The organism is Variovorax sp. YR216, from assembly GCF_900107745.1.
In the GTDB taxonomy this organism is placed as follows: Bacteria; Pseudomonadota; Gammaproteobacteria; order Burkholderiales; family Burkholderiaceae_C; genus Variovorax.
This window is the reverse complement of sequence record NZ_FNRO01000019.1, coordinates 1-112,772: the sequence shown is the minus strand read 5'-3', so window position 1 is coordinate 112,772 and position 112,772 is coordinate 1. Positions and strand designations below refer to the sequence as shown.

The following is a 112,772-nucleotide window of genomic DNA, read 5'->3' as shown; positions in this document are numbered from 1 at the left end:
TAGAGCTCCGGTCCGGTCGCCGCGTCCGCATGCTCCTCGTTGAAGCGCTTTTCCGCGGCGGTCAGATGGGTGGTCAGGACGTGGGAGATCATGTTGATGCCGAGCCCCGCGAACAGCGCGGGCAACAGGTAGAGCGCCACCCGCACTTCCGAGACGAAGAACACGTCGTCCGCGAGTGACGGCGTCGCGTTCGCGAGCGTGGCCAGCCGCTGGAGGAAGAAAACATCGATTCCGGCGATGGCCACCAGCGTGAACCCGAGCACCAGCACCGTGAAGCGCGAGATCGCGCGCTTGGCGATCAGCACGCCGTAGATCGAGAACGGCAGCACGACCGACACGGCCACCATGATCCAGAAGCGCACTTCCGTGAAGACCGAATAGCTGACGTGCATGGCGTGACACCTCGGATGACTGGAGCGGAAAGAGAAGGAAAACGCGGAGCTTGTCATGCGCACCGCCCCGGCATTGTCTAGCGCAGGTAAAGAAATCCGGCCGTGAAACGGCAGCGGTAACCGCCGCTCAGCGCTTCGGCGAGGCCTTGCCGGGCGCGGGCGTTTTGGGGGACCGCTGGGCCTCGTCGGGCCCCAGCAGCTTGTCCATCGCCTGCCCCACGCGCGCCCCGATCGCGGTGCCCACGCCGGGCAGCACCGCCGTCCCGACGGCAGCGCCCGCCAGCGCCGCACCCGTCAGCGACAGCACCGGGGCATCGAGCGTGCCGCCAAGCTTGAGGGGCACGCCCACGACGCCATCCACGATGTCGACCGCCGCCTCGCCGTCCAGCTTGCGGTCCAGCACGACGGCGGCGCCGCTCGCGGTGAGCACGCCGGACCTCGCCTTGAGCTGGCTGTAGCGCAACATCACGCCGTTGTCGGTGGATTGGGTGTCGAGCGTGCCCGTCAGCGCGTCGAGCCGGGTCTGGCCGCCGCGCGCCGAACCGGGCGCGGTCACAGCCTTGGCGAGATCGAAGCCGGCGAGCGCCGCGGGTGCGATCGTGAAGCGGGTGCGGGTATGCAGGCGGCGAATCAGGTCGCCGACGCTCGCGCCCTCGCTATTCACTTCCGTCGGCCCGTTGATCTTGCCTTCGACCGCGCTGTGGCGGCCGAAGCCGCGCAGGAACTGCGTCAGGTCCACGTTCTTCGCCTCCAGCGTCGCCGTGAGCCGCATCGGGCCATCGTTGCCGGCTTCGAGCCGCGTGGTGCCGTTCCACGTGCCGCCGCCGAGGTCGATCAAGGTTCGCCAGCGGTCGTCTTCGCCTGCGCGCTCAACGCGCAGCCGGGCCGGCGGCGAGACGCCCACGCGACGGATCTCGCCTTCGCGCGGACGCCAATGGGCGTCGAAGCGCAGATCGACGTCGTAGGCCAGCGCGATGTCCCGGCGGTCGATCCACGAGATGTCGCGCAGGCGCAGCGTTTCGACGGGGACCTCGGTGAGCGCCCAGCCGCCGGCGAGCGCAATGGCGGTATCGCCGCCATCCCAGCGCCCGCGGAACGCGCGCACGGAGGCACTCGGCAGCACCGCCCCGCTCGCCTCGACCTCGCCAATGGCCACCTTGCGCCCCCAGAGCGACGCCAGCCGGGGCCGCACCACGATGCGCCGCAAGGTGATCGGCCTCGGCTGTACCGTCGCGACATCCTCGAGCTCGATGACCGGCGAAGGCCGCAGCGCCCAGTGCGCCGCGCCGATGCGCAAGCCGACGCCCGACGCCTTCTCGAAGCGCGCAGCGATTTCCGAGGCCAGCTGCTCGTCGCTGGGCAACTGGCCGCGAACCCAGAGGCCCAGCCCGGCCAGCAGCACCACCAGCAGGGCGGCGGAAACGGCAATCCAAAGTCGCGTCCGGCTCATGGCCTTAGCTTGCGCGCGTCGGGGCAGCTCTGCTGTCAGCGACGGGCGCATCGTTCCCGGCGCCAATCGCTATAGTCTGCGCAGCCCGAACCTGGAGAAATTCCCCCATGCGCATCTGGAAGAAAGATATCTCGGTCGAAGAATTAACCCGGAGCCACATCGACACGACGGTCGCCAACCTCGGGATCGAATTTCTGGAGATCGGGGACGACTTCATTCGCGCACGCGTTCCGGTCGACAAGCGCACGGTGCAGCCCTACGGCATCCTGCACGGCGGCGTCTCGGTCGTTCTGGCGGAGACGCTGGGCTCGTGCGGCGCGCACTATTCGGCCCCCGAGGGCCACCGTGCGGTCGGGCTGGACATCAACGCGAACCACCTCAAGTCCGCGAGCTCGGGCTGGGTCACCGGGACTGCGCGGCCGGTGCACAGGGGCCGCACCACGCAGGTCTGGCAGATCGATCTCACCAACGACGCGGGCGAGCTGACCTGCGTCTCGCGCATCACGATGGCCGTGCTGGCGCCGCGCGGCGACTGAGCGTCGCGGCGGGTCCACCGCGCCCCATACCCCCGCTTCCTGGCAAAAGAAGAAACAACCAACGAGGAGAAAACCATGAGCGAGTCCTACCTTCCGCGCTGGCAAAAGGTATCGGCCAGTGCCGGCGCCGTCGTCACGCCCGAACAGCGCCTGCCCTGGCCGCAGACCGCCGCGATGGGCGTTCAGCACGTGATCGCGATGTTCGGCGCCACGGTGCTGGCGCCGATCCTGATGGGGTTCAACCCCAATGTGGCGATCCTCATGAGCGGGATCGGCACGCTGCTCTTCTTCTTCATCACCGGCGGGCGGGTGCCGAGCTACCTGGGGTCGAGCTTCGCCTTCATCGGCGTGGTGATCGCGGCCACCGGCTACTCGGGCTCGGGGCCGAACACGAACCTCGGCGTGGCGCTCGGCGGCATCATCGTGTGCGGGCTGGTCTACGTGGGGATCGGCATCGTGGTGGCGCTCACCAACGAGCGGCGCACCAAGCGCGCGCCGGTGAAGGGCCTCGAAGGCATGGAGGTCGAGGAAGTCGAGAGCGACGTGGCGGTGCACTGGATCGAGCGCCTGATGCCGCCGGTGGTGACCGGCGCAGTGGTCGCGGTGATCGGGCTCAACCTCGCGAGCGTGCCGATCAAGAACATGGCGCCGACCGGCTTCGACACATGGATGCAGCTCGTCACCTTCCTGAGCGTGGGCCTGATCGCGGTCTACACGCGCGGGATGATGCAGCGGCTGCTGATCCTCATGGGGCTGATCGTGGCGAGCATCATCTATGCGCTGCTGACCAACGGCCTCGGCATGGGCAAGCCGATCAATCTCGCCCCGCTCGCCGCGGCGCCGTGGTTCGGCATGCCGACCTTCTCGTCGCCGGTGTTCGACGTGAACGCGATGCTGCTGATCGCGCCGGTGGCGGTCATCCTCGTGGCGGAAAACCTCGGCCACATCAAGGCCGTGAGCGCGATGACGGGACGCGACCTCAACCCGTACCTCGGCCGCGCGTTCATCGGCGACGGGGTGGCGACCATGGTGAGCGGTGCCCTGGGCGGCACAGGCGTCACGACCTATGCGGAAAACATCGGCGTGATGGCGGCCACCAAGATCTATTCGACCGCGATGTTCGTCGTCGCCGCGCTGATCGCGCTGGTGCTGGGCTTCAGCCCGAAGTTCGGCGCGCTGGTGCAGGCGATCCCGCTGGCGGTGATGGGCGGCGTGAGCATCGTGGTGTTCGGCCTGATCGCGGTGGCGGGCGCGAAGATCTGGGTCGACAACCGGGTCGACTTCTCGAAGAACAAGAACCTCATCACGGCGGCGATCACGCTGATCCTCGGTACCGGCGACTTCACGCTGAAGTTCGGGCAGTTCGCGCTCGGCGGCATCGGCACGGCCACTTTCGGGGCGATTCTGCTCTACGCACTGCTCAACCGTTCGGATGATTGAAATGAAACCTGGTGCAAGAGGTGTTGTGTCAGGTGATAGCGACGCGCCAGTTTCATGGCACGGAAGCCACTCCCGTTAGACTCCAACGCTTTTCGCACCTACGTTTTACATGGCCGACGCTTCCGCCGCGCGCACCAAGACGCTATTCGAGTTCAAGAGCGCGACGATGCCGCTGATCGCGGTCATTCTCCGCACGGCCGATCTCGACGTGCTCGCTGAAGCGCTCGACGCCCAACTCGCCGACTCCCCCGACTTCTTCGAACAGGAGCCGGTCGTCATCGACCTTTCGCAGTTGCAGGACGACGACGCGGAAGCCGACATCGACTTCACGCGGCTGCGCGACATGCTCGCGCGCCACCAGACGCAGCCCGTCGCGGTGCGCGGCGGCACCGATGCGCAGAACGTCGCTGCGCGCGCCGCCGGCCTGTCGGTCACCGCGATGCCCGCCGCGCCGGCACCCAAGCCGGCCGCCCCGCCCGTCGAACCGCCGAGCGAAGCCCCGCAGATCGTGCGCGAAGTGCCGGTGCCGGCCAGCGGCACGCTGGTCATCGACAAGCCATTGCGCTCGGGCCAGCAGGTGTATGCGCGTGGCGGCGACGTGATCGTGACGGCCATCGTGAGCTTCGGCGCCGAGGTGATCGCGGACGGCAACGTCCATGTGTACGCACCGCTGCGGGGCAAGGCGATCGCCGGCGCGCGCGGCAACACCGAGGCGCGCATCTTCACGACGTGCCTGGAAGCACAACTCGTCGCCATCGCGGGCATCTACCGCACTTCCGAGGTTGCGCTGCCGGACGAGGTGGCAGGCAAGGCGGCGCAGATCTCGCTGCAGGATGGCAAGAAGATCGTGATGCAAGCGATCGAATGAGATTCCGGCATCTACCGAATAACTGAAACGAACGAAAGAGGAATGTGGCAATGGCCAAAATTGTGGTGGTGACCTCGGGCAAGGGCGGCGTAGGCAAGACGACCACGAGCGCAAGCTTCGCGTCCGGGCTCGCCCTGGCGGGCAAGAAGACGGCGGTGATCGATTTCGACGTCGGCCTGCGCAATCTCGATCTCATCATGGGCTGCGAACGCCGCGTGGTGTTCGACCTGATCAACGTGATCCAGGGCGAAGCCAACCTGAGCCAGGCGCTCATCAAGGACAAGCACTGCGAGAACCTCTACGTGCTGGCCGCCTCGCAGACGCGCGACAAGGACGCGCTCACGCAGGACGGCGTCGAGAAGATCCTCAAGGAACTCGCCGACCAGGGCTTCGACTACATCGTGTGCGACTCGCCCGCCGGCATCGAGGTCGGCGCGCTGATGGCGATGCACTTCGCCGACGAAGCGCTCGTCGTCACCAACCCCGAGGTGTCCTCGGTGCGGGACTCGGACCGCATCCTGGGCATGCTCAGCTCCAAGACCAAGCGCGCCAAGGAAGGCGGCGAGCCGATCAAGGAGCACCTGCTGATCACCCGCTACAACCCCAACCGCGTGGCGGGCGGCCAGATGCTGTCGCTGGAAGACATCCAGGACATCCTGCGCATCAAGCTCATCGGCGTGATCCCCGAGTCCGAGAGCGTGCTGCAGGCCTCCAACCAGGGCGTGCCCGCGATCCACGACAAGGACACCGACGTGGCCCAGGCCTACAGCGACGTGGTCGCGCGCTTCCTCGGCGAGGAGCGGCCGATGCGCTTCGTCGACGCCGAGAAACCCGGCTTCTTCAAACGAATCTTCGGCGCGAGGTAGTTCGATGTCCCTCCTCTCCTTTCTGCTGGGCGAAAAGAAGAAGACGGCCAGTGTCGCCAAGGAACGGCTGCAGATCATCCTCGCGCACGAGCGCAGCAGCCTCGGCAACAAGCGGCCCGACTATCTGCCGGAGTTGCAGCGCGAGCTGATCGCGGTGATCTCCAAGTACGTGTCGATCAAGGCCGAGGACATCAAGGTCCACCTCGAGAAGCAGGACGACCTCGAAGTGCTCGAGGTCAAGATCGAACTGCCCGACGGCACCGCGGTCGCGGCGCGCTGACGCCCCGGCGGCGCGCCGGGGTCGCGCGATAGACGAGGCGCACGAACGGCTCATGCGCCTGCTGGCGATCGTCGACGAAGCCGACGACGCGCATCTACAGGCCGCGTGGCGCGGCATCGCGTCCGTCCGCGCCTGAAACCGCGCCGGGCCGGTAGCCGCGCGGGCTGCATCGTTCTTCGGAACTATGCGGCGCCGAGAACCCATCGTTCTTCTGCCGCGGTGGACCTGTGCTCCGGACGGATGTTCAGGCCGGCGCCCCTCGGGAACAGTGGAGTGGTCACACACAAGAGCACTCCCCATGGCCCCTTCCCCCATCGCACCCAAGGCCTGGTCGGTCCTGATCGTCAGCACGCTGGCCTTCACGACCTGCTTCATGGTCTGGATGATGTTCGGCGTCATCGGCATCCCGATCAAGAAGGCCCTCGGCCTCAACGCCACCGAGTTCGGCCTGCTGACCGCGATGCCCGTGCTCTCCGGCTCGCTGATCCGCGTGCCGCTGGGCATCTGGACCGACAAGTACGGCGGCCGCATCGTGATGGCGGTGCTGCTCGCGATCACGGTGCCGGCGATCTGGCTGCTGGCCTATGCCACGGCCTTCTGGCACTTCCTCGTGATCGGGCTCGTGCTCGGTCTCGCGGGCGGTTCGTTCTCGGTCGGCACGCCCTACGTCGCGCGCTGGTTCCCCAAGGAACGGCAAGGCATGGCGATGGGCGTGTTCGGCGCCGGCAACTCGGGCGCGGCGGTCAACAAATTCGTGGCCCCCGCGCTGATGGTGGCCTTCGGCTGGACCATCGTTCCGCAGGTGTACGCGGCCATCATGCTCGGCACGCTGATCGTGTTCTGGCTCGGCAGCGCGAGCGACCCGAGGCACCTCGTGCCCTCGAACACGAAGTTCGCAGACCAGTTGCGCGCGCTGAAGGACCCGCGCGTGCTCAAGTACTGCCAGTACTACAGCATTGTCTTCGGCGGCTACGTCGCGCTGAGCCTGTGGATGGTGCAGTACTACGTCGGCGAATACGGCCTGGACATCCGCATCGCGGCGCTGCTCGCGGCCTGCTTCTCGCTGCCGGGCGGCGTGCTGCGGGCCATCGGCGGCGTGCTGTCGGACAGGCACGGCGCGCACAAGGTCACCTGGTGGGTGATGTGGCTGAGCTGGGTCTGCCTGTTCCTGCTGAGCTATCCGCAGACCGACTTCACGGTGCTGACCGTCGATGGCCCGAAGAGTTTCCACATCGGGCTCAACGTCTACGGCTTCACCGCGCTTCTGTTCCTGCTGGGCATCGCCTTCGCGTTCGGCAAGGCCAGCGTCTTCAAGTACATCAGCGACGACTTCCCGCACAACATCGGCGCCATCAGCGGCATCGTCGGGCTCGCGGGCGGGCTGGGCGGCTTCGTGCTGCCGATCCTGTTCGGCGCGCTGATGGACCTCACCGGCGTGCGCTCCAGCGCCTTCATGCTGATGTACGGCGTGGTCTGGGTCTCGCTGATCTGGATGTACTGGACCGAAGTGCGCAAGACCGATCTGCTGGGCTCCGCGCCCCTGAACCCCAAGGAGGTATCCGTATGACCACGCAAACCATGGGCGCGCGGCGCGGCCGCCTGCTCGAAATCTGGAAGCCGGAAGACAAGGCGTTCTGGGAGCGCGAAGGCGAGGCCGTCGCCAAGATCAACCTCTGGATCTCGGTGCCGGCGCTGTTCCTGGCCTTCGCGATCTGGCAGGTGTGGAGCGTCGTGGCCGTGAGCCTGCCCGCGCTCGGCTTCAACTATTCGACCAACCAGCTCTTCTGGCTGGCCGCCTCGCCCGCGCTGAGCGGCGCGACGCTGCGCATCTTCTACTCGTTCATGGTGCCGCTGGTGGGCGGGCGGCGCTGGACGGCGATCTCCACCGCCTCGCTGCTGATCCCGGCCATCGGCATCGGCTTCGCGGTGCAGGACAACACGACGAGCTACCCGACCATGCTGATCCTCGCGCTGCTGTGCGGCCTGGGCGGCGGCAACTTCAGCTCCAGCATGGCGAACATCAGCTTCTTCTTCCCGAAGGAGCGCAAGGGTTCGGCGCTGGGCATCAACGCGGGCCTCGGCAACCTCGGCGTGTCGGTGGTGCAGTTCCTGAGCCCGCTGGTGGTCACCGCCGGGATCTTCGGCATCTTCGGCGGCGAGGCGCAGACCATCACCCGGAACAACCAGACGGTGCAGGTCTGGACGCAGAACGCGGCCTTCATCTGGGTGCCTTGGATCGCGCTGGCCTCGCTGGCCGCATGGTTCGGCATGAACGACCTCGCGGACGCAAAGGCCTCGTTCGCCGAGCAGGCCGTGATCTTCCGCCGCAAGCACAACTGGCTGATGTGCATCCTCTACCTCGGCACCTTCGGCTCCTTCCTCGGCTATGCGGCGGGCTTTCCGCTGCTCATCAAGAGCCAGTTCCCGGGCGTGAATCCGCTCGCCTACGCGTGGCTCGGCCCACTGACGGGCGCGGCGGTGCGGCCCTTCGGCGGCTGGCTGGCCGACAAGCTCGGCGGCGCGAAGGTCACGTTCTGGAACTTCATCGTGATGACGATCGCGGTCGGCGGCGTGCTGGTGTTCCTCCCGCACGGCCCGCTGGGCGGCAGCTTCGCGGGCTTCTTCATGAGCTTCCTGGTGCTGTTCCTCACCACCGGCATCGGCAACGGCTCGACCTTCCGCATGATCCCGGTGATCTTCCAGACGCAGAAGCTGCGCGAGGTGGATGCCAGCGACCGCGAAGCCGTCGCGCGCGCCACCAGGGAAGCCAACACCGAAGCCGCTGCCACGCTCGGCTTCACCGCCGCCTTCGCGGCCTACGGCGGCTTCTTCATCCCGAAGAGTTACGGCAGCGCCATCGCGCTGACCGGCAGCCCCGATGCGGCGCTCTACGTCTTCATCGTCTTCTACCTGCTGTGCATCGCCGTGACGTGGTGGCACTACGCGCGCCGCAACGCACCCATGCCCTGCTGATTTCGAAAGCACGACAATGAGCCACTTTCTCGATCGCCTCACGCACTTCAGCCTTCCCAAGGAAAGCTTCGCCAACGGCCACGGCGTGACCACCGGCGAAGACCGAACCTGGGAAGACGCCTACCGCAACCGCTGGGCGCACGACAAGATCGTGCGCAGCACGCACGGCGTGAACTGCACGGGCTCCTGCTCGTGGAAGATCTACGTCAAGGGCGGCATCGTCACCTGGGAAACGCAGCAGACCGACTACCCGCGCACGCGCTGGGACATGCCCAACCACGAGCCGCGCGGCTGCGCGCGGGGTGCCTCGTATTCCTGGTACCTCTACAGCGCCAACCGCGTGAAGTACCCGATGGTGCGCGGCCGCCTGCTCGAACGCTGGCGCGCGGCGCTCGCCGTGAGCAAGGACCCGGTCTCGGCCTGGGCCTCCATCGCCGGGGACCCCGACGCGCGCCGCGACTACCAGCAGGTGCGCGGCATGGGTGGCTTCGTGCGCAGCACGTGGGACGAGGTCAACCAGCTCATCGCCGCCGCGAACGTCCACACGATCAAGCAGTACGGTCCCGACCGGATCATCGGCTTCTCGCCGATCCCCGCGATGAGCATGGTGAGCTACGCGGCCGGCAGCCGCTACCTGAGCCTGATCGGCGGCGTGTGCATGAGCTTCTACGACTGGTACTGCGACCTGCCGCCGGCGAGCCCGCAGATCTGGGGCGAGCAGACCGACGTGCCCGAGTCGGCCGACTGGTACAACTCGACGTACATCATCGCCTGGGGCAGCAACGTGCCGCAGACGCGCACGCCGGATGCGCACTTCTTCACCGAGGTGCGCTACAAGGGCGCGAAGACCGTGGCGGTGACGCCCGACTACAGCGAGGTCGCCAAGCTCGCCGACCTGTGGCTGCACCCCAAGCAGGGCACCGACGCGGCGCTCGCGATGGCGATGGGCCATGTCGCGCTGAGCGAGTTCTACTTCAAGCGGCGCAGCGCCTACTTCGACGACTACGCGCGCCGCTACACCGACCTGCCGATGCTGGTGATGCTCAAGGAGCAGCGCCACGCCGATGGCCGCACCACGCTCGTTCCCGACCGCTATCTGCGCGCGAGCGACTTCAACGGCAAGCTGGGTCAGGGCAACAACCCCGACTGGAAGACCGTCGCCTTCGACACCGACGGGCGCGCGGTGCTGCCCAACGGCTCGATCGGCTTCCGCTGGGGCGCCGAAGGGCGAGACGATGCCGGCAAGTGGAACCTGGAGAGCAAGGAAGCGCGCCACGACGCCGACGTGCGCCTGAAGCTCTCGGTGCTCGAAGACGGCGCGCAGGCACATGAAGTGCGCGACGTGAGCTTCCCGTACTTCGGCGGCGTGCGTTCGCCGCACTTCACCGCCAACGACCAGAAGCGCGACGTGATCGACGTCCGCGTGCCGGTGGTGTCCCTCCGGCTCGGCAAGGAAGGCGAATACCGCGAGGCATTCGTGGCCACCGTGTTCGACCTGCAAGCGGCACAGTACGGCGTCGACCGCGGCCTCGGCAGCGGCGCAGCCAGCTACGACGACGACGCGCCCTACACGCCCGCATGGGCCGAATCCATCACCGGCGTGCCGCGAGATCAGATCGCCACCGTCGCGCGCCAGTTCGCCGACAACGCGGACCGGACGCAGGGCAAGTCGATGGTCATCATCGGCGCGGCGATGAACCACTGGTATCACGCCGACATGAACTACCGCGGCGTCATCAACCTCCTGATGATGTGCGGCTGCATCGGCAAGAGCGGCGGCGGCTGGGCCCATTACGTGGGGCAGGAGAAGCTGCGCCCGCAGACCGGCTGGACCGCCCTCGCCTTCGCGCTCGACTGGATCCGTCCGCCGCGGCAGATGAACAGCACCAGCTTCTTCTACGCCCACACCGACCAGTGGCGCTACGAGAAGCTGGGCATGGACGAGATCGTCTCGCCGCTGGCCGACAAGGCGATGTACGGCGGCAGCATGATCGACTACAACGTGCGCGCCGAGCGCATGGGCTGGCTGCCGAGCGCGCCGCAGCTCAAGACCAATCCGCTCCAGGTGGTGAAGGATGCCGGTGCCGCCGGCATGGAGCCGCGCGACTTTGTCGTGCGCGGCCTGCGCGACGGCACGCTCCAGATGAGCTGCGAAGACCCCGACGCGCCGCAGAACTGGCCGCGCAACATGTTCGTCTGGCGCAGCAACCTGCTGGGCTCCAGCGGCAAGGGCCACGAGTACTTCCTCAAGCATCTGCTCGGCACCTCGAACGGGGTGCAGGGCAAGGACCTGGGCGCGGATGACGCCAAGCCCACCGAGGTCGAGTGGCATGCACAGGCGCCCCAGGGCAAGCTCGACCTGCTGGTGACGCTCGACTTCCGCATGAGCACCACCTGCCTCTATTCGGACATCGTGCTGCCCACCGCGAGCTGGTACGAGAAGAACGACCTCAACACCAGCGACATGCACCCCTTCATCCACCCGCTCTCGGCGGCGGTGGACCCGGTGTGGCAGTCGCGCAGCGACTGGGAGATCTACAAGGGCTTCGCGAAGGCCTTCAGCGAAGTGTGCGTGGGCCATCTCGGCGTCGAACGCGAGGTGGTGCTCACGCCGCTGATGCACGACACGCCGGCCGAACTCGCCCAGCCCTTCGAGGTGAGGGAATGGAAGAAGGGCCAGTGCGAGCTGATCCCCGGCAAGACCGCGCCGCAGATCGCGGTGGTCGAGCGCGACTACCCGAACGTCTACCAGCGCTTCACCGCGCTCGGCCCGCTGATGGACAAGCTCGGCAACGGCGGCAAGGGCATCGCGTGGAAGACCGACACCGAGGTTACGCAACTCGGGCAGCTCAATGGCTTCACGCAAACCGATGGCGCGACGAAAGGCCGGCCGAAGATCGTGACCGACATCGACGCCTGCGAAGTCATCCTGCAGCTCGCGCCCGAGACCAACGGCCACGTGGCGGTGAAGGCCTGGGAAGCGCTCTCGAAGGCCACCGGCCGCGACCACAAGCACCTCGCGCTCTACCGCGAGGACGAGAAGATCCGCTACCGCGACGTGCAGGCGCAACCGCGCAAGATCATCAGCAGCCCGACCTGGAGCGGCATCGAGAGCGAGACGGTGAGTTACAACGCCGGCTACACCAACGTGCACGAACTGATCCCATGGCGCACCTTGACCGGACGCCAGCAGTTCTACCAGGACCACCCGTGGATGATCGCCTTCGGCGAAGGCTTCTCCAGCTATCGCCCGCCGGTGGACATGAAGGCCACGCACGGCATGCAGGGCATCAAGCCCAACGGCAACGCCGAGATCCTGCTGAACTTCATCACGCCGCACCAGAAGTGGGGCATCCACAGCACCTACAGCGACAACCTGTTGATGCTCACGCTCAACCGCGGCGGGCCCGTCGTGTGGCTCAGCGAGGACGACGCGAAGAAGGCCGGCATCGAGGACAACGACTGGGTGGAGCTGTTCAACGTGAACGGCGCGATCGCGGCGCGCGCGGTGGTCAGCCAGCGCGTCAAGCCCGGCATGGTGCTCATGTACCACGCGCAGGAAAAGATCATCAACACCCCGGGCTCGGAGATCACCGGCACGCGCGGCGGCATCCACAACTCGGTGACCCGCATCGTGCTCAAGCCCACGCACATGATCGGCGGCTACGCGCAGCTGAGCTACGGCTTCAACTACTACGGGACCATCGGCACCAACCGCGACGAGTTCGTGGTCGTGCGCAAGATGAACAAGGTCGACTGGCTCGACGCGCCACGCGATGCAGGCGCGGCCCAACCCACGCAAGGAGCAACGCAATGAAAGTTCGTGCGCAGATCGGCATGGTGCTGAATTTGGACAAGTGCATCGGCTGCCATACCTGCAGCGTGACCTGCAAGAACGTCTGGACCAGCCGGCCCGGCGTCGAGTACGCCTGGTTCAACAACGTCGAGACCAAGCCCGGCATCGGCTACCCCAAGGACTGGGAAGACCAGGACAAGTGGAACGGCGGCTGGACCCGCCACGCGGATGGATCGATCACCCCGCGCCAAGGCGGCAAGTGGAAGCTCCTGATGCGCATCTTCGCGAACCCGAACCTGCCGCAGATCGACGACTACTACGAGCCTTTCACCTTCGACTACGAGCACCTGCACACGGCGCCGGAGATGAAGGCCGCGCCCACCGCGCGGCCGCGCAGCCTCATCACCGGCCAGCGCATGGAGAAGATCGTCTGGGGCCCGAACTGGGAGGAGATCCTCGGCGGCGAGTTCGCCAAGCGCAGCAAGGATCGCAACTTCGACGACATCCAGAAGGACATCTACGGCCAGTTCGAGAACACCTTCATGATGTACCTGCCGCGCCTTTGCGAGCACTGCCTGAACCCGGCGTGCGTGGCATCGTGCCCCTCGGGCTCGATCTACAAGCGCGAGGAAGACGGCATCGTGCTGATCGACCAGGACAAGTGCCGCGGCTGGCGCATGTGCGTCTCGGGCTGCCCGTACAAGAAGATCTACTACAACTGGAAGAGCGGCAAGGCCGAGAAGTGCATCTTCTGCTACCCGCGCATCGAGGCCGGCCAGCCCACGGTGTGCAGCGAGACCTGCGTGGGCCGCATCCGCTACCTCGGCGTGATGCTGTACGACGCCGACCGCATCGAGCAGGCCGCCAGCGTGGAGCGCGACAAGGACCTGTACCAGGCGCAACTCGACGTGTTCCTCGATCCGAACGACCCCGAGGTGATCGCACAGGCCCGCCGCGACGGCATTCCGGAGAACTGGCTCGAAGCGGCGCGCACCAGCCCGGTCTACAAGATGGCGATGGACTGGAAGGTCGCGCTGCCGCTTCACCCGGAATACCGCACCCTGCCGATGGTCTGGTACGTGCCGCCGCTCTCGCCGATCACCGGCGCGGCGCAGGCCGGCCACATCGGCAGCAACGGCGAGATCCCGGACGTGAACCAGCTGCGCATTCCGGTGAAGTACCTCGCCAACCTGCTCACGGCCGGCGACACCGCACCGGTGGTGCGCGCGCTCGAACGCATGCTCGCGATGCGCGCATGGCAGCGCGGCAAGCATGTCGAGGGCGCCGGCAATGCCGAGGCGCTGCGTCAGGTGGGCCTCGACGCCGAGACGGTCGAGGAGATGTATCGCGTGATGGCGATCGCCAACTACGAGGACCGCTTCGTCATCCCGAGCACCCACCGCGAGTACGCCGAAGACGCCTTCGACCTGCGCGGCGGCTGCGGCTTCAGCTTCGGCAACGGGTGCTCCGAGGGTTCGAGCGATGCCAGCCTGTTCGGCGGCGAGAAGCGGCGGACCATTCCGATCCACGTGGAGAACTGAGTCATGGCATTGTTCAAGCAAACCACCCAGCCGATGACCCACACCCTGCGTGTGCTGGCCCGCCTGCTGAGCTACCCCGACGCCGAACTCTGCGCGCACCTCGACGCGATGCGCGACGCGCTGCATGCCGAAGGCGCGCTCGGCGCGGCAAGGCTCGCCGAAGTCGACGCGCTGGTCGCGCACCTCGGCGATGGCCCGCCACTCGACGTCGAAGCCGAGTACGTCGACCTCTTCGATCGTGGCCGCGCCACCGCGCTGCACCTGTTCGAACACGTGCACGGTGATTCGCGCGAACGTGGCCCCGCGATGGTCGACCTTGCGCAGACCTATGCGCAGGCCGGCCTGCTGCTGCATGACGGCGAGCTGCCGGACCACCTGACCGTGGTGCTCGAATACGCATCGACGCAACCGCCCGCGCAGGCCGCCGCCTTCCTCGCGGAGTTCGCGCACATCGCGCGCAGCATCTTCAGCGCGCTGCTGGAGCGCCGCAGCCCCTATGCCTGCGTGCTCGCGGCCGTGCTCGAGCTCGCCGGCGAAAAGGCGCGGGCCGTGCCGATCGCGTCCGAACCTGCGCTCGACGAGGCATGGGAGGAGCCGCTCGCGTTCGGCGGCTGCTCCACCGAAGGTCAGGCCGCGCCCGGCACGCCGCAGCCCGTGCGCATCGTGCGGCGGGCCGCCACCCCCTCCAACGCACACGCCCAAGGAGCCTCCGAATGACACGCGCGGTCCATGACTTCCTGTTCACGGTCTATCCCTACATCTGCCTCGCGGTCTTCCTGCTCGGCAGCCTGGTGCGCTTCGATCGCGACCAGTACACATGGAAGAGCGACTCGTCGCAACTGCTGCGCGCCGGCCAGCTGCGCTGGGGCAGCAACCTGTTCCACATCGGCATCCTGTTCCTGCTGTTCGGCCACACGGTCGGGCTGCTGACGCCGCATTGGCTCTACGAGCCCTTCATCACCGCCGGCCAGAAGCAGATGGTGGCCGTGGTCTCCGGCGGCGCGGCCGGCGCGCTGTGCTTCATCGGGCTGACGATGCTGCTGCACCGGCGCCTGTCGGACCCGCGCATCCGCGCCACCAGCCACCGCAGCGACGTCGCGATCCTCGTCGTGCTGTGGGCGCAGCTCGTGCTCGGCCTCGTCACGCTGCCCTTCTCGGTGCACCACCGCGACGGCGCCACGATGATTGTCCTGGCCGAATGGGCGCAGGGGATCGTCACCTTCCGCCCCGACGCGGCCACGCTTGGGGGCGTGGAATGGCCCTTCAAGGCGCACATGGTGCTGGGCATGACCCTGTTCCTGCTGTTTCCGTTCACGCGTCTCGTGCATGTGTGGAGCGGGCTTGCGTCGGTCGGCTACCTCTTCAGGCCCTACCAGGTGGTGCGCTCACGCCGCATGAACACCGCCGCCGGCCGCGCACAGCCGCACCGCTCGGCCTGAGCCAAGGAGGACACCATGACCACCCTCACGGCTCTGCCCTCGGTGAACGGCGTCCCGCTCGCGCGCGACGACGAATCGCCAGCCCCGGAAGCCCTGCGTCAACGCGCCTGCACCGAGCTGCTTCGGCAGGCCGCGATGCGCGCCGGCCTGCTCGATGCCGGCGATCCCGCGCCCGTCGAAGGCGCGACCAGCGAAGCGGCCGCGCGGGCCATCGAGGCGCTGCTCGACCGCGAGATCGTCGTGCCCGCCCCTTCGGAGGAAGCTTGCCGGCGCCACCATGCGGCGAACTCGAAGCACTTCGCCACTGGCCAGCGCGTGCATGCGCGCCACGTCCTCTTCGCCGTCACACCCGGCGTGGACATCGCGCTCGTGCGCATGCGCGCCGAAGACTGCCTGCTCGATCTGCGCTGCCAGGACGCCGCGAGCGCGACCGAAGCCTTCGCCGCCATGGCCGCCGAGTTCTCGAACTGCCCGAGCGGCGCCCTCGGCGGCGATCTCGGCTGGCTTGGCGCCGGCGACTGCGCGCCCGAATTCGCGCGCGCCCTGTTCGGCGGCCAGGAAATCGGCGTGCTGCCGCATCTGGTCCCGACCCGCTTCGGCCTGCACGTGGTGGAAGTGCTGGCGCGCGAAGGCGGCGAGCAGCCGCCCTTCGAGTCGGTCCACGCGGCCGTCGCCCAGGCGCTGCGCCAGCAAAGCTATGTGACCGCGCTGCGCCAATACCTGAGCCTGCTGGCCGGCGCGGCACGCATCGAAGGCATCGACATGGACGCAGCGACCACTCCTCTGGTTCAATAGGCGTCCGTCGAGCGAGGCCGCTCCGCTACATTACCGACCCCATGCGCAGATCTCCGACCCTGGTGGCCAAGCTGGGCGCCATCGGTGGCGCCCTGCTGCTGGCCGCGATCGCCTCCATCGGGCTCACGCTGTGGATGACCTGGCAGCTCGAAGGCGGCGCCGCCGCCATCAACGAGGCGGGCCGCATGCGCATGCAGACATGGCGGCTCGCGCAGGCGCAGGCCTTCGCCGATCCGCAGAAGATCGGCGCGCTGTCCGAGGAACTCGATCGCAGCATCGCGTTGCTGCGCCAGGGGGATCCGGCCCGCCCGCTCTTCGTCCCGCGCGACAAGGCATCGCTCGACGCCTTCGACGCGGTGGAAGCCGGCTGGACCGCGCTGCGCCGCGACTGGAGCGCGGCACCCGCACCGTCCGCCGAAGCCGCCGCCGGACGCGCCCGAACGCTGGTGGAGCAGATCGACCGCTTCGTCTCGCAGATCGAGGGCCATCTCTCGCGCCTCACCGCCATCCTCAACGCGGTGCAGCTCATCATGGTCGCGCTGGTGGTCGCGAGCGCCGTCGCCATCCTGTACCTGTCGTACCTTCTGGTCTTCAATCCGCTCGCGCGGCTGCAGGCCGGTCTCACGCGCATCCGCGACGGCGACCTCTCGGCGCGCGTCGAGCATCCGGCGAAGGACGAATTCGGCGCGCTGGCCGACGGCTTCAACCGCATGGCCGAGACGCTGCAGGACCTCTACCAGGGCCTCGAATCCAAGGTGCAGGAAAAGACCATGCGCCTCGAAGCCGAGCATGCCCGCCTCGCTGCGCTCTACAAGGCCGCCGCCTTCGTCAACCGCGCCGGCACGCTCGAAGAGCTGGCGCAGGGCTTCGCACAGCAGATCCGCGCCGTGGCCGAGGCCGATGCCTCCGCCATCCGATGGTCCGACGAATCGAACCACCGCTACATCATGCTGGCCTCCGACGGCCTGCCGCGCACCTTGACAGAGGACGAATACTGCCTGCCCACCGGCGACTGCTTCTGCGGCCAGGACCAGGCGCACGCCAGCACGCAGGTCATTCCGATCGTCGCGCAGAACCGGCCCGGCTTTCTGGGCCACTGCACGCGCGCGGGCTACGGCGCGGTGGTGAGCGTGCCCGTGCGGCTACAGGAGCGCCTGGTCGGCGAACTGAACCTCTTCTATCGCGAGCCGGTCGCGCTCGCCGACGACGACCGCGCGCTGCTCGAAACCCTGGCGAGCCACCTGGCCGGCGCCATCGAGGGACTGCGCGGCGCGGCCCTGCAGCGCGAGGCCGCCATCGCGGAGGAACGCGGCCTGCTCGCGCGCGAGCTGCACGACTCCATCGCGCAGAGCCTCGCCTTCCTCAAGATCCAGATCGGTCTTCTGCGCGGCGCGCTCAAGCGCGGCGAAAGCGCGCAGGCCGACCGCAGCCTGGCCGAACTCGATGCGGGCGTCAACGGCAGCCTCTCCGACGTGCGCGAACTGCTGGTGCACTTCCGCACCCGCACCAACGCCGAGGACATCATCCCGGCCATCCAGATCACCTTGCAGAAGTTCGAGCACCAGACCGGCCTGCCCACCCACCTCGCCATCGAAGGCCAGGGCCTGCCGCTCGCCGCCGACGTACAGGTGCAGGTGCTGCACGTGGTGCAGGAGGCGCTCTCCAACGTGCGCAAGCACTCGGGCGCGAGCGCCGTGTGGGTCGAGGTGCGGCAGTCGCCGCCGTGGCGCGTCGAAGTGCGCGACGACGGCCGCGGCTTCGTCGAACCCGAGCAAGCGTCCGACGGCATCCACGTGGGCCTGCGCATCATGCGCGAACGCGCGCACAGCATCGGCGCCGAGGTCGAGGTGCATTCGGTCGTCGGCGCCGGAACCAGCGTCGTGATGACCCTGCCCGTCGCCGAGACGCAGCCTCCGGAGCACGCAACCATCAAAGCCCCATGAACCACGACAGCACCGCGACGCCCATCCGCCTTCTCGTGGTCGATGACCACACCCTGTTCCGACGTGGCGTGATCGCGCTGCTCGAAGGCGACCCGCGTTTCCAGGTCGTCGCCGAAGCAGGCGACGCCGGCGAAGCCCAGCGCCGCGCCGCCGAGACCCAGCCCGACATCGTCCTGCTCGACAACCACCTGCCCGGCGTCAAGGGCGTGGATGCGCTCGCGGGCCTCCGGCAAGCCGCGCCCGGCGCGCGCATCCTGATGCTCACGGTGAGCGAGGACGAGAACGACCTCGCCGCTGCGCTGCGCGGCGGCGCGCAGGGCTACCTGCTGAAGACCGTGGACAGCGACGTGATGGCCGGCGCCATCGTGCGCGCGATGGAGGGCGAATCCACCATCAGCCCCGAGATGACCGGCAAGCTCGTCACCGCCTTCCGCTCCGTTCAGGGCAGCCCGCCTGCAGCGCAGAAGCCCCCGGCGGGCGCGCCGGCGGACCCCATCGAAAGTCTTTCGCCCCGCGAGCAGGAGATCCTCGCCCACATCGCTCGCGGCGCCAGCAACAAGGACATCGCGCGCGCCCTCGGCATCGCCGAGACCACCGTCAAGATCCACGTGCAGCACATCCTGCGCAAGCTGAACCTCGCCTCGCGCGTGCAGGCGGCGGTCTATGCCGTGAGCCGCATGGAGTGAGCCAGTCCGGGCTCGCCGGGTCAGCGGCGCTGCGTCAGGTCGCCCAACCGCAGTGACACCGGCGGCTGCAGCCCGCCGCGCCCCGTCAGGCGCGCCATGATCGCGGTCTTCAAAGGCGGCAGATTCTGCGCACCGCGCAGGAGCCATCGGCGCGCCACCCGCTGCATCGCACCGTTGCCCGCATAGAGCTTCGCGACCGCATTGGTGCCGTGGTACATCACCGCCGCGTCGCGGCGATGCGCCCGCTCGTAGCCGGCCAGGACACCGGCGTCGCCGATGTCCCGCCCCTCGCCGCGTGCGTCGCGCAGGACCCGGGTCAGCGCGGCGACCCCCTGCAGTCCGAGGTTGTAGCCATGTGCCGTGACCGGGTGCATGCCCACCGCCGCGTCGCCGATCAGCGCGCTGCGTTCGGCCGCGAAGCGATGCGACAGGACCGTGACGAGCGGATAGGCGAATCGCTCGCCCACCAGATGCATGGCGCCGAGCCGCTCGCCGAACTGCGACGCCGCGAGCGCGGCGAACTCGCCCGCCGGCAGGGCCATGAGCCGCGTCGCCGAAGCGGTGTCGGTGGTCATCACCACCGAGCACAGGTCGCCCCACAGCGGCAGCACCGCCAGCGTACGCTCGTAGCCGAAGCACTCGTGGGCCACGCCACGATGCGGCAGTGCATGGCGCATGCGGCAGACGATCATGGTGCGGCCGAAGTCATGCATGTCGGCCGCGATGCCGAGATGCCGGCGCGCTGCCGAGAAGCGGCTGTCGGCGGCGACGAAAAGCTGCGCGCGCAGGGCTTCGCGCGTACCGTCGGCCGCGCTCTCGATCTGCAGGTCCACGTGCGCGGGCGAGGTCTCGACGGCGAGCAGCCGGCTGCGGTCCCGCAGGCGGATGGCCGGCCGTTCGGCCAGTGCTTCGAAGCTCACGCGGCGCAAGGCGTGGTTGGGCACGATCCAGCCCAGCTCCATGCTGGACTTGAAGCGCAGGGCCGCGTCGTGCCGGTCGCCGTCGATCACGCGGGCCTCGCGGATCTCGCCGATCTCTTCGGCACGCAACCGATGCCAGAGGCCCAGCGCGCGCAGGGTGGCGACGCTCGGATGGGTCAGCGCGATCTCTCGGCCGTCCTCGGGCGGCGCAGCCAGCGCATCGCGCGCCTGGACGTCGAGCACCGTGACATCGAAACCGGCGTCGTGCAGCGCGATGGCCATGGCGAGGCCCACGGGGCCCGCACCGACGATGGCCACTTCAGCGTCCTGAGACATGGGGTGATTCCTTCAACAAGAGGGGGATGAGCGAATCCTTCTCGGCCCACTGCAGCTCGATCCACTCGCGCAGACGCTGGCGGTAGGCCTTGTCGGCGGGCGCACCGAGGCCGCTGCCAAGACCGCGCAGGACGGCAGGCAGCCTCATCCGCAGCTTCCGACGTGGCCGCACTGGGTGCAGAAGTCGCAGCCATCCTTGCGGATCATGGCGTGCGCACCGCACTCGGGGCACTTCGCGCCGGCCATCGGCGCGGGCGTTTCGAACGGCGAAGCGGCATCCGGCGACACCCCCTCATCCGGCTTGCCGCGCCGCGCGATGAGGTTCTGGATCGCAAAGGCGATGGCCGCGACCTCGGAGTCGTGCCACTGCGGCACCCGCGTGCCGTCGGCCTTGCGGTAGTGGCCGAGGCGCACCGGGCCGCGATCCCACGCCACCTTGCGCATGTCGGCCAGCGCGCGGTCGAGAAAGCCGCCGCGCGCGGCCAGCGACAAGAGGCGCATGCTCGCTGTGACCCACTGCTGCGACTCGCCGTTCTGGCCGACCGGCATGAAGAACTCGACCGCCCGCTCCCGTCCATCGGCCAGCGGCAGGAAGGACACGATGAGGTACAGCGTCTGGCGGCCCTGCGAGGTCCAGTACTCGATCTTGTCGGCGAGCGCGCCCAGTGCGCCTTTCGGACGGCTTTCGATCTGCGCGCGCATCGGATCGACTGACGCAGCGGCAGCGACCGGTGGCGCGGGCGCGGCGTCGAGCACCGAGCCGATGATCGCGTTGGGCCGGTAGGTCGCGAGTCCCTTGAGGCCCGCGCTCCATGCCTGCTGGTAGAGACCCTTGAAGTCGTCGTAGGGAAACTCGGCCGACACGTTCACCGTCTTCGAGATCGCGGTGTCGACGTAGGGCTGCACCGCTTCCATCATCGCGAGGTGCGCCGAGGCGGGCATCGAAAGCGCCGAGACGAAGTAGTCGGGCAACTTCCCGGTGTCGCCGCCGAGGAAGCGGTAGAGGCGCCACGCATGGTCCTCGACCTGGTATTCGGCGAGGCTGCCGTCGGCCTCGCGCTTCTTGCGGCGGTAGGTCCATGAGAAGGCGGGCTCGATGCCGTTCGATGCGTTGTCCGCGAAGGCGAGGCTCACCGTGCCGGTCGGCGCGATCGAGACCAGGTGGCTGTTGCGCAGGCCGTGCTCGCGGATCTGCGCCTGCAGCGCGGGATCGAGCCGGCTCGCGAAGGTGCCGGGCGCGAGATGGCTGTCCGCATCGAAGGCCGGGAACGCGCCCTTCTCGCGCGCGAGCGCCACCGAGGCCGCATAGGCCGCGTCGCGCAGCGTGCGCGCGATGCGCGCGGCCATCTCGCGGCCCTCGGCCTCGTCGTAGCGCAGGCACAGCATGGCGAGCGTGTCGCCCAGACCGGTGAAGCCGACGCCGATGCGCCGCTTGCGCATCGCTTCCGCGCGTTGCTGCGGCAACGGCCAGAAGCTCAGGTCGAGCACGTTGTCGAGCGCGCGCACCTGCACCGCGACGGCCGCGCCGAAGGCGTCGAAGTCGAATTCGGCGCTGCCGCCGATCGAAAACGGATGCCGCACGAAGCGCGGCAGGATCACCGGCCCGAGGTCGCAGCAGCCGTAGGGCGGCAAGGGCTGCTCGCCGCAGGGGTTGGTCGCGGTGATGCGCTCCAGCGCACGCAGGTTGTTGTCGTCGTTGATCGTGTCGGTGAACAGGATGCCCGGCTCTGCAAAATCGTAGGCCGAGCGCATCACCGTGTCCCACAGCTCGCGCGCGGGCAGTCGGCGGTAGACCCAATGGTCCCCCTCCTGCACCGCGCCCTGCGCGATCAAGGCCGGGCCCGGCATTGCGCGATGCGCCAGCGCCCAATCCTCATCGGCCTCGAGCGCCCGCATGAAGGCATCGCTGACCGCGACAGAGACATTGAAGTTGCTCCACCGCCCCGGCGTGCGCTCGGCGGTGATGAATTCGAGCACGTCGGGATGGTCGATGCGCAGCACACCCATCTGCGCCCCACGGCGCGCGCCCGCGCTTTCCACCGTGGAACACGAGCGGTCGAACACGTCGATGTAGCTGCACGGCCCCGAGGCCAGCGAGGCCGTGGCGTGCACCGCCGCGCCGCGTGGGCGGATGCGCGAGAAGTCGTAGCCCACGCCGCCGCCGCGCCGCATGGTTTCGGCGGCTTCGCGCAGGGCTTCGTAGATGCCGGGGTAGCCGTCCGCGTCCTGCCCCTGGATGCAATCGCCCACGGGCTGCACGAAGCAGTTGATGAGCGTGGCCTGCAGCCCGGTGCCGGCGGCGCTCATGATGCGGCCGGCGCCGATGGCGCCGGCATGCAGGTTCGCGAGGAAGCGCTGCCGCCACGTCTCGCGCAGTTCTTCCCTTTCCACCGAGGCCAGCGCCGCCGCGACCCGCCGGAACAGGTCGCCCACGCTCTGCTCGCCGGGCTTGAGGTACTTCTGGACCAGCACGTCCTGGCTGATCGGCTGCACGGGCAGGCGGTCCGTGACCGCGTCGTCGCGTTTCACGGTTCTACGCCGCGCCCGTCAGCGGCACGGGACGCAACCCGCCGAGCAGCCACTGCAGCAGCTCCTGCACCGAGCGGATCTCGCTGCCAAAGGGCAGCTTGCCCGCGCCGCGGAAGAACAGGCCCTGTTCGGTCTGGCCCGAGAAGGCATGGCCGAGCATCTTGTCGATGCAGAACTTGCCCCATCCCGGCGTGCCGTCGCGCAGCCCGCAGTGGGCCAGGCAGTCGAAGCGCATGGTGCACTCGGTCTCCCTGTGGACCTTGGCGTTCAGCCTCGGCTCCAGCCGCAGGTACTTCGCGAGCCACTTGGTACGCACCGCGCGCGCGGGCAGGCCCGCGACGCTGGCGAACTCGACGAGGTCCTCGGGCCGGGCATCGGCCAGCACCTGCTTGAACCTCGGATCGGCATCGCACTCGGTGGTGACTGCGAAGGCGGTGCCGAGTTGCACGGCCGTCGCGCCGAGCGACTGCAGGCGGCGGATGTCCTCCTGGGTGCCGATGCCGCCGGCGGCGATCAGTGGAATCTTCCCTTCGATGCCGGCCGACTTGAAGAACGCCTGCGCCTGCGGGAGCACGACCTCGAAGTCGAAGCGCGGATCGTTCAGGTCGCCCACCTTCGCGGCGCCGAGGTGACCGCCCGCCAGGCGCGGATGCTCGACCACGATCGCATCGGGCAGGCGGCCCTTCTTCTCCCACTTGCGCACGAGCAGCTGGATGCCACGGGCGTCGGACAGGATCGGGATCAGCGCGACCTTCGGATGGTCCTTCGCGAGATCGGGCAGGTCCAGCGGCAGCCCCGCGCCCACCACCAGCGCGTCGATGCCGCAGGCGAGCGCGTGGCGCACCTGCGCCGCATAAGCGGAAAGCGCCTTCATCACGTTCACGGCCAGGAGCCCGCGTCCGCCCGACAGGCGGCGTGCCAGGTCGATTTCGCGGCCGAGCGCTTCGAGGTTGGCGGCATCGGTGCGCGGGCCCACGTCGGGGTCCGCGAGATCGGCCGTCTTCGCCATCAGGTCCGGATGCAGCCGGCGCAGATCGACCGACGACACCGTGCCGATGGCGCCGAGCCCCGCGACCGTGCCGGCGAGACCGCCCGCCGAGATGCCGACGCCCATGCCGCCTTGCACGACGGGCAGCAGTTCACGCCCGGCAAGTTTCCAGGTTCGCAGGCCCGATTTCGCGGCGAGCGCTTTCAGTGTGTCGGCCGTCGATGACGCATCGCAGGGCGCGACGTCGGATGTGCGCATCATCAGAAGCGGTAGCCGACGCCCGCGCCGATCAGCCAGGGGTCCACCTTGACTGTCGAGAGCTTCTGGCCGAACTGCGTCAAGTCGGTGCGGATCTGCACCTTCTTGACGTCGAAGTTGAGGAACCAGTTCTTCGCGAGCTCGATGTCCACCCCGCCGCCCACGGCGAGGCCCCAGCTGTTCTGGTCGAGATCCAGACGGCCGACGGTCGGCACGAACAGATTCACCGAGCTGATGCGCGTGTAGTTCAGACCCGCGCCCGCATAGGGTCGGATCTTCGCGTCCGGCATGAAGTGGTACTGCAGCATCAGCGTCGGCGGCAGGTGCTTGAAGGAGCCGATGTCGACCGACCCGCCCAGTGCGCTCTGCTGCACGGTGACGGTGTGCTTCTGCGGCACCGTCAGCACCAGCTCGGCCGCGATGTTGGGCGTGAAGAAGTAGGTGATGTCGACTTCGGGAATGGTCTTGTTGCTGACCGTGATCGCATCCGAGGGGATGGCCAGCGACGGGATCGGGTCGGATTTGTCGGCGGTGTCGATGCGCACGGCGCGTGCGCGAACCAGCCAGTTGCCTTGCGCTTCCTGCGCCTGCGCGGGCAATGTGCCCAATGTGCCGAGGATGGCGGCGGCAATCAGTGCGCGCGGACGATTTCGATTCATGTATCAGCAGCTCCAGTGTTGGCCGACGTCGAGGGGCCGCGTCGGCAGCCGAGGCAGTGTCGATGCGCTCAACAGCAGAAAACCTTGATCCATGGCAAGACCAGCGCCAAGGCTCGCGCCGCCAAGCCGATGGACTTGATCCAGGTCAGGGGTTCACCGGGCCGCGAAACTGCACTCGGGGCTTCCATCGGAAGGCCCTGTGGGCGTATCGTCGCGACTCCGACATCAACTGGAGTCAATCCACCATGGCAACTAGCAGAACGAGCACCACCGCCGCGAAAAAGGCGGGCTCCACGCGCAGCAGCGCCGCCGAAGACATCCAGGACGCCTTCGTCAAGCCGCTGAAGGGCATGGCCGACAGGCTTCAGAACCTGCCACTGGCCGGTGCCGCCGGCGCGATCGTGGAGAGCGGGCGCAAGGACCTGCAGGCGCTCGTGCAGGCCAACGAGAAGTCCTACCAGGGCCTGCAGGCCGTGGTGCAGCGGCAGACCGAGATGCTCAAGGCATCGATCCAGGACTGGCAAAGCACCGTGAAGGGCATGTCGACCGGCGAGCCCCGCGAGAACCTCGCCAAGCTCGACGCGATGGGCAAGGCCGCGTTCAAGCAGGCGCTCGACGACATCCGCGAGTTGTCCGAAATGGCCGCCAAGTCGCAGTCCGAAGCGTTCGAAGTGGTGCGCAAGCGCATCGGCGAGAACGTGGACGAGGTGAGCAAGTTGTTGCGCACCCGCAAGTAGCGCGCCGCGAAGGCGCCGGACTCGGGGTTTGCCCCGCGCGAAAACGAGAAATACGCCCGTGACAAGTCACACAGGGCGCGTACATTGGTGGGGTTCTGTTCCAGCGATCCGACGATCAAGAATCCACCATGGCATCGATTTCTCAGACGCGCGCATCCTCCAAGGCGGACGCCAAAGCCGCCGAGCGTGAACGGCTGCGGCAGGCCCTGCCCGCCACCGTGGGCCATCTGCAGCAGCACCAGGCCGGGCGGATCGACGACAACGACATCGAAGCCTACGTGCAGCTCAACTGGCTCGAATGGCATGGCGGCGGGTTGCGGCTCACGATCACGGGCCGCAACGTCTGCGCACAGGTCGCGACCCCCACCGCCTGAGCCCCTGCACCGCGCCGCTCAGCTGTTGGCGATGATCTGGGCGATCAGACCGGTCGCCACGGCCGCCAGCACGAAGTCGCCTCCCACACCCACCCATTGGTAGCCGCGCGGCGGCGCATACAGGCGGTGCGCATGCCAGTCGTTCACGACGTAGCCCGGGCCGCGGTACGCGACCGGCAGGCGGTCGCCGCGGTGCCACTGCGCGTAGGGATTCACATAGCCCCGGCGGACCACCTGCGGCTGCGGGCGGAAGTCCGGCCGGCCGTGACCGTCGAAGCGTTGATGCTGCGGCGCGACGCGCTCGTAGCGGTCTTGCCGGTCCGGTCCGCGATCGAAGCGGCCATCCTGGGCAAAGGCGCTTCCAGCCATGCACATCGCAAGCGCTGCTGCGACGACGGTCATGCTTTTCTTCGACTTGATCATTCTGGAACTCCTGTTCGCGTTGACGAGGAGTCCAGTGTGCGCAGCCCATGTATCGCGCCGCCCTCGCGCCTGTATGCGCGAGGTGAAGCAAGGTAAAGGTGTGCTCAGGGCGCGTTGCCTTGCGGGCCGACCGCCGGAGAAGCCGCGTGGTGCGAGCCGTGCGGGAGCTTGCGTCCCAGGCTCTCGCCCCAGCGCCGCACGGGTGCGCTCGCCTTTTCGGCGGTGTTGTTGACGCCCCTGCGCGTCGCGTCGGCGCCGCGCTCGATGCCACGGCCGGTGGCATTCGCCCCCCGTTCGATGCCGCCAAGGACCTTGCTGTCGCTCGCGAATGCTGGCGGCGTCAGCAGCATGGCTACGGCCGCGAAGCCAGCCGCAATGGGCGCAGAAAAGGGAGAGCAGTTCTTGTTGCGTGAAATCATGCGTTGGGTTCCTTCGATTCGGATTCGGCGGCAGCGGCGCGCGCCATGCGTTCGCTCTTCCAGTAGACGTCGTCGCCGCCATCGATGCGGTTGAGCACGCGCGCGAGCACGAAGAGCAAGTCGCTCAGCCGGTTCAGATAACGGCGCAGCGTGTCGTTGATCTCTTCTGTCGCGCCGAGGGCCACCACAGCGCGCTCGGCACGGCGGGCAACGGTGCGGCACACGTGCGCGACCGAAGCGCCGCGCGTGCCGGCCGGCAGGATGAACTCGGCAAGCCGAGGCAGCGCCGCGTTGTGATCGGCGAGGGCGTTGTCCAGCTGCAGCAGCGCCTCGGGCTTGAGCAGCGTGTAGCCCGGCATCGAAAGCTCGCCGCCAAGGTTGAACAGCTGGTGCTGCACGTCGATGAGCAGCTCGCGCACCGCGGCGGGCATCGGCTCGCACAGCAGCAGGCCAATGTTCGAATTGAGCTCGTCGACGTCGCCCATGGCCTGCACGCGCAGGTGGTTCTTGGGCACGCGCGTGTTGTCGCCGAGGCCGGTGGTGCCGTCGTCGCCGGTGCGCGTGGCGATCTGGGAAAGGCGGTTGCCCATGGAATGTCCCTGTCTTTCTTTAACGAGTGCGGTTCGTAGAATGTTAGACCCCTTCAGGAGTCCGCCGATGAACGCCCCCACCGCACTGTCCCACCTGACGCCCGAGATCGCGCTGCGCGACGTGCCCGATGCGCTGATCGAAGCCCTGAAGGCCCGCTTCGGCGATCGATGCTCCACCGCGATGGCTGTGCGCACTCAGCATGGCCGCGACGAATCTTCCTTCGAAGCGCCGCCGCCTTCCGCCGTCGTGTTCGCCGAAAGCACGCAGGACGTGGCCGATGCCGTGAAGCTGGCGAGCGACTACAGCGTGCCGGTGATCCCGTTCGGCGTGGGCTCCTCGCTCGAAGGGCACCTGCTGGCGGTGCAAGGCGGCATCAGCATCGATGTGAGCCGCATGAACCGCGTGCTGTCCGTCAACGCCGACGACCTCACGGTGACCGTGCAGCCGGGCGTCACGCGCAAGCAGCTCAACGAGGAGATCAAGAGCACCGGCCTCTTCTTCCCGATCGACCCGGGCGCCGACGCGTCGATCGGCGGCATGTCCGCCACGCGCGCGAGTGGCACGAACGCGGTGCGCTACGGCACGATGCGCGAGAACGTGCTGTCGCTCGAAGTGGTGACCGCGAGCGGCGAGATCATCCGCACCGGGACGCGCGCCAAGAAGTCTTCCGCGGGCTATGACCTGACCCGCCTCTTCGTCGGCAGCGAAGGCACGCTGGGCGTCATCACCGAGATCACGCTGCGCATCTACCCGCTGCCCGAGGCGGTTTCCGCAGCGATCTGCTCGTTCCCGAGCATCGAGGCGGCCGTACGCACCACCATCGAGACCATCCAGCTCGGCGTGCCGATCGCGCGCGTGGAACTGATCGACGTGAACACGGTACGCATGGTCAATGCGTATTCGAAGCTCAACCTGCGCGAAGAGCCGATGCTGCTGATGGAGTTCCACGGTTCGCCTACCGGCGTGAAGGAGCAGGCCGAGACGGTGCAGGAGATCGCGAGCGGCCACGGCGGCAACGCCTTCGAATGGGCCAGCACGCCCGAGGAGCGCACCCGCCTCTGGACCGCGCGCCACAACAGCTATTTCGCCGCGGTGCAATCGCGTCCGGGCTGCCGTGCGATCTCGACCGACACCTGCGTGCCGATTTCCCGGCTGGCCGACTGCCTGCTCGAATCGGTCGCCGAGGCCGATGCGAGCGGCCTCCCCTACTTCCTTGTCGGCCACGTCGGCGACGGCAACTTCCACTTCGGCTACCTGCTGGACCCCAACGACCCGAAGGAGCGTGAAACCGCCGAGAAGCTGAATCACTCGCTCGTTGCGCGCGCCCTGTCGCTCGAAGGCACCTGCACCGGCGAGCACGGCGTGGGACTGCACAAGATGGGCTTCCTGGTCGACGAAGCCGGCGCCGGCGCGGTGGACATGATGCGGACGATCAAGCGCGCGCTCGATCCGAAGAACATCATGAACCCCGGGAAAATATTTAGTCTCTAGCGAACCGAATACCAGAACGCCCGCGGAACCGGCTTTGCCGGGCCGCTGGGTGTGCCCACTGGAAGGGGGTGCCCGAGCCACACGAAGTGGGCGAGGCTGGGGGTGGGCTCAAGCCGTTTGACGGATGCGATCAATCAGGCCGTTGAGGGCATCGAGCGAGCCGAAATGGATCGCCAGTTCGCCGCTCTCCTCCACACGCCCTCCCCGCTTGCTGCGCTTCTTGATGCGCACCTCGACCTCGGCGGCGAGCAGGTCGGCAAGTTCTTCTTCCACGCGCAGCAGGTCGCGCGATTTCTCGGCGGTGCCGCGGCGTGAGGTCGGGGTCAGGCTGAATTCCGCTGCTAGCTTCTTCACCAGCGCCTCGGCCTCGCGCACCGACATCTTCTTCGCGGCGATCTGGTTGGCAGCCGTGATCTGCGTGCCCTTGTCGAGCGACAGCAGCGCCCGCGCATGGCCCATGTCGATGTCGCCGGCCATGAGCATCGCCTGCGCGGGCTCCGCCAGGTTCAGCAGGCGCAACAGGTTGCTGGCGGCGCTTCGCGAGCGGCCGACGGCCTGGGCGGCCGATTCGTGAGTGAGTCCAAACTCAACGACCAAGCGTTGCAGGCCTTGGGCTTCTTCCAGCGGGTTGAGGTCTTCACGCTGGATGTTCTCGATCAGCGACATGGCTGCCGCGGCCTCGTTGGGCACGTCGCGGACCAGCACGGGGACGCTTTCCAGGCCGGCAAGCCGGGCGGCACGGAAGCGGCGCTCGCCGGCAATGATCTCGAATTCAGCGTTCTTCTCGCGCGCCGCATCGGTGTCCAGGCGGCGAACGAGGATCGGCTGCATGATCCCCTGCGCCTTGATGCTCTCCGCGAGTTCGTAGAGCGCGCCTTCGTCCATGCGCGTCCGCGGCTGGTAGACGCCCGGCACCATCTGGTCGAGATTCAGCGCTGTCGGACTCGGCGGTGCCGAATCGTCGGCGGCCGCAGTGTCGGGCCCGTTGAAGGTGGGGCCCAGCAGGGCTTCGAGTCCGCGGCCGAGGCCCTTGGGTTTTTTGGTCGCCATGGAAGTCAGTGTTCTTTCAGGAGATCGATCAGGAGCTCGCGGCCCTCCGGCCAGTCGCCGAGGCCGGATTCGCTGTTGATGTGTCCGCGCGGGCCTGCATTGATGTAGCTTGCGCCCCAGTCGCGGGCCATTTCGCGAGAGCGCTCGGCGCCGCAATAGGGATCGTCGTCAGCCGCGATCATCAGTGCCGGAAATGGCAGCGGCTGGCGCACGATCGGCGACCAGCCGGGAATCATCTGCCGCAGGTCATCACGCTCGAGGTCGCCCGGGGCGACCAGAAGCGCCGCCCGAACTTTGCCGACATGACGCGAATGCGCCGTCCAAGCGGCGACAAGGACGCAACCGAGACTGTGCGCCACAAGCGCGACCGGCCCCGGTGCCGCGATGACTTCTTCTTCCAGCCGTGCGGACCAGTCGCCGCGCAGGGGCCGCATCCAGTCATGCTGCTCGACGCGATGGTCGCCGTAGATCGCTTCCCAGCGGCTTTGCCAGTGGTCGGGGTCGCTGTTCTGCCAGCCGGGCAGCAACAGGATCTGGGGAGAGGTCATCGGCGAGGTGTGCGTGGAGTGATGGAGGACGATCAGGGGGATTCCGGCGTTTCTTCGGGTGCATGGACCGTCACCGGCGGCGGATCCATCGGCATCGGCGCGGCCGGCGCCGAAGCATCGGAGGTCATGGCGCTGGCCGGCGGCATCTTCCGCACCAACTCTTCGGCAAAAGTGACAAACGCCTGGCTGCCCTTCGCCGGCGGATCGAAGACCACGCCCGGGAGTCCGTAGCTCGGCGCTTCTGCGAGCCGTACGTTGCGCGGAATGACGGTATCGAACACCTTGTCGCCGAAATGCGCCTTGAGTTGCTCGCTGACCTGCTGCTGCAACGTGATGCGCGGGTCGAACATCACGCGCAGCAGCCCGATGATCTGCAGGTTCTTGTTGAGATTGGCATGGACCTGCTTGATGGTGTTGACGAGGTCCGTCAGCCCCTCGAGCGCGAAATACTCGCACTGCATGGGCACGATGACGCCATGCGCTGCACACAGGCCGTTGAGCGTCAGCAGGCTTAGGCTGGGCGGGCAATCGATCAGGATGAAGTCGTATTCGGCACCGACCGCGGCCAGCGCGGTCCGCAGGCGTTTCTCGCGCCGGTCGAGCGCGACCATCTCGACTTCCGCACCGGCCAGCTCACGGTTCGCGCCCAGCACGTCGTAGCCGCACCTCTCGGACGTCACCCGCGCTTCGGCGACCGAGGCCGATTCGAGCAGGACGTCGTACACCGTCGTTTCGAGTCGTCGCTTGTCGATGCCGGAGCCCATGGTCGCGTTGCCCTGCGGGTCGAGATCGATCATCAGGACCCGTTGCCCGACCTTGGCCAGACCGGCAGCCAGATTGACCGTGGTCGTCGTCTTGCCGACCCCGCCCTTCTGGTTCGCGATGCAGAAGATTTTTGCCATGTGCGCGGCTTACCTCGAGATCGCGAGCCGAACGCCGAAGCCGATCAGGAAGATCCCGGCGATCTTGTTCAGCCAGACGGTCACACGCGGGTTCGCGCGGACGCGCTCGGCCAGGAAATGGGTCAGGAGGGTGGCGGTGAGCCCGTAGAGGAAGGTCAGGAAGGCGATGGTCATTGCCATCACTGCGAATGTCGTCAGCCCCTGATGGCGTGCCGGATCGACGAACAGCGGGAAGAACGCCATGTAGAAGACGATCGCCTTCGGGTTGAGCAGCGTGATCGTCAGCGCCTGCTGGAAGTACTGGCGCGGACGGATATTGAGGATGGGCGCGGCGCCGGGCTTGGTGCGCAGCATCTTGAAGCCAAGCCAGGCCAGATAGACCGCACCGAGCCATTGGACGAGATGAAAAGCGGTCGGATAAGCGCTGAGCATGGCGGCAACACCTGCGACAGCGGCCCACATGAGCACCTGGTCCCCTGAAATGACGCCAAAAGTTGCGGCCAATCCGCCCCGGATGCCGCCTTTGCTCGTCGACGTGATCAGCGCCAGGTTGCCCGGTCCGGGAATCGCGAGAAAAAGGATGATGGCTGCGACGAACGCGCCGTAGTCAGCGATGCCGAACATGCGAATTGCTCAAAAAGGGGATGCGTCGAGTCTAAGCGAGGTCGACGCGGAGCAAGGCGTTCAGCCGGCAGGTTTTCGCATCCAGACGATGCAGCGCTCGGCATCGAGGCCCGGAACAGACAGTTGTTCCACGTGAAACACCTCGGCCTGCGGGGGAAGTTGGGCGATCTCGTCGCTGGGCACCCTGCCCTTCATGGCGAGCCAGACGCCATCCGGAGCCAGAAGATGAACCGATCCGAGCACGAAGTCCGGCAGCGATGCAAAGGCACGCGAGCTGATGACTTCGTAGCTCCCGGTGAGAGTCTCTACACGGCCGTGCAGGCCGCGCAAGTTGCGCAGTGCAAGCTCCGACGCGACTTGCTGGATAAAGGCAGCCTTCTTGGCGACTGCATCGACGCAGGTGACGTCGATGTCGTTCCTGAGAATTGCGATCACCACTCCCGGCAATCCAGCGCCCGCGCCAACATCCAGAAGTTTGGCCTTGCCGCCACACTGCCGTTGAAGCGGCGCAATTGCGGCCAGACTATCGAGCAGATGATGTGTCAGAACGGCTGCCGGATCGCGCAGCGCGGTCAGGTTGTAGACCTTGTTCCATTTGAGGATGAGGTCCCCATATGCCAGGAGCCGCTCCGCCTGCTCGTCGCTCAGTGCGATGCCGAGCGTTTCTGCGCCCTGGTGCAGCTGTTCCTTGGGGGTCATTCGACGGATTGCGCTTCGGCTGCTGCGTCCCGCAGGAAGGCGCGGTGTCCGCCCTTGCGAAGATGGATCATCAGCAGCGAAATGGCCGCCGGTGTGACGCCCGAAATACGCGATGCCATCCCAAGCGTTTCCGGCCGGTGCTTGGCGAGCTTCTGGCGGACCTCGATGCTCAACGCCTTGACCTGGCTGTAGTCGAGATCTTCCGGCAACTTGAGGCTCTCGAAGTGCGCTGCCCGTTCCACTTCGTCATGTTGGCGATTGATGTAGCCGGAGTATTTGGCGGCAATCTCGATCTGTTCGATTTCCGTCTCGCCGAGCGCTTCCTCGGAGCGGTACTTGCCGTCGTCCATCGACATGAGCGACTCGTAGCTCACGTTCGGCCGACGCAGCAGATCCCCGAGGTTGTATTCATGGTCGATCGCCTTGCCAAGGACCCGTTCCGACTCGGCAGCCGGCAGGTTGCGGGGATTCACCCAGATGGAGCGCAACCGCTCTGTTTCACGTGAAACAAGATCGCGCTTTCGCGAGAAGGCATCCCACCGGGCGTCGTCGACCAGCCCGAGCTTGCGGCCGGTCTCCGTCAGGCGCATGTCGGCGTTGTCCTCGCGGAGCTGCAGCCGGAACTCGGCTCGGCTCGTGAACATCCGGTACGGCTCGGTCACGCCCTTGGTGATCAGGTCATCGACGAGCACGCCCAGATAGGCTTCATCGCGCCGGGGCAACCAGGGATCCTCTCCCCTGCATTGCAGCGCAGCATTGATGCCCGCAAAGAGCCCCTGCGCCGCGGCTTCTTCGTAGCCGGTCGTGCCATTGATCTGTCCGGCAAAGAACAGGCCCCGGATCCCGCGCGTCTCGAAATTGCTCTTCAGCTCGCGCGGATCGAAGTAGTCGTACTCGATCGCGTAGCCCGGGCGCAGGATGTGCGCGTTCTCCAGGCCTGCCATCGAACGCACCAGCTGGAACTGAATATCGAAAGGCAGGCTCGTCGAGATCCCGTTCGGGTAGTACTCGTTGGTGGTCAGCCCTTCAGGCTCGAGGAAGATCTGATGGCTTTCCTTGTCGGCAAACCGGTTGATCTTGTCTTCCACGCTTGGGCAGTAGCGCGGCCCGACGCCGTCGATCTTGCCGGTGAACATCGGGCTGCGGTCGAAGCCGGACCGGATGATCTCGTGCGTGCGTGCGTTGGTGTTCGTGATCCAGCAGGGCATCTGCTGCGGATGCATGTCCGCGCGTCCCATGAAGCTGAAGACCGGCATCGGCCCTGCCCCGCCCGGCATGCCATCACCCGGCTGCTCGGTGCACTTGGAGAAGTCGATGGTCCTGCCATCAAGACGGGGCGGCGTGCCAGTCTTGAGGCGCCCTTGAGGCAGCTTCAATTCCTTGAGACGCGCCGAGAGGCTCACCGCCGGCGGATCGCCCGCACGGCCGGCCTGGTAGTTGTCCAGCCCTACGTGAATGCGGCCGTCGAGGAAGGTCCCCGCGGTCAACACGACGGTGCGGGCACGGAAAGCGATCCCGACCTGCGTGACCGCGCCGACGACGCGATCCCCCTCGATCATGAGGTCGTCCACCGCTTGCTGGAAGAGCGACAGATTCGGCTGGTTTTCCAGCCGGCGGCGGATCGCCGCCTTGTAGAGCACCCGGTCGGCCTGCGCGCGCGTCGCGCGTACGGCAGGACCCTTACTCGAATTCAGCACCCGGAACTGGATCCCGGCTTCGTCCGTCGCGATCGCCATCGCGCCGCCGAGTGCGTCGACTTCCTTGACCAGGTGACCCTTGCCGATCCCGCCGATCGACGGGTTGCAGCTCATCTGCCCCAGCGTCTCGATGTTGTGGGTCAGCAGGAGGGTACGGGCGCCCATCCGGGCGGATGCAAGCGCGGCTTCGGTGCCGGCATGGCCTCCGCCAACGACGATCACATCGAATTCTTCGGGATACAGCATGAGAGTGGGCGCACTGCGGCGTGCGCTGCGCAAAGGGGGCAGTGATTTTAATCGGCCCCAGCGCTGCTTGCCGCTTTGGGGGCAAAGCCAGTGCTTGAACTGTTGCTATCCATTTGATAGCAACCCGCTGGTTAGCGAACGCTCACAAAACTCCCTGCGCAGCGCGAAAGCGCCCTAGTCGAGCGACTTCTTGATGGCACCCACGCCCAGTGCCGCCAGCACGAGGAATACGACCGCGAGGATCAGGAACAGTCCGAACAGCACCTTGGCGATACCGGCCGCCCCCGCGGCCACGCCGCCGAAGCCCAGCGCACCAGCGATGAGCGAGATCACAGCGAAAACAATGGCGTACTTCAACATGCATGAACTCCTCGCGGCGACGACCATCGCCGCAGCGCAGAGATTAGGAACCCGCCTCCCGTCCACCCATAGTCGCCACGCGCGCGCCTCCGTAGGACAAGTACGCGCGGACCGCGAACCCGCTAGCATCGGCTTCCCTTTCCCAAAACACAGATCGACTTTCGATTGGAGTTTTCCGCATGAAGCTGTACTACTCGCCGGGCGCCTGCTCACTGTCTCCTCACATCGCGCTGCGCGAAGCCGGGCTCGCCTTCGAGCCGGTGCTCGCCAGCACCAAGAGCCACAAGCTGCAGGACGGCACCGACTACTACGGCATCAACCCGCTCGGCTACGTGCCGATGCTCGAGCTCGACGACGGCACACGCCTGCGCGAAGGTCCGGCGATCGTGCAATACATCGCCGACCAGGCGCCCACCAAGAACCTCGCGCCGGCCAACGGCACCCTGTCGCGCTACCGCCTGCAGGAATGGCTGACCTTCATCGGTACCGAGATCCACAAGACCTTTTCGCCGCTGTTCAACCCGAACATGCCGGAAGACGCCAAGACCGTCTTCAAGGACAAGCTGAAGTCGCGCTATGAATGGCTCAACGGCCAGCTTGCGGACAAGCAGTTCCTGATGGGCGACCACTTCACCGTCGCCGATGGCTACCTGTTCACCGTCACCAACTGGACGAAGCCGATGAACATCGACCTCTCCGGCTTCCCCAATGTCACGGCATGGCACGCACGCGTCGCTGCGCGCCCCGCGGTGCAGGAAGCGATGAAGCTGGAAGGCCTCGTCAAGTAAGTCCTCAGGGGGGCGCCAAGGGCTTCTGCCGCGAAGCCAGCAACGCGCCCGCCCACAGGATCACCGCCGAGGCCACAAGGCCTCGCGTCAGGCCCCCGCTGCCGTCGGAGATCCAGCCTGTCAGCGTGGGGCCGACGATCTGGCCGGCCGCAAACACGATCGTGAAAGCGCTGATACCCGTCGCCCATCGAGATGCCGGCAGGTTGTGCCGAACCAGCGCCGTCGTCGATGCCACGACCGAAAGAAACACCGCACCGAAGAGCAGTCCGGATGCCATCGCCAGTGGCCATGACGCGCTCACGACCGGCAGGATCGTCGCCACACCCAGCAGCCCATTGAGAACCGCCTGCGGCCCGCCGCCACGGAACCTGTCGAGCAAGCCCGACCACAGCCTCGACGAAGCCATGCACGCCACGCCGAGCAGTGCATAGAACATCGTGATGTTGCCCGGCCCCGCACCCTGCTCGCGCAACAAGGCGATCACGAAAGTCATGTAGCCGATGTAGCCGGCGCCGAAGGCTGTGTAGCCGGCCAGGGCCCACCCAAATCGACGCACTTGTGCCGTGTTCGCCGGAGATGCATGCGCAGACGCAGCTGATATTGCGTGTGCATCGCCCGGCATTCTCCGCATCGCCATCGCGAGCACGCCCGTCGCGATGAAGCTCGCGCCCGCCAATGCCCACCAGGCCCATGACCATCCATGCGGCACCTGCGAAGCCGCCTGCAGCACGGCAGGCACCAGCAAGGCGGACAACGTGATGCCCAACCCGGTTCCGCCGTAGTAGATGCCAAGCAGGAAACCCGCCCGCGTGGGTTGAAGCGAACCGAGCCGTGCCGCCAACAGCCCGCCGGCAACGAAGACCCACGCGCTCGCCAGCCCGGCAAGCAGTCGCTGCAGCAACAAGGCAGGCGCCGAGGCGAGAAATCCGCTCGCGACCATGAACACGCTCGCCCAGAACGCCCCCCAGACCAGCAAGCGAATCGGGCCGAAGCGCCGCATCAATGCAGGCGTCATCAAGGCACCGAGCAGGTAACCCGCCGCGTTTGACGTGTTCATGCCGCCGGCAAGCGCATAGCTCCATCCGAGGTCCTCGCGCATCGGCGGCAGCAACAGGCCATAGGAGAAGCGCGTGATACCGAGCGATACCGCCGCACCCAGCGACAAGGCCAACGCCAGTTTCAGCACTTGATGGGCAGACGTTGGCGCGGCGGCATTCGATGTCATGGGCTCGCGGCGATTCTGCTGCATCGCCTAGCACCAAACCGACAACCTCGTGACAGCGGGGATGAGTTGCCGGGTTTACCCTCGGCCTCGTTCTCAACAACACCCAACACGAACATGTCCTCCCTCTTCGATCCGATCCAGGTCGGCGACCTCCATCTGCGCAACCGCGTCGTGATGGCGCCGCTCACGCGCAACCGATCGCCCAACGCCATTCCACGCGACATCACCGCGACCTATTACGCGCAGCGCGCGAGCGCCGGCCTGCTGATCACCGAAGCCACCGCCATCAGCCACCAGGGCCAGGGCTACGCGGACGTTCCGGGCCTCTACGGCACCGAGCAACTCGATGCCTGGAAGCACGTGACGAATGCGGTGCACGCCAAGGGCGGCAAGATCGTGGTGCAGCTCTGGCATGTGGGCCGCGTCTCGCACACCGATCTCCAGCCCGAGGGCGGCAAGCCGGTCGCGCCTTCGGCGATCGCTGCAAAGACGAAGACCGTGCTGATCAAGAACGGCATCCCGACCTTCACCGACACCTCCGAGCCCCGTGCGCTCGAAGCGGCGGAACTGCCCGGCATCGTGCACGCCTATGCGGTGGCCGCGCGCAATGCGGTCGAAACCGCGGGCTTCGACGGTGTGGAGATCCACGGCGCGAACGGCTATCTGCTGGACCAGTTCCTCAAGAACGGCAGCAACAAGCGCACCGACGACTTCGGCGGCAGCATCGAGAACCGCGCCCGCCTGCTGCTCGAAGTGACCCGCGCGGTGGTCGACGCGGTCGGCGGCGGCAAGGTCGGCATCCGTCTTTCGCCGGTGACGCCTGCGAACGACGTGCACGACGACCACCCGCAGCCGCTCTTCGACTACGTGGTGCGCCAACTCGCGACGCTGAACCTGGCCTACGTCCACGTCATCGAGGGTGCGACCGGCGGCCCGCGCGAAATCTCCGACCGCCCTTTCGACTATGAAGCGCTCAAGGCCGCCTACCGCCAGGCCGGGGGCAAGGGCGCATGGATGGTGAACAACGGCTATGACAAGCCGCTCGCCGAAGAAGCGCTGAAGGAAGGCGACGACCTCGTTGCCTTCGGCAAGCCCTTCATCTCGAACCCGGATCTCGTGCGTCGACTGCGCGAGAACGCACCGCTGAATGCGTGGGACAACAAGACCTTCTACGGCGGCGGCGAAGCGGGCTACATCGACTATCCCGCGCTGGCCTGACGCTCGCCCGGCCAGATCGCGTCAGTCGGGCCCGAAAGCCAGGCTGACGCGCAATCCGCCTTCTTCTGACGCCTTCGCGAAGCTCAGCTCCGCACCGAGCAGCTTCGCGTAGCGCGCCACGATCGCCAGGCCGAGCCCGGCGCCTTCACCCAGCTTCTGGCCCTCGGGGCCCTGCGTCCAGCGCTCCATCAGATCGCGCTGCGCCGCATCGGGAATGCCAGGGCCATCGTCGATCACGCTCAGGGTCCTGCCTTCGAGTTCGATGGTGATCGTGTGCCCGCCGTAGCGCAACGCGTTGTCGATCAGGTTGTCGAGCGTGCCTTCGACCAGCGCCATGGTCGCCTGCACCGTCACCGGCTCGTCGATGCCCTTGGCGCCCAGATCCACGCCCTTGGCATCGGCCCGCGCCAAGTGGCGAAGCACCGCCTGCCGGATGAGCTCGTCGAGACGCACCGCCTGCTGCTGCAAACCCGTCCGTCTTTCATTCGCCAGTGCCAGTGCCAGCAACTGATCCACCAAGTGACTGGCCCGCGCCTGGCTGGTGGCGATCTGCTTGAGCTGCTCCCGCCACACCGACGGTGTCGTCTGCGCGAGCCCGTAGTCCGCGAGCGCCCGGATGCCGGCAAGCGGCGTGCGGAGTTCATGCGCCACGTTGCCCGCGAACTCGCGCTGCGCGGACGCACTCTGCGCCAGCCTGTCGAGCAGCGCGTTGAGCGTGTCGCCCAACTGCTCCAGCTCGCGCGAGCTCCGTGCGACAGGCACCGGCTTCAAGTCGCTCGCGTTGCGCTTTTCCAGTGTCTGCCGCAGTTCGTCGAGCGGACGAAGCTCGCGCCGGATGCGACGCCACAACCACGTCGCGAGCAACCCCAGCAGCACGACCTGCGGTGCGATCGAATAGATCAGCAGCCTCTCGATCAGAACGCCCCGCGCTGTCGTTGTCTGCGCCACCACCACGCTGTAGACATCGGGCTCGTCATGATTCATCACCACCGCCCGCAGGGACTGGCCCCCATAGATCACATGCGAGAAACGATGCCGGGCACCTTCCTCCGGCAGCGGCGCCGAGAGCCCCGGATTGCCGGCAAGCAGGGATCCATCGGGCCGCAGCACCGCGAAGTACACCTGCTCGTCCTGGTCGAAGAGCATGTTCGTGACTTCACGCGGCGACAGCGGCAGCTCGATGCCCCGCTCTCCCGGACGCACATTGGCCGATATCGCATAGGCATCGTCGAGCAGCGCCCGATCGAAGGCCTGCCGCGTGAAATAGCTCGCCAGGTACAGCGCCACCGCGGTGCCGAGAAACCAGGTCAGCGCCAGCGGCAGCAGCACGCCGCGCAGCACCCGCGTGGTCAGAGACGGCGCGGCCAGCCTGCGCGGCGGCGTCGCGCTCACACTTCGGCTTCCAGCAGATAGCCGATGCCGCGCAAGGTCCGGATCGCCGCGCCGCTGCCCACCAGTTTCTTGCGCAGGCGCGAAATGAAGGCCTCGAGCGCGTTGTCGCCCAACGAGTCGTCGAAGCTCGAGAGCTTGTCCGACAGCTCGCGCTTGCTGATGGTCCGGCCCGGCGGACTCATCAACTCCCAAAGAACCTCGAATTCGCGCGCCGGCAGGTCGAGCGGCACGTTGCCGATGCCAAAGCGACGCGCCCGGCGGTCAAGCCGCAGGCGGCCCAGGGTGGAGATGTCCTCCGTGCCTTGGGCACGCCGCACCAGCGCGCGAAGACGCGCCTCCACTTCCGCGAGGTCGAAAGGCTTTCCAAGGTAGTCGTCGGCACCCGCGTCCAGGCCGGCGATGCGTTCCTCGGTCCGGTCGCGCGCGGTCAGCACCAGGACCGGCGTCCGGTCGCCGCGCTGGCGCGCATGCCGCAACGCGGTCAGGCCGCTGGCAAGACCGCTGGTCGGGCTCGCCGTGGCGGGCAGGTTCAGATCAAGGAGCACCGCGTCGAAGGTCTGCACACGCCACAGGTGCTCCGCTTCTTCCACGCTCGCTGCCACATCGACGCGGTGTCCCGCGTCACCCAGGCTGCGCAGCATCACGCTTCGCAGTACGGCGTCATCTTCGACCAGGAGGATTCGCATAGCTCAAGCAGGGGGAGAAAGGTCAGGGGTTGTGTTTGTACAGCATGCGCGACGGGCGAAAGCGTATTTCAGGCCCTGTACGGCAACCTGTACACGGAATCACCGAACTCTGTCAAAGCACAACCCTGGGGACAGTTTCGGCACAAGCGACAGGTTGTCCACAGGCTGATCGGGTTTTGCAAAGTTGTTCGATTTGACGGGACAGCACGGAAGCGCAGCTGCGCACAGCGAACAGCACACAGCAAGTCCCTGTCAGCAAAGGGAAAATACGATATGTCCACAGCAGCATGCGACCCTTATCTACTACTACTAATCTAAATAAGAGAAATAGGAGAGGAATAGGAACAGCCGTCGATTTCCGCGCGCCAGCGCCACCCACTGGACATTGCCATGGTGAGAAGGTTCAAACTTGGGGTTTCCGTCATCCAGTAGGAAAGGAGCCACTCCGATGAGCCAGAAATTTCAGGTCACCGGCATGAGCTGCGGGCACTGCGCCAACCTGGTGCAGAACGCGGTACAAACCATCGATCCCAAGGCGCAGGTCACGGTCGACCTGGAAACGGGTCACGTCGACGTCGTGAGCGAACATCCGCGCGCGGACATCATCGTGGCCATCGAAAACGCCGGATATCAGGCGCAGTAGCAACAGGATCACCGTCCGGAGGGGCTGGAAAGCCCCGGAAACCTCGCCAGCAGTTGAATACTTAATGTTTCAACGTGCAAAATGTGTCATTCCCGCTGACATCAACGAGGTGCCATGCTTTCCAGCCTTCTGCCTTCCTCGGTTCGCGAATCGACCTACCGCCGCAAGTTCCTGGAGAACCGCGACGAGAACCTGTTCATGGGTTCTTTCGAGAGCTTCGCGGACGCCGAGGCCCATGCGCCTGTTGGCAAGACGGTGGGCTATGACACGCCCGAAGCGGCCAACCTCTACAGCCACCAGATCTACTTCTACGACTACCCCGCTCTCTTCTGGCTGGGGCGATCACTGGACAGCGGTCTGCGCACCGTGTTCGACCTGGGCGGGCACATCGGCATCAAGTACTACGCGTTCCGCCGCGTGCTCAACTACCCGGCGGACTTGCGCTGGACGGTTTGCGACGTGCCGGGCGTGATCAAGGCCGGCGCCGAAGTCGCTGCGCAACGGCAAGTCGCCGGTCAGCTGGGCTTCACCACCGATTTCCACGACGCGAGCGGCTGCGACATCCTGTATGCCTCCGGCAGCCTGCAATACCTGCCCCAGCGCCTCTCGGAGATCCTGGCCGAACTGCCGGTGAAGCCGAAGCGCATCATCATCAACACGGCGGCGGTGCACCCGGAGAAGACGCTCTACACGCTCAACAGCATCGGCGTGGCGGTATGCCCCTACCGAATCGAGCACCACGACCGGCTCTTTGCCGATCTCACCGAGGCGGGCTATGCCCGCCGGGACGCCTGGCGCAACGAGGGCAAGCCGATCGAGGTGCCTTTCGTCGAGGGCGGTGACCAGCCGTATTACGCCGGCTGCTGCTTCGATCTGGCTTGAACGAACCACTCCCAGGCTCGCGCAGTTCGCCTGGCGTCCGAACGATGGCCGGCTACCATCCGGGCCATGCTTTTCAACCCCCGGATCCTGATCGCCGAAGACGAATCCGGCATTGCGGACACCCTGCAGTACGTGCTGCGCACCGATGGCTTTGCGCCGGTGTGGTGCCCGACCGCGCAGGAAGCGATCGCGCAGTTCACCGCCGAGCCGCCCGCACTTGCGATCCTCGACATCGGGCTGCCGGACATGAACGGCTTCGAATTGTTCAAGCGGCTGCAGTCGCTGCCGGGTGGCGCACAGGTGCCGATGCTGTTCCTCACCGCGCGCAGCGACGAGATCGATCGCGTGGTCGGTCTCGAACTGGGTGCTGACGACTACGTCGCCAAGCCTTTTTCTCCGCGCGAACTGGTGGCGCGGGTGAGGACCATCCTGCGAAGAAGCGGCCGCAATGGGCAAAACGGGCAGAACGGGCAGACAGCGCCGGCGGCGGCAACAGTTGCGCCTGCACCCGCCCCCTCGCTTCCCTTTGCGGTCGACGCCGAGCGCATGCAGATCCGCTACTACGGTCGCCTGCTCGAACTGTCGCGCTACGAGTACGGCTTGCTGCGGTTGATGGTCCAGCGCCCCGGCCGGGTCTTCACGCGCGACGAGCTGCTGCGCCTCGTGTGGGACGAATCGAGCGAGAGCTTCGATCGCACGGTGGATGCGCACATCAAGACACTGCGTGCCAAGCTCAAGGCCATCGCCCCGGACGTCGACCCGATCCGCACCCTGCGCGGCACCGGCTATGCGCTGAACGAAGAACTGCCACTGGAATGAGGCCCACCCCCAGCCTCGCCCACTGCGTGTGGCTCTGCACCCCCTTCGAGGGGGCAATCCCGGCGGCCCGGCAAAGCCGGGTCCGCGGGATTTCTGGTCTGCGCCTGCGGTCGGAGCACTGAGAGGGTGACGCAAAGAACCCGCATCTTCATCGGGATCCTGCTGATCTATACGGTCGGCATTGCGTTCCTGCTGTACCGCGTGGTCTCGGACATCGACCCGCGCTACCGTGAGTCGGCGGAGGAATCGCTGGTGGAGACGTCGCAGTTGATGGCGAGCCTGATAGAGCAGGACGTGATCGCGGGCGCCATCAACGTCTCGCGGCTCGACCCGCTGTTCCGCTCGGTCTATGCGCGGCAGTTTTCGGCGCAGATCTACAACCTGCACAAGCGCCGCGTCGAGCTGCGCATGTACGTCACGGACCGCACGGGACGCGTGCTCTTCGATTCGCTGGGCCGCAGTGCCGGCGCGGACTACTCACAACGAACCGACGTCAGCCGGTCCCTGTCGGGTGTCTATGGTGCGCGCACGTCGCGCGACATCGCGGGGGATCCGCTGACGTCGGTGATGTACGTCGGCGCGCCGATCCGCTGGGGCAACGAGATCGTGGGCGTGGTCACTGTCGGCAAGCCGGTGCGCAGCTTCGGGCAGTTCGTCGAGGACGCGCGCGCACGCACGCTCTGGGTCGGCGCCGGCTCGGCATTGGCGCTGCTGGTGCTTGCAATCATCGTGTCGATCTGGCTGGTGCGGCCCTTCGGACTCATCTCGGACTACGTCGGGTGGCTGCGCAGCCAGCGCAGCCTGAGCCTGTCGCGCATGATCCGGCGCGCGGTCAATACGCTGCGCGGCGGCCTGCGTGAAATGCGGGATGCGCTGACCGGTCGCAACTACGTCGCCGACTACGTGCAGACCTTCACGCACGAGGTGAAGAGCCCGCTTTCCGCGATCCGTGGCGCGGCCGAGCTGATCCAGGAGCCGTCGATGCCGCAGGCCGAGCGCGAACGCTTTCTCGCGAACATCGCGCACGAGACGCAGCGCATCCAGGAAATCGTCGATCGCATGATGGAGCTCACTGCGCTGGAGACGCGCCGTGCGCTCGAGCGCAGCGAGCCCGTGGCCCTCGCGCCCCTCTTGCGCGACATCGGCGCCGGCGCGCAGGCGGCGGCATCGAAGCGCGACATCCGTATCAACGTGGCGATCCACAACGAAGCGCGGGTGGAAGGCGATCCCTTCCTGCTGCGTCGGGCGATCAGCAACCTGCTGGACAACGCGATCGACTTTTCACCGGACGGCGCCGAGGTCCTGCTCGCGCTGGAGGCCGAAGGACGGCGTGCGCGGATCACGGTGCGCGACCGAGGCAAGGGCATCCCGGACTTCGCCAAAGACAAGGTGTTCGAGAAGTTCTATTCGCTGGCCCGCCCGCACAGCCAGAAGAAGAGCACCGGCCTCGGGCTGGCTTTCGTGAAGGAGATTGCCACCTTGCATCGCGGCCGTGTGGAGCTCGTCAACGCGCCGCGCGGCGGCGCTCAGGCCACGCTCACGCTGCCGCTGCTCGCGCATCACTGACGGGTGAGGGCCAGGTACGCGCTGCGTGTGCCGGGACTCACCGAATCGATGAGCTGCTGGTAGGAGGTCTTGTGCCGGGCGAGCATGCGCGCCGAAGCAATTGCCTTCGACTTGCAGAACCAGTGGCAGGTGTGCTGCATGAGAAAGAGCTCGGCGGACATCATGTAGGCCTTGGCTTTCTGGCTGCGCTGGGCGTCGTTCTGCGCCACCTCCGCGATCCCGCGCGCGTGGATGGCGAAGGCCTTGCGCACGTCGAAGGTCGCTGCAGGCAGGAACTGGCCCGCATACGGAAGAGCGATCGGCAAGGTGCTGACGCGCGTTTCCTTTTCATCTACGCGCGAGAACTCGACGGCGAAGTTGCTGAACTGCATCGACAGTTTGCGTTCGGTGTCGTCCAGCAAGGCCCAGATCTGCGAGCGGCGCTCCGGATCATCCTCGCCCAGGCATCGCAGGTAGCCTTCGGTGAGGTTCTCCATCAGCTTCTCGATCTGGTAGTTGCCGAGGTAGCTGCCGAGCAGTGCGATGCGGCGGCGCTGGTCCGCCGACTTGAGGATGGAGGCGCCGACGAGGAGGAGCGTCGCCAGGATCAGGAATTCCATGGCCGGATGTGAGAAGGGGGATGTGGAGTGTAGATAGCTCCGCATCCCCCGTCGCGCGTCTGCGCCGCTGCTATCGGAAGAAGTCGAGGATGCGGCTGCGCTCCTCGGCAGGCGGGGGAGCGCCGACCGGTGCGCCCGCGAGCGCTTCGGCCGATGTCGGTGCCTGCGCATCGACGCCGAGGCTCGCGACGCCGTGGCCCGGCCCGAACTCGTCGAAGTACCACTCGCCATCGACATTGACGAGGCCGCCCGGTGCGCGCGGTTCGCTCACCGGGACACCCTTCAACGCGGTCTGCATGAAGCCGACCCAGATCGGCAGGCTCAGGCTGCCACCGGTCTCGCCACGCACACCGAGCTGGCGCGGCGTGTCGTAGCCGATCCATGCGATGCCGACCATCGTCGGCTGGAAGCCCGCGAACCAGGTATCGAAAGAGTCGTTGGTGGTGCCGGTCTTGCCGAAGAGGTCGTTGCGGCGCAGCGCCTGGCCGGCCTTCGCAGCCGTGCCGCCCTTCACCACGCTCTGGAGCAGCGAGCCCATGACGAAGGCATTGCGCTCGGGGATCGCGCGGCGGCTTTCGTCGAGCACCGGCGCTTCGGTTTCGAGCAGGACCTTGTCCTTCATGTCGGTGACGCGCGTGACGAGGTACGGGTTCACGCGATAGCCGCCGTTGGCGAACACCGAGTACCCGGCCGCCATCTGCATCGGCGTGACCGAGCCCGCGCCGAGGCCCATCGGCAGGTTGGCGGGGTGCTTGTCGCGGTCGAAGCCGAAGCGTGTGATCCAGTCCTGCGCGTACTCGGCGCCGATCGACTGGAGCACGCGGATCGTGACAAGGTTCTTCGATTGCTGCAGCGCGCGGCGCAGCGTGATCGGGCCGTCATAGGTTCCGTCGAAGTTCTTCGGTTCCCAAGCCTGCCCGCCGGGGCCGGCTTCGAAGGACAGCGGTGCATCGTTGACGATGGTGCTCGGCGAGAAGCCTTTCTCCAGAGCGGCCGAGTAGATGAACGGCTTGAAGCTCGATCCGGGCTGGCGCCATGCCTGGGTGACGTGGTTGAACTTGCTGCGTCCGAAGTCGAAGCCGCCCACGAGGGCCTTGATCGCACCACTGCGCGGGTCCATGGCGACGAACGCGCCTTCGACCTCGGGCACCTGCGTGATTTCCCAACCGCCCTTGGCCATCTTCGCGACGCGGATGACCGCGCCGCGGCGGATCTTGATCGCGGCCGGCGCCTTGGCAGCCAGGCCCGATTGCGCAGGGCGCAGGCCTTCGCCGCTGATCAGCAGCGTCTCGCCATTGGCGCGCACGGCGGTGACTTCCTTCGGGCTGGCTTCGAGCACCACGGCAGCGACCAGATCGCCGTTGTCGGGATGGTCGGCCAGCGCATCGTCGACGGCGTCGTCGATTTCCTTCGCATCGTCGGGCAGCTCGGCGAAGGCCTCGGGACCGCGATAGGGCTGGCGTCGTTCGTAGTCCAGGATGCCGCGACGCAGCGAGCGATAGGCGGCTGCCTGATCGCCCGAGTCGAGCGAGGTGTAGACCTTGAGACCGCTGGTGTAGATGCTGTCGCCGTACTGCGCGTGCATCATCTGCCGCACCGTCTCGGCGACGTACTCGGCGTGCAGGCGATCGGGGTCGGCGGCATCGCGCAGATGCAGTTCTTCCTTCCTGGCCTGGTCCGCCTGTTCGGCGGTGATGAAGCCGGTTTCCTGCATCCGGTCGATCACATAGAGCTGCCGTGCACGCGCGCGGCGCGGATTGGCGACCGGGTTGTTGGTCCCCGGCGCCTTCGGCAGGCCGGCGAGCATCGCGGCCTCGGCAATCGTCACCTTCTGGAGCGGCTTGCCGAAATAGGTCTCGGCGGCCGCCGCGAAACCGTAGGCGCGGTTGCCGAGGTAGATCTGGTTCAGGTAGATCTCGAGGATCTGGTCCTTGGTGAGCTGGCGCTCGAGTTGCATCGACAGCAGGATCTCGTAGGCCTTGCGGCTCAGCGTGCGTTCCGAGCTCAGGAAGACGTTGCGCGCGACCTGCATCGTGATCGTGGAGGCGCCCTGCTGGCGACCGCCGCGCAGGCTCGAGAAGGCCGCGCGGACGAAGCCCTTGTAGTCCACGCCGCCATGGTCGTAGAAGCGTGCGTCCTCGACCGCGAGCACTGCGTCCTTCATCACCTTCGGAATGTCCGCGAAGGGCGTGAGATTGCGACGCTCCTCGCCGAACTCGCCGATCAGGCTGCCATCGGCCGCGAAGACTCGCAGCGGGAGCTTGGGCCGGTAGTCCGCCAGATCGGAGACGCTCGGGAGCTTCGGATAGATCACCGCCACTGCGGTCGCCGCGCCGATCATCACGACGAGGGTGCCTGCCGCGATCGCGGCGCCGCCCCAGATGGCAATGCGGCGCAGCGGGCTCGGGGGAGCCTTGCGCGCTGGCTCGCTGGAAGAAGAAGGTTTCGACATGTGGATGAGGACCGACGCGGGGATGCTCGGAATACTCTTTTACAGAGTCATACATTTGCTATCCGTCGGATAGCGCCGTCGGCCCGAATAGGAGCAACTCCGCATTTTCCAGTTCCCGGGCCGGATTTCAAAAGGGATGGCGCCCTAATGCTGACCGCGCTCCCTGAAGGCCGTGTGAAGTCCTGGCACCCCTGACTTCACACAGACTTCACACAGCGCCGGCGGCTTCAAACAGGCTTCCAACTGGCTTCGCGGTCCCCCTCGACATTGCTTGCGTGCACCGTTGCACGACACCCATCGAGGGACAAGGACCAACGTCATGGAAGCTTCCATACCCCGCCCCGGCCGCTGGCTCTGGCTCGGCACGCTGAGCCTCGCCACCACCTGCTTCGCCTTGCTGCTCGCGCGGCCGGTGCATGCGCAGCAAGAGGCGCCGGGCCCGCGCCTGAAGGCCGAGAGCCCGTACTTCTTCGTGAAGAGCGACGACCCGGAAGTCGACCGCCTGCCGCTCAAGGACACCGAGGTCGACGTGAAGATCTCCGGCGTGATCGCGGACGTGACCGTCACGCAGACCTACCGCAACGAAGGCAAGCGTCCGATCGAGGCCCGCTACGTGTTCCCCGGCTCCACGAAGGCGGCGGTGAGCGGCCTCAATGTGCGCCTCGCAGATCGCCTCATCACCGCGCAGATCCGCGAGAAGGAACAGGCGCGCATCGAATACGACACCGCGAAAAAGGAAGGCAAGACGGCCGCTTTGCTCGAGCAGCACCTGCCGAACGTATTCCAGATGAATGTCGCGAACATCCTGCCGGGCGACGATGTGAAGGTCGAGCTGCGCTACACCGAACTGCTCGTGCCGCAGGGCGGCAACTACCAGTTCGTCTTCCCGACGGTGGTGGGCCCGCGCTACAACAGCCCGCAATCGGAGAACGCACAAGCGCGCTGGGTCGCGCAGCCCATCCTGCGTGCGGGCATCGAGCCGAACACCCGCTTCAAGCTGAAGGTTGCACTCGACACGCCGCTGGGCATCAAGGAAGTGCGTTCGCTCACGCACGACATCGGCGTGCAGCGCCGTGACGGCGACGAGCACGCCGACATCACGCTCGCACGCGGCACCGGCCCGGCCGACAACCGGGACTTCGTGCTCGACTGGCGGCTCGCCGGCGAGCGCATCGAATCTGGGCTGATGCTCTACGAAGGCCACGGCAGTCAGGGAGAAAGCGCCGAGAACTTCTTCCTCGCGATGGTCGAGCCGCCGAAGTCGGTGCCTGCGAACCTCATCTCGCCGCGCGACTACATTTTCGTGGTCGACATCTCGGGATCGATGCACGGGTTTCCGCTGGACACCGCGAAGGCCACTCTGGAGCGGCTCATCGGGGGATTGCGTCCCAGCGACAGCTTCAACGTGCTGCTGTTCTCGGGCAGCAACCGGATGCTCTCGCCGCACTCGGTGCCTGCGACGCGCGCCAACATCGAGCAGGCGCTCGCCACCATCCAGAACTACAGCGGCAGCGGCAGCACGGAGCTGATCCCCGCCTTGAAGCGCGCCTACGCCGAACCGAAGGCCGATGACGTCTCGCGCACCATCGTGGTGGTGACCGACGGCTACGTCACGGTGGAGCGCGAAGCCTTCGAACTGGTGCGCAAGAACCTGTCGAAAGCCAATCTGTTTGCCTTCGGCATCGGTTCGTCGGTCAACCGGCACCTGATGGAAGGGCTGGCACGCGCCGGCATGGGCGAGCCTTTCGTCGTCACTGACCCGGTGCAGGCGCCCGAGCAGGCGGCGCGCTTCCGCCGCATGATCGAATCGCCGGTGCTCACCAGCGTGAAGGCGCGCTTCGAAGGGCTGGATGTCTACGACGTCGAACCTGCCGCATTGCCCGACGTGCTCGGCGAGCGTCCGGTGATCGTGTTCGGCAAGTGGCGCGGCGAAGCCAAGGGTCGCATGGTCATCGAGGGCCGCAGCGCCAGCGGTCCGTACCGCCAGGAACTGAAGATCGACCCGCACACGCGCAAGGACGCGGCCGCGCTGCGCAGCCTGTGGGCACGTCATCGCATCGCGAGCCTGGCCAACCAGGAAGCGCTGGAGGGCGGCGATGACTTGCGCAAGCGCATCACCGGTCTCGGCCTGCGCTACAGCCTGCTCACGCAATACACGAGCTTCATCGCGGTGGACAAGGTGGTGCGCAACGTCGCGGCGCAGAGCAGCGTCGGGGTCGACCAGCCGGTGCCGCTGCCCAAGGGCGTGAGCGAACTTGCAGTTGGCCAGAGCTTCGGCACCGAAGTGCCGAGCACGCCCGAGCCCGAAACGCTCGGTGCGATCGCAGTGGTGATCTCGATGCTCGCGATGCTGCGCCGCCGTGCGCGTCGCAATGACCCGCGCCGATTCACGGCCTGAGGAGCAGGACATGTCGCTTGCCGTACTCGCTCAAACCCATCCGCGTGTCATCGACTGGGGCATCCGCCTCGATCGCGCGCCGGCCGCCGGCTGGCTCGCGCTGCAGGCGGGTGCACTGACGCCGCACTGGATCTGGATGGCGCGCCGCATGCATGACGGTTCCGACGATCCGCTGGGTTTGCTCGCCCTGGCCGCGCTTGCCGTGCTGGTGTGGTGCTTTCGAAGCGAGCTGCGGCCCGCGCCGCGCCTCGGCTGGCTCGCGATCGCTACCTTCGGCACGTTGAGCGCACAACTGCTTCGGACCGGGGCGGGCCCTCTGCCATCGTTGCCGCCGCTCGCTGCAGCGCTCGTCGCGGTGCTGGCGATGGCTTGCGGGCTGCTCGCCTTCCTGCCCAGGCGCGTCGCGGGCTTGCCCGTGGCGCTGCTTGCGATGCTGGCATTGCCGCTCCTGTCGTCCTTGCAGTTCTACGCGGGCTATCCGCTGCGCGTCATCACCGCCGAAGCCAGTCGTTGGCTGCTGATGACGGGCTTCAGCGTGGCGCGCGAGGGCAGCAGCCTCCTGGTCGATGGCCAACGCGTGATCGTCGATGCGCCCTGCTCCGGCGTGCAGATGGCGTGGTTCGGCTACTTCACCGCCTGCGTGGTCGCGCTGTGGTCGGACCGTGATGGCGGCAGCTTTCTCGCGCGCCTGCCGGCGGTCGGGCTGATGGTGCTCGCCGGAAACATCGTGCGCAACAGCGTGCTGGTGGCGCTCGAAGCCGCAGGGCATGCACCGCCGGCCCGGTTGCACGACGGCTTCGGGCTCGCAGTGCTCGCAGGGGTGTGCGGCGGCATCGCATGGGTGATGGTCACATCCGCAGGAGGTCGTCGTGTCGATACAGCCTTTTGACGCCGGGCCGCCCCAAGGCAAAAGACACCCCCCCGGGGGGCAGCGAGGACACGGAGTGCCGAGCGTGGGGGCCTTTCTTGAACGCTGGTTTGCCAATCGCTTCATCAACCGCATCGCGCACAAGGCGGTCTTCGCGTCGTCCATGCTGGTGTGCATGCTCTGGTCGGCGGCCTCGGCACTCCAGGGCGATGCGCCATCGTCCGCGACTGCAACCTTCCAGGAATGGCCCAGCGAATGGGAAGGCACGCCACTGCGCCCACTGGCGCTCAGCGAGGTGGAACACCGCTTCGCCGACCGCTTTCCCGGCGCGATCGCGCGCATGACCGATGGCCGCCAGATGCTCGTGATGCGCCGCGTCGACGCGCCCACCCGCATGCTGCATCCGGCCACCGATTGCTACCGCGCGCTCGGCTACGGCATCGCGCAGGCGCGTCTGGAGCAGGACGTTCACGCCCGACTGTGGCGCTGCTTCGTCGCCGAACGACATGGCGTGCAGAAAATGCGCGTCTGCGAGCGCATCGTCGATGCCGAGGGTGCCGCTTTCACCGACACTTCAGCCTGGTACTGGGCAGCAGCCACCGGCCGGTCGAGGGGCCCCTGGCAAGCTGTCACGTCGGCGAGAACTATCGAGTGAGAGAGATTTGCTGAAGAAGGCCCTGCTTTACCTGCTTTTCGCGACCCTGGCGCTGGTGCTGACGGCAGCCATTGCCGCGTACCTGATCCTGCGGCTGGCGCTCGCGCCCGGACCTGACGAATGGCCTGCGCGGCTCAAGGTCGGCCCTGTCTCGGTCGACGTCGGTGTGCCGACCGCCATCCGGCTCGCCACCTCGTCATGGTTCGCGCCATGGATCGCGGGCCGCACCGTCGAGACCGGCTTTGGCGCGGTGCAGTTCGGCTGGAACGAACCCACCGGCACGCTCGAGCTGCAATGCGCGCCGTGCAGTGCCACGGTGCCTTCGCTGGGCAAGACGCCGATCCGCGTCGATCGCCTCAAGGCGACGGTGCGGCGCGATGCGGGCACGCTCAGCGGCCTGCTCGAAGCCTCGGCGCCGGGCGCGGTGACGACCGAAGGCACCGGCGACGTGGTGCTGCGCGGGCGCTGGGACGGCCGGCTCACGCAGAAGAACCTGCAGCTCGACATCCGCGCCGACAGCGCGCCGATCGCCCACTGGTACGCGGTGCTCGCGCCCGACCTGCCCGAGCTCAAGCGCGCGCGCATCGGCGGCACGATGGGCCTGCGCGCGCACGTGGCGCTGCCGGGCGGCACTTATTCGCTGACGCCGCAGATCGAAGGCTTCACCGTCGACGGCCTGGGCACCGAGGCGATCGCCAACGCACGCACGAGCTGCGGCCCCGCGAGCCGCCTCGGCAGCGAAAGCTGGCTCGCCCGCTCGGTGATCTCGGCCGAGGACCAGCGCTTTTTCAACCACCCCGGCTACGACCTGACCGAACTCGCGGCATCGCTCGAGGCCAACCAGAAGGCCTCGCGCACCGAGCGCGGCGGCAGCACCATCAGCCAGCAACTCGCCAAGATCCTGGTGACCGGTGGCGAACAGAACGCCGACCGCAAGCTGCGCGAGCTGCTCTACGCGGTCGAGATGGAGCAGACGCTGGGCAAGGCGCGCATCCTTCAGCTCTACCTCGACAACGCGCCATGGGGTGCACGCATCTGCGGCGCGGAGACTGCGGCGCGCACCTATTTCAAGCGCTCGGCGCGCAACCTCGAGCCGGTGCAGGCGGTCTGGCTCGCATCCATGCTGACCAATCCGGCGCTGGCGGTGCGCAAGTGGCAGCAGGACGGCAATATCAACGTCGAGCGGGCGACCAAGGTCGCCGACGGCGTGCGCGGCATCACCAAGGCCCAGCGCGATGCCCTGCTCAAGAGCGTGCAGGCGGCGAAGTTCGCCGCGCCCTAGTTCGCGCCGCGCACCAAGACGGCGCATGACGGCGCCGATCCGCTGGCACATGTCTTGCGGTGCCAGCATCGATGGATGCCGTCACCGCCCCACCGCCCGCAGCCGTTGAAATCGTCGCGCTGACCAAGCGCTATGCCGCGGGTGCACCGCCCGCGGTCGACCAGATCGACCTGCGGATCGCCAGCGGCAGCTACTGCTGCCTCCTCGGCCCTTCCGGCTGCGGCAAGAGCACCACGCTGCGCATGGTCGCGGGGCATGAGTCGGTGTCCGCCGGCGACATCCTGCTGGACAACCGGAACATCACCAACCTGCCGGCGGCCGCGCGCGGCACTGCGATGATGTTCCAGAGCTTCGCGCTCTTTCCGCATCTCTCGGCGCTGGACAACGTCGCCTTCAGCCTGAAGATGAAGGGCGTTGCCAAGTCCGAGCGTCATCGCCGCGCGAAGAACCTGCTGGAGCGCGTCGCGATGGGCCACCTCGCCGAACGCAAGCCGGCCGAACTCTCGGGCGGCCAGCAGCAGCGCGTGGCGCTCGCGCGGGCACTCATCACCGAACCGCGGGTGCTGCTGCTCGACGAACCGCTCTCTGCGCTCGATCCGTTCCTCCGCATCCAGATGCGCGCGGAACTGCGGCGCTGGCAGAAGGAACTGGGCCTCACCTTCATTCACGTCACGCACTCGCAGGAAGAGGCGATGGCGCTCGCCGACACCATGGTGGTGATGAACCACGGCCTGATCGAACAGGTGGGCTCGCCGCACCAGGTCTACAACCATCCGTCCAGCGAGTTCGTCGCGCGCTTCATGGGTGGCCACAACGTGTTCGCGATGAACGACGGGCTCGTTGCCGTGCGCAACGACCACATGCGCATCGCACCAGCCACGGGCGAGGCGGGCGACATGGGCGTCCCGGCGCACGTGACCGACATCGAATACCAGGGCACCTACGTTCTGATCGGCCTGCGCCTGATCGACGAGCGCCCGGAGCGAAGCGGCGTCTCGGTGCTGCTGTCCGAGCAGACCTTCGTGGGGCGCCCCTACGAGGTCGGCGACAGCGTGCGCCTGAGCTGGTCCGAAACCGACGCGCGTGCGCTCGGCCCCGGCGCCACCCGGCCTGGCGATCCGGGCAACGGCTCGGCGGCTTCCCGGCCGGCGCCGATGGCGGCCCTCGCGGCGATGGCCGCGTGATCCGCTTCGTGCGTCGCGCTGCGGCGGCCGTGTTTCCCCTTTTCTTCACCACCACTGGCTCTCCGGAGACCCACCATGTCCAAAAAAACTGAAATCTCTTCCACCGATGTGCAGCGCCGCACGCTGCTGAAGGGCACCGCGGGCATTCTTGCGGCGGGCGCGTTCCCTGCGATCCATGCGCAGGAAAAGATCGTGCTGCGCTACCTCGGCACCGCGGTCAACCAGGACAAGGCGATCGCCGAGAAGTTCAAGGCCGACACCGGGATCGAGATCCAGTACGTGGCGGTGACCACCGACGACGTGACCAAGCGCGCGGTCACCGCGCCGAACAGCTTCGACCTCATCGACACCGAGTACTTCTCGCTGAAGAAGATCGTGCCCACCGGCAACCTCAAGGGCATCGACACCAAGCGCGTGAAGAACGCGGACAAGATCACCACGCTCTTCACCAAAGGCGAAGTCGCCGGCAAGAAGGTTGGCGACCAGGGCACGGCGCCGATCAAGGTGATCTACCTCGAAGGCGAGAAGAGCAAGGCGTTCGCGAAGTCGCCGACGCAGTTCATGTCGCTGATTCCGACCACCTACAACGCCGACACGCTCGGCATTCGTCCCGACCTGATCAAGCGTCCGATCGGTTCGTGGGCCGAGCTGCTCAATCCCGAGTTCAAGGGCAAGGCGGCGATCCTGAACATCCCGTCGATCGGCATCATGGACGCGGCGATGGTGGTCGAGTCCAAGGGCCTGCACAAGTACGCCGACAAGGGCAACATGACCAAGGCCGAGATCGACCTCACGATCAAGACGCTGATCGAAGCGAAGAAGGCCGGCCAGTTCCGCGCGCTGTGGAAGGACTTCAACGAGTCGGTCAACCTCATGGCCTCGGGCGAGGTGGTGATCCAGTCGATGTGGTCGCCGGCGGTCACTGCGGTGCGCAGCAAAGGCATCGACTGCGTGTTCCAGCCGCTGAAGGAAGGCTATCGCGCCTGGGCCTCGGGTTTCGGGCTGCCCGCGACGCTCTCGGGCCGCAAGCTCGACGGCGCCTACGAGTTCATCAACTGGTTCCTCGACGGCTGGGCCGGCGCGTACCTCAACCGCCAGGGCTACTACAGCGCGGTACTCGAAACGGCCAAGGCCAAGATGGAACCCTACGAGTGGGCCTACTGGATGGAAGGCAAGCCCGCCGAGAAGGACATCAAGAGCCCGCAGGGCGACGTGATCGCCAAGGCCGGCGCGGTGCGCGACGGTGGCAGCTACGAGCAGCGCATGGGCGGCATCGCATGCTGGAACGCCGTCATGGACGAGAACGAGTACATGGTCCGCAAGTGGAACGAATTCGTCGCCGCCTGATCGTTTCCTGATGCCATGAGCGCCATCGCGACCGCGGCCTCGGCCGCCGCCTCCTCGCCCACACGCACGATCAAGGCGTGGTGGCAGGCGGCGCCGTTCGCGCTGGTGTTCCTGCTGTTCTTCATCGTTCCGCTGGTGCTGATCGCGATGGTCAGCCTGTGGAACTTCAACGAGTACGAACTCATCCCCGCGCTGTCGCTGCGCAACTACCTGAGCATCTTCGAAGGGTGCTCGCATCTCACGGACAACGGCGACTTCTGCGTCACGCTGTCCACCTATCTCAGCACGCTGAAGTTCTGCGTGATGGTGTGGGCCATCACGCTGCTGATCGGCTTCGCGGTGGCGTACTTCCTCGCATTCCACGTGCGCTCGTCCGCGATGCAGACGCTGCTCTTCGTGCTGTGCACCGTGCCCTTCTGGACCTCGAACGTGATCCGCATGATCTCGTGGGTGCCGCTGCTGGGGCGCAATGGATTGGTCAACCAGGGCCTGATGTGGCTCGGTGTGGTCGACTCGCCGATCGAGTGGCTGCTCTTCTCGGACTTCTCGGTGGTTCTCGCCTTCGTGCACCTCTACACGATGTTCATGATCGTGCCGATCTTCAATTCGATGATGCGCATCGACCGCTCGCTGCTCGAAGCCGCGAGCGACTCCGGCGCCTCGGGCTGGCAGACGCTGTGGAATGTGATCGTTCCGCTCTCGCGCACCGGCATCCTGATCGGCTCGATCTTCGTCATCACCATCGTGATGGGTGACTTCGTCACCATCGGCGTGATGGGCGGCCAGCAGATCGCCTCGGTCGGCAAGATCATCCAGGTGCAGACCTCGTACCTGCAGTTCCCGCTCGCGGCGGCGAACGCGATGATCCTGCTTGCGGTGGTGCTGATGATCATCTGGGCGCTCACCCGGCTCGTCGATATCCGCAAGGAGCTGTGAGCGTGAGCAACCGGATCGGTGAAGAGAGAAGTCGCGGCTTCTGGCCACTGGCAGTGGTGTTCGCGCTGTTCGTGTTGTTTCTCTACGGCCCGATGATCACGATCTTCGTGCTCAGCTTCCAGGGCCCGGAGGGCGGGCTCACCTTTCCGCTGCGCGGCGTGTCGCTGCACTGGTTCCACAAGCTCGCCGAAGGGCTCGGCACGGTGGACATCGGCGCGGCGTTCCGCCGTTCGATGCTGCTCGGCGCGGTTGTGATGCTGTTCACCGTGGTGCTCTCGGTGCTCGCAGGGCTGGCGTTCCGCAAGAAACTCAAGGGCGGCAATGCGCTCTTCTTCATCACCATTGCGAGCCTCATCATGCCGTCGATCATCGTGTCGCTCGGCATCGGGCTGCAGTTTCGTCTGCTCGACAGCGGCATCAAGGGCGCGCTCACCGCGCTCGATGCCACCAGCACGCTGGAGAACTACGGCACCGCGCTGGGCCTGCTGACCTCGGCACTCGGCGCGCATCTCACGTGGACGCTGCCCTTCGGGCTCCTGATCATGTTCGCGGTGTTCAACCGCTTCAACCCGGCCTACGAGGAAGCTGCCCGCGATCTGGGCGCGACGCCTTGGCAGAGCTTCTTGCATGTGGTGCTGCCGCTGATCGGGCCCTCGGTGGTGGGCATCGGCATGTTCGGCTTCACGCTGAGTTGGGACGAGATCGCGCGCACGTCGCAAGCGATCGGCGACGTCAACACCCTGCCGCTCGAACTCCAGGGCCTGACCTCGACCGTCACTACGCCGGCCATCTATGCGCTCGGCACGGTCACGACGGTGGTGTCGTTCGCAGTGATGGCCATCGCGCTCGGTGCGGCGGCCTTGCTGCGCAGACGTTCCGCGCGGCGGCATTGATGCGGCGACAGGCATGGCGCGGCTGCTGGTCATCAATCCGAACACCTCGACATCGGTCAGCGATCTGCTGCAACGCCGCGTGAGCGCAGCGGTCGGCGGGGCGGACGTAGTTCGCACGGTCACCGCGCGATTCGGCGCGCCCTACATATCGAGCGAAGCCAGCTACGCGGTCGCGCAGCACGCAACGCTGGACGCATGGGCCGCTGCGCATGCCAATGGCGAGCGGCCCGACGCCGTGCTGATCGGCTGCTTCGGCGACCCGGGCCTCTTCGCGCTGCGCGAAGGTGCAGGCGTCGCGGTGGGTGGGCTGGCAGAGGCGTCATTCCTCGCCGGCTCGCGCCGGGGCCGCTTCGCGGTGGTCACCGGCGGCGAGGCCTGGCGGCCGATGCTCGAACGGCTGGCGTGGTCGCTCGGTTATTCGGCGTCGCTCGCAGGCATCCACACCGTGGCGCCGACCGGTGCCCAGCTGGCGGCCGATCCGGATGGCGCGCGATCGCTGCTCGCGCAGGCCTGCCGCGACGCCGTGCAACGCTTCGGCGCGCAGGCTGTCGTCCTCGGCGGTGCGGGGCTCGCCGGCATCGCGGCCGAGATTGGCGGCACGGTGCCGGTACCGCTGATCGACAGCGTGGATGCCGGTGCCGAGTGGGCCGTGGCGGCGGTCGGGACGCCTGCCTCGGGCGCGAAGGCCGCGGCGGGCTTCGGCGTTGCCTGGCAGAGCGTCTCGTGGGAACTCGAATCCTTCGGCTGATCCCTCGCCGCCCCCACCGCCAGTGCGGTCGTCCGGACCGTGCCACCATGCCCCGATGACCAGCCCGCACCACCCCCACAACGTCCAGGCCGCTTCGCTCGCCCGCCCACGACCGGTCGAGCAGATCGTCGCGGGCGTCTCCACCAGCGACGGCGACGGCGTCAAGCTCACGCGCGTGCTCCAGCACACGCTGCAGGAGCGGCTCGACCCCTACCTGATGCTCGACGCCTTCGGGAGCGACAACCCCGGCGACTACATCGGCGGCTTTCCGAGCCATCCGCATCGCGGCTTCGAAACCGTGACCTACATGATCTCGGGCCGCATGCGCCATCGCGACAGCCACGGCCACGAAGGCCTGCTGTCCAATGGCGGCGTGCAGTGGATGACCGCGGGGCGGGGCCTGGTCCACAGCGAGCTGCCGGAACAGGAAGAGGGGCTGATGGAAGGCTTCCAGCTCTGGCTCAACCTGCCTGCCAAGGACAAGATGCGCGAACCCTGGTATCGCGACATCCAGAGCGAGGAGATCCCGGAGTTCGCCACGCCCGCAGGCGTGCATGTGCGTGTGATCGCCGGGGAGAGCCATGGCGTCGCGGGCGCGATGAAGCGCGAGCGCACCGAGCCGCTCTACCTCGACATCACCCTTCCCCCCGGCGCCGAGTTCGCCCAGCCGCTGCCCGACGATCGCAACGCGCTGATCTACGTGTTCCGGGAATCGGTCTTCATCGGCAACAGCGAGATCCCGACCAAGCGCATGGCGATCATGGCCAACGAGCCCGGCAGCGACGGCGTGCTGCTGCACGCACCGGGCACCAACCACAGCCCGGCGCGAGCGCTCCTGATCGCCGGCAAGCCGCTGCGCGAGCCGATCGCGCAGTACGGCCCCTTCGTCATGAACACCCGCGAGCAGTTGATGCAGGCGGTGCAGGACTTCCAGCGCGGCAAGTTCGGCTGACCGGGCCGCGGCACGCCTTCATCTATCTTTACGCGCGCTCACCCTGGGCTCACGCTCGGGACACATGCGGCCGCCACACTTTCCTTCACCTGCTGCCCATCGGCGGCAGGCTTCTTCGAAAGGAAGCACTCTCATGATCACGTCTCGCAAAAGCCTTCTCTGTGCCGGATTGCTGGCTGCCACGGTCGCCTCGGGCGCCTTCGCGCAGGCACCGGCTGCCGCGCCCGCGGCCCAGGACCCGTCCGCCGCGCAAGCGCCGGCCAAGGGTCCGCGCGGACGGGAAGACCGCGCACAGCGCTTCGAGCAAATGAAGCAACGCCATGCGCAGCATCTCGCCGCGCTCAAGGAAAAGCTCAAGCTCACGCCGGCGCAGGAAGGCGCATGGAACACGTTTGCACAAGCCCAGCAGCTGCCGCCGGCGCCGCCCCCCGGTGCGCGCATGAATCGCGACGAGCTCGCCAAGCTGACGACGCCGCAACGCCTCGACCTCATGGAAAAGCACCGCGCCGAACGCAGCGCCATGTTCACCCAGCGCGCCGATGCGACCCGCACCTTCTACGCCGGCCTGACCCCTGACCAGCAGAAGACGTTCGACGCCGAATCGATGCGCCGCTTCGGCCCGGACGAACATGGTGGTCCCCGCCATCATCATCCGGCAGCACCTGCCAAGAACTGAACCGTTCAGCAGCCCGAGCGAAAAGCCCGCGACGCGCAAGCGCCGCGGGCTTTTCTACCTTCTCCCGGCCCGCTCCTACAGCCCGACCGAGCCGCATGTCTTACAACTGAGTCCGTGAAGCTCTCGTCCCCCGCGGAAGCCATGACGGCCCAGCCGACGTCGCTGAAGGTGATGACCGTGAATACCCACAAGGGCTTCACGGCGCTGAATCGCAGGTTCATCCTTCCGGAGCTGCGGGAAGCGGTGCGCACCGTGGGCGCGGACGTGGTGTTCCTGCAGGAGGTGCTCGGCACGCACTCGCGGCATTCGCGCAAGATCGACAACTGGCCCGAGGCGCCGCACTACGAATTCCTCGCCGACACCATGTGGCCGCAGTTCGCCTATGGCCGCAACGCGGTGTATCCGAAGGGCCACCATGGCAATGCGGTGCTGTCGAAGTTTCCGATCATCCACTACCGCAACCACGACGTCTCGGTGGTCGGTCCCGAAAAGCGCGGCCTGCTGCATTGCGTGCTGCGGCTGCCTGCGCGGCCTGTCGACGTGCACGTGATCTGCACGCACCTCGGACTGGCCGAAAACCATCGGCAGCAGCAGCTGGAGCTGCTTTGCCACATCGTGCGCGACGAGGTACCGGCGGATGCGCCGCTGATCGTCGCGGGCGACTTCAACGACTGGCGCGGCAAGGCGCACGCGATCCTCGAACAAGGCGCGGCGCTGCACGAGGTCTTCGTGCGTGCCCACGGCAGTGCGGCCAGGACGTTCCCGGCGCGCTTTCCGGTGCTGCCGCTGGATCGCATCTACGTGCGCAACGCGGCTGTGCATGCGCCCGTGGTGCTGCCGCGCAGGCCGTGGTCGCATCTGTCGGACCACGCGCCCCTGGTGGCGGAGATCGAGCTGTGAGCGCGTCGAACGGGTCGCGCTGGGTCGGCGGCAACCAGGTCGAGCTGCTCGAGAACGGCGAGCAGTACTTCCCGCGCGTCTTCGAGGCCATCCGCAATGCCCGGCGCGAGGTCGTCGTCGAGACCTTCATCCTCTTCGAGGACAAGGTCGGCCAGGCGTTGCAGGCTGCGTTGCGCGACGCGGCGCTCCGGGGCGTCAAGGTCGATGTGATGATCGATGGCTTCGGCTCGCCGGCGCTCTCGCCGGAGTTCATCGAAAGCCTCACTTCGGTGGGCATCCGGGTCAGGGTGTTCGATCCAGGCAGGCGGATCTTCGGGCAGCGCCTCAATTACTTTCGCCGCATGCACCGCAAGATCGTGGTGGTCGATGGCGCCGTGGCGTTCGTCGGCGGCATCAATTTCTCGGCGGATCACCTGCTCGACTTCGGGCCGATGGCGAAGCAGGACTATGCGGTGGCGCTGCGGGGGCCGATCGTCGGGGAGATCCATCATTTCGTGCTGAGGGAGATCGCACTCGGCGGCAAGGGCGCGAGCTGGTTCCGGCGGCGGGTCAAGGTGACCGGTCATGGACTGCCGGAACCGGAAGGCACGGCCGAGGTGCTGTTCGTGACGCGCGACAACCGGCACCACACCAACGACATCGAGCGGCACTACCGCGCCGCCATCCGCAGCGCGCGCGAACGCATCGTGATCGCCAATGCCTACTTTTTCCCGGGCTATCGACTGATCAAGGAAATGCGCCGCGCAGCGCGTCGCGGCGTCGCGGTGCACCTGATCCTGCAGGGCGAGCCCGACATGCCTTTCGTCAAGGTCGCGGCGAGCATGCTCTACCACCACCTGCTGCACGCGGGCGTCTGCATCCACGAATACGTCGACCGGCCGCTGCACGGCAAGGTGGCGCTGGCGGACGATCAGTGGAGCACCGTGGGTTCGAGCAATCTCGACCCGCTGAGCCTGTCGCTGAACCTCGAGGCGAATGTGGTCGTGCGTAGCCGGGCGTTCAACCAGGCGCTCTGGGATAAGCTGCACGACCTCATGCAGAACAGTTGCAAGCAGGTGCATACATCGGATCTCACGGAATGGAGTGCGTGGCGGCTGGTGCGCAGCTTCTTCGTCTTCCACCTGCTGCGCTGGTATCCGGCATGGGTCGGATGGTTGCCGCGCCATGTGCCGCGCCTCGAACCGCTCGGCAAGCAGGGCTCGCGCGGCGGCCCCACGCAGACGGACGTGGCGTGATGGCCAGCCCACCGGCAGCCGGCGCCGGGGCGCCCGAGGAATCGGTCGGATCGACCAACTGGGAGCACGTCAAGCGGATTGCCGCCTGGGTCTTCTTCGCGGGCGTCGTGGCGCTGATCTGGCGGCAGGCGCGCCACATCGACTGGTGGACCGTGCTGGCATCGGTGCGCGCGATTCCGTTGCCGATGCTGCTCGCGGCAGCGGTGCTGGCCTTCCTGAGCCATCTTCTCTACAGCACCTACGACCTTTTCGGCCGCCGCATGACCCACCACGATCTCGGCACCGTGCCGGTGATGGGCATCACCTTCATCAGCTACGCGTTCAACCTGAACTTCGGATCGCTGATCGGCGGCGTGGCTTTCCGCTACCGGCTGTACTCGCGGCTCGGCCTGGGGCCGAACACGATCACGCGGGTGCTGGGTTTCAGCATGCTCACCAACTGGTTCGGCTACTTCATGGTGGCCGGCGCGGCCGCCTGCTTCGCGCCGATGACCTTGCCGCCGGACTGGCGAATCGACGGCGGCGGGCTGCGCATCCTCGGCGCGGGGCTGATGCTGGTCGGCGTGGCCTACCTCGCGCTGTGCGCGGTCGCGCGCGAGCACACCTGGAACATCCGCGGCCATGAGCTGGACACGCCGCCGCTGCGAATCGCGCTGCTCCAGCTCGCGCTGTCCAGCGCCAACTGGTCGCTGATCGGAGGGATTCTCTGGTTCCTGCTCCAGTGGCAGGTGGAGTACACCACCGTGCTGTCGGTGCTTCTCGTGGCCGCGGTGGCCGGCGTCATCACGCATGTTCCGGGCGGGCTCGGCGTGCTGGAGGCGGTGTTCCTCGCGCTGCTGTCGCACCGGCTGCCGGAGGCCCGGATCCTCGGGGCGTTGCTTGCGTACCGTGCGCTCTACTACCTGCTGCCGCTCGCCGTGGCGCTGGTGTTCTACGTGGTGGCGGAGATGCACGCACGGCGCGTGCGGCGGATGCTTTCGACGTCTTCGGGCTGAGTCCCGAGCACGCCAAGCCGGCGCATCCTTCGGTCTTTTCCGCGTGAATGCCTACATAGGCGTCGGCGGGCGCGCCCTAAGTTGACGGAATGGCGCAGCACTCCGTCACGCTCGCGAGTCAGACCGACCTCCCGGGATTCCGGCGCGAAGCCCGCGCCTTGCTCGCGGGGCTCGTCCCGCCCGAGGAGGCCCAGTGGGACGCACGCGTGACACAGGAATTGCGCACCGAGGCGCGTGGCATTCAAGGGCGGCTTGAAGAAAAGCCGCCAAGCGGCGTCAATCTGGTGTTGCCGCGCTCGTTTCTGTCCCTCTGCAACATGGTGATCCTGCACCACGATCCCGCGCGCTTCGCGCTGTTGTACCGGCTGCTGTGGAGACTGGTGCACGAACCCGGCCTGCATCGCGACCCGCACGACGACGACCGGCTGCGTGCGCTGCACATGGCGCGTTCGGTACGGCGCGACATCCAGAAGATGAGGTCGCAGGTGCGCTTCAGGACCATTCGCCACACCACGGACGGCGAACCGCTGCAGATCGCGTGGTTTGCGCCGGACCACTACATCGTCGAGGCGGTTGCGCCCTTCTTCATGCGCCGGATGCCCCACGCGCGGTGGGCCGTGCTCACGCCGGAGGGCTGCGTCCGCGGATGGGGCGATTCACTCGAATTCGGACCGGGCGTGCGCGGCGAGAGCGGGATGGGCCGCGACGCGGCGGAGGCCGCGTGGCTCGATTGCTATCACCGGGTCTTCCGCGCCGATCAGGCGCCGAGCCCACTCAGTAGCGGTAAAGATAGCGAACCCGGACGAAGTTTTCGCCCGGATTCGGTTCCTTGATGCGGCCGTTGGAGAAATGCTGGATGCGCACCGACACCTCGTGCTCGCGCTGCGCACCGAAGCTGAGACCGCCGCCGATATGTTCGGTGAACTGGAAGGCGGTGCTGAACTCGCGGTCCTCGGTGCGATAAAGATGGTCCATCACCGTGCCGCCGATGCCGGCGTCGACGAACCACGGCGAACTGCCTTCGCCGAAGCGGTAGCGGACGTTGGCGATGGCGCCGATCTGGGCGTAGTTGTCGTTGCCGTTGCCGTTGGGCTTCGGTGCGCGCCAGCCACTCAGGAAAACATCCCAGTAGAAGCTCACGTCACCGCCCCACAGCAGGTGATTGGGTCCGAACGGCCGTGTCAATCCGACTGTCAGCGAGTCGGTCGACCGGCCGCTCTGCGGCGTCGTCCCTGCCTCGACGTAAATGCCCATCGCCTTGTCGTCCGGCGCAGCCTGGGCCGCCACCGAAAGCAACACGCCCCCCGCACACAGGATGGCTTTGGCGCAGGAAGTCATGTTCTTCATTCTTGGAACCCTGCGTTGAGTTTGCAATCTGCGGCAATCGTAAGGGGATATGCGGAAAGTCTGCTGAAAGTGGCGCCACAACCCAAGATAGGATGCGGCCACTATTCGTGCTGCACTGCAGCAAAAACCGTGCGAAAGGCCTATAGTTCCCTCTCGAGTCCCCTGTACCGAGAGTCCCCTGCATGTCTTCCGCCCGCTATTTCAATCCCCTGCTGCTATGGGCCGACGTCGCGGCCACGGCCAACGAAATGCTCCTTTCGTCCGGTTCCGTCATCCGGATGAGGACCGAACGTATCGCCCGGGCGGGCCTCGCGCCCAGCGACTCGGATGTCGCCGAATTGCAGCTCATGGGGCACGAGAAGCTCGCGGCAGCGAGCGAGGCTGGCGCGGCGATGGTGAACCAGCTGCACACCACGCAGTTCGCGGTCTTCAATCGCGCGGTTAGGCACTGGCTGAGCGGCGGGGTCGCGCTGTTCTCGCTCGCCACCAGCACCTCGCAGGCGCAGGCCGTGACGCATGCCGAAGCGCTCGGCACCTCGGTCGTGCGCACTGCCGAAGCCGTGAGCCAGTTGAGCAGCGCCGGCGCGCGCATCGTGCAGCGCGGCCTCAAGCCGATCCACGCGAAGGCGACGGCCAATGAGCGCCGCCTCGCGGCACCCGCCGAGAACTGAAAAAAAGTTGCGTCCGCAAAGCTTCGTGCAGGGCGAGGCTTGCTCGCCTTTGCGCATGCGGATCTCAGAGCTTGCCCAACGCACCGGCGTGACGGTGCATGCACAGGCGATGCCCATGGCCCGCACGCTCGGGCTGCTATTCACCCGGCTTTTGGCTGGTGAGGTCGAGATCGAACTGCCACTGGCCGATGCATTTACCTCACCATCTGCGCGGCGGAAGTCCTTGCGGTGGATGAACAGGGGTGCGCCACGCTGCTGGGATCGGCGCGCAACATCAAGCCGGCCTGATCCCCGATCAGCTTTCCAGCACAAGGCGCAGCAAGGTGATTTCCGACGGCGCGCCAATGCGCTTGGGCGGACCCCAGTAGCCGGTACCGCGGCTCGTGTAGACCCACATCTCCCGCAGCTTGTGCAGTCCGGCAGTGAAAGGCTGCTGGAGCGGCACGAAGAGATTCCATGGAAAGAACTGCCCGCCGTGCGTGTGGCCGGACAGCTGGAGCTGATAGCCGGCTTCCGCCGCCGCCGGTGCGCTGCGCGGCTGGTGCGCGAGCAGCACCCGCGTGTGCACCATCGGCGGCGCACCGTGGAGCGCGAGCTGCGGATCGCTCGCATGCGCGGCATCGAAATGCACGGCCGTGTAGTCGGTGACGCCGGCGACGACGAGTGCGCTCTCGAGCACTTCCTCGTCGGTCTGTGCGCCCTTCACGCTGCGCGTCTGCAGCACCACATGTTCGTTGAGCAGCACGCGCAGGCCGAGCCGGCGCAGTTCATCGATCCAGGCGTGGGCGCCGGCATAGTACTCATGGTTGCCGGTCACCACGAAGGTGCCGTGTTTCGCGCGCAGGCCCTGCAGCGGCGCGATGTGATCGCGAAGCTCCGGTACGGTGCCGTCGACGAGGTCTCCCGTGATGGCGACCATGTCGGCGCCGAGTCGGTTGACTGCATCGACGATGCGCTGGATGTAGCCGCGCCGGATCGTCGGGCCCACGTGGATGTCGCTCAGCTGCGCAATGGTGAATCCGTCCAGCGCGGCGGGCAGGTCCCGGATCGGTACGTCCACATGCACCACGTTGGCGGTGCGCCGCGCGTTGAGAAAGCCGATCGCGGTAACCGCCGTCGCGAGCACTGGCACCGCGCCGGCGCTTTTCGACAGCCAGCGCGGCCAGTCGATGCTCCATCCTGAGACCGATGCCACCGCCCAGGTGATCAGCAAGCCCGCGTCGCGCGCGAGCGTGAGCACGAACATGGACGAGAACCAGCCCATGCTCAGCAGCCCGATCCACTTCCAGCCGTCGCCGAGGCGACGAGCGCCCGAACGCCTGCTCGCGAACGGCAGGGGCATGGTCGCGGCCGAAATGACCAGCGCGATCACCAGCAGCACCGCCCAACCTGTCCAGTTCCCGGCGAGCGCGGGCAGCAACCGCAGGCCGATGTAGACATGCAGGAGCGTGGTCAGGAGGATGAGTGGTCGAAGCGGCATCGGTTCTGGCGGGACGGAAAAATCCGGACACACCAAATGCGAGCGATCCGCTCCACATTCAAGGTGCGTGCCACCTTGTCCGACGCAATTTCAAGGCAGGTTGCTTGCGCGAACCTGATGATGGTTCTGGCGAGATCCTCGCGAGGGTTGGCCGGCGGATCTTGCGCCGGGGTAGGCTCAGTCGCCCGTGCTGACGGCCGCCTGGTGTTCAGGACGCTGCCCGCCCATCGCCGAGGCGAAATCCACGTTCGACGGCCACATGAACACGGCCTTGGCGGCAACGCCGTTGAAGACGACCAGCGGCTGCGTCAGCGTGACACCGCCCATCGTCGCCTCGATTTCGTACGCACCGGGATCGAGCCGCGCGAGCATGTAGGGCGATCCGGTATCGGCCTGCATCACCTCGCGTCCGTTGTAGCGCTCACGCACGGTGATGTGCACGTCGGACGGAAAGCGAACATTCCGGCCGGCACGGTTGATGCCGAACTCCAGCGTGGCCGCCCATCGCGGCGAGACGGTCTGCATGAACGCCGCTTCTTCGCTGGTCCTGCCCCCGCACATGTACTCGATGCCCTGCGCCATCCGGATCGGGGGATTGGTCAGGGCTTGTGCCGAAGTGAATGCGCCCAGCATCACCACCGCGGCCCACAGGGGCCGCCAAGACCGGTTGGGGTTCATTTTGCTGTCCTCTTGCTCGACTCGAATGGCGTGAAATCCGCCGGAGATTTTGCTTAGCAAGAGTCGGGCTAGGAATAGCGTTTACGCGCAGTTCCTGCCCCGGACAGCGGCGAGCGATCGATGATCGATCGCTCGCGGCCGATCAAACGTCGATGTTCGCCGCCCGCAGCGCGTTCTGCTCGATGAAGTCGCGCCGTGGCTCGACCTCGTCGCCCATCAGCATGGTGAACACGCGGTCGGCTTCGATCGCGTCGTCGATCTGGACGCGCAGCAGGCGCCGCACGGTCGGATCCATGGTGGTTTCCCACAACTGCTCGGGGTTCATCTCGCCCAGGCCCTTGTAGCGCTGGCGCGAGGTCGCGTTCTCGGCCTGGCCGATCAGCCAGCGCATGGCTTCGCGGAAGTCGCTGACCTTCTCTTCCTTGGCCTTTTCGCCTTCGCCGCGGCGAACGATGGCACCCTCGCCGAGCAGGTTGTGGAAGGTCTTGGCGGCTTCAGCCAGCGCGGCGTAGTCGGCCCCGTGCACGAAATCCTGCGTGAGCACGCTGCTCTTGATGTTGCCGTGATGGCGGCGGCTGACACGCAGCAGCGGCTTGTCGGTGCGTGCGTCGAATTCGCTCGACACGTCGGCGGGTGCGCCGGTGGTGTTGAGCTCGCGCAGCTTGTTCTGCAGCGCGACAGCCGAGGCTTCGGCAGAGGCCGTGGTGTCGAGGTCGAGCGCCACGCCGTCGGCAATCGCACGCAGCGCGGCGGTGTCGAGGAAGACGCCGAGCCTCGCGATCACCGCTTCGGCGAGCTGGTGCTTGCGAGCCAGGTCGGCCAGCGCGTCGCCGGCGAGTGTGGTCGGGTTGCTGCCGCCGGTCAGGACGCTTGCATCCTTCAGTGCGACCTTGAGGAGGAAGGTGTCGAGCGCGGGGCCGTCCTTGAGGTACTGCTCTTCCTTGCCGACCTTCACCTTGTAGAGCGGCGGCTGGGCGATGTAGATGTGGCCGCGTTCGACCAGTTCCGGCATCTGCCGGTAGAAGAACGTCAGGAGCAGCGTGCGGATGTGCGCGCCGTCCACGTCCGCGTCGGTCATGATGATGATGCGGTGGTAGCGCAGCTTGGCGACGTTGAAGTCGTCCGCCCCGCCAGCGGCCGTGGTTGCACCTGCGCGGCCGATGCCGGTGCCCAGTGCGGTGATCATGGTCAGGATTTCGTTGCTGGTCAGCAGCTTCTCGTAGCGTGCCTTCTCGACGTTCAGGATCTTGCCGCGCAGCGGGAGGATCGCCTGGAACTTCCGGTCGCGGCCCTGCTTGGCCGAGCCGCCTGCGGAGTCACCCTCCACCAGGTAGATCTCGCACAGAGCCGGGTCCTTCTCCTGGCAGTCGGCCAGCTTGCCCGGCAGGCCCATGCCGTCGAGCACGCCCTTGCGGCGCGTCATCTCGCGGGCCTTGCGCGCGGCTTCGCGGGCGCGGGCCGCCTCGACGATCTTGCCGCAGATGATCTTCGCGTCGTTCGGGCGTTCCTGGAGGTAGTCGGTCAGCAGGCGCCCGACGATGTCCTCGACCGGCGCGCGCACTTCGCTCGACACCAGCTTGTCCTTGGTCTGGCTCGAGAACTTCGGCTCAGGCACCTTGACGCTCAGCACGCAGCACAGGCCTTCGCGCATGTCGTCGCCGGTCACTTCGACCTTGGCTTTCTTGGCCAGCTCGTTCTCTTCGATGTACTTGTTGATGACCCGCGTCATCGCCGCGCGCAAACCAGTGAGGTGGGTGCCGCCGTCACGTTGCGGGATGTTGTTGGTGAAGCAGAGAACCTGCTCGTTGTAGCCGCTGTTCCACTGCATCGCGACCTCGACGCCGATGTGCGTGCCGGGAATGCCGCCGTAGGTATCGGCCGGCTTCTCGCCCGCCGCGTAGAACACGTTGGGATGCAGGATTGTCTTGCCCTTGTTGATGAACTCGACGAAGCCCTTGACGCCACCGGCGCCCGAGAAGTCGTCTTCCTTGCCGGTGCGCTCGTCGACCAGGCGGATGCGCACGCCGTTGTTCAGGAAGCTCAGCTCGCGCAGCCGCTTGCTCAGGATCTCGTAGTGGAAGTCCGAGTTTTCCTTGAAGATTTCCGTGTCCGGCAGGAAGTGCACCTCGGTGCCGCGCTTCTCGGTTTCGCCGGTGACCTTCATCGGCGAAACCTCGACGCCGTTCACCGTCTCGAGGAGGCGGTTCTGGACGAAGCCCTTGCTGAATTCGAGCGTGTGGACCTTGCCTTCGCGGCGCACCGTGAGGCGCAGCATCTTGGAGAGCGCGTTCACGCAGCTCACGCCCACGCCGTGCAGGCCACCCGAGACCTTGTAGCTGTTCTGGTTGAACTTGCCGCCCGCGTGCAGCTCGGTCAGCGCGATTTCGGCCGCCGAGCGCTTCGGCTCGTGCTTGTCGTCCATCTTGATCCCGGTCGGAATGCCGCGGCCGTTGTCGGTGACCGAGATCGAGTTGTCGGTATGGATCGTGACGACGATGTCGTCGCAATAGCCCGCAAGCGCTTCGTCGATCGAGTTGTCGACCACCTCGAACACCAGGTGGTGCAGGCCGGTGCCGTCGGAGGTGTCGCCGATGTACATACCCGGCCGCTTGCGCACGGCTTCGAGGCCCTCGAGGATCGTGATGGAGCCCTCGCCGTAGGAGGTGTCGCTGTCCGGAGTCACCTCGATCGGAATCGCGCTGTCGATTTCAGGGGTGTAAACCGGCTCGGTGTGCGGCACGTCCGGCTTGTTTTCTTCGCTCATCAGACTCTTTCAAGTCGGTGCACGGGCACCGAAAAATTCGGGAGATACCGCGGAACCGGCTTTGCCGGGCCGCTGGTATCGCCCCCTGCAAGGGGGAAGGCGCGCGCGACACGAAGTGCGCGAAGCCTGGGGGTGTGCTAAATCCTCATCGGCATCACGACGTACTTGAACGACGCGTTCTCCGGGATCGTCATCAGCACGGAGCTGTTCGAATCCTGCAGGTCCAGCTTCACCATGTCCTGGCTCATGTTGGACAGGGCGTCGATGAGATAGGTCACGTTGAAGCCGATCTCGATCGTGTCACCGCCGTAGTCGATGTCGAGCTCGTCCTGCGCCTCTTCCTGCTCGGCATTGTTCGAGGCGATGCGCAGCGTGCCCGGCTCGATGTTCAGGCGCACGCCCTTGAACTTCTCGCTCGTCAGGATCGCGGTGCGCTGCAGGCTGGCCAAGAGCGGTGCGCGACCCAGCGTGACGGAGTTCTTGTGGTTCTTGGGGATCACTCGGTTGTAGTCCGGGAACTTGCCCTCGACCAGCTTGGTGACGAACTCCATGCCGCCGAAGGCGAACTTCGCCTGGTTGTTCGCGAATTGCATCTCGATCGCGCCTTCGGCGTCGGAGAGCAGGCGTTGCATCTCGAGCACCGTCTTGCGCGGCAGGATCACTTCCTGGCGCGGCACCTCGACGTCGAGCGTGGCCGATGCAAAGGCCAGTCGATGGCCGTCGGTCGCCACGAGGCTCAACTGCTTGCCTTCGGCAACGAACAGGATGCCGTTGAGGTAGTAGCGGATGTCATGCACCGCCATCGCAAACGACACCTGGCCCAGAAGATCCTTGAGCGTCTTCTGCGGCACGCTGAAGACCGGGCCGAAATTGGCGGATTCCTGCACCAGCGGGAAATCCTCGGCCGGCAGCGACTGCAGCGTGAAGCGGCTCTTGCCGCCCTTCAGCACGAGCTTGCTGGCGTTCGATTCGAGGCTCACCGTCTGGTCCGACGGCATGGTGCGAAGGATGTCGATCAACTTGCGCGCGCCCACGGTCGTCGTGAAATTGCCTTCGTCCCCGCCGAGCTCCGCCTGCGTGCGGATCTGGATTTCCAGGTCGCTGGTCGTGAGCTGAAGCTGACCGCCCGTCTTGCGGATCAGCACGTTGGCGAGGATCGGCAGCGTGTGCCGCCGCTCCACGATGCCGGACACCGATTGCAGTGCCGCCAGGACTTTGTCTTGCGTTGCCTTCAAAACGATCATGTCTTACCTCTTCCTTTATTTCTTTAATTCAAATTGGTAGTAGTAGATAAGGGACGCCCCGCACTGTGGACAGCGCGATTTTCCGCTTCTGCGACAAGGACTTGGCGTCGCGCAACAGGTGTGTGCAGCCGTGCTTCGGTGCTGTCGCGGCGAGACGAACAACATCCGTTCGCGCGGTGGCTCTGTGGACAACCCGTCATTTGTGCCGAGACTTTCCCCAGAGTTGTGCTTTGACAGCGTCGACGGATTGTGCGCGGGCGCCCATCGATCATCCCTTGAGCGTCTGCTCCAGCACGTGCAGCTGCTGGTTCAACTCGGTCAGTTGCTGGCGCTCGCCGGAAATCTTGCGCACCGCATGCAGCACCGTCGTGTGGTCGCGGCCTCCGAAGAGTTCGCCGATTTCCGGCAGGCTCTTCTGCGTCAGTTCCTTGGCGAGGTACATCGCGATCTGGCGTGGCCGCGCGATCGAGGCCGGCCGCTTCTTCGAATACATGTCGGCGACCTTGATCTTGTAGTAGTCGGCCACCGTCTTCTGGATGTTCTCCACCGAGATCTGGCGGTTCTGGATCGACAGCAGGTCGCGCAGCGCCTCGCGCGCGAGCGCGATGGAGATTTCCTTCTGGTTGAAGCGCGAGTACGCGAGGATCTTGCGCAGCGCCCCTTCGAGTTCGCGCACGTTGGAACGCACGTTCTTCGCCACGAAGAACGCGACCTCCTCCGGCATCTCGGCGCTTTCGGCGCGCGCCTTGTTGATCAGGATGGCCACGCGCATCTCGAGTTCGGGCGGCTCGATCGCGACCGTCAGGCCCGAATCGAAGCGTGACACGAGACGCTCGTGGATGTCCGCCAGCCCCTTCGGATAGGTGTCGCTCGTCATGACGATGTGCGACTTCTTCGCGAGCAGGGCCTCGAAGGCGTTGAAGAACTCTTCCTGCGTGCGGTCCTTGTTCGCGAAGAACTGGACGTCGTCGATCAGCAGCAGGTCGAGCGAGTGGTAGCGCTCCTTGAATTCGTCGAAGGTCTTGCGCTGGTACGCTTTGACCACATCCGACACAAATTGCTCGGCGTGGATGTAGAGAACTTTTGCGTCCGGACGATCGGCCAGCAGCCTGTTACCCACAGCGTGCATCAAGTGGGTCTTGCCGAGACCGACGCCACCATAGATGAACAGAGGGTTGTACAGGTGGCCCGGCGTGGTTGCCACATGCATGGCTGCGGCGCGTGCCATTCGGTTCGCGGTACCTTCGACGAGATTCTCGAAAGTCAGTCCGGAATTCAGGCGGTTCTTGAAAGCCGAGCTCGCCGGGTCCTCACCGGGGCTCGGCAGGTCACGCGGCACCTCGACGTCGGAGACAACCGCCAAGGATGTCGGCCGGGAAACGATTTCCCGAGGAGCAAGCGCTAACTCAATGACGATGGGCTGGCCGTAGATCTTCTCGGCCATCGACGCGATCTTGCCCGCATACTGCGCACGGATCCAGTCGAGCTTGAAGCGGTTCGCGACGAAAACGGTGACCCGCGAAAAGTCGTCCGCGACCTTGGCGGTCAGCGGTTTGATCCAGGTGTTGAATTGCTGTTCGGACAGCTCCTGCGCGAGCTGGTCGACGCAGGCCTGCCAGAGGCTGTCACCGATGCCGTCACTCGGCATGGGTGCTTTGAAAAGTGGTTTGTCCCTCAGCCATCTTTCGTGTTCGTGTTGTGGATAGTCGCACCCGCGATGCGCCTTGGATTCTAACTTGTCAAAGACTTATCCACACCGTTCGGGCGGTGATGGAAAGGCGAAGAAACGTCGATCGGGATTGTCGGCTTCCCGAATGTTTGCGATAATCGCGGGTTTCCCTGAAAACCTCTTTGTGTGTTTCGGGGGTATCTCGGGTCGGGAGCCGTTCCTTCGAGTCTTGGAAGACTGGAAGAGGCGCACCGAACCTGCCGGGACCGATCCCGGCCACACCAGGAAAATCATCATGAAACGCACTTATCAAGCATCCAAGACCCGCCGCGCCCGTACCCACGGTTTTCTGGTCCGCATGAAGACCCGTGGTGGTCGCGCCGTCATCAACGCGCGCCGCGCCAAGGGCCGCAAGCGCCTGTCCGTCTAACGGCACCCCGGCGCCGTTGCCAGTCGTACCGCCTGCGCCCCCGCGAAACGACGGCGCCCTGCGGTTCGCTTCCATGCAGCGGCTCAAGACCCGCGCGCAGTTCCAGGCCGTACTCGCAGGTGCCACCGTGGCGCGCACTGCCCACTTCGCACTGCACCGTTGCCCGCTTGACGCTCCGTCCGGCGCGGCTTCGCTGTTTTCTGCGCAGGATGTCTGGGTGGGCGCCATGGTGCCCAAGCGCTGGGCGCGCCGCGCGGTCACCCGCAATGCGATCAAACGGCAGATCTACAACGTGACCGCCGCGTCCGAAGCCTCGTTGCCGCCTGCGGCACACGTGGTGCGCCTGCGCGCCGGTTTCGATCGCAAGCAATTCGTGAGCGCGGTATCCGACAAGCTCAAGGCCGCGGTGCGGGCCGAACTCCAGCTCCTGCTGGAGCGGGCCGCTGCGGCGCGCGCATGATGCAGCGCCTCCTCATCGGTCTCGTCAAGGCCTATCGTCTGCTGCTGAGTCCCTGGCTCGGGCAGGCCTGCCGCTTCGAGCCGACCTGTTCCGTCTACGCCATCAGCGCGCTCGAACAGCACGGCGCGCTGGCTGGCAGCTATCTCACACTGCGCCGGATCTGCCGTTGCCAACCCTGGTGCCAGGGCGGCCACGATCCGGTTCCCCCCAAGGCACAGCACCCCGCATCGCGGCCGGGGCTGTTCGCCTTCCTCACTTCCGACGACAAGAAGTCTTCTTCATGAACGATATACGCCGCACCATTCTGTGGGTGATCTTTGGCTTCTCGCTGGTGCTGCTGTGGGACCAATGGCAGGTCTACACCGGTCACCGGCCGACCTTCCTCCCGTCGGCGAAGACCGCCGCGACCGAGCCGGCCAGCGCGCCCGCAGCGCCGGCTGCATCGACCAGCGGTGTGCCGGCTGCGGGTTCCTCGGCCAATGCCGCGGTGCCGCAACAAGCCGCGGCGCCAGCGATCGGTGAACGCGTGACGGTCACCACCGACGTCTTCAAGGCGACCATCGACGGCGAAGGCGGCACGCTTTCGGAGCTGCAGCTGCTCAATTTCGTCGACCAGACCAACAACCACGGTCTCGTCGAATGGGCTCGCCGCCTCGTGGGCCTGCCGGTCGCCGAGAACGAATCGCACCCGGTCACGCTCATGGAGAACGGCTCGCCGGCCACGCGCTACGTGGCGCAGACGGGCCTGCTCAATCAGGTCCAGACCGGCGAGCGCTTTCCGAACCACTTGACGCTGATGACGCCGCGCAGCGGCCCGCGCCAGTTGACTGAAGGCCAGAAGACGCTCGAGGTCGCGTTCGAATCGCAACCCGTCGGCGGCCTGAAGTACGTCAAGACCTACGTGTTCCAGCGTGGCGACTACTCCATCCACGTCAAGCACGAGATCGTCAACGTGAGCAACCAGCCGGTGGACGCGCAGCTCTACCTGCAGTTCATTCGCCACGGCACGGTTGCCTCGAGCACGATGTTCGGCACCAACACCTTCACCGGCCCGGCCATCTTCACGGAGCAGAAGAAGTTCCAGAAGATCAACTTCACGGACATCACGAAGAACAAGGTCGAGCTCCCCGCGCCCGCCACCAACGGCTGGGTCGCGATGGTGCAGCACTACTTCGTTTCGGCGTGGCTGCTCAACGTGCCGGGCAGCGACGCGCTCAAGCGCGAGTTCCGTGTCGCGGATCTCGGCAACAACCTGTTCTCGGTCGCCATGGTGCTCGACGTGCCCAAGCTCGCACCGGGCGCCACGCAACTGATCGAATCCAACCTGTTCGCCGGTCCCGAGGAAGAAAAGAAGCTCGAATCGCTCGCGACCGGCCTCGAACTGGTCAAGGACTACGGGATCTTCGCGATCATCTCCAAGCCGCTGTACTGGCTGCTCAACCAGTTGCACGGCATCCTCGGCAACTGGGGCTGGTCCATCGTCGCGCTGGTGGTGCTGCTGAAGGCGGCGTTCTACTGGCTCAACGCCAAGGCGTACGCCAGCATGGCCAAGATGAAGGCCATCAATCCGCGGATCATGGAAATGCGCGAGCGGCTGAAGGACAAGCCGCAGGAGATGCAGCAGGAGATGATGCGCATCTACCGTGAGGAAAAGGTCAACCCGATGGGCGGCTGCTTCCCGATCCTGATCCAGATTCCGGTGTTCATCGCCCTGTACTGGGTGCTGCTGTCGTCGGTCGAAATGCGCCATGCGCCGTGGATTCTGTGGATCAAGGACCTTTCGGCGCCCGATCCGTGGTTCATCCTGCCGGCCGTGATGACCGCGACCTCGCTGTTCCAGACCTGGCTCAACCCGACGCCGCCGGACCCGATGCAGGCCAAGCTGATGTGGATCATGCCGCTCGCGTTCAGCGTGATGTTCATCTTCTTCCCGGCTGGTCTGGTGCTGTACTGGATCACGAACAACGTGCTGTCGATCGCGCAGCAGTGGTTCATCAACAAACGCCTCGGCGTGCTCGGCAACAAGCCGTCAAAGTAAGAGTCAACGCACTTCATTCAGAAAAGGGCCGCGCAAGCGGCCCTTCTTGCTGGACTTGCTGGAAGAATTGCCGTCATGCTCGCGCGCACCTCCGATCCGATCATTGCCGTCGCCACTGCGCCCGGGCGGGGTGCCGTCGGCATCGTGCGGATCTCCGGCCCGCAGATGGCACCGCTCATCGCGGCCATTTGTGCACGCCCATTGAAGGCGCGTGAGGCGACCTACCTGCCCTTTCGCGACGCAGAGGGGATGCCCGTCGATCACGGGCTGGCGATCCACTTTCCCGCTCCCCATTCGTTCACCGGCGAGGACGTGCTCGAACTGCAGGCGCATGGCGGACCGGTCGTGCTGCAGCTGTTGCTGGCCCGCTGTCTCGAAGCGGCGGCCGAGTTCGATGTCGCCAGTGGCGGGGCGCGCCTCCCCGGCCTGCGGGTGGCCGAGCCCGGCGAATTCAGCCAGCGCGCCTTCCTGAACGGCAAGATCGACCTGGCCCAGGCCGAGGCAATCGCCGACCTGATCGATGCCAGTACCGAGGCCGCCGCGCGCAGCGCCGGCCGGTCGCTTTCTGGCGCGTTCTCCCAGGAAATTCATGGCCTGCTCGACGCATTGGTCCGCCTGCGGATGCTGGTCGAGGCCACGCTGGACTTTCCCGACGAGGAGATCGACTTTCTTCAGGAAGCCGATGCCATCGGCCAACTCGCAGCGCTGAAGACGCAACTGGCCGCCGTGCAAAGCCGCGCACGCCAGGGTGCATTGCTGCGCGAAGGCATCAGGGTGGTGATCGCCGGTCAGCCCAACGCCGGTAAGAGCTCACTGCTCAACGCGCTGGCGGGTGCCGAACTGGCGATCGTGAGTTCGGTCGCCGGCACCACGCGCGACGTGGTTTCGGAAACCATCCAGATCCACGGCGTGCCACTGCATGTGGTCGATACGGCCGGATTGCGCGAGAGCGTCGACGAGGTCGAGCAGATCGGCATCGCGCGCGCCTGGGGCCAGATCGAAGGCGCCGACGCGGTGCTCTTCCTTCATGACCTGACGCGCACCGCGCTGCCGGACTATGCGGGCGCCGACGCCGAAATCACGCGTGACCTCGAAGATCGCCTGCCTGCCGGCGTGCCCGTGATCGACGTCTGGAGCAAGCTCGACGCTGCAGCGACTGCGGCGCCCGCGACCGGCGTGAGCCTCTCGGCGAAGACCGGTTTCGGCATCGAGGCGCTGCGCACCCGCCTGCTCGAGGTGGCGGGCTGGCAGGCCGTGCCCGAAGGGGTCTACCTAGCGCGGGCGCGCCATGTCCAGGCCCTGACGCGGGTCGAGCAGCACATCGACATCGCGGCGGAGCACCTCGCGGAACGCGCCCAGTCGCTCGATCTGCTCGCGGAAGAGCTGCGGCTCGCGCAAAACGCCCTCAACGAAATCACCGGTGAGTTCGGCGCCGACGACCTGCTTGGCGTGATCTTTTCCCGCTTTTGTATTGGGAAATAACCACGCTCGTGAGTGTTTGTGACATTTGTCACCACACATTCGCGCTTTCGCGGATACTTCCGCTCGATCAGCAGGGCCTCATCACGATGTCTTCCAGCATTCAAGATCTTTGCCGCGCCATCGCCCAGAACACCAGCTACGACGCCTTCGCGCCTGCCTTCAACGCGCAGCAGTGGGAGACCGTCGGCAGCTACCTGCAGCCCTTCGACCTCGCCGTGGGCCAGGTGCTGATCGACCAGGGTGCCCATGACCGCACCCTCTTCTTCATCGAAAGCGGCGCGCTGAGCGTCCATGTGATCGGCGACAAGGGCCAGATGCAGCTCGCCATCCTCAACCCGGGTTCCGTGGTGGGCGAAGGCGCGTTCTTTTCCAGGCTGCCGCGTTCGGCCAATGTGATCGCCACCGGAGCCGCGCGCGTCTGGCGTTTGACTGCGCTGCGCTTCGGCGAGATGTCCAACCGGCAACCCTCGCTCGCACTGGAACTGACCATGAGTCTGGGTGCGGTCATCGCGAAGCGGATGGTCAACAAGCCCAAGCGGGTGGCCGTGACCTGATCCGGCATGCCGGCGACTTGCACCGAATGCCGCACGTCGAACCGGGACGGGGCCAAGTTCTGCAAGGGCTGCGGGCGCAGGCTCAGGGCGGCCCACTCGCAAGAGGAATGGCCGGCCACGCAGCGCATGTCCTATCGCGGCGAGGACCTGCAGTTGCGAGGCGCCGACGCTGCCCTTGCGATTCCCCGCCGCACCCGGACGGTGCCTCCCGCTTCCGTCAGGCCCCCCGCGGCCCCGCCGCGTGGTCGTGAAGCAGCGCCAGCGGCGACACGAGCAAGTGCCGCTGCCAAGGCGGCGGACGGCGCCCGGCCGCATCGCAGGAACAGGTCGGTCTTTGGGGTCGCCCTGGCGGTCGTGCTGATCGCCGCGGCCGGCTGGTACGCCATCGGATCGCACCAAGGGGTTCCGGCGCCGGCGATGCCGGCAAACCCGGTGGTCGTCCCTCCTCCCGCGCCGGTCCCGGAGCCGGCATCGCCTGCACCTGAGCCGCCGACCGTCATTTCCGAGCCCGAGCTCGCGCCCGAGCCTCGATCGGTCCTTGCGGAACCGGCCACGCCGGCGAAGCAGCTCGCCGCACCCAGGGTGCGCAAACCGGCGGTGGCGCCACCGGCAGCGCCTTCAGCGCCTGCGGAAGCCCAGGCGCCGGCTCCCGCGCCGGCACCCGAAGCCGCACCGCCGGCAAATCCTCAAGCCTTGTGTGGCGGTCTGAATTTCATCTCGCGCGCCCGGTGCATGGCGGCGCAATGCGCCAAGCCCGAATTCACCGCCCATCCCCAGTGCGACGCGGTGCGGCGCCAACAGCAGATCGAGGAAGAAAAGCGCAATCCGTCGCTGCTCAACTGAGCCGCGCGCGGCAGCGCCGCATCAGCCCTTTTGCAGCTTGTCGATGGCCATGGCCAGCGCGCCGGGCTTTCCCGACAGCACCAGCGTGTCGCCATCCGCAAGCACTGCGTCGTCCGTCGCATCGGCGGTCTTGCCGTCGCGGCGGCGCAGGCTTGCGACGCGCACGCCCAGAGCTTCGAGCGCCAACCGTGCCAGTGGCTGGCCGATTGCGCGGGCGCCGGCCGAGAGCGTGAAAGTGTTGAGCCGCTCGTGATCCAGCTCGTCGGCCTTGTCGTCGTCGGCGCCGTGGAAATAGCCACGCAGCAGGTTGTAGCGCGCGTCGCGCTGGTCTTGCACCACCCGGATCACGCGCCGCATCGGAACTCCGACCAGCGCCAGCGCATGGCTCGCGAGCATGAGCGAGCCTTCGATCGCCTCGGGCACCACTTCGGTCGCACCCGCCGCCTGCAGCTTTTCGAGATCGCGGTCGTCCTGGGTCCGGACGATGACCGGCACCTGCGGTGCGTGCGCGCGTGCATTCGCGAGCACCTTGAGCGCCCCTGGTACGTCGTGGTAGGTGACGACCAGGGCGCTCGCCCGCGCGAGGCCCGCCGCCATCAGCGCCTGCAGCCGCGACGCATCGCCGAAGACGACCGAGTCGCCGGCGGCAGCGGCCTGCCGGACGCGGTCGGGATCGAGGTCGAGCGCCAGGTAGGGAATCCCTTCGCGTTCCAGGACGCGCGCCATGTTCTGTCCGCAGCGCCCGTAGCCGCAGATGATCACGTGCTGCGCTGTGTTGATCGTCTTGCGGGCGATCTGCGTCATCTGCAGCGACTGCTGGAGCCAGTCGCTGGCGACCAGCCGCCGGACGATGCGATTGCTGTACATGATGATGAACGGCGTCGACAGCATCGACAGGACCATCGACGCGAGTACCGGATTCACCAGCCACTCGGGCAGAAGGCTCTTGCCCTGCGCCAGCGCGAGCAGCACGAAGCCGAACTCCCCCGCTTGCGCCAGGTAGAGGCCTGTGCGCAGCGACACGCCTGTCGTTGCGCCCAGCAGTCGGGCGAGCACGGTGACCAGCGTCAGCTTGAAGGTCAAGGGCAGCAGGAGCAGCAGCACCACCAGGGCCCAGTGCTGCACGACGACGTGCCAGTCGAGCGACATGCCGATCGTGATGAAGAAAAGACCCAGCAGCACGTCGTGGAACGGGCGGATGTCCGTTTCCACCTGGTGCTTGAACTCGGTCTCCGACACCAGCATGCCGGCGACGAAGGCGCCCAGCGCCAGGCTCAGGCCGGCCAAATCCGTCAGCCAGGCCAGGCCCAGCGTGACCAGCAGCAGGTTGAGCATGAAGAGTTCGTCGCTGCGCCGGCGCGCGACGAGAGTCAACCACCACCGCATGATGCGCGGTCCGCCGTAGAGCAGCACGGCGATCAGCAATGCCGCCTTGAGGACGGCGATCGCGAGCGCCTTCAGAAGTGCTTCGGGCGGTGCGCCCAGCGCGGGGATGATGACCAGCAGTGGAACCACTGCCAGATCCTGGAACAGCAACACGCCCATGACCCGTTTGCCGTGCTCGCTGTCGAGCTCCAGGCGTTCGGCCATCAGCTTCACGACGATCGCCGTGCTGCTCATCGCGAGCGCGCCGGAGAGCACCAGCGCCGTCTGCCAGTTCAGCTGCCGGGCGGCCGGCAGCAGCGTGGACACCAGCAGCGCGCCGGCGGTCGCGATCGCGATGGTCAGCACCACCTGCAGCAACCCCAGGCCGAACACATGCTTGCGCATCGCCCGCAGCTTGGGCAGGCTGAATTCGAGTCCGATCACGAACATCAGGAAGACCACGCCGAACTCGCCCAGGTGCTGGATGCCTTCGGAGTTCTGCGCGAGCGCGAAGGCGTGCGGCCCGATCAGCACGCCGGCCGTCAGATAGCCCAGCATCGGCGGCAGCTTGAGGAACCGGCACGCGACCACGCCGATCACTGCAGCCAGCAGATACATCAGGGTGAGATCGAACGAGGTCATGAGCCGATGCTACTGAATGTGGCCGGCTTCCCGCGTCCCGCGTTTCACCCTGTTCCCCATATTTCTGCCGTTCCGGTCGCGCCCGATAAAATTCCGCGATGAGCTCAAGCCCTGATCTGCCCTCCGCGGCCACGCCCGAAGCCATGCTTGCGCGGGCGCGCATCACCTTCGACATCGAAGCGGCGGCCGTGCTCGGCCTGAAGGATCGCGTCGGACCGAGCTTCGTCGAGGCCGTCCGCAAGATCCTGGACGTGCGCGGACGCGTCGTCGTCATGGGCATGGGCAAGAGCGGTCACGTCGGTCGCAAGATCGCCGCCACCCTCGCCTCCACCGGTACGCCAGCGATGTTCGTGCATCCCGCCGAGGCGAGCCATGGCGACCTCGGAATGATCAAGGCCGTCGATCTGGTGCTCGCGATTTCGAACAGCGGCGAGGTCGAGGAACTCACCGTCATCCTTCCCGTCGTCAAGCGCCAGGGCGTGCCCCTGATCGCGATGACCGGCCGTGTCGATTCCACGCTCGCACGCCACGCCGACATCGTTCTGGACAGCGGCGTCGAAAAAGAAGCCTGCCCGCTGAATCTGGCGCCGACCGCCAGCACCACTGCGCAAATGGCACTGGGCGATGCCCTGGCCGTTGCCTTGCTCGATGCACGCGGGTTCGGCACCGAGGATTTCGCCCGGTCGCATCCCGGCGGCGCGCTGGGCCGCAAGCTGCTCACCCATGTCAGCGACGTCATGCGCTCTGGCGACGACGTGCCACGCGTCCCGCCCGAGGCCAGCTTCACCGATCTGATGCGCGAGATGAGCGCCAAGGGGCTCGGCGCGACAGCCGTCGTGGCTTCGGACGGCCGCGCGATCGGGATCTTCACCGACGGCGACCTGCGCCGCCAGGTCGAAACCGGCGCGGATCTGCGCGCGCTGACCGCCCGGGACGTCATGCACGTCGGGCCGCGCACCTTGCGCGCCGAGGCGCTGGCCGCCGAAGCGGCGGAAGTCATGGAGCAGCATCGCATCACCAGCGTGCTGGTCGTGGATGCGTCCGGCGTGCTCATCGGCGTGCTCAGCATCAACGACCTGATGCGCGCGAAAGTCATCTGATGCCGGTGGAGTTCAAGGCGCAGACCCTGCTCGCGGCGCAGGACGTTCGTGTCGCGTTCTTCGACGTCGATGGCGTGCTGACCGACGGTGGCGTGTATTTCAGCGAGCACGGCGAGACGCTCAAGCGCTTCAGCATCCTCGACGGCTACGGCCTGAAATTGCTGCGCCTGGCCGGCATCAAGCCGGCGGTGATCACCGGCCGCGACTCGAAGCCCCTGCGCGTGCGGCTCGAGGCGCTCGGCATCGAGCATGTGCGTTACGGCACCGAAGACAAGCTGCCTGCGGCCGAGGCGATGCTGGCATCGCTGGGCCTGGACTGGAAACAGGCGGCCGCCATCGGCGACGACTGGCCCGATCTGCCCGTGCTCACGCGCGTCGCGTTTGCCGCGGCACCTGCGAACGCGCACGCCGAAGTGCGTGCCGTCGCGCACCATGTGACGAGCGCGCGTGGCGGCGAAGGCGCGGCGCGCGAGTTCTGCGACCTGCTCCTGACCGCGGGCGGGCATTACCGTCGATTGCTGGATGCCGCGCGGGGCCTGCCCGCATGAAGTCGGCCTGGAGCCTGCTGCGTGACGGACTCGATCGCGTCACGATCTACCTGCCCCTGATCCTGACTGCGGCGCTCGCGTTGGGCACCTATTGGCTGGTCCGCAATGCGCCCAAGCTGCTGGAGCCGGCCCCGAAGGAGGTGGCGGTCCACGAGCCCGATTTCTTCATGCGCGACTTCGTCGTGAAGAGCTTCCTGCCGAGCGGCGAGCTGCGCAGCGAGCTGTTCGGCAAGGAAGGCCGGCACTATCCGGACAACGATACGCTCGAGGTCGACGAGGTGCGCTTCCGCTCCATCTCGGACGACGGGCTGGTCATGCACGGCTCGGCGCAGCGCGGCCTGTCCAACGGCGATGGCACCGAGATCCAGTTGTTCGGCAACGCGATCGTGACACGCGATGCCGCGGTCGGTCCCAACGGCACGGCCATTCCGCGGCTGGAGTTTCGCGGCGATTTCCTGCACGTCTTCACCGACACGGAACGCGTGAGGTCGAACAAGCCTGTCGAGTTGACGCGCGGCACCGACAAGTTCACCTCGGACTCGATGGACTACGACAACGCAACCGGCATTGCCAATCTCCATGGCCGCGTGCGCGGCCAGCTGATCCCTTCGCAGGTGCCGCCGGCCGGCAGCAATCGCTGAGATCGACATGAAGCGTCTCGCATTCATCACCGGCGCATCCAGCGGCATCGGGCAGGCATTGGCGGCACGCTTCTATGCGGCGGGCTACGACCTTGCGCTCGTTGCAAGGCGTACCGCCGAGATCGAAGCCTGGGCTGCGGAGAACAAGATCGACGCCTCGCGCTGCGGGATCTACAGCGCAGACGTGGCGCAGATCGACAGCATCGTCGCGGCCGGCACCGCGTGCCTGGAGCGACAGGGCTTGCCGGATGTGGTGATCGCCAACGCCGGCATCAGCGTCGGGATCGATACCGCCGAACGCAGTGACCTCGACGTGTTCGCGCGCCTGCTGGCGATCAACAACGTCGGCGTTGCCGCGACTTTCCATCCCTTTGTGCGCGCGATGCAGTCGCGCGGCAGCGGCCGCCTCGTAGGCATCGGCAGCGTCGCCGCGATTCGCGGCTTGCCTGGACATGGTGCCTACTGCGCGAGCAAGGCGGGTGTGGTGGCCTATTGCGAGAGCCTGCGCACGGAGCTTCGCGGCAGCGGCGTGAAGGTCGTGACCATTTCGCCGGGCTACGTCGATACCCCGCTGACGCAAGGGAACCGATATGGCATGCCGTTCCTGATGCAGCCGTCCGATTTCGCCGACAAGGCGTTCGACGCCATCGAGTCAGGCACGAGCTACCGCGTGATTCCGTGGCAGATGGGCGTGGTCGCGAAGCTCCTGCGGATGCTTCCCAATGCCCTGTTCGATCGCGTCGTGCAGGGCCGCGGGCGCAAGCGACGCGCCGGCGAATAGGCTGGGCCCCCAAGAGGAGCCGACCACGAAAAAAGGCTCCCGAGGGAGCCTTTTCAATTCCGATGTGGAGGGGTGAACGAGCGATCAGTAGCCGCTGTTGCCACCGCTGCCGCCGCCGTAACCGCCGCGGCCGCCACCACCGCCACCGCGGGGGCCAGCGCCGTAGGGGCTGCGGAAACCGCCGTCGCCGCCGCGACCGCCGCCGCCACCACCGTAGCCGCCACCGCCACCGCCGCCGTAACCACCACCGCCGCCGCCGCCGCTGCGACCGCCACCACCGTAGCCGCCGCCACCGCCGCCGTAACCACCACCGCCGCCGCCGCCACCGTAACCGCCGCTACGCGGAGGACGCGCTTCCATGGGACGCGCTTCGTTCACCACCACGCTGCGGCCACCCAGAGGCTGACCGTTCATGCCGTTGATGGCGGCCTGCGCCTCGGCGTCGCTGCCCATCTCGACAAAGCCGAAGCCCTTGGAACGACCGGTATCGCGTTCCATCATGACTTTGGCGCTGGTGACGGCGCCGAATTGGCCGAAAGCTTGCTCGAGATCGCCGTCGCGCACCGAGTAAGGCAGATTACCGACGTACAGTTTGTTGCCCATCAAGGGACTCCTAATAAACACAGAAAAAAAGCGATGGAGTCCCGAAAGCACCACAGGTCGAAAAGACTCGACGAGTTGCGCGAAACTGACCGATCACCGATTGCATCCCCCCGCCATGCAGAGGGATGCTCGCGCATTATGTGGGAAATACGTGTTGCGCAACTAGGAATTTGCCCCGAGTACCACATGCGAGATAAATAAACCACAAGTTTGCGCACACTTACAATGCTGACTCGGCGATAGGCTACAATCGTGGCTGTCATTGGGGAGTAGCCGCCTTCCATTGCGAGAAGGGTTTGCGTCAACAGACTTGTCCTACAACCTGTGGGATATGGCGTAAGCAGCGTGCAGCCTGGCGAGACCTTTGACCGCGCAACTTCGGGTTCGGCCGAGGGGTGGCGCGGTCAATTGCGTCTTCGGCCGAGGAAACCCACCTATTCATGGAAGCTTTTTTTGTTGCAACCGGCGTGGTCGCGCTCGCCGAAATGGGCGACAAGACCCAACTGTTGTCCCTCGTGCTCGCCGCACGGTTTCGCAAGCCCTGGCCCATCGTCCTCGGCATCTTCACAGCCACCGTGCTGAACCATGCGTTGGCCGGCGCGGTCGGCAACTGGGTCACGCATTTCCTCGGCCCGACGGTGCTTCGTTGGATTCTCGGCGGCTCCTTCATCGCAATGGCTCTCTGGATGCTCATCCCGGACAAGCTCGACGAGGATGAGCTCCCCCGCTCCTCGCACTTCGGCGTCTTCGGCACCACGGCGATCGCCTTCTTCCTCGCGGAGATGGGCGACAAGACGCAGATTGCGACCGTCATGCTCGCGGCGCGCTACGTGGATGCGTACGTATGGGTCGTCATCGGCACGACGCTGGGCATGATGCTGGCCAATGCACCGGTCGTGTGGCTCGGCGAGCGCATCGTGCGTCGCGTGCCGATCAAGCTCGTGCACAGCATCTCCGCCGTCATCTTCCTGGTGTTGGGCGTGGCCGCGCTGATCGACTGGGGTTGAGCCGCGAATCGGCGCAGGGCATATACTTCTGCACGCGCCGATTTGCTCCAGCTTGCGGGCGCTTGATAAATGCAGCTAAAGACGGACGCCGTGACCCGGCTCGTTTTTGGCGAGGCCGGGTTTTTCATTCATGTCGTTCGTCGTCACACCGCAATCGATGCAGTTTGCCGGGCCGCTGGCCCTGCGCAGCGGCGCGTCGATTTCCAACTTCTCGCTCGCGTTCGAAACGTACGGCGAGCTCAACGCGGACCGCAGCAATGCGGTGCTCGTCTGCCATGCACTGAACGCGTCGCACCACGTGGCCGGCGTGTATGCGGGGCAGGAGAAGTCCGAAGGCTGGTGGGACAACATGATCGGCCCCGGCAAGCCGGTCGACACCGATCGATTCTTCGTCATCGGCATCAACAATCTCGGATCCTGCTTCGGCTCGACCGGTCCGATGCACATGAATCCTGAAACGGGGCGCGCCTACGGTGCCGACTTCCCGGTCGTGACGGTGGAGGACTGGGTCAACGCGCAGGCCGGTCTGCTCGACGCGCTCGGCATCCGCACGCTGGCCGCCGTGATGGGCGGCAGCCTCGGCGGCATGCAGGCGCTATCGTGGACGCTCCAATATCCCGAGCGGGTGCGCCACGCGGTAGTCATCGCGAGCGCGCCAAGCCTCACCGCGCAGAACATCGCATTCAACGAAGTCGCACGCCGCGCGATCGTGACCGACCCGGACTTTCACGGCGGCCACTTCTACGAGCACAGCGTCATACCGCAGCGAGGCCTCCGCATCGCGCGAATGATCGGCCACATCACCTATCAAAGCGACGACGTCATGAACGAGAAGTTCGGCCGTGCGTTGCGCCACGCGGTCGAAGGCACCTCGGGGCGCCAGGATTTCCTCTATTCGACTCAGGAAGTGGAGTTCCAGATCGAAAGCTACCTGCGCTACAACGGCGACAAGTTCAGCGAGTACTTCGACGCCAACACCTACCTGCTCATCACCCGCGCGCTCGACTATTTCGATCCAGCACAAGCACATGGCGGCGATCTTCGTGCCGCGCTGGCCAAGGCCATGGCCAAGTTCCTGATCGTGAGCTTCAGCACCGACTGGCGCTTCTCGCCGGCGCGCAGCCGTGAGATCGTGAAGGGGCTGCTCGACAACCGGCGCAACGTGAGCTACGCGGAGATCGATGCACCGCATGGTCACGATGCCTTCCTGCTCGACGATGTGCGCTACATGAGCGTCGTGCGTTCCTACTTCGATCGCATCGCTGCATCGGAGGTGACCCCATGAGCGACCTGGACACCCAACAGCTCATCGCACGGCTCGTGCCGCAAGGCTCTCGCGTGCTCGATCTCGGCTGCGGCGACGGCGCGCTGCTCGATCTCCTGCAGCGCGAGCGTGGCTGCAGCGGCTACGGTGTCGAGATTGCCGATGGCAACGTGCTGCATTGCGTACGTCGCGGGGTCGACGTGATCCAGCTCAACCTCGACGAAGGCCTCGCGATGTTCGACGACGCATCGTTCGATGTCGTCCTGCAGATCGACACGCTCCAGCATCTGCGCAACGCCGAGGTGATGCTGCGCGAGACCGCGCGCGTGGGCCGCATCGGTATCGTGGCTTTCCCGAACTTCGCACACTGGCCCAACCGCATCAGCATCGCGCGCGGCCGCATGCCCGTGACGAAGCGGCTGCCCTACCAGTGGTACGACACGCCGAACATCCGCGTGGGCACGTTCAAGGACTTCGAGGTCCTCGCGGGCAAGAACCGGCTGCGCGTGCTCGACGCATTCGGTCTCGAAAACGGGCGCGAAGTCCGCTGGCTGCCCAATGCGCGTGCAAGCACGGCGGTGTTCAAGTTCGAGCGCGGCTGAGCGCGTACGCGAGGCCTGCGGAGCGGTACATGTCATTCACGCTGGCTGCGCCCGTCCATAGTGAACTGATCATTCGAAAGAGCCGGTTCATCGGGTGCGTACAGCCGGTTGCGGATCGGGCTGCCGCGCAATCCGTGATCGCGAGCTTGCGCAGCGAACATCCCGGTGCCGCGCATGTCTGCTGGGCACTGATGGCCGGTGGCCAGTCGGCCGCGAACGACGATGGCGAGCCGGGCGGAACGGCGGGCCGCCCGATGCTCGAAGTGCTTCGGCATCACGAGCTCGAAAGCGTGCTCGCCACGGCGGTGCGCTACTTTGGCGGCGTCAAGCTCGGCGCGGGCGGACTGGTCCGTGCCTATACCGACAGCATCGCGCAGGCCCTGGCGGGCGCGGCGCTCGTTCCGCTGGTGCGGCAACGCCAACTGCATTGCGCAGTGCCTTATGCGCTCGAAGGCCTCGTGCGAAGGGAAATCGCGAGCGTCGGGGCCACACTGAACCATGTGAGCCACGAGGGCATGGTGCGCTTCTCCTTCTCTCTGCCGGAGCCTGGCGCGGACGCATTCATTGCACGACTCGACGACTCGACGCAAGGTCGCGCTGCATGGTCGAAAGGATGACAAGGCACAGAGAGAACACGAAAGTGTCCATTCGCGCTCTTGTATGACTTATTCGGTTACGCCTCTTGCGCAATGAAGTGCCGCCAGCCGTAATGGCGTTCTTAGGATAGGCGTTTTCGAGGAGCTCCCCATTGGCCACACAGTCCCCCTTCTTCGGCAAGCGTGATCGCGACGCCGACAATCTCACGTCCCGTCCCGCGCCGCTGATGGGTTCCGGCACCAATCTCTCGGGCACGCCCGTCAATCCCTCTTCCCTCACCACGCAAGCCGCCAACGCCGCTGCAAGCGTCGCCAAGGAAGGCGGCAGCAAGCTCACCGTCGGCCCGAACATCAAGCTCAAGGGCGTCGAGATCACCGACTGCGACACGCTCGTGGTCGAAGGCCTGGTCGAGGCAACGATGGATTCGCGCGTGATGCAGATCGCCGAGCAGGGTGCCTTCAAGGGCTCGGCCGAGATCGACATCGCCGAGATCCGCGGCTTGTTCGACGGCAACCTGACCGTTCGCGAGAAGCTCGTGATCCACTCGACCGGCAAGGTCACCGGCAAGATCCGCTACGGCAAGATCATCATCGAGGAAGGCGGCCAGCTTTCCGGCGAGATCAGCTTCGGCGCCGCGACCTCGGGCAGCAAGCCCGCGACGTCCGCGCTGCAGGCCGCGGCCTGAGTCGCGTTCAGCGCAACCGCTCGATCAAGGCACCGGCAGCCGCCGGTGCCTTTTCTTTTGCGCCGTTGATGAAGAAGACGAAGACGTCACGCGCATCCGAAGCCTTCTGCCTGCCTTCGTCGACCCATGCGAGCGAAGAAGGCACGCCGCCCTTCGCCCAGGTTCTGGCGGCATCGGCCCACTCGTCGAGCGCCTTTGGTGCATAGCCGGCGGCGTGCTTTGCGTCGCTGTTCATCAGGCGCGCGTACACGAAGTCGCCCGTGAGGTCGGCAATCGAAGGAAACTTCGGCGAATCCGTGAACACCGTCGCCACCTTGTACTTTCGCGCCAATGCGACGTACTCGGCCGTGCGGAAGCTCTCGTGCCGCACGTCGAGCACGTGCCGCAATGCGCGGCTTCCCTCCTTCTTGGGCAGCAGTTCGAGGAAGCCGGCGAGATCCTCGGGATCGAAGACTTTCGTGGGCATGAACTGCCACACGATCGGCCCCAGCTTGCTGCCGAGCTCACCAATGCCACTCTCGACGAAACGGCGGATCGAATCGCCGGCCGTCGCGAGCGCCTTGCGATTGGTCGAGAAGCGGGAGGCCTTGAGCGAGAACACGAAGTCCTCGGGCGTCTCGTCGTGCCACTTCTTGAAACTCGCGGGCTTGAAAGTGCTGTAGTAGGTGCCGTTGACCTCGATCGCGGTGAGGTGGCGGCTCGCGTAGTGGAGTTCCTGCGCATGCGGAAGGCCGGCCGGATAGAAGTTGTCGCGCCATGGCTCGTAAGTCCACCCGCCGATGCCGACGCGGATGCGTTGCGTTGCGGAGACCTCGGTGTGCGCGGGCATGGCAGTCCTCGGGAGCAATGGCGAAGCCCGCCTTTTAGCGCATACGGTGGCGGGTTGTCACTCGCACGTGCGGTGCCGATACGCACTAACATCGTTCTTCTCACCCCGCGGAGTCCCTTTCAATGAACGCCCCCCTCCATCGCGAAATGCCCGCCGGCCTGCTCGACGCCGAGCGCGCGCTCTCCGACGTCTCTTCCAAGTGGGACAACGACATCGTCCGGCAACTCACCGACTACATCGCGATCCCGGCCAAGTCGCCGGGCTTCGACAAGGAATGGGTGCAGAACGGCTACCTCGAGACCGTGCTGCGCAACGCGGCTGCGTGGGTCGAGGCGCAGAAGATCGAGGGCCTCAAGCTCGAGATCGTGCGGCTCGAAGGCCGCACGCCGGTGCTCTTCTTCGAGGTACCGGCCACAGGAACGAGCATGACGGAAACCGTGCTGATGTACGGCCACCTCGACAAGCAGCCCGAGTTCACCGGTTGGCGCAACGACCTCGGCCCGTGGACGCCCAAGTACGAAAACGGCCTGCTCTACGGCCGTGGCGGCGCGGACGACGGCTATGCGGTGTACGCGAGCGTCGCGGCGATCCAGGCCCTCAAGGCGCAGGGCGCTGCGCACCCGCGCATCGTCGGGATCATCGAGACCTGCGAGGAGTCCGGTTCGTATGACCTGCTGCCTTACGTGGATGCATTGCGCCCGCGCCTGGGCGAGGTGTCGCTCGTCATCTGCCTCGATTCCGGTGCGGGCAACTACGACCAGCTCTGGCTCACCACCTCGTTGCGCGGCATGGCCAGCGGCACGCTGAAGGTCGAGATCCTCACGGAAGGTGTTCATTCGGGCGATGCCTCGGGGCTCGTGCCTTCGAGCTTCCGCATCATGCGGCAGGTGCTCGACCGTCTCGAAGACAGCAAGACCGGTCGCCTTCTGCCTCAAAGCTTCCATTGCGAGGTGCCCACCGAACGGTTGGCACAAGCCAAGGCAACAGCCGCAATTCTTGGCGAAGAGGTCTACAAGCGCTTCCCCTGGGCGCATTACGACTGCGGCGGCGCAACCGCCTTCGCCTTGCCGACCACGACCGATCCGGTCGAGGCGCTGCTCAATCGCACCTGGAAGCCGACGCTCTCCGTCACCGGTGCCGAAGGCTTCCCGGCATTGAAGGACGCGGGCAACGTGCTGCGTCCGTACACCGCATTCAAGCTGTCGCTGCGCCTTCCCCCGTTGGTCGACGCGGACAAAGCAGTACAGCAACTCAAGACGCTGCTCGAAGACAACGCGCCTTATCAGGCCAAGGTCACGTTCGACAGCCACGGCGGCGCGACCGGATGGAATGCGCCGGAGACCGCACCGTGGTTCGAACGCGCGCTCAACGCCGCATCGCGCGCGCACTTCGGCGCGGACTGCGGCTATATCGGGCAAGGCGGCACCATCCCGCTGATGAACATGCTCAGCGTCGGATTCCCCAAGGCTCAGATGATGGTCTGCGGCGTGCTGGGCCCGAAGAGCAATGCGCACGGACCCAATGAATTCCTGCACGTGCCGTATGCGAAGAAGCTGACCGCCGCCGTGGCGGAGGTCATCGCCGCATTGCCGGTGGCGGCCGGCGGCGTCGTCGCTTGAGGTCGCAGCCCGCGCGCCACACGCTTCGTACGCCCGACGGCGAGACGCTGGCGGTGCGCGATTGGCACGTGGCGTCCGGCGCCGCACGGGCGGTGGTCGTCGTGGTCCATGGGCTCGGCGAGCATGCGGGCCGTTACGCGCACGTCGCCGAGCGGCTCAACGACTGGGGCTTCGAGGTTCGCGCCGTCGATCACCATGGGCACGGCGCATCCAGCGGTGCACGCGGCGGACTGCCGACGGCGCATCGGCTCATCGACGATCTCGCACTCGTGATCGACGGCACGCGGCGCGCGTACCCGGCCTTGCCAGTGGTGCTGCTCGGGCACAGCCTGGGCGGGCTGGTGGCGGCAAGCTTCGTCGCGCGCGGGGTGCGCAAGGTCGATGCGCTGGTGCTGTCGTCACCGGCGCTCGATGCGGGACTGAGCGCGTTCCAGAAATTCCTGGTCGCGACGCTTTCACGCATCGCGCCGGCGCTGCGCGTGGGCAATGGGCTCGACCTGCAATACCTCTCGCACGATCCGGCCGTTGCGCAGGCCTACGGGGCCGACGCGCTGTGCCATGACCGCATCGGCGCGCGTCTCGCGAAATTCCTTGCAGATGAGGGCGTCAACGTGCAAGCCGCGGCGCCTCGATGGGCAGTGCCCACCCTGCTGATCTACGCGGGCGACGATCGGCTCGTGAATCCGGCCGGTAGTCGCTCTTTCGCGCAGGCCGCGCCGCCCGAGATGGTCAGTACGACCTGCTACGTCGACCACTACCACGAGATCTTCAACGAGCGTGAGGCCGGGCCCGTCTTCGAACGGCTCCGCCGCTGGCTCGACGAACGCTTCGCCAGACCCTAGGCGGTCGCGGGCGAGATCCGCCGGCGCGCGAGCCAGAGCAGCGCGAACCCGGTCAGCGCGAGCGGCACCAGCGATCCGAAGTTCAGCAGACGCCAGCCCTGCGTCGTGACCAGGACACCGGACGCGAACGACGTGACCGCAAGCGTGGCGAACATGCAGAAGTTGAGCGCGCCCTGTGCCCGGTCCTTCTCCTGGGCCGTGAAGGTGGTCAATGAAAGCGTGGTGGCGCCGGTGAAGAGGAAGTTCCACCCGATGCCCAGCAGGAACAGCGCGATCACGAACTGCTGCAGTTCCACGCCGGACAGGGCAACCGCAACGCATGCCAGATTGAGCAGCAGCCCGGTGCCCATCACCGGCAACACGCCGAGGCGCCGAATCAGATGGCCCGTGAAGAAGCCCGGTGCGAACATGCCGATCACGTGCCATTCGAGAACGAACGCGACGTCTTCGAAGGGAAGGCTGCAGACTTGCATTGCGATCGGCGTGGCGGCCATCAGGAGGTTCATCACGCCGAAGCCGAGCGAGCCGGCGACCGCGGCCACGATGAATGACGGTTGGCGCGCGATCTCCGCGAGCGGGCGGCCACCGGCCGTGGCGCTTTTCGCCGGCGGTGCGGGAAAGTCGATGAACTGCATCATCGCCATCGACATCAGCACGACGACGGCCAGCGCGATGTACGCACCGGCAAAAGGCACCTCGAACCAGTTGCGGGTGACCGCTGCGAGGTTCGGGCCGGCGACGGCGCCGATCAGGCCGCCAGCCATCACCAGGGAGACCGCCTTCTCGCGCCAGTCGGGCGCGGCGAGTTCGGCGGCGGCAAAACGGTAGAGATTGGCGTTCGCGTTGTAGTAGCCGGCCACGACGGTCGCCAGGCACAGGAGCCAGAACTCCTTCCATACCGCCGCCTGTGCGCAAAGCAAGGCGGCAATCAGGGCCACGACCAGCCCGATCTGGAAAGAGCGTCGCCGGCCGAAGCGTTGCTGTGTGCGTGCCACGAGCCCCGTCGACAGCGCACCGCCGACCACATAGGCCATGACCGGCAGCGTCGCCATCCATCCGCGCGGCGCGAGCGAGAGGCCGACGAGGCCGTTGATGGCGATGAAGGCGACGTTGTTCGTGAGGAAGAGGCCTTGGCAGAAGGTGAGCAGCCAGAGATTGCGGTTCATTGGAGTTGTTGTGCGGTGGACTCATGAAAATGGCGCCTCGCGGCGCCATCATCCTGCTGGAAAGAAGCGGTGCGGTGCGCCCGTCAACTCTTCTGGAGAAAGCCGCTCAACGAAGCGAGCAGATCGTCATGGTTGCCTAGTCCTTCCGCCGGCACCTGGCCTTTGGGCGTCAGATGGTCGATCAACGTGGGTAGCAGCGTGGCCAGCAACGGCAGGAGGGTCGCGCTGTTCATGCCCAGTTTCTGCGCGATGCCCGAGACCGCGTCGTCGCCGAGCACACTGTGGAGCTGCCCGCCCGAAATCGGCGCGTTCTCGCCATGGCCGATCCACGAGCCGATGACGTCGCCCATGCCGGCCTGCTCGAACTTCGACACCAGGCCGCCCAATCCGCCTTGTTCGCCATTGTTGGCAAGCAGTCCGCCGAGCGCGCCGGCGATGTTGCCCAGATCACCCAGTCCCGCAGGGCCGCCGAGACTACCGATACCGCCTGCCTGTGGCTGCGGCTGGCCGCCGCCGAGCACTTGTCCGAGAACCGAATCGAGCAATCCCATGATGGGCTCCTCTGAGATGCAATGGAAGGGATGCGCCCCTACCGGGAACGCGGCGGGCGCTTCGGCAGCAGTGGTTCGCTGACACCCTGTACGCCGACCAGTCCGAGCACGGTCACCAAGGCATTCTGCGCGCCCTTCCACCCATCTGTCACGTCGATCCATTCGGAGAGCGCGTGAAAGCCGCCGGTCTTGCCGCCGCTGCCGATGATGATCGCCGGGATGCCGAGCGACATCGGCACGTTGGCATCGGTGCTTGCCCCCGTCAGCAGCGTCTTGTGACCGAAGGCGGAATTGGCGCGCACTGCGGCCTCGACGACCACCGAGTCCGATCCGGTGCGCCCGCCCGGCCGGTCGCCGATCAGCTTGGTGGTTGCGCTCAGGGTCGAGACGTTCCAGCGCTTGTTCTCCTCCGCCACTGCTTCGTCGATCGCCGCGAGGACCTTCTTTTCGGTGTCGAGCAGCGCGCCCATGTCGTCGGACCGGATGTCCACTGCCATGCGCGCGTCCGGCGCGATCGTGTTGACCGAGGTGCCGCCGCTCACGAGGCCGACGGTGAAGGTCGTCTTGGGGAAGCTCGGCGTCTTGATGTCGGCGATCTTCGCGATGGCCCGGCCCATCCCGTGGATCGCGCTGGGCACCTGTCCGAAGGCCGCGTAACTGTGGCCACCCGGGCCCTTGAAACTCACCTCGTAGCGGTGGCTGGCCGTGCCCAGCACCAGCACGTTGCCGTCCGGCGCGGGCTCGAGGCCGACCATCCCGTCGATGTCGAGGTGGTCGCGGAAGATGGCCTTCATCCCGCGCAGGTTGCCGAGCTCTTCCTCGCCGACGTTGCCGACGAAGATCAGGTCGCCGACCGTCTGGATCTTGTTGTCGTTCAGCACCTTGAGCCACGACAGGAGCACCGAGAGCGCGCGCGTGTCGTCGGAGATGCCGGGCGCATGGAGCTTGCCGTCGCGCTCCTTCACCTTCACGTCGGTGCCGGCCGGGAAGACGGTGTCGAGGTGCGCCGAAATCAGCAGTTTCGGACCGTTGCCGGTGCCCTTGCGAATGCCGATGACGTTGCCTTCTGCGTCGATCCTCGCGTCGCTGAGGCCGAGGGCCTTCAGGCGCGCAAGAAAGGCCTCGGCGCGCTTTTGTTCCTTGAAGGGCGGCGCCTCGATTTCGGTGAGCGTCTTCAGGTCTTCGATGGAGTGCTCATGGTCGGCCTTGAGCGCTTCGAGCAGGTCCTTGATGGCCGGTGCGGCGAGAAGCTGCGTGTAGGCCTGATCGACAGCCGGCCGCACCTGCGAAGGTGTCGGGGCCACGGCGTTGCTCTGGGCTTGCACACCGGCTGCGGCACAGAGCACCGCGAACATGACGGGCGCGAATCGGATGGAAGAAAGACGGGATGACATGAGGTCGTGGGAATCGGGGGCTTTGCAGCCAGTCAGGAAAGAAATGCGAGCGCCGCGAGCGCGGCGGTCTCGGCGCGCAGGACACGCGGCCCGAGCGACAGCGGCGCGAAGCCGCGCGAGATCGCATCCTTTTCCTCGGTGGGGCTCAGGCCGCCTTCCGGCCCGCTCAGCACCCAGGCACTGCGATGTTCATTCTGAGCGAGTTCGCGCACGGGGCGGGTTCCTTCCGCGAGACTGAGGATGAATCGTGGCGAATCACCGGCCTGCGCGGTGAGCCAGTTCGCGAAGGTCTCGACGGGGTGGATTTCCGGCACGCGGTTGCGCCCGCATTGCTCGCATGCGGCGATGGCGATGGCCTCCCAGTGCGCGCGCTTCTTGTCGGCGCGCTCGCCAGTGAGGCGAAGCACCGCATGCGCTGTCATCAAGGGCTGGATGCTGGCGACGCCGAGTTCCGTGGCTTTCTCGACCAACCAGTCCATGCGCTCGTTGGCCGGCATGCCGACCGCGAGATGTACCGCGCGCGTTGCTTCGCGCTCGACGGCATTGCGTTCGCCCACGCACACCTGGACGTCGCTGCGGCCCATTCGTTCGACTCTGGCGGCGTATTCACCGCCGGTGCCGTCGAACAGCGTCAACGCGTCGCCGGGCTGCATCCGCAGCACCTGCACATGGCGCGCGGCGCCGGGCGGCAGCGAGAACGAGCTGTTGGCAGTGAGCGCAACCGCGCAGTGGAAGCGTGCTGTCACATGCGCCCGTAGGCGAAGCCGGCTACCGGCTCCGTGCCTTCGATCTCGTCGATCGCGCGCAGCAGTGGCGCGAGTTCCCGATAGCGGCCCGCGGTGGCCCGGATGTAGGCGATGAAGCGCGGGGCATCGGCCAGGTACTTCGGCTTGCCATCGCGCAGCGTGAGCCGCGCAAAGATGCCGGCGACCTTCAGGTGGCGCTGCAGACCCATCCACTCGACCGCACGATAGAAGGCACCGAAGTCCTCGTCGACCGGCAGACCGGCCTTGCGGGCCTTCTGCCAGTAGCGCACGGTCATGTCGATCACGAAGTCTTCTTCCCAGCTCAGGAAGGCGTCGCGCATCAGGCTCGCGATGTCGTAGGTGATCGGGCCGTGGACCGCATCCTGGAAGTCGAGCACGCCCAGCGGCGCACCGCTGCCGACCATCAGGTTGCGCGGCATGAAGTCGCGGTGCACGTAGACGCGCGGCGCCGCCAGGTTGTTCTCCACGATCAGGTTGAAGGCGCGGTCGAGGCGCTCCTTGAGCTTGCCTTCCACCGCCATGCCACGGTGCTGGCTGACGTACCACTGCGGAAACAGCGAGAGCTCGCGCTCGAGCAGTGCCCTGTCATAAGGCGGAAGCACGTCCGGCTTCGAGGCGAGCTGCCAGAGGATCAGGCTATCGATCGCCTGCTCGAAGAGTGGACGCGCGGCGTGGGGATCGGCGGGGTCGATCGCATCCAGCATCGTCTGGAAGCCGAGGTCGTCGAGCAGCAGGAAGCCGTTGTCCCGGTCCCACTCGAGGACGTGCGGCGCCTTGACGCCAGCGGCAGCCATGAGCTCGGCGACATGGACGAACGGCGCGCTGTTTTCCTGCGCCGGCGGCGCGTCCATCACGATGCGCGTCAGCGCCTCGTCACTCGTGTTGACGCGGAAGTAGCGCCTGAAGCTGGCGTCGGCGGAGGCGAGTCGGACCGTATCAGGAAGCAACCGGTGTTGCGGTGCGATGCGCTCGATCCAGCGCTGAAAAGTCTGTGCGCGTGTCGCGTCCGTCCACACAGGGGCTTGGGGGATTGCGGCGGCGCCGCTGGCCGATGGCTGAGAGGCTGTCATGGATAATCAATTCTACAAATCCGCCTGGCGCGGAGCCTTCAACCCGACGGCCCCCGGCGCCGCCTTCCCCTCCAGACGACATTTGTCCTTCCGTACCGATGCCTGACCTGAACCGAGCCGCCTGGCGCCGGTGCCGCCCGCCTTTGCCGCTGGCCGTGCTGTCGCTTGCCCTGCTGCATGCGCATGGCGCGTGGGCGCAGGAGGCGGACCTGGATGCACCGCTGGTGCTCAAGCGAACGCCACAACTGACCGAAGTGATTCCGGAGAACCTGCGTGGCCGGATGCCGAGCTTCGTCGACGGTGATCGCATTTCCGGCCAGCCCGACCTCGGCACCATCGTCGAGGGCAATGCCACCCTGCGGCGCGGCGATACCCTGATCCGCGCCGACCGTCTCGAGTACTACCAGCCCGAGGATCGCGCCCGGGCCATCGGCAATGTGCATGTCAACCATGCCGGCAACATCTACGAAGGCCCCGAGCTCGAACTCAGGCTCGAGACCTTCGAGGGCTTCTTCAACAGGGTGCGCTACGAGTTTCTCGCCAATGGCGGGCGTGGCGACGCGGAGCGAATCGACTTCATCGACAGCAACGTGTCGATCGCCCGCATGGCCACCTACACCACCTGCCGTCCGGAAGACTATCCTGGATGGATGCCGGCCTGGCTGCTCAAGGCGCGCACCATCACCGCCGACACCGAGGAGAACGTCGGTGTCGCCACCAATGCGCAGATCACGTTCATGGGGATCAGCACGCCGCCGTTCCCGTCGCTCAGCTTCCCGCTGAGCAACGATCGCAAGTCGGGCGTGCTGCCGCCGGTCATCGGGATCGACAGCGTGAACGGCTTCGAGGTAACAGCGCCGTATTACTGGAACATCGCACCCAATCGCGATGCGACGCTCTTTCCGACCCTGATGAGCAAGCGTGGCATCAACCTGGGCACCGAGTTCCGCTACCTCGAGCCTACCTACAGCGGCGAGATCCGTGCCGACTACATGCCGGAGGACAAGCTGCGCGATCGCGACCGCTGGGGCATCTGGACGCATCACGAGCAGCGTTTCGACGCCAAGGCGCTGGGGCTCGATTCCCTGACGGGCTCGTTGAGCATCAACCGTGTGAGCGACGATGACTACTGGCGCGATTTCACGCGCACGCCGTCTCTCACCGCGCGGCTGCTGGCCAACGACGGCATCCTGCGCTGGACCTCCGGCGATTGGAGCGGCATGGCGCGTGCGCTGAGCTACCAGACGCTTCAGTACGCGCCTTCGCCGATCCTGCCGCCGTACGACCGGCTGCCGCAGATCACGGCCGACTACAACAAGTACGACTGGAACGGCTTCGACTTCACGCTCAATACCGACTACTCGCGCTTCCGTGGCCCCAGCCCGGCCGTGCAGAAGGAACTCGCTGGCTATGTGCAGCCCGATGGCGAGCGCGTGTTCGGCCTCGCCTCTTTGAGCCGACCCTTCCTGACCCCGGGCACCTTCGTCATCCCCAAGGTGATGCTGAACGCGACCGCCTACCAGTTCGACGCGCCGCTCACCACCAACGGGGCAACGTCGGCTACCCGCGTGGTGCCGACCTTCAGCCTCGACAGCGGGATGATCTTCGAGCGCGACGCCAGCTACTTCGGGCGCGCGTTCCGGCAGACGCTCGAGCCGCGTGCGTTCTACGTCTACACGCCCTACCGCAACCAGAGCGACCTGCCGAACTACGATTCGGCGGCCAACGACTTCAGCTTCGCGACGGTCTACACCGAGAACGCCTTCTCGGGCAACGACCGGATCTCCGACAGCAACCTGCTCACGCTCGGGGTCACGTCGCGCCTGATCGATCCGGACACCGGCGCCGAGGCGGCGCGTTTCGGCGTCGCGCAGCGTCTGCGCTTCGCCGACCAGCTGGTCACGTTGCCCAACGGCCAGCCGGTTACCGATCGTTTCAGCGACATCCTGCTCGGCGCGCAGATCAACTGGACGCCGAAGTGGAGCGTGGACGGCACGGTCCAGTACAACCCGGACGAACACAACTCCACCCGCACCGCGATCAGCGCCCGCTTCAGCCCCGGCCCGTATCGCACGATCAGTGCCGCCTATCGCTATCAGGCCGACACCACGTCGACCTCGAACGACGGCAGCAAGTCGATCGACGTCGGCTGGCAGTGGCCGATCAACGATCTTTGGGGCGACTACGGCAAGGATCTGGGGCCCGGACGTGGTCAAGGCGGCGGCCGCTGGTACGCTGTAGGCCGTCTGAATTACAGTCTGCAGGACAGCAAGCTGACGGACGGCGTGCTCGGCCTCGAATACGACGGCTGCTGCTGGATCGGCCGCGTGGTGGTGGAACGGATCACCACCGGGCAGGTCTCAGCCAGTACCCGGATCATGTTTCAGCTCGAACTCGTTGGCTTCGCAAGCGTCGGATCGAGCCCTGCGCGCACTTTGACGCAGAACATCCAACGCTACACCCCGCTGCGCCAACCGGGACTGGCGCCGAGCCGGTTCACCAATTACGACTGAGATAGACAGAGCTTCGCCATGAAACACATTCGCTCCATCCTTACGCTGGCCTGTTTCGCGACACTGGCCGTCTCCGCTGGTGCGCAGGGCCTGGGCATCACCGACATCATGCGCAACAACGGCCCGCGCATCGTGCCGCCGCCGACCACCAGCGGACCGCCGCCGAACGTGCAGCGATCGGCCGAGTACATCGTTGCGCTGGTCAATTCCGAACCGGTCACCAACACCGAGGTCCAGATCCGGGTGGCGCGCGTGCTGCGCGAGAACCCCGAAGCCGAACGGATGCCGCGCGCGGAGCTCACGCGCATCGTGCTGGAGCGGATGATCAACGAGCGCGCGATGCTGCAGCTCGCCAAGGAAGCCGGCATCAAGATCGACGACCTCGCGGTCGACCAGGCCGAACAGACCGTGGCCCGGCAGAACCAGATCACGCTCACCGAACTGCGGCGCCGGGTCGCTGCCGAAGGGATGTCGCAGGACCAGTTCCGGCGCGAGCTGCGCGAACAGCTCATGCTCACGCGCCTGCGCAACAGCGAGGTCGAATCCAAGGTCAAGATCAGCGACGTCGAAGTCGATCAGTTCATTCGCGAGCAGCGCTCCGGCGGAAATGCGTCGATCGCGCCGAACCTCAACATCGCGCAGCTGCTCGTCATCGTCCCGGAGAACGCGGGCGACGCGGATGTGGCAAAGCTGCAGCAGCGGGCGCAGGCGCTCGCTCAGCGCGCCCGCGCAGGCGAAGACTTCAGCAAGCTCGTCCAGGAAAACTCCGACGCACCTGACCGTGCGGGCGGCGGCGCGTTGGGCATGCGCAGTGCCGATCGCTATCCCCCCCTCTTCGTCGAGGCCACGCAGTCGACCCCGGTGGGCGGCATCGTCGGCCCTGTCCGATCGCCTGCCGGCTTCCATGTGCTGAAGGTGCTGGCGAAGTCTCAGGCGGGCATTGGCGATGCCGTCGTCACGCAGACGCAGGTCCGGCACATTCTGCTGCGCAACGACCCCAAGCGAACCACGGCCCAATCGGTCGCGCAACTGAACGATTTCAAGGATCGCATCCAGCGTGGCTCCGCCGACTTCGCGAGCCTTGCGCGCGACAACTCGGAAGACGGAAGCGCCAAGAGCGGCGGCGACCTGGGGTGGTCGCGTCCTGGCCAGTTCGTGCCCGAGTTCGAGGAAGCGATGAACCGCCTCACTCCCGGCCAGATCAGCGACCCCGTGGTGTCGCGCTTCGGCGTGCACCTGATCCAGGTGACCGACCGCCGTGAGACCAAGCTCACGCAGGTCGAGCAGCGCGAGGCGGCTCGCGCCGTACTGCGCGAGAAGAAGATCGAGCAGAACACGGATACCTGGGCCCAGGAAGTTCGCGCGCGCGCCTACGTGGAATATCGCGAACCGCCGCAGTCCTGACGGTGAAGTCCCACATTCCCCGCAAGCGGTTCGGCCAGCACTTCCTGGCTGACGTTGCCATCATCGACGCCATCGTGCGCGAAATCGCGCCGAAAGCCGGCGATGCGATGGTCGAGATCGGCCCCGGTCTCGCAGCATTGACGCAGCCGCTCGTGGAGCGCCTGGGTCGCCTCACGGTGATCGAACTCGACCGCGACCTGGCCGAGCGCCTGCGCGGCCATGGTCAGCTCGACGTGGTGGAATCCGATGTGCTGAAGGTCGACTTCGCCGCGCTCGCGAACCGGCTGGCAGCTCCGCCGGGCAAGTTGCTTCGTGTCGTCGGCAATCTGCCTTACAACATTTCGACGCCCATCCTGTTTCATCTGCTGGGGTTTGCGGATCTCGTCGCCGATCAGCATTTCATGCTGCAGAAGGAAGTGATCGACCGCATGGTCGCGCAGCCGGCGACGTCCGACTACGGCCGCTTGAGCGTCATGCTGCAGTGGCGCTACGCAATGGAAAACGTCCTGTTCGTGCCGCCGGAGAGCTTCGATCCGCCGCCGCGCGTCGACAGCGCAGTCGTGAGGATGGTGCCGCTCGCCGAACCGCCGCAGGTGGATGCGAAGCTGCTTGGCGAAGTCGTACAGGTGGCCTTCAGCCAGCGCCGCAAGCTCCTGCGGCACAGCCTGGGCAAATGGCTGGAACAGAAGGGCTTCGCGGGCACCTTCGACGTCCAGCGGCGCGCGGAGGAAGTCCCGGTGGCCGAATACGTCGCCTTGGTCCAGCAGCTCTCCAAATGAAAAAAGCCCGTCGATGACGGGCTTTCGTTCGTGAAACACCGCGGAACCGGCTCAGCCGGTCCGCTGGTGTTGCCCCCGGCAGGGGGTTGGCGGAGCGACACGAAGTGCGCGCAGCCTGAGGGCGAGCAACAGCTACGCTGCTGCGAGCCAGTATCCCGCATTGAAGGGGCTGCTCATGCGCAGCGCCAGGGGAGACACATCGACCAGTTTGTCCGTCGGCATTTTTTCTGCCGTCGGATCAGCCTCTTGAGCCTCGATCTCGGCACCTGCGGCGCCGTTTTGCTGAGCCTCGTTCGCCCGTTCTGCTTGGCTGGCTTGTGCAGAACGGGCTACAGAAAAGAATAGAAGCACCGGAAGGGTATTTTCCGATCCCCCCAGTAGTCCGCCGCGTCGCGGAAGATGTCCAGAAGCTGCTCGCGCGCTTCCTTGTCGAACTTGCCGTTGGCGGGAATCTGTTCGAGGACGATGACGAAGCCCGGCTGCGGACCCGACTTGTGGAGCGGGTCTGTCATGCAGTCATAGAGCGCGTCGAAATTCTTCCCGAAGTGCTGGGGGAACGTGAATTGCTGCGCGATCAGATCCAGCACGTCCTGCTTGGTCTGGGCGTTGCCGAGGTTGGCATACAGAAAGTGCTGACCGGCCGCATGTGCTGCCTCCTGCAGGTCGCTCACGCGGAATGCGCGAATCGACTGCACGATGTTGGGTCGCACGCCACGAAGGGATTGGGTCATCTCCGCTGGTCTTTCCATGGTTGTCGTCATCTTTTCTCAGGACGCTGTTCTGCGCCTCTCCAAATTCATTTCATCGCTCAGGGAACGATCCGCCTGAAGCTTGCGTAGTGATCCGCCGTGTACCAGCACCCCGACGGCGCCGTGCGTTCGCCTCCACAGACGATTCGCTTGGCGCCACGATCACGCGAGCCGGGCGTTTCGACCGTGTACTCTCGGTAGTGACCCCGGCGTTCCTGAGGCAGCAGGCGTTCGCGATTGCCGAACACCACGCCGTCCTTCTCATACTGGAAGGGACCACCCTTGAAGATGGCCTCGTAGGTACGCTGGCCTTGCACCGGCAATTCGGCCAGCGCAATCGTTTCCTGAGCCGACTGACCGGTACGGGTGCCGAACCATTCGCGAGCCTGAACGCCATTTGCAAGAGCTACCAGCAGAATGCTAGTGAGCGCAAACTTGGATGCAGGGGACGAAATCGAGGCGAAAACCGCCATGGAGCACCAGGAAAGAAAAGAGCGAGGGCCGAATCGGGGGTCAACCTTATTGGGGTTAACCCGCAAATTCAAGCCCGTAAGTGTGCACCAGGGGCGCGCAAATAGCAAGCGCCTGCTCAATCTTTGAGCAGGCGAATGGGATTGGCGGTGTGCAGAAAGTTAGCGGTCGCTACTTTGAAAGCGCCTATCGCTCGGCGTTCGCATCGGCAACAGTCAGTGCCGTCATGTTGACGATGCGCCGAACCGTCGCACTGGGCGTGAGAATATGCACAGGTTTGGCCGCTCCGAGCAGGACCGGGCCAATCGCGATGTTGCCGCCGGCCGCCGTCTTGAGCAGGTTGTATGCAATGTTGGCCGAATCGATGTTCGGGAACACAAGCAGATTGGCGTCGCCGGCCAGCGCGCTATGCGGCATGACCGTAGCGCGCTGCTTGCCGTCCAAAGCGACGTCGCCGTGCATTTCGCCATCCACTTCAAGCCACGGCGCCTGGGTGCGCAGCAGCTCGAGCGTCTGCCGCATCTTGATCGCGCTCGGCTGGTTGCTGCTACCGAAGTTCGAGTGCGACAGCAGCGCCGCCTTCGGCTTGATGCCGAAGCGCATCATCTCCTCCGCCGCCATGGTCGTGATCTCGGCGAGTTCTTCAGGCGTCGGGTCGTAGTTGACGTGGGTGTCGACCAGGAACAGCTGCCGGTTCGGCAGGAGCAGCCCGTTCATGCAGGCATAGATCGGTACGTTCTGCTGCGTGCTCGCGCAACCGCCGGGGCGCTTGCCGATCACCTGGTCGATGTAGTGCAGATGCATCGCGGTGGTGCCCCAGGTGCCGCAGATCATCCCGTCCACGTCGCCCTTGTGCAGCAGCATCGAGCCGATGAGCGTCAGGCGGCGGCGCATCTCGATCTTCGCCGTCTGTACCGTCGTGCCCTTGCGTTCGGTCATCCGGTGGTAGGTCTGCCAGAAATCGCGGTAGCGCTGGTCCCACTCGACGTTGACGATGTCGTAGTGCACGTCCTGCTTCAGGCGCAGGCCGAATTTCTCGATGCGTTGCGCGATGATGGCGGGGCGCCCGATCAGCGTCGGACGCGCGACACCTTCGTCGACCACGATCTGCGCGGCACGGAGCACGCGTTCCTCCTCGCCTTCGCAGAAGGCGACGCGCTTCTTCGGCGCGCGCTTCGCGGCATCGAAGATGGGTTTCATCGTCGTGCCCGAGGTATAGACGAAGGTCTGCAGCTTGTCGCGATAGGCATCGAGGTCGGCAATCGGCCGCAATGCCACGCCGCTGTCGGCCGCCGCCTTGGCGACGGCCGGTGCGATCTTCATCATGAGCCGCGGATCGAAGGGCTTCGGAATCAGATAGTCGGGTCCGAAGCTGAGCTTCTCGCCGGCGTATGCGGCGGCGACGCGTTCGCTCTGTTCGGCTTGCGCGAGCTCGGCGATCGCGTGCACCGCAGCGACTTCCATCTCATCGGTGATGGTGGTCGCGCCGCAGTCCAGTGCGCCGCGGAAGATGTAGGGGAAGCACAGGACGTTGTTGACCTGGTTCGGATAGTCCGTGCGGCCGGTGGCCATGACCACGTCGTCGCGCACTGCGTGCGCGTCTTCCGGCGTGATCTCGGGGTTGGGGTTGGCCAGCGCGAAGATCACGGGCTTCGCCGCCATCTTCGCGACCATGGCGGGCTTGAGCACGCCGCCGGCGGAAAGGCCCAGGAACACGTCGGCGCCCTCGATCACCTCGGACAAGGTGCGGGCGTCGGTCTTCTGCATGTACTGGCGCTTGTCGTCGTCCATCAGCTCGGTGCGGCCTTCATAGACCACGCCGGCCAGGTCGGTCACGTAGACGTTTTCGCGCTTGAGGCCGACCTTGAGCAGCAGGTTCAGGCAGGCCAGCGCCGCAGCGCCGGCGCCCGAGGTGACGAGCTTGACCTGCGAGATGTCCTTGCCCACGACCTTGAGGCCGTTGAGCATCGCCGCGGCCACGGTGATCGCGGTGCCGTGCTGGTCATCATGGAAGACCGGGATCTTCATGCGCTTGCGCAGTTCGCGCTCGACATAGAAGCAGTCAGGCGCCTTGATGTCCTCGAGGTTGATCGCGCCGAAGGTCGGCTCCAGCGCGGCGATGACGTCGACCAGCTTCGCCGGGTCCTTCTCGTCGATCTCGATGTCGAACACGTCGACGCCGGCGAACTTCTTGAAGAGCACGCCCTTGCCTTCCATCACCGGCTTGGAGGCCAGCGGGCCGATGTCGCCGAGACCCAGCACCGCCGTGCCGTTGGTGATGACCGCCACGAGGTTGCCCCGCGCGGTGTACTTGAAGGCGTTGACCGGGTCCTTGACGATCTCCTCGCAAGGGGCGGCCACACCGGGCGAATAGGCCAGCGCCAGGTCGCGCTGATTGACCATCTGCTTGGTCGCGGCGATCGAGATCTTTCCCGGGACCGGATGCTCGTGGTATTCGAGGGCGGCGCGACGCAGCTCGGCACGTTTGTCCTCGGGCGAAGGAATCGATGAAGTCGGATCGGACATTGGGCCGTGCCTCCTGTGACGCTTCTTGAAAGGGCGCCGATTGTAGACCTCGCCTTCTTTCGCCTATGAAACATGGGCTTCGCAACGAAGGGTGGGAAATGCGCGGCGGGCGGGGGTTCTGCCCTGTGGCAATATCACCGGTCGAGTATTTGCAGGAGCACCTCCATGGCGCTGATGGATTTCATCAAGAAGCAGTTCATCGACATCATCCAGTGGACCGAGACCGGCGACGGCACACTGGCATGGCGCTTCCCGATGGCGGACATGGAAATCCAGAACGGCGCGTCGCTCACGGTGCGCGAATCGCAGATGGCCGTGTTCGTGAACGAGGGGCAGGTCGCCGACGTCTTCGGTCCCGGCATCTACAAGCTCACCACGCAGACGCTCCCCGTCCTCACCTACCTCAAGAACTGGGACAAGCTCTTCGAGTCGCCCTTCAAGAGCGACGTCTATTTCTTCAGCACCCGTCAGCAGGTCGACCAGAAGTGGGGCACACCCCAGCCGATCACCGTGCGCGACAAGGACTTCGGCGCGGTGCGCGTGCGCGCCTTCGGCAACTACAGCTTCCGCATCGGCGATCCGAAGCTGTTCCACACCGAGATCTCGGGCACGCGCGACGTGTACTCGGTGGCCGACCTCGACGGGCAGCTTCGCGGGCTCGTGCTGCAGAACATCAGCAACGCGATCGCGTCGAGTGGCGTGCCTTTCCTCGACCTCGCGGCGAATCAGATCGAGTTTGCGCGGGCGCTCGCGACGCAGCTCGCGCCCGAGTTCGCGAAGATCGGGATCAAGCTCGAGAACATCACCGTGCAGAACGTCTCGCTGCCGGAAGAGCTGCAGAAGATCCTCGACCAGAAGATCGGCATGGGCATGGTCGGCAACGACATGGGCAAGTTCATGCAGTACCAGACCGCGCAGGCGATCCCGAAGATCGCCGAAGGCGCCGGTGGCGGCAGCGGCATCGCAGGCGATGCGATGGGCCTGGGCGCGGGTGTCGCGCTGGGGCAGGTGCTCGCGCAGAACCTCGCGCAGGGGCTGAGCCCGGGCAACGCCGCCGCGGCTGCGCCTGCCCAGCAGCCGGTGGTCGCGGTGGTCAATCCGGCCGACGTGATGACGACGCTGGAGAAGCTCGCCGAGCTCAAGACCAAGGGCATCCTCACGCAGGAAGAATTCGACGCCAAGAAGGCGGAGCTCCTCAAGAAACTCGTGTGACGCCCGCAGCATTCGCGGGACAACCCCACGACCCACCCGCAGGTTGGCCCTCTTCGGAGCGCCATGGCTGAGAACGGCGCCAGTCAGCGCTACTACCGAGCGCCCTGCCCAGGCTGCGGCGCGCCGGTCGAGTTCCGCTCCGCGCAATCGACGCATGCGGTGTGCGCCTACTGCCGCAGCACAGTGGTGCGGCAGGGCGAGACGCTCGCGCGCACCGGCAAGATGGCGGAGCTGTTCGACGACTTCAGCCCGTTGCAGCTCTTTGCTTCCGGCCGCATTCACGATCGGCCGTTCACGCTCATCGGCCGGCTGCAATACGGCTACGACGGCGGACGCTGGACCGAATGGATCGCCGCGCTCGACGGCGAGCGCACCGGGATCCTGAGCGAGGACAACGGCGCCTTCGTCTTCGCGCTGCCTTTCGATCTGCAGCGCGATGCGCCTTCCGCCGCGGCCCTGCGCGTCGGCGCGACGTCCGCCTTCAACGGCCAGTCGTACACCGTCACATCGAACGAGCAGGCCGCACTGGTCTCCGCGCAGGGTGAACTCCCGCGACTGCCCGAGCTGGGCCGACGTTTCGCGGTGGTCGAGCTGCGCGGCGACAACGGGCAGGTGCTCAGCCTGGAGTACGACTCCGATCCGCCGGGCGCCTGGATCGGCCACGCCGTGCAGCTCGAGGACCTGCAGCTCGCCGGACTGCGCGACGAATCGGCGAAGGAAGAAAAGGCTCGCAGCTTCAACTGCCCGAACTGCGGCGCAACGGTCACCGTCAACCTGGCCGACAGCAAGAGCATCACCTGCCCGTCCTGCAACACCATCATCGATCTGACCCAGGGTATCGGCGGCGAGCTTCGCCACGCGATCCAGGACGAGCCGGTGCAACCGCTGATCCCGCTCGGCACCGTGGGGCAACTGCAGGGCCTGGATTGGCAGGTGGTCGGCTTCCAGCACCGCATGGGCGTGGCGCCCGGCGATGACGAGCACTTCGGCTGGAGCGAATACCTGCTGTTCAACCGCAAGCGTGGCTTCAGCTTCCTGGTGGACTCGGAGGACGGCTGGAGCATGGTCCGGCCGACCACCGGCGCGCCGACGATGGACAAGGACGGCTCGAAGGCCACCTACCTCGGCAAGGTCTACCGCCAGCTCTACACCTACAACGCGGAGACGAGCTACGTGGCCGGCGAGTTCTACTGGCAGGTCCAGCGCGGGCAGCGGACCTTCAATCGCGACTTCGCCAACGGATCGGCACTGCTGTCGATGGAGCGATACGCCAACGAAATCACCTGGTCGTCGGGCAGCAAGATCGACAGCGCCCTGGTGGCGGCCGCGTTCAAGCTCGGCGGCGGCAAGGACATGTTCAAGCGCAACGATGCGCTGCCGGTGAGCGCAGGATCGGGCGTCGGTTGCGGCACGATCATCCTCGTCGTCGTGGTGATCGTCATCCTGCTGATCATCCTGAGCACGTGCAGCAGTTCCAGTGGCGGCAGCGGCGGCGGGACGCGCAGCTCGGGCGGCTCGTACGGTGGCTATTCGAGTGGCGGTGGCCACAAATGATGTTTTTATCCGGAGGTCCTCATCATGGGATTTGAATGGTTGAAGCCTGACGTCGTCCTCGGGTCGCTCGTCTATGCGCTGCTGGGCGTGGCCATCTTCTGGCTGTGCTTCCTCGTCATCGACAAGCTCACGCCTTATGACCTGTGGCAGGAGATCGTCGAGAAGCAGAACGTGGCGCTCGGCGTGATCGTCGCTGCGATGAGCCTCGGAATCTGCGTGATCGTCGCAGCCGCGATCCATTGAGCCCCTCGGCTTGCCACTTCGTGTGCTTCGCCATCCCCCGAGGGGAGGGCCCGGCCGCCTTGGGGCGGCCCGGCGGCGACCGGTGAGCAAGGTGCTGCCACCGGATGCCGCGGCGCGCGGCCCGCAGCCCGTCGAGATGGCGCTGCTCGCCAGCGTGTTCGTCGTCGCGGCGTGCGGGCTGGTCTATGAACTCAGCGCAGCCGCGCTGAGCTCGTACCTGCTCGGCGATTCGGTGCTGCAGTTCAGCACCGTCATCGGCACCTATCTGTTCGCCATGGGCGTGGGCTCGTGGCTCTCGCGCTATTTCGATCGGCAGTTGCCGGCGCACTTCCTGCGCATCGAACTGCTGGTCGCACTCATTGGCGGCGGCCTGCCGGCGGTGCTCTTCATCGCCAATGCCTATGTGCCGGGCGCGTTCCGCTTGCTGCTGTACGGCATGGTGCTCGTGGTCGGCGCGCTGGTCGGGCTCGAGATCCCGCTGGTGATGCGCATCCTTCGCCGCAACGTCGCGCTGAAGGAACTCGTCTCGCAGGTGCTGACCTTCGACTACCTCGGCGCGTTGGCGGTGTCGATCGCATTCCCCCTGTTGCTGGTGCCGCAACTCGGCATGATCCGCACCGGGCTGCTTTTCGGCCTCATGAACGCCGCGGTCGCGGTGTGGGCGCTATGGCTGTTCCGCCATGAGCTGCGCCGGCTCGGCGCGCATGCGCTGGCCTGCGCTCTGGTGCTGCTCACGCTCGCGGCGGCTTTCGTGCTTGCCGACCGCATCACGACGCTGGCGGAGGACAAGTTCTATCAGGACCGCATCATCTTCAGTGCGACCTCGCCTTACCAGCGCATCGTGGTCACGCACGGCAGTGCCGGGCATCGGCTGTTCCTCAACGGCAACCTGCAGTTCGCCGAGCGCGACGAGTACCGCTATCACGAGGCGCTGGTCCACCCCGCCATGGCCGCGCAGGGTGCGCCGAAGAAGGTGGCGGTGCTCGGTGGCGGCGACGGGATGGCGGTGCGTGAGATCCTGAAATACCCATCGGTGGAAAGCGTGACGCTGGTCGAGCTCGACCCGAACATGACGCGACTCTTCACCGAGCACGAGACACTCGCCGCGCTCAACGGCGGTTCGCTCAAGTCACCGAAGGTTCGCATCGTGAACACCGATGCCTTCCAGTGGCTCCAGCAGGCAGGCGACTCGTTCGACGTGATCGTGGTCGACTTTCCGGACCCGACCAACTTCGCGATCGGCAAGCTCTACACCAATTCCTTCTACGCCCTGCTCGACAAGCGGCTTTCTGCGAGCGGCTATGCGGTGATCCAGACCACTTCGCCGCTGATTGCGCGCAAGAGTTTCTGGACCGTGGCCGAAACCATCGAGTCGGTGGGCCTGCAAGTGACGCCCTATCACGCGCATGTGCCGAGCTTCGGGGAGTGGGGCTACATCATCGCGAGCCGCAGGCCGTACCGCCTGCCTGAGGCTGGTGCCTTGCCGCCGGGATTGCGTTTCCTCTCGGCGCAGAGCCTGCCGCTGCTGTTCGACTTCCCGCTCGACATGGCGCGCGTGCCGGCCGAGGTCAACCGGTTGTCCAACCAGGTGCTGGTCACGACCTACGAGCAGGAGTGGGGCAAGCGGTGAAGCGCCGCGCGTTCCTGGGCGCGGCCGCGGGCACGGCGGTGCTTGCCGGGTGCACGCCCGATCGCCAGATCGAAGGCGGCTTCACGGGTATCGATGTGGCGCGTGGCCATGCGCTGCGCGACGGTGCGTTGCAGCCGGATCGTGCGCCGGACGTCACGCGTCGCACGCAGGTGGTCATTGCTGGTGGCGGCATCGCGGGTCTTGCGGCGGCGCGTGCCTTGCGTCTCGCCGGGGTCGATGATTTCGTGCTGCTCGAACTCGAAGACAGCGCCGGCGGAAACAGCCGGGGCGGCGTGGTGAACGGCATTGCCTGCCCGCTCGGCGCGCACTACCTTCCGCTGCCCGGGAACGACGCGCACGAGGTGCAGGATCTGCTCGAGGAACTCGGCCTGCGGCGACGCGTTGCCGGACGATGGGAATACGACGAGCGCCATCTCTGCCACAGCCCGCAGGAGCGGCTCTACTTCCGCGGCGAATGGCAGGACGGCCTGCTGCCGGTGCAGGGAGTCGGCGAAACCACGCTCGCGCAGTACCGCCTGTTCTCGCAGCGCGTGGAGGCGCTGCGTCGCGAGGTGCGGTTCGTGATCCCGACGCTGCGGGCCCAAACGGCGCCACAGCTGCTATCGCTGGACGCGCTCCCGTTCCAGGCCTGGCTCGATCGCGAAGGTTTCACCGATGCGCACCTGCGCTGGTATCTGGACTACTGCTGCCGCGACGACTACGGCGCGGGAATGGCCCATGTGTCGGCCTGGGCCGGGCTTCACTACTTCGCGAGCCGCCACGGATTTCACGCGCCCGGCGACGACAACGCGGAACGCGACGCGGTGCTGACCTGGCCCGAGGGCAACGCCTGGCTCATGCGCCGACTGGCAGATCCGTTGGGCGAACGCCTGAAGACCGGGCATGTGGTCACGCGCATCGCCGAAACACGCGACGGCGTGGCGGTCGACGCCTTCGATGTTGCGACGCGGTCCCGCATCCGGTGGCAGGCCGAGCGATGCATCGTCACGCTTCCGGTGTTCATCGCCGCGCGCGTGGTCGAGAACCCGCCCAACGTCCTGAAGCACGCCGGCTCGCTCATCCGGCATTCGCCGTGGCTCGTCGCGAACATCCATGTGCGCGAGCCGCTCGCGGACCGCCCGGGTGCGGCGCCGAGCTGGGACAACGTGCTCTACGGCACGCGCGGGCTCGGCTACGTCGATGCGCGGCATCAGACACTGGACCCGACGCCGCGCGCCACCGTGCTGAGCTGGTATCGCCCGCTGGGGCCGAGCGCCTTCGATGGCGATGACGGGCGCCGGCAATTGCAGGACCGGCCGTGGACCGGCTGGCGCGACGACCTGATCGCGGAGCTGTCGGTGCCGCATCCCGACCTGCCGGCGCTGGCGACGCGCATCGACATCACCCGCTACGGCCACGCGATGGCGATCCCGGCGCCGGGGCTGCTGCGGCAGATCGGCGCGCCGGAGCGGGTGCGTGCCGGGCGGCTGGCCTTCGCGCACGCCGACTGGTCGGGCTATTCGATCTTCGAAGAGGCGTTCACCCGCGGCCACCTCGCCGCATGACGCTCACCCCCAGCCTCGCCCACTTCGTGTGGCTCGGGCACCCCCTCGCCGGGGGCAACCCCGGCGGGCCGGCGGAGCCGGTTCCGCGGGGTTCCTTGTAGGGGTCATTCCCGCATTAGCGCTTCGATCTCGTCGGCCTTGACCGGCACGCCGCGCGAAATCAGATCGCAGCCGGTTTCGGTCACGATCGCATCGTCCTCGATGCGGATGCCGATGTTGTGGAACTGCTCCGGCACGCCTGCGCCAGGCCGGACGTAGATGCCCGGCTCGATCGTGAGCACCATGCCCGGCTTGAGAATGCGGCTCGGCCGGTTCTTGATGATCTCGTTGGACAGCGGATCGCGTCGTTCGCTCACTTCGCCGACCTGCGAGGGCTCGACGTAGCTGCCGCAATCGTGCACGTCCATGCCCAGCCAATGCCCGGTGCGGTGCATATAGAAAGGGAAGTAGGCGCGCTTCTCGATCACGTCGTCCACGCTGCCCACCTTGTTCGCGTCGAGCAGGCCCAGGTCCAGCATGCCTTGCGACAGCACCTTGACCGTCGCTTCGTGCGGATCGTTGAAGCGCTGCCCTGCCCGGGTCGCCGCGACGGCGGCGTCCTGGCTCGCGAGGACGAGGTCGTACAGCGCGCGCTGCGGGCCGGTGAACTTCCCGTTGGCCGGGAAGGTGCGGGTGATGTCGCTGGCGTAGCCGTCCAGCTCGCAGCCTGCGTCGATGAGCACCAGTTCGCCGTCCTGCACCGGGGCGGTATCGGCCCGGTAGTGCAGCACGCAGGCGTTGGCGCCTGCCGCCACGATCGATCCGTAGGCCGGGTACTGCGAGCCGCCGAGGCGGAATTCGTGCAGCAGTTCGGCGTCGAGGTGGTACTCGCGCACGTCCTTGCCGTCGCGCAGCATCCGCGCGGACAGCTGCATCGCCCGGATGTGGGCCCGGGCGCTGATCTGCGCGGCGCGGCGCATCACATCCTGTTCATGCGCGTCCTTGACCAGCCGCATTTCGTCCAGCGGGCCGCACAGGTCGCGCTGCTCCTCGGGGCACAGCGCGCCGAAGCGAACCCGGGCGCGGACGGCGGAAAGCCAGCCGTCGACCCGCGTTTCCAGCCCCCTGTGCGTCGCGAACGGATACCAGACCACCGACTTGTTCTCGAGCAGGCGCGGCAGGCGCGTGTCCAGCTCCTCGACGGAATAGGCCTCATCCACCCCCAGCACACCCGGCGCAGCCTCCGGGCCCAGCCGGTAGCCGTCCCAGATCTCGCGCTCCAGATCCTTCGGCGCGCAGAACAGCGTCGACTTGCCGTCGCCGGTCAGCACCAGCCACGCATTCGGCTCGGCGAAGCCGGTCAGGTAATAGAAGTAGCTGTCGTGCCGGTACAGAAAGTCGCTGTCCCGGTTGCGCTGGCGCTCGGGGGCGGTCGGAATGATCGCGATGCCGTCGGCGCCTAAATAAGTAGAAAGATGTATACGGCGGGGGGCTTGATGATTTGCGGTCATAACGTCACTATTCGCTACCTTTGTAAGTGCCTTCCAATAGGGCTGAAAAACACGAAGAAAGTATTTGCAAGATGGTTTGCCCGTAGGACTCATCCCACGTAAAAAGCGACCACTTGTTATTTTGGAGGTGTTTTTTGTTGAAAGTTATACATAAGAGCGCCATTGTGCTGTCATTTGGTGCTATCGCGCTCGCCGGTTGCGGGGGTGGTGGTGGCGGCGGTGGCGGCGGGAGTGCCGCTGCCGTCAGCGCCGCAGCGGCTGCCGCTGCGGCGTCGCAGAGCAGCGCTTCCAGTGCTTCCAGCGCCTCCAGCGGCTCGGTCCTCGGTACGACCCCCCAGACGACGACGTTCTGCGGTTCCCAGAGTACCGACATCGTCGATAGCGCGCTGAACATCGTGCCGGCCCAGTACACCGCCATGGCGGCCCAGTTCAGCAAGGACGCGGGTATCGCCTACCGCTACGGCCCGGATGCGGTGGCGTGCGGCACGGCCAACAGCGGCGTGGCGCTGTACAAGCGGGCGGACACCAAGCTTACCTCCCCGGCGCCGGACTACCCGTTCTGGTGGCAGATCGGGCAGGTTTCCAGCGGCGCCGGCTCGTACTCCTCGAATCAGGGCTCGATCACCTTCGTGGCCGACGACACGACACAGCGCGTGGGCGTGGCTGACATCCAGGTCTCCAACCACATGTACGGCGTATTTGCCCAGC

108 protein-coding genes and 1 riboswitch (2 of these 109 only partly in view) are annotated in these 112,772 nt (G+C 66.3%); of the genes, 67 read left to right on the top strand and 41 right to left on the bottom strand.

Annotated elements, in window-relative coordinates:
- Positions 1-3, top strand: partial view of a methyl-accepting chemotaxis protein gene (locus BLW05_RS30235; RefSeq protein ID WP_093167649.1) — the final stretch only. It extends 1,683 nt beyond the left edge of the window; the window shows 3 of its 1,686 coding nt (coding positions 1,684-1,686); its start codon lies beyond the left edge, outside the window; its stop codon occupies positions 1-3.
- On the opposite strand, the gene BLW05_RS30230 is transcribed toward BLW05_RS30235, so the two are convergent.
- Positions 1-392 carry the 5' portion of a hypothetical protein gene (locus BLW05_RS30230; protein WP_177142864.1) on the bottom strand. Its footprint begins 1 nt before the window's first position, so the window shows 392 of its 393 coding nt (coding positions 1-392); its start codon is at positions 390-392; the stop codon is cut by the window's left edge — 2 of its three bases fall inside, at positions 1-2. The genes BLW05_RS30235 and BLW05_RS30230 overlap by 4 nt on opposite strands.
- A gap of 127 nt (positions 393-519) precedes the next feature.
- Positions 520-1,842 (bottom strand): AsmA family protein, encoded by a 1,323-nt coding sequence (locus tag BLW05_RS30225; protein WP_093167645.1) that lies wholly within the window; start codon positions 1,840-1,842, stop codon positions 520-522.
- A 107-nt stretch (positions 1,843-1,949) separates the two neighbouring features.
- On the opposite strand from BLW05_RS30225, the gene BLW05_RS30220 reads away from it, so the two are divergent.
- The 14 genes from BLW05_RS30220 to BLW05_RS30155 all read left to right on the top strand — a co-directional run bounded on the left by BLW05_RS30220 (position 1,950) and on the right by BLW05_RS30155 (position 19,005).
- The gene (locus tag BLW05_RS30220; RefSeq protein WP_093167644.1) at positions 1,950-2,378 is read left to right on the top strand and encodes a hotdog fold thioesterase; all 429 of its coding nucleotides are present in this window, start codon (positions 1,950-1,952) and stop codon (positions 2,376-2,378) included.
- 75 nt (positions 2,379-2,453) lie between these two features.
- Positions 2,454-3,818, top strand: a complete 1,365-nt coding sequence (locus tag BLW05_RS30215; protein ID WP_093167642.1) for a solute carrier family 23 protein — start codon at positions 2,454-2,456, stop codon at positions 3,816-3,818.
- A 109-nt stretch (positions 3,819-3,927) separates the two neighbouring features.
- Positions 3,928-4,686 (top strand): septum site-determining protein MinC, encoded by a 759-nt coding sequence (gene minC, locus BLW05_RS30210; protein ID WP_093167641.1) that lies wholly within the window; start codon positions 3,928-3,930, stop codon positions 4,684-4,686.
- Between the two features lie 50 nt (positions 4,687-4,736).
- Positions 4,737-5,552, top strand: coding sequence for a septum site-determining protein MinD (gene minD, locus BLW05_RS30205; RefSeq protein WP_093167639.1), 816 nt, complete (start codon positions 4,737-4,739; stop codon positions 5,550-5,552).
- A gap of 4 nt (positions 5,553-5,556) precedes the next feature.
- A complete protein-coding gene (gene minE / locus BLW05_RS30200) occupies positions 5,557-5,832 on the top strand; it encodes a cell division topological specificity factor MinE (protein ID WP_093167637.1) in 276 nt (91 codons plus the stop codon).
- 298 nt (positions 5,833-6,130) lie between these two features.
- Positions 6,131-7,399 carry an MFS transporter gene (locus tag BLW05_RS30195; RefSeq protein WP_093167635.1) on the top strand — a complete coding sequence of 423 codons (1,269 nt, stop codon included), beginning with the start codon at positions 6,131-6,133 and terminating at the stop codon, positions 7,397-7,399.
- On the top strand, positions 7,396-8,805 hold the full coding sequence (locus BLW05_RS30190) for a NarK family nitrate/nitrite MFS transporter (protein ID WP_093167634.1): 1,410 nt from the start codon (positions 7,396-7,398) through the stop codon (positions 8,803-8,805). Before BLW05_RS30195 ends, BLW05_RS30190 begins: the two co-directional genes overlap by 4 nt.
- Before the next feature lie 16 nt (positions 8,806-8,821).
- Complete coding sequence (locus BLW05_RS30185) at positions 8,822-12,622, top strand: nitrate reductase subunit alpha (RefSeq protein WP_093167632.1); 3,801 nt, start codon at positions 8,822-8,824, stop codon at positions 12,620-12,622.
- Positions 12,619-14,142, top strand: a complete 1,524-nt coding sequence (narH, locus tag BLW05_RS30180; protein ID WP_093167630.1) for a nitrate reductase subunit beta — start codon at positions 12,619-12,621, stop codon at positions 14,140-14,142. Before BLW05_RS30185 ends, narH begins: the two co-directional genes overlap by 4 nt.
- Before the next feature lie 3 nt (positions 14,143-14,145).
- Positions 14,146-14,859 carry a nitrate reductase molybdenum cofactor assembly chaperone gene (narJ, locus tag BLW05_RS30175; RefSeq protein WP_177142863.1) on the top strand — a complete coding sequence of 238 codons (714 nt, stop codon included), beginning with the start codon at positions 14,146-14,148 and terminating at the stop codon, positions 14,857-14,859.
- Complete coding sequence (narI, locus tag BLW05_RS30170) at positions 14,856-15,581, top strand: respiratory nitrate reductase subunit gamma (protein WP_093167629.1); 726 nt, start codon at positions 14,856-14,858, stop codon at positions 15,579-15,581. Before narJ ends, narI begins: the two co-directional genes overlap by 4 nt.
- Positions 15,582-15,596: 15 nt before the next feature.
- On the top strand, positions 15,597-16,376 hold the full coding sequence (locus tag BLW05_RS30165) for a peptidylprolyl isomerase (protein WP_093167627.1): 780 nt from the start codon (positions 15,597-15,599) through the stop codon (positions 16,374-16,376).
- Positions 16,377-16,417: 41 nt separating this feature from the next.
- Entirely contained in the window at positions 16,418-18,319 is a 1,902-nt protein-coding gene (locus BLW05_RS30160) for a type IV pili methyl-accepting chemotaxis transducer N-terminal domain-containing protein (RefSeq protein WP_093167626.1), read from the top strand.
- Positions 18,316-19,005: a response regulator gene (locus tag BLW05_RS30155; protein ID WP_093167624.1), complete on the top strand. Its 690-nt coding sequence runs from the start codon at positions 18,316-18,318 to the stop codon at positions 19,003-19,005. Before BLW05_RS30160 ends, BLW05_RS30155 begins: the two co-directional genes overlap by 4 nt.
- A 20-nt stretch (positions 19,006-19,025) precedes the next feature.
- Here BLW05_RS30155 and ubiM read toward each other — a convergent pair whose 3' ends face one another.
- Genes ubiM through BLW05_RS30135 form a run of 5 tightly spaced genes read right to left on the bottom strand, consistent with a single transcriptional unit; the run spans position 19,026 to position 24,695 of the window.
- Positions 19,026-20,261, bottom strand: a complete 1,236-nt coding sequence (gene ubiM / locus BLW05_RS30150; protein ID WP_093167622.1) for a 5-demethoxyubiquinol-8 5-hydroxylase UbiM — start codon at positions 20,259-20,261, stop codon at positions 19,026-19,028.
- A complete protein-coding gene (locus BLW05_RS36150; protein WP_177142862.1) occupies positions 20,245-20,409 on the bottom strand; it encodes a hypothetical protein in 165 nt (54 codons plus the stop codon). Before BLW05_RS36150 ends, ubiM begins: the two co-directional genes overlap by 17 nt.
- Positions 20,406-22,790, bottom strand: coding sequence for an adenosylcobalamin-dependent ribonucleoside-diphosphate reductase (locus tag BLW05_RS30145; protein ID WP_093167619.1), 2,385 nt, complete (start codon positions 22,788-22,790; stop codon positions 20,406-20,408). Before BLW05_RS30145 ends, BLW05_RS36150 begins: the two co-directional genes overlap by 4 nt.
- Positions 22,791-22,794: 4 nt before the next feature.
- Entirely contained in the window at positions 22,795-24,039 is a 1,245-nt protein-coding gene (locus BLW05_RS30140) for an NAD(P)H-dependent flavin oxidoreductase (RefSeq protein WP_256330558.1), read from the bottom strand.
- Entirely contained in the window at positions 24,039-24,695 is a 657-nt protein-coding gene (locus BLW05_RS30135) for an OmpW/AlkL family protein (RefSeq protein ID WP_093167617.1), read from the bottom strand. The genes BLW05_RS30140 and BLW05_RS30135 overlap by 1 nt, the downstream gene beginning before the upstream one ends.
- 245 nt (positions 24,696-24,940) lie before the next feature.
- On the opposite strand from BLW05_RS30135, the gene phaP reads away from it, so the two are divergent.
- Positions 24,941-25,432, top strand: coding sequence for a TIGR01841 family phasin (gene phaP / locus BLW05_RS30130; protein WP_093167615.1), 492 nt, complete (start codon positions 24,941-24,943; stop codon positions 25,430-25,432).
- Positions 25,433-25,560: 128 nt separating this feature from the next.
- Positions 25,561-25,806: a hypothetical protein gene (locus tag BLW05_RS30125; protein WP_093167613.1), complete on the top strand. Its 246-nt coding sequence runs from the start codon at positions 25,561-25,563 to the stop codon at positions 25,804-25,806.
- Between the two features lie 18 nt (positions 25,807-25,824).
- Here BLW05_RS30125 and BLW05_RS30120 read toward each other — a convergent pair whose 3' ends face one another.
- From BLW05_RS30120 to BLW05_RS30110, 3 genes are all read right to left on the bottom strand, one after another.
- Complete coding sequence (locus BLW05_RS30120; protein ID WP_093167611.1) at positions 25,825-26,229, bottom strand: RcnB family protein; 405 nt, start codon at positions 26,227-26,229, stop codon at positions 25,825-25,827.
- 104 nt (positions 26,230-26,333) lie between these two features.
- Positions 26,334-26,648, bottom strand: coding sequence for a hypothetical protein (locus tag BLW05_RS30115; protein WP_093167609.1), 315 nt, complete (start codon positions 26,646-26,648; stop codon positions 26,334-26,336).
- Entirely contained in the window at positions 26,645-27,238 is a 594-nt protein-coding gene (locus BLW05_RS30110) for a cob(I)yrinic acid a,c-diamide adenosyltransferase (RefSeq protein WP_093167607.1), read from the bottom strand. The genes BLW05_RS30115 and BLW05_RS30110 overlap by 4 nt, the downstream gene beginning before the upstream one ends.
- 67 nt (positions 27,239-27,305) lie before the next feature.
- Here BLW05_RS30110 and BLW05_RS30105 point away from each other — a divergent pair, with 67 nt between their 5' ends.
- Positions 27,306-28,730, top strand: coding sequence for an FAD-binding oxidoreductase (locus BLW05_RS30105; protein ID WP_093167605.1), 1,425 nt, complete (start codon positions 27,306-27,308; stop codon positions 28,728-28,730).
- A gap of 108 nt (positions 28,731-28,838) precedes the next feature.
- Here the strand turns inward: BLW05_RS30105 and BLW05_RS30100 are convergent, their stop codons facing one another.
- From BLW05_RS30100 to BLW05_RS30070, 7 genes are all read right to left on the bottom strand, one after another.
- The gene (locus BLW05_RS30100; protein WP_093167603.1) at positions 28,839-29,780 is read right to left on the bottom strand and encodes a ParB/RepB/Spo0J family partition protein; all 942 of its coding nucleotides are present in this window, start codon (positions 29,778-29,780) and stop codon (positions 28,839-28,841) included.
- Between the two features lie 5 nt (positions 29,781-29,785).
- Positions 29,786-30,328: an RBBP9/YdeN family alpha/beta hydrolase gene (locus tag BLW05_RS30095; RefSeq protein WP_093167601.1), complete on the bottom strand. Its 543-nt coding sequence runs from the start codon at positions 30,326-30,328 to the stop codon at positions 29,786-29,788.
- Positions 30,329-30,360: 32 nt separating this feature from the next.
- A complete protein-coding gene (locus tag BLW05_RS30090) occupies positions 30,361-31,230 on the bottom strand; it encodes a ParA family protein (RefSeq protein ID WP_093167599.1) in 870 nt (289 codons plus the stop codon).
- Between the two features lie 9 nt (positions 31,231-31,239).
- Positions 31,240-31,854, bottom strand: coding sequence for a LysE family transporter (locus BLW05_RS30085; RefSeq protein WP_093167598.1), 615 nt, complete (start codon positions 31,852-31,854; stop codon positions 31,240-31,242).
- Between the two features lie 60 nt (positions 31,855-31,914).
- On the bottom strand, positions 31,915-32,553 hold the full coding sequence (rsmG, locus tag BLW05_RS30080; RefSeq protein WP_093167596.1) for a 16S rRNA (guanine(527)-N(7))-methyltransferase RsmG: 639 nt from the start codon (positions 32,551-32,553) through the stop codon (positions 31,915-31,917).
- Entirely contained in the window at positions 32,550-34,496 is a 1,947-nt protein-coding gene (gene mnmG / locus BLW05_RS30075) for a tRNA uridine-5-carboxymethylaminomethyl(34) synthesis enzyme MnmG (protein ID WP_093167595.1), read from the bottom strand. Before mnmG ends, rsmG begins: the two co-directional genes overlap by 4 nt.
- A 174-nt stretch (positions 34,497-34,670) precedes the next feature.
- The gene (locus BLW05_RS30070; RefSeq protein WP_093167593.1) at positions 34,671-34,856 is read right to left on the bottom strand and encodes a DUF1328 family protein; all 186 of its coding nucleotides are present in this window, start codon (positions 34,854-34,856) and stop codon (positions 34,671-34,673) included.
- Between the two features lie 179 nt (positions 34,857-35,035).
- Between BLW05_RS30070 and gstA the strand changes: the two genes are divergently transcribed.
- Positions 35,036-35,644: a glutathione transferase GstA gene (gstA, locus tag BLW05_RS30065; RefSeq protein ID WP_093167591.1), complete on the top strand. Its 609-nt coding sequence runs from the start codon at positions 35,036-35,038 to the stop codon at positions 35,642-35,644.
- Between the two features lie 4 nt (positions 35,645-35,648).
- Here the strand turns inward: gstA and BLW05_RS30060 are convergent, their stop codons facing one another.
- Positions 35,649-36,869 carry a YbfB/YjiJ family MFS transporter gene (locus BLW05_RS30060; protein WP_093167672.1) on the bottom strand — a complete coding sequence of 407 codons (1,221 nt, stop codon included), beginning with the start codon at positions 36,867-36,869 and terminating at the stop codon, positions 35,649-35,651.
- A gap of 114 nt (positions 36,870-36,983) precedes the next feature.
- Here BLW05_RS30060 and BLW05_RS30055 point away from each other — a divergent pair, with 114 nt between their 5' ends.
- Positions 36,984-38,087 (top strand): alkene reductase, encoded by a 1,104-nt coding sequence (locus BLW05_RS30055; protein WP_093167589.1) that lies wholly within the window; start codon positions 36,984-36,986, stop codon positions 38,085-38,087.
- A 21-nt stretch (positions 38,088-38,108) separates the two neighbouring features.
- Here the strand turns inward: BLW05_RS30055 and BLW05_RS30050 are convergent, their stop codons facing one another.
- Together BLW05_RS30050 and BLW05_RS30045 are read right to left on the bottom strand one after the other, a co-directional pair.
- Positions 38,109-39,479: a sensor histidine kinase gene (locus BLW05_RS30050; RefSeq protein ID WP_093167587.1), complete on the bottom strand. Its 1,371-nt coding sequence runs from the start codon at positions 39,477-39,479 to the stop codon at positions 38,109-38,111.
- Complete coding sequence (locus BLW05_RS30045; RefSeq protein WP_093167585.1) at positions 39,476-40,165, bottom strand: response regulator transcription factor; 690 nt, start codon at positions 40,163-40,165, stop codon at positions 39,476-39,478. The genes BLW05_RS30050 and BLW05_RS30045 overlap by 4 nt, the downstream gene beginning before the upstream one ends.
- A 448-nt stretch (positions 40,166-40,613) precedes the next feature.
- Between BLW05_RS30045 and BLW05_RS30040 the strand changes: the two genes are divergently transcribed.
- From BLW05_RS30040 to creC, 4 genes are all read left to right on the top strand, one after another.
- Positions 40,614-40,808: a heavy-metal-associated domain-containing protein gene (locus BLW05_RS30040; protein ID WP_093167583.1), complete on the top strand. Its 195-nt coding sequence runs from the start codon at positions 40,614-40,616 to the stop codon at positions 40,806-40,808.
- A 114-nt stretch (positions 40,809-40,922) separates the two neighbouring features.
- Entirely contained in the window at positions 40,923-41,690 is a 768-nt protein-coding gene (locus BLW05_RS30035; RefSeq protein WP_093167581.1) for a TIGR04325 family methyltransferase, read from the top strand.
- Between the two features lie 66 nt (positions 41,691-41,756).
- Positions 41,757-42,509 carry a two-component system response regulator CreB gene (creB, locus tag BLW05_RS30030; RefSeq protein WP_093167579.1) on the top strand — a complete coding sequence of 251 codons (753 nt, stop codon included), beginning with the start codon at positions 41,757-41,759 and terminating at the stop codon, positions 42,507-42,509.
- Between the two features lie 126 nt (positions 42,510-42,635).
- Entirely contained in the window at positions 42,636-44,075 is a 1,440-nt protein-coding gene (creC, locus tag BLW05_RS30025) for a two-component system sensor histidine kinase CreC (protein WP_093167577.1), read from the top strand.
- Here the strand turns inward: creC and BLW05_RS30020 are convergent.
- Both BLW05_RS30020 and BLW05_RS30015 read right to left on the bottom strand, forming a co-directional pair.
- Positions 44,069-44,674, bottom strand: a complete 606-nt coding sequence (locus BLW05_RS30020; protein ID WP_093167575.1) for a hypothetical protein — start codon at positions 44,672-44,674, stop codon at positions 44,069-44,071. The genes creC and BLW05_RS30020 overlap by 7 nt on opposite strands.
- Positions 44,675-44,744: 70 nt before the next feature.
- Positions 44,745-47,126 (bottom strand): penicillin-binding protein 1A, encoded by a 2,382-nt coding sequence (locus tag BLW05_RS30015; protein WP_093167573.1) that lies wholly within the window; start codon positions 47,124-47,126, stop codon positions 44,745-44,747.
- 319 nt (positions 47,127-47,445) lie between these two features.
- On the opposite strand from BLW05_RS30015, the gene BLW05_RS30010 reads away from it, so the two are divergent.
- The 15 genes from BLW05_RS30010 (at position 47,446) to BLW05_RS29940 (ending at position 63,028) form a co-directional block, all read left to right on the top strand.
- Positions 47,446-49,524: a VIT and vWA domain-containing protein gene (locus BLW05_RS30010; protein ID WP_093167571.1), complete on the top strand. Its 2,079-nt coding sequence runs from the start codon at positions 47,446-47,448 to the stop codon at positions 49,522-49,524.
- Positions 49,525-49,534: 10 nt separating this feature from the next.
- Positions 49,535-50,413, top strand: a complete 879-nt coding sequence (gene xrtQ / locus BLW05_RS30005) for an exosortase Q (protein WP_093167568.1) — start codon at positions 49,535-49,537, stop codon at positions 50,411-50,413.
- Positions 50,414-50,477: 64 nt separating this feature from the next.
- Positions 50,478-51,047 carry a hypothetical protein gene (locus BLW05_RS30000; RefSeq protein ID WP_093167566.1) on the top strand — a complete coding sequence of 190 codons (570 nt, stop codon included), beginning with the start codon at positions 50,478-50,480 and terminating at the stop codon, positions 51,045-51,047.
- 7 nt (positions 51,048-51,054) lie between these two features.
- Positions 51,055-52,329, top strand: coding sequence for a biosynthetic peptidoglycan transglycosylase (locus tag BLW05_RS29995; RefSeq protein WP_256330557.1), 1,275 nt, complete (start codon positions 51,055-51,057; stop codon positions 52,327-52,329).
- Positions 52,330-52,400: 71 nt separating this feature from the next.
- Entirely contained in the window at positions 52,401-53,513 is a 1,113-nt protein-coding gene (locus BLW05_RS29990; protein WP_093167564.1) for an ABC transporter ATP-binding protein, read from the top strand.
- 75 nt (positions 53,514-53,588) lie between these two features.
- Positions 53,589-54,860 carry an ABC transporter substrate-binding protein gene (locus tag BLW05_RS29985; protein WP_093167563.1) on the top strand — a complete coding sequence of 424 codons (1,272 nt, stop codon included), beginning with the start codon at positions 53,589-53,591 and terminating at the stop codon, positions 54,858-54,860.
- Between the two features lie 15 nt (positions 54,861-54,875).
- Positions 54,876-55,796, top strand: a complete 921-nt coding sequence (locus tag BLW05_RS29980) for an ABC transporter permease (RefSeq protein WP_093167560.1) — start codon at positions 54,876-54,878, stop codon at positions 55,794-55,796.
- Between the two features lie 2 nt (positions 55,797-55,798).
- A complete protein-coding gene (locus BLW05_RS29975; RefSeq protein WP_093167558.1) occupies positions 55,799-56,689 on the top strand; it encodes an ABC transporter permease in 891 nt (296 codons plus the stop codon).
- Between the two features lie 13 nt (positions 56,690-56,702).
- The gene (locus tag BLW05_RS29970; RefSeq protein ID WP_093167556.1) at positions 56,703-57,437 is read left to right on the top strand and encodes an aspartate/glutamate racemase family protein; all 735 of its coding nucleotides are present in this window, start codon (positions 56,703-56,705) and stop codon (positions 57,435-57,437) included.
- A gap of 55 nt (positions 57,438-57,492) precedes the next feature.
- A complete protein-coding gene (locus BLW05_RS29965) occupies positions 57,493-58,389 on the top strand; it encodes a pirin family protein (RefSeq protein ID WP_093167554.1) in 897 nt (298 codons plus the stop codon).
- A 133-nt stretch (positions 58,390-58,522) separates the two neighbouring features.
- A complete protein-coding gene (locus BLW05_RS29960; protein ID WP_093167552.1) occupies positions 58,523-59,065 on the top strand; it encodes a Spy/CpxP family protein refolding chaperone in 543 nt (180 codons plus the stop codon).
- Between the two features lie 141 nt (positions 59,066-59,206).
- Positions 59,207-59,965, top strand: a complete 759-nt coding sequence (locus BLW05_RS29955) for an endonuclease/exonuclease/phosphatase family protein (RefSeq protein WP_093167550.1) — start codon at positions 59,207-59,209, stop codon at positions 59,963-59,965.
- Positions 59,962-61,200: a cardiolipin synthase ClsB gene (clsB, locus tag BLW05_RS29950; protein ID WP_093167548.1), complete on the top strand. Its 1,239-nt coding sequence runs from the start codon at positions 59,962-59,964 to the stop codon at positions 61,198-61,200. Before BLW05_RS29955 ends, clsB begins: the two co-directional genes overlap by 4 nt.
- Entirely contained in the window at positions 61,200-62,195 is a 996-nt protein-coding gene (locus BLW05_RS29945) for a lysylphosphatidylglycerol synthase domain-containing protein (protein WP_093167546.1), read from the top strand. Before clsB ends, BLW05_RS29945 begins: the two co-directional genes overlap by 1 nt.
- An 89-nt stretch (positions 62,196-62,284) precedes the next feature.
- Positions 62,285-63,028: a DUF4130 domain-containing protein gene (locus BLW05_RS29940; protein ID WP_093167544.1), complete on the top strand. Its 744-nt coding sequence runs from the start codon at positions 62,285-62,287 to the stop codon at positions 63,026-63,028.
- On the opposite strand, the gene BLW05_RS29935 is transcribed toward BLW05_RS29940, so the two are convergent.
- The gene (locus tag BLW05_RS29935) at positions 62,970-63,533 is read right to left on the bottom strand and encodes an acyloxyacyl hydrolase (protein WP_256330556.1); all 564 of its coding nucleotides are present in this window, start codon (positions 63,531-63,533) and stop codon (positions 62,970-62,972) included. The genes BLW05_RS29940 and BLW05_RS29935 overlap by 59 nt on opposite strands.
- A 191-nt stretch (positions 63,534-63,724) precedes the next feature.
- Between BLW05_RS29935 and BLW05_RS29930 the strand changes: the two genes are divergently transcribed.
- Positions 63,725-64,213, top strand: a complete 489-nt coding sequence (locus tag BLW05_RS29930; RefSeq protein ID WP_093167540.1) for a polyhydroxyalkanoate granule-associated phasin — start codon at positions 63,725-63,727, stop codon at positions 64,211-64,213.
- A gap of 295 nt (positions 64,214-64,508) precedes the next feature.
- On the opposite strand, the gene BLW05_RS29925 is transcribed toward BLW05_RS29930, so the two are convergent.
- From BLW05_RS29925 to dnaA, 5 genes are all read right to left on the bottom strand, one after another.
- Positions 64,509-65,693, bottom strand: a complete 1,185-nt coding sequence (locus BLW05_RS29925) for a metallophosphoesterase (protein ID WP_093167538.1) — start codon at positions 65,691-65,693, stop codon at positions 64,509-64,511.
- A 177-nt stretch (positions 65,694-65,870) separates the two neighbouring features.
- Positions 65,871-66,371, bottom strand: coding sequence for a hypothetical protein (locus BLW05_RS29920; protein WP_093167536.1), 501 nt, complete (start codon positions 66,369-66,371; stop codon positions 65,871-65,873).
- Between the two features lie 142 nt (positions 66,372-66,513).
- On the bottom strand, positions 66,514-69,135 hold the full coding sequence (gyrB, locus tag BLW05_RS29915) for a DNA topoisomerase (ATP-hydrolyzing) subunit B (RefSeq protein WP_177142861.1): 2,622 nt from the start codon (positions 69,133-69,135) through the stop codon (positions 66,514-66,516).
- Between the two features lie 137 nt (positions 69,136-69,272).
- Positions 69,273-70,379: a DNA polymerase III subunit beta gene (dnaN, locus tag BLW05_RS29910; protein WP_093167533.1), complete on the bottom strand. Its 1,107-nt coding sequence runs from the start codon at positions 70,377-70,379 to the stop codon at positions 69,273-69,275.
- A gap of 268 nt (positions 70,380-70,647) precedes the next feature.
- Complete coding sequence (gene dnaA, locus BLW05_RS29905; RefSeq protein ID WP_093167531.1) at positions 70,648-72,027, bottom strand: chromosomal replication initiator protein DnaA; 1,380 nt, start codon at positions 72,025-72,027, stop codon at positions 70,648-70,650.
- A gap of 316 nt (positions 72,028-72,343) precedes the next feature.
- On the opposite strand from dnaA, the gene rpmH reads away from it, so the two are divergent.
- The 7 genes from rpmH to BLW05_RS29870 all read left to right on the top strand — a co-directional run bounded on the left by rpmH (position 72,344) and on the right by BLW05_RS29870 (position 77,855).
- The gene (rpmH, locus tag BLW05_RS29900; RefSeq protein WP_088958522.1) at positions 72,344-72,478 is read left to right on the top strand and encodes a 50S ribosomal protein L34; all 135 of its coding nucleotides are present in this window, start codon (positions 72,344-72,346) and stop codon (positions 72,476-72,478) included.
- Positions 72,479-72,551: 73 nt separating this feature from the next.
- Complete coding sequence (locus tag BLW05_RS29895; protein WP_093167529.1) at positions 72,552-72,938, top strand: ribonuclease P protein component; 387 nt, start codon at positions 72,552-72,554, stop codon at positions 72,936-72,938.
- Positions 72,935-73,222: a membrane protein insertion efficiency factor YidD gene (gene yidD, locus BLW05_RS29890; protein WP_093167527.1), complete on the top strand. Its 288-nt coding sequence runs from the start codon at positions 72,935-72,937 to the stop codon at positions 73,220-73,222. The genes BLW05_RS29895 and yidD overlap by 4 nt, the downstream gene beginning before the upstream one ends.
- A complete protein-coding gene (yidC, locus tag BLW05_RS29885; protein ID WP_093167525.1) occupies positions 73,219-74,976 on the top strand; it encodes a membrane protein insertase YidC in 1,758 nt (585 codons plus the stop codon). Before yidD ends, yidC begins: the two co-directional genes overlap by 4 nt.
- 75 nt (positions 74,977-75,051) lie before the next feature.
- The gene (gene mnmE, locus BLW05_RS29880; RefSeq protein WP_093167523.1) at positions 75,052-76,458 is read left to right on the top strand and encodes a tRNA uridine-5-carboxymethylaminomethyl(34) synthesis GTPase MnmE; all 1,407 of its coding nucleotides are present in this window, start codon (positions 75,052-75,054) and stop codon (positions 76,456-76,458) included.
- 86 nt (positions 76,459-76,544) lie between these two features.
- Entirely contained in the window at positions 76,545-77,012 is a 468-nt protein-coding gene (locus BLW05_RS29875; RefSeq protein ID WP_093167521.1) for a Crp/Fnr family transcriptional regulator, read from the top strand.
- A gap of 354 nt (positions 77,013-77,366) precedes the next feature.
- Complete coding sequence (locus BLW05_RS29870) at positions 77,367-77,855, top strand: hypothetical protein (RefSeq protein ID WP_093167520.1); 489 nt, start codon at positions 77,367-77,369, stop codon at positions 77,853-77,855.
- 21 nt (positions 77,856-77,876) lie between these two features.
- On the opposite strand, the gene BLW05_RS29865 is transcribed toward BLW05_RS29870, so the two are convergent.
- The gene (locus tag BLW05_RS29865) at positions 77,877-79,862 is read right to left on the bottom strand and encodes a monovalent cation:proton antiporter family protein (protein ID WP_093167518.1); all 1,986 of its coding nucleotides are present in this window, start codon (positions 79,860-79,862) and stop codon (positions 77,877-77,879) included.
- Positions 79,863-79,960: 98 nt separating this feature from the next.
- Between BLW05_RS29865 and BLW05_RS29860 the strand changes: the two genes are divergently transcribed.
- From BLW05_RS29860 to BLW05_RS29845, 4 genes are read left to right on the top strand one after another with little or no spacing between them, the layout of a single operon-like run.
- Entirely contained in the window at positions 79,961-80,962 is a 1,002-nt protein-coding gene (locus BLW05_RS29860; protein WP_093167516.1) for a KpsF/GutQ family sugar-phosphate isomerase, read from the top strand.
- Positions 80,962-81,510 carry a KdsC family phosphatase gene (locus BLW05_RS29855; protein ID WP_093167514.1) on the top strand — a complete coding sequence of 183 codons (549 nt, stop codon included), beginning with the start codon at positions 80,962-80,964 and terminating at the stop codon, positions 81,508-81,510. Before BLW05_RS29860 ends, BLW05_RS29855 begins: the two co-directional genes overlap by 1 nt.
- Positions 81,507-82,151, top strand: a complete 645-nt coding sequence (gene lptC / locus BLW05_RS29850; RefSeq protein ID WP_093167512.1) for an LPS export ABC transporter periplasmic protein LptC — start codon at positions 81,507-81,509, stop codon at positions 82,149-82,151. The genes BLW05_RS29855 and lptC overlap by 4 nt, the downstream gene beginning before the upstream one ends.
- Before the next feature lie 7 nt (positions 82,152-82,158).
- A complete protein-coding gene (locus BLW05_RS29845) occupies positions 82,159-82,932 on the top strand; it encodes an SDR family oxidoreductase (RefSeq protein WP_093167510.1) in 774 nt (257 codons plus the stop codon).
- Positions 82,933-83,016: 84 nt separating this feature from the next.
- Here BLW05_RS29845 and BLW05_RS29840 read toward each other — a convergent pair whose 3' ends face one another.
- Positions 83,017-83,535 (bottom strand): RNA recognition motif domain-containing protein, encoded by a 519-nt coding sequence (locus BLW05_RS29840; RefSeq protein ID WP_093167508.1) that lies wholly within the window; start codon positions 83,533-83,535, stop codon positions 83,017-83,019.
- 247 nt (positions 83,536-83,782) lie between these two features.
- Positions 83,783-83,960: riboswitch (yybP-ykoY riboswitch) on the top strand.
- Positions 83,961-83,975: 15 nt separating this feature from the next.
- On the opposite strand from BLW05_RS29840, the gene BLW05_RS29835 reads away from it, so the two are divergent.
- The 5 genes from BLW05_RS29835 to BLW05_RS29815 all read left to right on the top strand — a co-directional run bounded on the left by BLW05_RS29835 (position 83,976) and on the right by BLW05_RS29815 (position 87,690).
- Positions 83,976-84,542 carry a TMEM165/GDT1 family protein gene (locus BLW05_RS29835; protein WP_093167506.1) on the top strand — a complete coding sequence of 189 codons (567 nt, stop codon included), beginning with the start codon at positions 83,976-83,978 and terminating at the stop codon, positions 84,540-84,542.
- A gap of 130 nt (positions 84,543-84,672) precedes the next feature.
- Positions 84,673-85,827: a homoserine O-succinyltransferase MetX gene (locus tag BLW05_RS29830; protein ID WP_093167504.1), complete on the top strand. Its 1,155-nt coding sequence runs from the start codon at positions 84,673-84,675 to the stop codon at positions 85,825-85,827.
- Positions 85,824-86,408, top strand: coding sequence for a methionine biosynthesis protein MetW (gene metW / locus BLW05_RS29825; protein ID WP_093167502.1), 585 nt, complete (start codon positions 85,824-85,826; stop codon positions 86,406-86,408). The genes BLW05_RS29830 and metW overlap by 4 nt, the downstream gene beginning before the upstream one ends.
- Positions 86,409-86,437: 29 nt before the next feature.
- The gene (locus BLW05_RS29820) at positions 86,438-87,025 is read left to right on the top strand and encodes an IMPACT family protein (RefSeq protein WP_093167500.1); all 588 of its coding nucleotides are present in this window, start codon (positions 86,438-86,440) and stop codon (positions 87,023-87,025) included.
- Positions 87,026-87,156: 131 nt separating this feature from the next.
- Positions 87,157-87,690: a bactofilin family protein gene (locus tag BLW05_RS29815; RefSeq protein WP_093167498.1), complete on the top strand. Its 534-nt coding sequence runs from the start codon at positions 87,157-87,159 to the stop codon at positions 87,688-87,690.
- Positions 87,691-87,697: 7 nt separating this feature from the next.
- Here the strand turns inward: BLW05_RS29815 and BLW05_RS29810 are convergent, their stop codons facing one another.
- Positions 87,698-88,519, bottom strand: a complete 822-nt coding sequence (locus BLW05_RS29810; RefSeq protein WP_093167497.1) for a DUF72 domain-containing protein — start codon at positions 88,517-88,519, stop codon at positions 87,698-87,700.
- A 122-nt stretch (positions 88,520-88,641) separates the two neighbouring features.
- Between BLW05_RS29810 and BLW05_RS29805 the strand changes: the two genes are divergently transcribed.
- Together BLW05_RS29805 and BLW05_RS29800 are read left to right on the top strand one after the other, a co-directional pair.
- Complete coding sequence (locus tag BLW05_RS29805) at positions 88,642-90,138, top strand: M20 family metallopeptidase (protein WP_093167495.1); 1,497 nt, start codon at positions 88,642-88,644, stop codon at positions 90,136-90,138.
- Positions 90,135-90,980: an alpha/beta hydrolase gene (locus BLW05_RS29800; RefSeq protein ID WP_093167493.1), complete on the top strand. Its 846-nt coding sequence runs from the start codon at positions 90,135-90,137 to the stop codon at positions 90,978-90,980. The genes BLW05_RS29805 and BLW05_RS29800 overlap by 4 nt, the downstream gene beginning before the upstream one ends.
- Here the strand turns inward: BLW05_RS29800 and BLW05_RS29795 are convergent.
- From BLW05_RS29795 to BLW05_RS29775, 5 genes are all read right to left on the bottom strand, one after another.
- Positions 90,977-92,146, bottom strand: coding sequence for an MFS transporter (locus BLW05_RS29795; protein ID WP_093167491.1), 1,170 nt, complete (start codon positions 92,144-92,146; stop codon positions 90,977-90,979). The genes BLW05_RS29800 and BLW05_RS29795 overlap by 4 nt on opposite strands.
- Positions 92,147-92,229: 83 nt before the next feature.
- On the bottom strand, positions 92,230-92,697 hold the full coding sequence (locus BLW05_RS29790; protein ID WP_093167489.1) for a YidB family protein: 468 nt from the start codon (positions 92,695-92,697) through the stop codon (positions 92,230-92,232).
- A gap of 38 nt (positions 92,698-92,735) precedes the next feature.
- Complete coding sequence (locus BLW05_RS29785) at positions 92,736-94,091, bottom strand: M20/M25/M40 family metallo-hydrolase (protein ID WP_093167487.1); 1,356 nt, start codon at positions 94,089-94,091, stop codon at positions 92,736-92,738.
- A gap of 32 nt (positions 94,092-94,123) precedes the next feature.
- Positions 94,124-94,837: a 16S rRNA (uracil(1498)-N(3))-methyltransferase gene (locus tag BLW05_RS29780; RefSeq protein ID WP_093167485.1), complete on the bottom strand. Its 714-nt coding sequence runs from the start codon at positions 94,835-94,837 to the stop codon at positions 94,124-94,126.
- Positions 94,834-95,928, bottom strand: coding sequence for an aminoglycoside phosphotransferase family protein (locus tag BLW05_RS29775; RefSeq protein ID WP_093167483.1), 1,095 nt, complete (start codon positions 95,926-95,928; stop codon positions 94,834-94,836). Before BLW05_RS29775 ends, BLW05_RS29780 begins: the two co-directional genes overlap by 4 nt.
- A 98-nt stretch (positions 95,929-96,026) precedes the next feature.
- Between BLW05_RS29775 and BLW05_RS29770 the strand changes: the two genes are divergently transcribed.
- The 3 genes from BLW05_RS29770 to rsmA are packed head-to-tail and all read left to right on the top strand — an operon-like array spanning position 96,027 to position 100,624.
- Positions 96,027-98,441 carry an LPS-assembly protein LptD gene (locus BLW05_RS29770; RefSeq protein ID WP_093167481.1) on the top strand — a complete coding sequence of 805 codons (2,415 nt, stop codon included), beginning with the start codon at positions 96,027-96,029 and terminating at the stop codon, positions 98,439-98,441.
- A gap of 18 nt (positions 98,442-98,459) precedes the next feature.
- Entirely contained in the window at positions 98,460-99,845 is a 1,386-nt protein-coding gene (locus BLW05_RS29765) for a peptidylprolyl isomerase (RefSeq protein WP_093167479.1), read from the top strand.
- Positions 99,846-99,847: 2 nt separating this feature from the next.
- Positions 99,848-100,624, top strand: coding sequence for a 16S rRNA (adenine(1518)-N(6)/adenine(1519)-N(6))-dimethyltransferase RsmA (rsmA, locus tag BLW05_RS29760; protein ID WP_093167477.1), 777 nt, complete (start codon positions 99,848-99,850; stop codon positions 100,622-100,624).
- A 132-nt stretch (positions 100,625-100,756) separates the two neighbouring features.
- Here rsmA and BLW05_RS35640 read toward each other — a convergent pair whose 3' ends face one another.
- The 4 genes from BLW05_RS35640 to BLW05_RS29745 form a co-directional block, all read right to left on the bottom strand.
- On the bottom strand, positions 100,757-100,975 hold the full coding sequence (locus tag BLW05_RS35640) for a hypothetical protein (RefSeq protein ID WP_143044961.1): 219 nt from the start codon (positions 100,973-100,975) through the stop codon (positions 100,757-100,759).
- Positions 100,954-101,385, bottom strand: coding sequence for a barstar family protein (locus BLW05_RS29755; RefSeq protein ID WP_184531103.1), 432 nt, complete (start codon positions 101,383-101,385; stop codon positions 100,954-100,956). Before BLW05_RS29755 ends, BLW05_RS35640 begins: the two co-directional genes overlap by 22 nt.
- Positions 101,386-101,432: 47 nt before the next feature.
- A complete protein-coding gene (locus tag BLW05_RS29750; RefSeq protein WP_093167475.1) occupies positions 101,433-101,846 on the bottom strand; it encodes a guanyl-specific ribonuclease in 414 nt (137 codons plus the stop codon).
- 184 nt (positions 101,847-102,030) lie between these two features.
- Entirely contained in the window at positions 102,031-104,370 is a 2,340-nt protein-coding gene (locus tag BLW05_RS29745) for an NADP-dependent malic enzyme (RefSeq protein ID WP_093167473.1), read from the bottom strand.
- A 165-nt stretch (positions 104,371-104,535) separates the two neighbouring features.
- Between BLW05_RS29745 and BLW05_RS29740 the strand changes: the two genes are divergently transcribed.
- The 5 genes from BLW05_RS29740 to BLW05_RS29720 all read left to right on the top strand — a co-directional run bounded on the left by BLW05_RS29740 (position 104,536) and on the right by BLW05_RS29720 (position 110,574).
- Complete coding sequence (locus tag BLW05_RS29740) at positions 104,536-105,582, top strand: SPFH domain-containing protein (RefSeq protein WP_093167471.1); 1,047 nt, start codon at positions 104,536-104,538, stop codon at positions 105,580-105,582.
- Positions 105,583-105,645: 63 nt separating this feature from the next.
- Positions 105,646-107,136, top strand: a complete 1,491-nt coding sequence (locus BLW05_RS29735) for a DUF4178 domain-containing protein (protein ID WP_093167469.1) — start codon at positions 105,646-105,648, stop codon at positions 107,134-107,136.
- Between the two features lie 24 nt (positions 107,137-107,160).
- Positions 107,161-107,379 (top strand): DUF350 domain-containing protein, encoded by a 219-nt coding sequence (locus BLW05_RS29730; RefSeq protein WP_093167467.1) that lies wholly within the window; start codon positions 107,161-107,163, stop codon positions 107,377-107,379.
- A gap of 136 nt (positions 107,380-107,515) precedes the next feature.
- Positions 107,516-109,009, top strand: a complete 1,494-nt coding sequence (locus BLW05_RS29725) for a polyamine aminopropyltransferase (protein WP_093167666.1) — start codon at positions 107,516-107,518, stop codon at positions 109,007-109,009.
- Positions 109,006-110,574, top strand: coding sequence for an FAD-dependent oxidoreductase (locus BLW05_RS29720; protein WP_093167465.1), 1,569 nt, complete (start codon positions 109,006-109,008; stop codon positions 110,572-110,574). Before BLW05_RS29725 ends, BLW05_RS29720 begins: the two co-directional genes overlap by 4 nt.
- Positions 110,575-110,678: 104 nt before the next feature.
- Here BLW05_RS29720 and BLW05_RS29715 read toward each other — a convergent pair whose 3' ends face one another.
- Entirely contained in the window at positions 110,679-112,064 is a 1,386-nt protein-coding gene (locus BLW05_RS29715) for an aminopeptidase P N-terminal domain-containing protein (RefSeq protein WP_093167463.1), read from the bottom strand.
- A 137-nt stretch (positions 112,065-112,201) separates the two neighbouring features.
- Here BLW05_RS29715 and BLW05_RS29710 point away from each other — a divergent pair.
- Positions 112,202-112,772 (top strand): hypothetical protein (locus tag BLW05_RS29710; protein WP_177142860.1); only part of this gene is annotated, 571 nt, incomplete at its 3' end.

Excerpts from the sequence above, each read along its gene's own strand:
- BLW05_RS30225 (WP_093167645.1), bottom strand. The coding sequence starts at position 1,842 with ATGAGCCGGACGCGACTTTGGATTGCCGTTTCCGCCGCCCTGCTGGTG.
- BLW05_RS30220 (WP_093167644.1), top strand. The coding sequence starts at position 1,950 with ATGCGCATCTGGAAGAAAGATATCTCGGTCGAAGAATTAACCCGGAGC.
- BLW05_RS30215 (WP_093167642.1), top strand. The coding sequence starts at position 2,454 with ATGAGCGAGTCCTACCTTCCGCGCTGGCAAAAGGTATCGGCCAGTGCC.
- minC (WP_093167641.1), top strand. The coding sequence starts at position 3,928 with ATGGCCGACGCTTCCGCCGCGCGCACCAAGACGCTATTCGAGTTCAAG.
- minD (WP_093167639.1), top strand. The coding sequence starts at position 4,737 with ATGGCCAAAATTGTGGTGGTGACCTCGGGCAAGGGCGGCGTAGGCAAG.
- minE (WP_093167637.1), top strand. The coding sequence starts at position 5,557 with ATGTCCCTCCTCTCCTTTCTGCTGGGCGAAAAGAAGAAGACGGCCAGT.
- BLW05_RS30195 (WP_093167635.1), top strand. The coding sequence starts at position 6,131 with ATGGCCCCTTCCCCCATCGCACCCAAGGCCTGGTCGGTCCTGATCGTC.
- BLW05_RS30190 (WP_093167634.1), top strand. The coding sequence starts at position 7,396 with ATGACCACGCAAACCATGGGCGCGCGGCGCGGCCGCCTGCTCGAAATC.
- BLW05_RS30185 (WP_093167632.1), top strand. The coding sequence starts at position 8,822 with ATGAGCCACTTTCTCGATCGCCTCACGCACTTCAGCCTTCCCAAGGAA.
- narH (WP_093167630.1), top strand. The coding sequence starts at position 12,619 with ATGAAAGTTCGTGCGCAGATCGGCATGGTGCTGAATTTGGACAAGTGC.
- narJ (WP_177142863.1), top strand. The coding sequence starts at position 14,146 with ATGGCATTGTTCAAGCAAACCACCCAGCCGATGACCCACACCCTGCGT.
- narI (WP_093167629.1), top strand. The coding sequence starts at position 14,856 with ATGACACGCGCGGTCCATGACTTCCTGTTCACGGTCTATCCCTACATC.
- BLW05_RS30165 (WP_093167627.1), top strand. The coding sequence starts at position 15,597 with ATGACCACCCTCACGGCTCTGCCCTCGGTGAACGGCGTCCCGCTCGCG.
- BLW05_RS30160 (WP_093167626.1), top strand. The coding sequence starts at position 16,418 with ATGCGCAGATCTCCGACCCTGGTGGCCAAGCTGGGCGCCATCGGTGGC.
- BLW05_RS30155 (WP_093167624.1), top strand. The coding sequence starts at position 18,316 with ATGAACCACGACAGCACCGCGACGCCCATCCGCCTTCTCGTGGTCGAT.
- ubiM (WP_093167622.1), bottom strand. The coding sequence starts at position 20,261 with ATGTCTCAGGACGCTGAAGTGGCCATCGTCGGTGCGGGCCCCGTGGGC.
- BLW05_RS36150 (WP_177142862.1), bottom strand. The coding sequence starts at position 20,409 with ATGAGGCTGCCTGCCGTCCTGCGCGGTCTTGGCAGCGGCCTCGGTGCG.
- BLW05_RS30140 (WP_256330558.1), bottom strand. The coding sequence starts at position 24,039 with ATGATGCGCACATCCGACGTCGCGCCCTGCGATGCGTCATCGACGGCC.
- BLW05_RS30135 (WP_093167617.1), bottom strand. The coding sequence starts at position 24,695 with ATGAATCGAAATCGTCCGCGCGCACTGATTGCCGCCGCCATCCTCGGC.
- phaP (WP_093167615.1), top strand. The coding sequence starts at position 24,941 with ATGGCAACTAGCAGAACGAGCACCACCGCCGCGAAAAAGGCGGGCTCC.
- BLW05_RS30125 (WP_093167613.1), top strand. The coding sequence starts at position 25,561 with ATGGCATCGATTTCTCAGACGCGCGCATCCTCCAAGGCGGACGCCAAA.
- BLW05_RS30120 (WP_093167611.1), bottom strand. The coding sequence starts at position 26,229 with ATGATCAAGTCGAAGAAAAGCATGACCGTCGTCGCAGCAGCGCTTGCG.
- BLW05_RS30115 (WP_093167609.1), bottom strand. The coding sequence starts at position 26,648 with ATGATTTCACGCAACAAGAACTGCTCTCCCTTTTCTGCGCCCATTGCG.
- BLW05_RS30110 (WP_093167607.1), bottom strand. The coding sequence starts at position 27,238 with ATGGGCAACCGCCTTTCCCAGATCGCCACGCGCACCGGCGACGACGGC.
- BLW05_RS30105 (WP_093167605.1), top strand. The coding sequence starts at position 27,306 with ATGAACGCCCCCACCGCACTGTCCCACCTGACGCCCGAGATCGCGCTG.
- BLW05_RS30100 (WP_093167603.1), bottom strand. The coding sequence starts at position 29,780 with ATGGCGACCAAAAAACCCAAGGGCCTCGGCCGCGGACTCGAAGCCCTG.
- BLW05_RS30095 (WP_093167601.1), bottom strand. The coding sequence starts at position 30,328 with ATGACCTCTCCCCAGATCCTGTTGCTGCCCGGCTGGCAGAACAGCGAC.
- BLW05_RS30090 (WP_093167599.1), bottom strand. The coding sequence starts at position 31,230 with ATGGCAAAAATCTTCTGCATCGCGAACCAGAAGGGCGGGGTCGGCAAG.
- BLW05_RS30085 (WP_093167598.1), bottom strand. The coding sequence starts at position 31,854 with ATGTTCGGCATCGCTGACTACGGCGCGTTCGTCGCAGCCATCATCCTT.
- rsmG (WP_093167596.1), bottom strand. The coding sequence starts at position 32,553 with ATGACCCCCAAGGAACAGCTGCACCAGGGCGCAGAAACGCTCGGCATC.
- mnmG (WP_093167595.1), bottom strand. The coding sequence starts at position 34,496 with ATGCTGTATCCCGAAGAATTCGATGTGATCGTCGTTGGCGGAGGCCAT.
- BLW05_RS30070 (WP_093167593.1), bottom strand. The coding sequence starts at position 34,856 with ATGTTGAAGTACGCCATTGTTTTCGCTGTGATCTCGCTCATCGCTGGT.
- gstA (WP_093167591.1), top strand. The coding sequence starts at position 35,036 with ATGAAGCTGTACTACTCGCCGGGCGCCTGCTCACTGTCTCCTCACATC.
- BLW05_RS30060 (WP_093167672.1), bottom strand. The coding sequence starts at position 36,869 with ATGACATCGAATGCCGCCGCGCCAACGTCTGCCCATCAAGTGCTGAAA.
- BLW05_RS30055 (WP_093167589.1), top strand. The coding sequence starts at position 36,984 with ATGTCCTCCCTCTTCGATCCGATCCAGGTCGGCGACCTCCATCTGCGC.
- BLW05_RS30045 (WP_093167585.1), bottom strand. The coding sequence starts at position 40,165 with ATGCGAATCCTCCTGGTCGAAGATGACGCCGTACTGCGAAGCGTGATG.
- BLW05_RS30040 (WP_093167583.1), top strand. The coding sequence starts at position 40,614 with ATGAGCCAGAAATTTCAGGTCACCGGCATGAGCTGCGGGCACTGCGCC.
- BLW05_RS30035 (WP_093167581.1), top strand. The coding sequence starts at position 40,923 with ATGCTTTCCAGCCTTCTGCCTTCCTCGGTTCGCGAATCGACCTACCGC.
- creB (WP_093167579.1), top strand. The coding sequence starts at position 41,757 with ATGCTTTTCAACCCCCGGATCCTGATCGCCGAAGACGAATCCGGCATT.
- BLW05_RS30020 (WP_093167575.1), bottom strand. The coding sequence starts at position 44,674 with ATGGAATTCCTGATCCTGGCGACGCTCCTCCTCGTCGGCGCCTCCATC.
- BLW05_RS30015 (WP_093167573.1), bottom strand. The coding sequence starts at position 47,126 with ATGTCGAAACCTTCTTCTTCCAGCGAGCCAGCGCGCAAGGCTCCCCCG.
- BLW05_RS30010 (WP_093167571.1), top strand. The coding sequence starts at position 47,446 with ATGGAAGCTTCCATACCCCGCCCCGGCCGCTGGCTCTGGCTCGGCACG.
- xrtQ (WP_093167568.1), top strand. The coding sequence starts at position 49,535 with ATGTCGCTTGCCGTACTCGCTCAAACCCATCCGCGTGTCATCGACTGG.
- BLW05_RS29990 (WP_093167564.1), top strand. The coding sequence starts at position 52,401 with ATGGATGCCGTCACCGCCCCACCGCCCGCAGCCGTTGAAATCGTCGCG.
- BLW05_RS29985 (WP_093167563.1), top strand. The coding sequence starts at position 53,589 with ATGTCCAAAAAAACTGAAATCTCTTCCACCGATGTGCAGCGCCGCACG.
- BLW05_RS29980 (WP_093167560.1), top strand. The coding sequence starts at position 54,876 with ATGAGCGCCATCGCGACCGCGGCCTCGGCCGCCGCCTCCTCGCCCACA.
- BLW05_RS29970 (WP_093167556.1), top strand. The coding sequence starts at position 56,703 with ATGGCGCGGCTGCTGGTCATCAATCCGAACACCTCGACATCGGTCAGC.
- BLW05_RS29965 (WP_093167554.1), top strand. The coding sequence starts at position 57,493 with ATGACCAGCCCGCACCACCCCCACAACGTCCAGGCCGCTTCGCTCGCC.
- BLW05_RS29960 (WP_093167552.1), top strand. The coding sequence starts at position 58,523 with ATGATCACGTCTCGCAAAAGCCTTCTCTGTGCCGGATTGCTGGCTGCC.
- BLW05_RS29955 (WP_093167550.1), top strand. The coding sequence starts at position 59,207 with ATGACGGCCCAGCCGACGTCGCTGAAGGTGATGACCGTGAATACCCAC.
- BLW05_RS29945 (WP_093167546.1), top strand. The coding sequence starts at position 61,200 with ATGGCCAGCCCACCGGCAGCCGGCGCCGGGGCGCCCGAGGAATCGGTC.
- BLW05_RS29940 (WP_093167544.1), top strand. The coding sequence starts at position 62,285 with ATGGCGCAGCACTCCGTCACGCTCGCGAGTCAGACCGACCTCCCGGGA.
- BLW05_RS29935 (WP_256330556.1), bottom strand. The coding sequence starts at position 63,533 with ATGACTTCCTGCGCCAAAGCCATCCTGTGTGCGGGGGGCGTGTTGCTT.
- BLW05_RS29930 (WP_093167540.1), top strand. The coding sequence starts at position 63,725 with ATGTCTTCCGCCCGCTATTTCAATCCCCTGCTGCTATGGGCCGACGTC.
- BLW05_RS29925 (WP_093167538.1), bottom strand. The coding sequence starts at position 65,693 with ATGCCGCTTCGACCACTCATCCTCCTGACCACGCTCCTGCATGTCTAC.
- BLW05_RS29920 (WP_093167536.1), bottom strand. The coding sequence starts at position 66,371 with ATGAACCCCAACCGGTCTTGGCGGCCCCTGTGGGCCGCGGTGGTGATG.
- gyrB (WP_177142861.1), bottom strand. The coding sequence starts at position 69,135 with ATGAGCGAAGAAAACAAGCCGGACGTGCCGCACACCGAGCCGGTTTAC.
- dnaN (WP_093167533.1), bottom strand. The coding sequence starts at position 70,379 with ATGATCGTTTTGAAGGCAACGCAAGACAAAGTCCTGGCGGCACTGCAA.
- dnaA (WP_093167531.1), bottom strand. The coding sequence starts at position 72,027 with ATGCCGAGTGACGGCATCGGTGACAGCCTCTGGCAGGCCTGCGTCGAC.
- rpmH (WP_088958522.1), top strand. The coding sequence starts at position 72,344 with ATGAAACGCACTTATCAAGCATCCAAGACCCGCCGCGCCCGTACCCAC.
- BLW05_RS29895 (WP_093167529.1), top strand. The coding sequence starts at position 72,552 with ATGCAGCGGCTCAAGACCCGCGCGCAGTTCCAGGCCGTACTCGCAGGT.
- yidD (WP_093167527.1), top strand. The coding sequence starts at position 72,935 with ATGATGCAGCGCCTCCTCATCGGTCTCGTCAAGGCCTATCGTCTGCTG.
- yidC (WP_093167525.1), top strand. The coding sequence starts at position 73,219 with ATGAACGATATACGCCGCACCATTCTGTGGGTGATCTTTGGCTTCTCG.
- mnmE (WP_093167523.1), top strand. The coding sequence starts at position 75,052 with ATGCTCGCGCGCACCTCCGATCCGATCATTGCCGTCGCCACTGCGCCC.
- BLW05_RS29875 (WP_093167521.1), top strand. The coding sequence starts at position 76,545 with ATGTCTTCCAGCATTCAAGATCTTTGCCGCGCCATCGCCCAGAACACC.
- BLW05_RS29865 (WP_093167518.1), bottom strand. The coding sequence starts at position 79,862 with ATGACCTCGTTCGATCTCACCCTGATGTATCTGCTGGCTGCAGTGATC.
- BLW05_RS29860 (WP_093167516.1), top strand. The coding sequence starts at position 79,961 with ATGAGCTCAAGCCCTGATCTGCCCTCCGCGGCCACGCCCGAAGCCATG.
- BLW05_RS29855 (WP_093167514.1), top strand. The coding sequence starts at position 80,962 with ATGCCGGTGGAGTTCAAGGCGCAGACCCTGCTCGCGGCGCAGGACGTT.
- lptC (WP_093167512.1), top strand. The coding sequence starts at position 81,507 with ATGAAGTCGGCCTGGAGCCTGCTGCGTGACGGACTCGATCGCGTCACG.
- BLW05_RS29845 (WP_093167510.1), top strand. The coding sequence starts at position 82,159 with ATGAAGCGTCTCGCATTCATCACCGGCGCATCCAGCGGCATCGGGCAG.
- BLW05_RS29840 (WP_093167508.1), bottom strand. The coding sequence starts at position 83,535 with ATGGGCAACAAACTGTACGTCGGTAATCTGCCTTACTCGGTGCGCGAC.
- BLW05_RS29835 (WP_093167506.1), top strand. The coding sequence starts at position 83,976 with ATGGAAGCTTTTTTTGTTGCAACCGGCGTGGTCGCGCTCGCCGAAATG.
- BLW05_RS29830 (WP_093167504.1), top strand. The coding sequence starts at position 84,673 with ATGTCGTTCGTCGTCACACCGCAATCGATGCAGTTTGCCGGGCCGCTG.
- metW (WP_093167502.1), top strand. The coding sequence starts at position 85,824 with ATGAGCGACCTGGACACCCAACAGCTCATCGCACGGCTCGTGCCGCAA.
- BLW05_RS29820 (WP_093167500.1), top strand. The coding sequence starts at position 86,438 with ATGTCATTCACGCTGGCTGCGCCCGTCCATAGTGAACTGATCATTCGA.
- BLW05_RS29810 (WP_093167497.1), bottom strand. The coding sequence starts at position 88,519 with ATGCCCGCGCACACCGAGGTCTCCGCAACGCAACGCATCCGCGTCGGC.
- BLW05_RS29805 (WP_093167495.1), top strand. The coding sequence starts at position 88,642 with ATGAACGCCCCCCTCCATCGCGAAATGCCCGCCGGCCTGCTCGACGCC.
- BLW05_RS29795 (WP_093167491.1), bottom strand. The coding sequence starts at position 92,146 with ATGAACCGCAATCTCTGGCTGCTCACCTTCTGCCAAGGCCTCTTCCTC.
- BLW05_RS29790 (WP_093167489.1), bottom strand. The coding sequence starts at position 92,697 with ATGGGATTGCTCGATTCGGTTCTCGGACAAGTGCTCGGCGGCGGCCAG.
- BLW05_RS29785 (WP_093167487.1), bottom strand. The coding sequence starts at position 94,091 with ATGTCATCCCGTCTTTCTTCCATCCGATTCGCGCCCGTCATGTTCGCG.
- BLW05_RS29775 (WP_093167483.1), bottom strand. The coding sequence starts at position 95,928 with ATGACAGCCTCTCAGCCATCGGCCAGCGGCGCCGCCGCAATCCCCCAA.
- BLW05_RS29770 (WP_093167481.1), top strand. The coding sequence starts at position 96,027 with ATGCCTGACCTGAACCGAGCCGCCTGGCGCCGGTGCCGCCCGCCTTTG.
- BLW05_RS29765 (WP_093167479.1), top strand. The coding sequence starts at position 98,460 with ATGAAACACATTCGCTCCATCCTTACGCTGGCCTGTTTCGCGACACTG.
- BLW05_RS29755 (WP_184531103.1), bottom strand. The coding sequence starts at position 101,385 with ATGACGACAACCATGGAAAGACCAGCGGAGATGACCCAATCCCTTCGT.
- BLW05_RS29750 (WP_093167475.1), bottom strand. The coding sequence starts at position 101,846 with ATGGCGGTTTTCGCCTCGATTTCGTCCCCTGCATCCAAGTTTGCGCTC.
- BLW05_RS29745 (WP_093167473.1), bottom strand. The coding sequence starts at position 104,370 with ATGTCCGATCCGACTTCATCGATTCCTTCGCCCGAGGACAAACGTGCC.
- BLW05_RS29740 (WP_093167471.1), top strand. The coding sequence starts at position 104,536 with ATGGCGCTGATGGATTTCATCAAGAAGCAGTTCATCGACATCATCCAG.
- BLW05_RS29735 (WP_093167469.1), top strand. The coding sequence starts at position 105,646 with ATGGCTGAGAACGGCGCCAGTCAGCGCTACTACCGAGCGCCCTGCCCA.
- BLW05_RS29730 (WP_093167467.1), top strand. The coding sequence starts at position 107,161 with ATGGGATTTGAATGGTTGAAGCCTGACGTCGTCCTCGGGTCGCTCGTC.
- BLW05_RS29725 (WP_093167666.1), top strand. The coding sequence starts at position 107,516 with ATGGCGCTGCTCGCCAGCGTGTTCGTCGTCGCGGCGTGCGGGCTGGTC.
- BLW05_RS29715 (WP_093167463.1), bottom strand. The coding sequence starts at position 112,064 with ATGACCGCAAATCATCAAGCCCCCCGCCGTATACATCTTTCTACTTAT.